The organism is Streptomyces sp. NPDC047841 (genome assembly GCF_040704085.1).
In the GTDB taxonomy this organism is placed as follows: Bacteria; Actinomycetota; Actinomycetes; order Streptomycetales; family Streptomycetaceae; genus Streptomyces; species Streptomyces argyrophylli.
On record NZ_JBEYRP010000012.1, the window covers coordinates 1 to 113,990 of the forward strand.

The window sequence follows — 113,990 nt, forward strand, 5'->3', positions numbered from 1 at the left end:
GAAGTACCAGCTCCGCCCCCGCGACTGGGAAGCCGCCGCACGCGAGGGACGCACCATCGCCCCCCTCATCACGAAGCTCAACACCATCCGGCGGCAGCACCCTGCCCTGCGACAGCTGCGCGATCTGCACTTCCACCACGCCGACCAGGACGCGGTGATCGCCTACTCGAAGCGGAGCGGATCGAACACGGTTCTGGTGGTCGTGAACCTCGACCCGCACCACACCCAGGAGGCCACGGTCTCGTTGGACATGCCGCAACTCGGCCTGGACTGGCACGAGTCCGTGCCGGTGCGCGACGAGCTCACCGGCGAGACCTATTACTGGGGCAGGGCCAACTATGTGCGCCTCGAACCGGGTCACAGGCCCGCGCACGTCTTCACCGTCCTGCGACCGTCCACCCCGCAGATCGGAGGGTCACCCACAACATGATCGTCAATGAGCCCGTTCCGGACACCTTCGAGGACACCCCCGCCAAGGACCGGGACCCGGAGTGGTTCAAACGCGCCGTCTTCTACGAGGTCCTGGTCCGCTCCTTCCAGGACAGCAACGGCGACGGCGTCGGCGACCTGAAGGGCCTGACCGCCAAGCTCGACTACCTGCAGTGGCTCGGCGTGGACTGCCTGTGGCTGCCGCCGTTCTTCAAGTCGCCCCTGCGGGACGGCGGTTACGACGTCTCGGACTACACCGCCGTGCTGCCGGAGTTCGGCGACCTCGCCGACTTCGTGGAGTTCGTGGACGCCGCGCACCAGCGCGGCATGCGCGTGATCATCGACTTCGTCATGAACCACACCAGCGACCAGCACCCGTGGTTCCAGGAGTCGAGGCGGGATCCGGACGGTCCGTACGGGGACTACTACGTCTGGGCCGACGACGACAAGCAGTACCAGGACGCCCGCATCATCTTCGTCGACACCGAGGTCTCCAACTGGACGTACGACCCGGTGCGCAAGCAGTACTACTGGCACCGCTTCTTCTCGCACCAGCCGGACCTGAACTACGAGAACCCGGCCGTGCAGGAGGAGATGATCTCCGCACTGAAGTTCTGGCTGGACCTCGGCATCGACGGGCTCCGGCTGGACGCGGTGCCCTACCTGTACCAGCAGGAGGGCACCAACTGCGAGAACCTGCCCGCGACCCACGAGTTCCTGAAGCGGGTGCGCAAGGAGATCGACGCCCAGTACGCCGACAAGGTGCTCCTCGCCGAGGCGAACCAGTGGCCCGAGGACGTCGTCGACTACTTCGGCGACTACCAGGCCGGCGGCGACGAGTGCCACATGGCGTTCCACTTCCCCGTCATGCCGCGCATCTTCATGGCCGTACGACGTGAATCCCGCTACCCGGTCTCCGAGATCCTCGCCAAGACCCCGGCCATCCCCACGAACTGCCAGTGGGGCATCTTCCTGCGCAACCACGACGAGCTGACCCTCGAAATGGTCACCGACGAGGAACGCGACTACATGTGGGCCGAGTACGCCAAGGACCCGCGGATGCGCGCCAACATCGGCATCCGCCGCCGCCTCGCGCCCCTGCTCGACAACGACCGCAACCAGATCGAGCTGTTCACCGCCCTGCTGCTCTCCCTGCCCGGCTCGCCGATCCTCTACTACGGCGACGAGATCGGCATGGGCGACAACATCTGGCTCGGCGACCGCGACGCCGTGCGCACCCCCATGCAGTGGACCCCCGACCGCAACGCCGGCTTCTCGTCCTGTGATCCGGGACGCCTGTTCCTGCCCGCGATCATGGACCCGGTCTACGGCTACCAGGTCACCAACGTCGAGGCGTCCATGGCCTCGCCCTCCAGTCTGCTGCACTGGACCCGCCGCATGATCGAGATCCGCAAGCAGAATCCTGCCTTCGGACTGGGGTCCTACACCGAGCTGCCGTCGTCGAACCCGGCGGTGCTCGCCTTCCTGCGCGAGTACGAGGACGACCTGGTGCTGTGCGTCCACAACTTCTCCCGCTTCGCCCAGCCCACGGAGCTGGACCTGAGCCGGTTCGGCGGGCGGCATCCCGTCGAACTGTTCGGCGGGGTCAGGTTCCCGGCGATCGGCGAGCTGCCGTACCTGCTCACCCTCGCGGGACACGGCTTCTACTGGTTCCGGCTGCGCAGGGAACCCGTATAGCGCGGGCCCGGGTGGGACGCGGCGGCGTTTCCACCGCCCCACCCGGGGCACGCAGTAGTAACACCCCGACGCCCCCCGGGGAAAGGACGTGACGCCCATGGCGGAAACGGTCACCACTTCCGGCACCACCGGTACCCTCCTCGCCTCGCTCGACCCCCTGCTGCGCGCCTGGCTGCCCCGGCAGCGCTGGTTCGCGGGCAAGGGCCGTCCGGTCACCGGGTTCACCCCCGTGTCCGTCACCGAACTGCTGCCTCCCGACGGCCGGCTGGGCCTCTACCATCTGCTGGTGCGCGTCCACCAGGCCGACGCGCCCGGAGCCCCGTCGCACCCGGGCGACTGCTACCAGCTCCTCATAGGCGTGCGCGAGGCGCTGCCGCCCCGGCTGGCGCCCGCGCTGATCGGACATGTGACCGAGGGCCCGCTCGCCGGACGCACGGTGTACGAGGCCCTGCACGACACCCGGCCCGCCGAAGTGCTCCTGGAGGCCCTGCGCACCCAGGCCCGCGTCGGCGGGCTGCGCTTCGAGCGTGACCCGGCGCAGGAGATCCGGGCCGGCCTCGTGCCCCGGCTGATGACCGCCGAACAGTCCAACTCGTCCGTGGTCTACGGAGATACGTTTATCCTGAAGCTGCTGCGCCGGGTGGTGCCCGGCGTCAACCCCGATCTGGAACTCCCGCTCGCCCTGGCCCGCGAGGGATGCCCGAGGGTGCCCGCGCCGACGGCCTGGCTGCACGCCGAGGTGGCGGCGGACACGTACGTCCTTGCGGTGCTCCAGCCGTATGTGAGCGGCGCCTCCGACGGCTGGGAGCTGGCGCTGCGCGAACTGGCCAAGGGCGAGGACTTCGCGGCCGAGGCCCGCGCGCTGGGCCGGGCCACCGCCGAGGTGCACACCGCGCTCGCCCGGGCCCTGCCGACGGTCACCCTCGGCCACGCCCAGCTGGAGTCGCTGGTGGACGGCATGACCGAGCGGCTGGCGGCGGCCGTGCAGGCGGTGCCGGCGCTGCGGCCGTACGAGGGCGGGCTGCGCTCGGCGTACCAGGCGCTCGGCACGCTCGCCGCCGAGGGCCGCACCTGGACCGCCCAGCGCGTCCACGGCGATCTGCACCTCGGCCAGTGCCTGCGCTCGCCGTCCGGTGCCTGGTCGCTGATCGACTTCGAGGGCGAACCGGCCCGCCCGCTGGCCGAGCGGCGCATGCCGCAGCCACCGGTGCGGGACATCGCGGGGATGCTCCGCTCCTTCGACTACGCGGCCCACTCGGCGACCCCGCCCGCCCCGGACTGGGCGCACACCTGCCGGGCCGCCTACTGCTCCGGATACGCGGAGGTGGCCGGCCGCGATCCGCGTACCGACCCGGTGATGCTGCGGGCCTACGAGACCGACAAGGCGGTCTACGAGGTCGTCTACGAGGCCCGGCACCGGCCCGACTGGCTCCCCGTACCGCTGAGCGCGGTGCGCCGCCTCGCCCTGCCCGACCAGGAGGCTCGTCCGTGACCCCCAAGGGACACAAGGAATCCAAGGCCCACAAGGAAGCCAAGGCCAAGAAGGAGTCCGCGGCCAGGAGGAAGGCCGCCGCCGGGAAGCCGCCCGCGCCGGAGGTCCCCGCGCAGGCGGCGGCCCCCGCCGCGGAGGCGCCCGCGCAGACCCCGGCCGCGGAGGTCCCGGCGCAGGCCCCCGCGGCGGAGCCGCCCGCACGGACACCGGCCGTGGAGCCGCCCGCGCCGGCCCCCCTCGCGGAGGTCGCCGTGTCCCCGGCCCTCGACGCCGGCGACCGCGCGCGGCTGCTGCACGGCACCCATCACGATCCCCACTCCGTGCTGGGTGCGCACCCGGTGCCGGGCGGGGTGGCCTTCCGCGCGTTCCGCCCGTACGCGCGGGCGGTCACCGTGGTCTCGGGCGAGCTGCGGGCCGAGCTGCACGACGACGGCGACGGCTTCTTCTCCGGCCTGCTCCCGCTCACCGAGGTCCCCGTCTACCGGCTGCTGGTGACGTACGACGGCACGGTCCACGAGACCGAGGACGCCTACCGCTTCCTGCCCACCCTCGGCGAGCTGGACCTGCATCTGATCGGCGAGGGCCGGCACGAACAGCTGTGGCAGGCGCTCGGCGCGCACGTCACCACCCACCAGGGCGTCACCGGAACCCGGTTCGCGGTGTGGGCGCCGAACGCGCGGGGTGTGCGGGTCACCGGCGGGTTCAACTTCTGGGACGGCGCCGGCTTCCCGATGCGCTCGCTCGGCGGCACCGGGGTCTGGGAGCTGTTCGTGCCGGGGATCGGCGAGGGCGAGCTGTACAAGTTCGAGATCACCCGCCCGGACGGCTCGCGCACCCTGCGCGCCGACCCGATGGCCCGCCGTACCGAGGTGCCCCCCGCCACCTCCTCGATCGTGCACGCCTCGCACCACGAGTGGGGTGACGCGGAGTGGCTGGCGCACCGGGCGGACACGCCGGTGCACGAGGCCCCCTTCTCGGTGTACGAGGTGCACCTGCCGTCCTGGCGGCCCGGGCTGACGTACCGCCGGCTGGCCGAGCAGCTCCCGGCGTACGTGAAGGAGATGGGCTTCACCCACGTGGAGCTGATGCCGGTCGCCGAGCACCCCTTCGGCGGCTCCTGGGGCTACCAGGTCACCGGGTTCTACGCGCCGACGGCCCGGCTGGGCACCCCCGACGACTTCAAGTACCTGGTGGACAAGCTGCACCAGGCGGGCATCGGGGTGCTGATGGACTGGGTGCCGGCGCACTTCCCGCGCGACGACTGGGCGCTCGCGGAGTTCGACGGGCGTCCGCTGTACGAGCACCACGACCCGCTGCGGGCCGCCCATCCCGACTGGGGCACGCTGGAGTTCGACTTCGGCCGGCGCGAGGTGCGCAACTTCCTCGTCGCGAACGCCGTGTACTGGTGCGAGGAGTTCCACATCGACGGGCTGCGCGTGGACGCGGTCGCCTCGATGCTCTACCTGGACTACTCGCGCGAGCCGGGCCAGTGGACGCCGAACGAGCACGGCGGCCGGGAGAACCTGGACGCGGTGGCCTTCCTCCAGGAGATGAACGCCACCGTGTACCGGCGCTGCCCGGGCGTGGTGACCATCGCGGAGGAGTCCACGGCCTGGGACGGTGTCACCCGGCCCACCCACCACAAGGGCCCGAGCGGCTTCGGCGGGCTCGGCTTCGGACTGAAGTGGAACATGGGCTGGATGCACGACTCGCTCCAGTACATGAGCCACGACCCCGTGCACCGCGCGTACCACCACCACGAGATGACGTTCTCGATGGTGTACGCCTACAGCGAGAACTACGTCCTGCCCATCTCCCACGACGAGGTCGTCCACGGCAAGCGGTCCCTGGTGTCGAAGATGCCCGGCGACTGGTGGCAGCAGCGCGCCAACCTGCGCGCCTACCTCGGCTTCATGTGGGCCCACCCCGGCAAGCAGCTCCTCTTCATGGGCCAGGAGTTCGCCCAGGGCGCCGAGTGGTCCGAGGCGCACGGTCCCGACTGGTGGCTGCTCGACCCGGCGTACGGCGCCGAGGCGGACCACCGGGGTGTCCGGGACCTCGTCAGGGACCTGAACGCCGTGTACCGGGCGACCCCGGCGCTGTGGCAGCGGGACACCGACCCGGCGGGCTTCGAGTGGATCACCGGGGACGCGGCGGACGACAACGTCTTCGCGTTCCTGCGCCACGACGCCGAGGGCACCCCGCTGCTCGCGGTCTGCCACCTGGCCCCGGTGGTCCGCCCCGACTACCGCCTGGGGGTGCCGGAGGAGGTGCCGGCCTGGGTGGAGGTCCTCAACACCGACGCGGCCCGCTACGGCGGCGGCGACGTGACCCGCCCGGACGTCGTCAAGCCCGAGCCCCAGCCCTGGCACGGCCGCCCGGCGAGCATCCGGCTGACCCTGCCCCCGCTGGCGACGGTGTGGCTGCGCCCGGCCTGACCGGGTGGCACGCGCCTGCCGTGTGCCGTGGCCGCTCTCCTGCCGGGCGGCTGCGGCACCCAGGTGACGGGGCGGGGCGGAGGGGCGTCTCCCACGGCACCCGGGCCGGTCCCGTGGACCCTCGCGGAGCCCTTCCGGGTCGTCGCCGCCCGGATCGGCGCCGGCCACGCTGATCGCCGCCGGCGCCCCCACGCATACCTGCCGGGACACCGAGCACTGCGACGGCAGGTTGCCGGTCCTGGACTCCTCCTGGCGCACCGGCCCGGCGTACGCCTCCGACGACGGCGACCCCGCCTGCTCCTCCCGGCTGGGCGACCGCTGGTTCTTCCGGGCGGAACCCGCGGGCTGGAAACCGGTCTTCGAGAGCGCTGCCGGGGGCTGCGGGTCGGTCCGGCGCCCCGTCCCGCTGTCCGCCACGCCGCACCCGAGCCACCCACCGGCGGCGGACCCGCCGGCGGCGGGTGGCGGCTCCGCCCCGGCCGCTATGGCGCGGTGACGCCCGTGGCCAGCCCCTCCGGGAGCTCGTCCGTGTAGAGGACCCCGAGCCGCTGGGTGGCCCGGGTCAGGGCGACGTACAGGTCGCTCGTGCCGTAGGCGCCCGGCTCGACCACCAGGACGGAGTCGAATTCGAGACCCTTGGACTGCCGGGGGTCGAGCAGGACGACCGTCCGCGTCAGGTCGGGTTCGGCGCCGGCCGTGACGCCGTCCAGGCGGGCGGCGAGGGCGCGGTGCAGACCGCGCGGGGCGATCACCGCCAGCCGGCCCTCCGCCGGGGTCAGCTCGGCGACCGCCTTGGCGACCGCGCCGGGCAGGTCGTCGGTCACCTGCCGCACCCAGGGGCGCTCACCGGTGGAGCGGACGGAGCTCGGCGGTGCGAAGTCCGGGTCATCGGCGCGGACCACGGCCGCCGCCAGGTCCATGATCTCCGCCGGGGTGCGGTAGTTGACGCCCAGGCGGGTGTGCTCCCAGCGGTCCTCGACGTAGGGCGCGAGGATGTCCGCCCAGGAGCCGACGCCGGCCGCCTCCGCCGTCTGCGCGGGGTCGCCGACCAGGGTCATCGAGCGGGTCGGGCTGCGCCGCATCAGCAGCCGCCAGGCCATCGGCGACAGTTCCTGCGCCTCGTCCACGATGATGTGCCCGAACGCCCAGGTGCGGTCGGCGGCGGCCCGCTCGGCGGCGCTGCGGTGGTCGGCCTCCTCGTGCCGCTCGGCGAACCGCTCGGCGTCGATGATGTGGTGCGCGGACAGGACCTCGGAGGCGTCCGGGTCGTCCTCCTCCTTGTCCTCGAACTCGTAGGTCCGGGAGGCGTAGGAGACGTCCAGGACGCCCTGGGCGTAGGCCACCTGCGTCTCGCGTTCGCGTTCGGCGCGGGCGCGCGCCACCCGGTCGTCCTCGCCGAGGAGTTCGGCCGCCTCGTCCAGCAGCGGCACGTCGGCGACGGTCCAGGCGCGGGTCACCGGGCGGCGGATCGCGTCGGCGTCCTGCTCCGGCAGGTAGCCGTCGGGCTCGGCGAGGAAGTCGGCGACCAGCCGCTGCGGGGTGATCCGCGGCCAGAGCTGGTCGACGGCGTCCCAGACCTCGGGGTTCTCGGCGAGTTCGTCGCGGATCTGGGTGATGTCGGAGGCGTCGAGCAGGCTGCTGCCGTCGTAGGGGTCGGTGCCCACGCGCTCGGCGTACAGCTCGGTGAGGGTGTTGAGGATGTGGCCCTCGAAGTACTCGCGGGCGGCGTTGTGGGGCAGCTTGGCGGCGCGGGTGCGCTCGCGGGCGACGTTCACCAGGCCGTCGTCCAGCATGAGAACCTCGCGCTCGTGCTCGATCGCGATGACCGGGTCGGGCAGGGCCTGCCGGTCGCGTACGACGGCGGCGAGCACGTCGGCCATGCCGGCGCGGCCCTTGACGGCGGCGGCCTCGGGGGTGTCGGCGGCGGTGGCCTTCACGCCGGGGAACAGCTCGCCGACCGTGGCCAGCAGCACCCCGGTCTCGCCGAGGGAGGGCAGCACCTCGCCGATGTAGCCGAGGAAGGCCGGGTTCGGGCCGACGATGAGGACCGCGCGGCGGGCCAGCAGCTCGCGGTGCTCGTACAGCAGGTAGGCCGCGCGGTGCAGGGCCACCGCGGTCTTGCCGGTGCCGGGGCCGCCCTCCACGACCAGCACGCCCCGGTGCGGTGCCCGGATGATGCGGTCCTGGTCGGCCTGGATGGTCTGCACGATGTCGCTCATCCGGCCGGTGCGGGCCGAGTTCAGCGCGGCCAGCAGGACGGCGTCGCCGCTCGGGTCCTCGTGCCCGGTGCGGGTGGCGTCGCCGAGGTCGAGAATCTCGTCGTGCAGGGAGGTGACGGTCCGGCCCTCGGAGGCGATGTGCCGGCGGCGGCGCAGGCCCATCGGGGTGTGGCCGGTGGCCAGGTAGAAGGGGCGGGCGACGTCGGCCCGCCAGTCGACGAGGACCGGGGTGCGCTCGGGGTCGTCCTCGCGCAGCCCGATCCGCCCGATGTGGTGCTTCGTGCCGTCGGCGAGGTCGATCCGGCCGAAGCAGAGCGAGCCGTCCACGGCGTTCAGCGCGGCGAGCAGCCCCGAGCGCTCGGCGACCAGGATGTCCCGCTCCAGCCGGGCCTGCATGGGCTTGTCGCCCTGGGCGAGCGCGTCGGCGACGGAGGTCTCGGCCTCGCCGCGCAGCACGTCCACGCGCGCGTACAGTCCGTCGATGAATTCCTGCTCGTGCCGCATTTCATCATCTGGAAAGTCGGTGTTTGACAATTCCGCTCCCGCCCGGATATACTGTGCTCAGTGAATTACTTCGGGACTCCTGAAAAACGAAGTCACGAATCATTGAATATACGCACAGCAATCCCCCGAGCGCAATTGCTCAGGGGATTTTTTGATGGGCCGGGCCGGGTCTACAGCGGTGCGTGCGCCATGCCCGCCGACTCCTCCACCTCCATCAGCGAGGCGCTGTGCCGTTCCTCCTCGAACTTACGGCGCCCGCCGCGCAGTCCGAAGAGCCGCTTGGTCAGGGCGATGTACAGGACCGCGAGGACGTTCAGCACGAGCGTGGCGATCTTCAGCCAGCTGATGTGCTCGGTGAGTTCGTAGATCTCAAGCGGCAGGAAGGCGGCCGTCGCGACCACCGTCAGGTATTCCGCCCAGCGCTTGGCGTACCAGAGGCCGACCGCCTCGATCAGTTCGATCAGCGCGTAGGCCAGCAGCAGTCCGGCGACCAGCACCAGGGTGGAGTGCCGGTAGCCGAACGCCTTCTGCACGGAACCGACGACCGGCGAGTGGTCCAGGTCGTAGTGGAAGTGCCGGAAGACCGGCCGGAAGACGTCCAGGTACTCGTCGAACAGGCGGCGCACCGCGTCCTGGCTGTTGCTGAACTTCCACACCGCGACCGCGACCAGCACGATGAACACCCCGCGCACGGCACGCTCGACGGCGAGGAAGCGCAGGACGAACAGGTCGCGGAGCACGGTGCCGCGCGGCACCAGCGGCGCGTCGGCGGCCGGTCCCGAGCCGCGCGGCTCGCCGAGCACGAAGTCACCGCAGCGCAGGCACCGCCAGACGTCCCCGAGCGCGGTCCGCGCGTGCAGCCGGACGCGCAGCCGGGGGTCGTCCGGCGCGTAGGTCACATGGCCCTTGCGCGCGCAGGTCCGCCGGTCCCAGTCGATCTTCATCCCCCACGCCTCCGCACTCGTATGGACACCACCTGTACGGACGTCATACACGAACGTGCCGTTCCGGTTGACCCGGAACGGCACGGACGAGGGGAGGCGGGCGGTCACTCGGCCGCGCTGTCCACCAGTTCCCGCTCCTCGGTCGCGGCCTGCCCGGCACCGGCCTCGCGGCCCGGCAGCAGGACGGCCACCAGGACGGTGCCGACGCCGAGGATCACCGCCCCGACCAGACTGGTGTGGGCGACCGCGTCGGAGAAGGCGGAGCCCACCGCGTCGGCCATCTGCCGGGCGCCGGCGGCCAGCTCACCGGCCTGCTGCTTGAGCTGCGCGGCCTGGTGCGGGTCGCTCGCCTGCTGGGCCCGCGCGGCGGCCTGCTGCGCCTTCTCGCCGATGCCCTGCGCGACGGCGTACCCGGCGCCGACCGAGTCCTGCGCGGTGTCCAGGGCGCTCGCCGGGAGCTTGCTGCCGGCCGTGGCGTCGGACAGGTGGTCGCCGTACGACGTGGCCAGCAGCGAGCCGAGGATCGCGATGCCGAGCGAGCCGCCCAGCTCCAGCGAGGTGTCGTTGACGGCGCCGCCGACGCCCAGCTCGGACTCCGGGAACGCGCCCATGATGGCGTCGGTGCAGGGCGAGAGGGCGAGGCCGATGGCGAGGCCCAGGATGACCAGGGGCGCCACGAAGTCGCCGTAGCCGGAGCCGGCGTCCACCCGGGTGAGCAGGGCGAGGGCGGTCGTGCCGCCGACCATGCCCGCGCTGACGGTCCACTTCATGCCGACGCGCGGGGTGAGCCAGCCGGTCAGGGCCGAGCCGGCGAAGACGGCGCCGGCGAGCGGCAGCATGCGCACACCGGTCTGAAGGGCGTCGTAGCCGAGGACGAACTGGAGGTGCTGGGTGAGGTAGTAGAAGGCGCCGAAGACGGCGAGGAAGAACAGGGCGACGGCGAGGTTGGAGCCGGCGAACCGGCGGCCGGTGAAGCGGCGCACGTCCAGGATCGGGCGCGGGTGGCGCAGCTCCCACAGCACGAAGGCGACCAGGCCGGCGCCCGCGACCACCGCCGCCGCGACGGCCTTGGCGCCCCAGCCGAAGTGCGGCCCCTCGATGATCATGTAGACGAGCGCCCCGGTCCACAGCACCGACAGCAGTCCGCCGACGTAGTCGATGCGGTCGTGGTGGCCGGCCCGCGAGGGCGGGACGAGGACGAGGGCGGCGACGAGCGCGACCGCCGCGACGGGCACGTTGATCAGGAAGGTCGAGGACCAGCCGTGGTCGCGCAGCAGGGCGCCGGCGACGACCGGCCCGGCGGCGATGGCGAGCCCGGCGGTGGCGGTCCACAGCGTGATCGCCTTGGCCCGCTCGGCGCGCGGGAAGGTCGCGGCCAGCAGGGAGAGCGTGGCGGGCATGATCAGCGCGGCGCCGACGCCCATCACGGCCCGGGCCGCGATGACGGTGGCCGCGCTGTCGGCGAGGTATCCGAAGACGGCCCCGCCGCCGAACACCAGCAGGCCGAGGACGAGCGCCCCGCGCCGGCTGTACTTGTCGCCGATGGCGCCGAGCAGCAGCATCAGCGCCGCGTAGGGGACGGTGTAGCCGTCGATCACCCACTGCAGGTCGGCGCTGGAGAGCCCGAGGTCCCGGGTCATGTCGGGCGCCGCGACCGTGAGGGCGGTGTTCGCCATCACGATGATCAGCAGGCTGAGGCAGAGCACCAGGAGCGCCCACCACCGCCGGGCGTAAGGGCGGTCCGTCGTTTCGACCGGTTCGGTCATGACGAGTCGCATGGCAGGGGTCGCCTTCCTCGGGTACGCGACAGGACTTGCACAGCGGCATGCAATTGCACAACCATGTGCAATGTACGTCGCTGCACAACACTGTGCAAGTCGACCGGATGACGCCCGGCAAACCTCCGGGGAGGCACAATGACCGCCATGACCACGGGTAACACCAGCCGCGCCGACGCCAACCGGCGCCGCATCCTCGACGTCGCCCTCGCCGAGCTGCTGCGCGATCCGGACGCCTCCATGGACCAGATCGCCCGCGCGGCCGGGGTCGTACGACGGACGGTCTACGGCCACTTCCCCAGCCGTGAGGCACTGATCAGCACCCTGGTCGACGGAGCCGTGGAGGCGCTGGCGGACGCGGACTCCCGGGCCTGCGCCGGCGTGAGCGACCCTGCGGAGACGGTGGCCCGCTCGGTGCTCGCCCTGTGGCCGGTCGCCGACCGCTACCGGCTGCTGATCGCGCTCGCCCAGCGCACGGTCACCGTGCAGGGCATCCGCGAACGCCTCGCGCCGCTGCGCGAGAACAAGATCCGGCTCCTCCAGCGCGGCCTGGACGAAGGTGTCTTCAGCTCCCCGCTGCCCGCGCCGGCCCTCGCGTACGTACACGAGCAGATGCTGTTCGCGGTGATGGAGGCGGTGAACGACGGGCTGCTGGCAGCGCGGGAGGCGGGCCGCTCCGCCACGGTCGCCGTCCTGACCGCGGCGGGCGTGCCCGCCTCACGGGCCACCGAGCTGGTGGCCGGGGTGTCGTAGCGGAAGCAGGTCCCGGAGCCGGAAGAGGGATCCGGGCGGCCGAGGCACGGGGGGAGCCTCGGCCGCCCGGCGGCGGTACCCGGACGCCCGGCCCGGGTTCAGGCGGGGCCGGACGTCCGGAACTACGGGGTGGATCAGGCCTTGGCGAGTTCCTTCTCGCCGTCCGCCCGGGGCTCGGGAACCTCCCGCACCCCGGTCTCGCCCTCGTCCAGCAGGGTGGTCTCGTCGAACGGCAGCTCGCCGGCCAGCACCCGCCGCACCCGGACCTTGTCGATCTCCTTGGTCCACGTGCCGACCAGCACCGTCGCGACCGCGTTGCCCGCGAAGTTCGTCAGCGCCCGCGCCTCGCTCATGAACCGGTCGATGCCGACGATCAGCCCGACCCCGTCCACCAGCGCCGGCTTGTGCGACTGCAGACCGCCGGCCAGGGTGGCGAGGCCCGCGCCGCTGACACCGGCCGCGCCCTTCGAGGCCAGCAGCAGGAACAGCAGCAGCGGGATCTGCTCGCCGACCGACATCGGCGTACCCAGCGCGTCCGCGATGTACAGCGACGCCATGGTCATGTAGATCATCGTGCCGTCGAGGTTGAACGAGTACCCGGTCGGCACGGTGATGCCGACGACCGGCCGGCTGACGCCCAGGTGCTCCATCTTCGCGATCAGCCGCGGCAGCGCGGACTCCGACGAGGAGGTCGACAGGATCAGCAGGAACTCGCGGGCGAGGTACTTGAACAGGGAGAAGACGTTCAGGCCCGCGACGGCCCGGAGCAGCGCGCCGAGCACGACGAAGACGAACAGGAAGCAGGTGACGTAGAAGCCGAGCATCAGCACGGCGAGGCTCTTGAGCGCGTCGACGCCGGCCGAACCGACCACCGCCGCGATGGCGCCGAACGCGCCGATCGGCGCCGCCCACATCACCATGGACAGGATGCGGAAGACGAGCCGCTGGATGTGCTCGATGCCGCGCAGCACCGGCTGTCCGGCCGAGCCCATGGCCTGGAGCGCGAACCCGGCGAGCAGGGCCACCAGCAGTGTCTGGAGCACCTGGCCCTCGGTGAAGGCGGAGACGAACGTGGTGGGGATGATCGACAGCACGAAGTCCACGGGCGGCAGCGCGTCCGGGGACACCTGGCCGTGCCCGGTCGCCTTGATGGCGTTGGTGATGTGCAGCCCGTCGCCCGGGTGCAGCACGTTGCCGACGAGGAGCCCGATGGCGAGCGCGACGAGCGACATCACGAGGAAGTAGCCGAGGGCGATACCGCCGACGGCACCGACCTTGGCAGCCTTCCGTACCGATCCGATACCGAGCACGATCGTGCAGAAGATGATCGGCGAGATCATCATCTTGATCAGGTTCACGAACCCGGTGCCCAGCGGCTTCAGCTCCATGGCGGCATCGGGCCAGATCAGGCCCACGCCGATGCCGAGCGCGACCGCCACGATGACGGCGATGTACAGGTAATGGGTCCGGTCCCGCTTCACGCGGGGTGCGGCAGGTGCCGTATCGGGGGTGCTGGCGGCCACGACTGCCCTCCTTGACGTCTTCGTCGGCGAACAACCGGCGTGCGGCTCACGTCCGGGCGTTTCTGGGGAATGCCGTGACTATCTCCCGGCCTGTGAGGGCGGTCACCCTTCCGTTCATTTAGTTCACGCTTAACCACAGAGGCACACTGCTGACATGCGCCTCCCCACCCTCCCGCGGCCCCGGAGCCTGGCCGGCCAGCTGTTCGCCATGCAGGCCGTGCTGATAGCGGTGGTCGTGGCCGGGTACGCGCTGTTCACCTACGTCGGCGACCAGCGGCAGGCCGAGGACGCCGCCGCCCGGCAGGCCACGGCGGTGGCCCGGTCGATCGCCGACTCCCCCTCGGTCCGCGAGGCGATCCGCACCCCCGACCCCACGGCCCGGCTGGAGCCGTACGCCCTCCAGGTCATGCGGGACGCCAACGTCGACTTCGTGACGATCATGAACCCGTCCGGCATCCGCTGGACCCACCCCGACCGGAACGAGATCGGCAAGCGCTTCCTCGGCAACATCGGCCCCGCCCAGCACGGCCGTACCTTCACCGAGACCTACACCGGCACGCTCGGCGCGTCCGTCCGCGCGGTCACCCCCATCTCGGACAACGGCCGGATCGTCGGCCTGGTGAGCGCCGGCATCAAGGTGGAGACGATCAGCGCCCGGGTCCAGGACCAGGTCACGGCCCTGCTCGGGGTGGCGGGCGTGGCCCTGCTGCTGGGGGCGGTGGGCACGTACGTCATCAACGCCCGGCTGCGCCGCCACACCCACGGCATGAACGCCAGCGAGCTGAGCCGGATGCACGACTACCACCAGGCGGCGCTGCACGCGGTCCGCGAGGGGCTGCTGATGCTGGACGGCCGGTACCGGGTGGCGCTCATCAACGACGGCGGCCGGGACCTGCTGGGCGTGGGCCCCGAGGAGGACGTGGTCGGCCGCTCGGTGGCCGACCTGGGCCTGCCCGCCCCGCTGACGGGCGCCCTGCTGTCCTCCCAGCCCCGGGTGGACGAGGTGCACCTGACGGCGTCCCGGGTGCTGGTCGTGAACACGTCCCCGGTGTCGGGCGGCGAACACCGGGGCACGGTCGTCACGCTCCGCGACGTCACCGAACTCCAGTCGCTGATGGGCGAACTGGACTCGGAGCGGGGCTTCACCCAGGCGCTGCGCTCGCAAGCGCACGAGGCCGCGAACCGCCTGCACACGGTCGTCTCGCTGATCGAGCTGGGCCGGGCCGAGGAGGCCGTGGAGTTCGCCACGGCCGAGCTGGAGCTGGCGCAGGCCCTGACCGACCAGGTGGTGGCGGCGGTCGGCGAGCCGGTGCTGGCCGCGCTGCTGCTCGGCAAGACCGCGCAGGCGAACGAGCGGGGCGTGGAACTCGTGGTCTCACCGGACAGCCGCCTGGACGACGGCCTGCTCCCGGACAGCCTGTCCGCCCGCGACCTGGTGACCATCCTCGGCAACCTGATCGACAACGCCGTGGACGCGGCGCAGGGCGGCGTGCGGGCCCGGGTGACCGTGACGGCGTACGCTACGGCCGCCGAAGTGGTGCTCCGGGTGTCGGACACCGGGCCGGGGGTCGACCCCGCCCACGCCGACCTTGTGTTCCAGCGGGGGTTCTCCACGAAGCCGGCCGAACCCGGCGGCCGGGGACTCGGGCTGGCCCTGGTCCGGCAGGCGGTGAACCGCCACGACGGCACGCTCACGGTGGCCGAGGCGGAGGAGGGCGGAGCGGTGTTCGAGGTGCGGTTGCCGTTGCGCGCGGCCACGGGCGGCGCCGCATGACGGACGAGCAGCGGCCCATCCGCGTCCTCGTCGTCGAGGACGACCCGGTGGCCGCCGACGCGCACGTGATGTACGTCGGCCGGGTGCCGGGGTTCGTCGCGGTCGGGAAGGCGCACACGGGGGCGGAGGCACGGCGCCTGCTGGACCGCACGCCGGTCGACCTGCTCCTGCTCGACCTGCACCTCCCCGACGTCCACGGCCTGCAGCTGGCCCGGTCCCTGCGGGCGGCCGGGCACCACGCGGACGTGATAGCGGTGACCTCGGCACGCGACCTGGCGGTGGTGCGGGAGGGCGTCTCCCTGGGCGTCGTCCAGTACGTCCTGAAACCGTTCACGTTCGCCACGCTGCGCGACCGGCTGGTCCGGTACGCCGAGTTCCACGCGGCGGTGGGCGAGGCGAGCGGCCAGGACGAGGTCGACCGCGCCCTGGCGACCCTGCGCGCCCCCACACCGGCGGCCCTGCCGAAGGGCCTGAGCGGGCCGACGCTGGAACGGGTGACGTCCGCGCTGCGCAAGGCGGCGGCGGACGGCCTCACGGCGGCCGGGGTCGCCGAGGCGGTGGGCATCTCCCGCATCACCGCGCGACGGTACCTGGAGCACCTGGTGGACGCGGGAAGAGCCGGCCGGAGCCCCTTGTACGGGCAGGTGGGGCGGCCGGAGCTGGTGTACCGGTGGGTTTCCCAGGGGCGGTGAGGGCGGCGGCCGCGGCACGGGCTTCGGCGGCTTCCCCGGGGGCGTTGGCCCGGGTGAAGGCGTCGGCGGCCTGGAGGTAGTGGGCGCGGGCTTCGGCCGGGTGGTGGGCGTCCCGGTGGGCGGCGGCCAGGCCGATGAGGATCACGCCCATGCTGTGCCAGTCCTCCAGCCCCTCATGCGTGTCCCGCGCCCTGCCGTACGCCGCGATGGCCTCCTCCGGCCGGCCCGCCTTCCACAGGGTGAGGCCGAGGTTGTGCCACGCCATGCCCTCCCCGTGGCGGTCCCCCAGCGAGTGGAAGAGGACGCGGACGCGTTCGTGGACCTCGATCGCCTCCTCCACCCGGTCCAGTTGCACCAAGGCGATCGCCAGATTGCCCCACGCCTTCACCTCACCGTGCCGTTCCCCCAGCTCCCGGTACAGATCGCGGGCACGCCCGTGCGCGTCGATCGCCTCCTCGGCCCGGCCGGCCGCACGGAGCGCGAGACCGAGGTTGTTCCACGCGACCGCCTCGTGCGCGCGGTTCCCGAGGCCCCGGCACAGGTCGCGGGCACGCGCGTGGGCGTGGATCGCCTCCTCGGCCCGGCCGACCTCTCGAAGCGCGAGACCGGCGCTGTTCCAGGCGATCGCCTCGCGGTGGCGGTCCCCGGCACGGCGAGCGGCGTCCTGTGCGGCCTGAGCCACGGCGATCTTGTCGTGGAACTGCCGTCGTAAGGAGAGGTAGTCCGCCAGGGCGAGCGCGAGCCGCATCGCCGGACCCGCGTACCGGTCCTCGCGGGCCCACAGTGCCGCGGCCACGAGGCCCGCGCGCTCCTCGTCCAGCCACGCCAGGGCCTCCGCCCGGCCCCTGAACCCGCGTCCGTCATCCGGTCCCGGCGACCACTGGAGCCACGTGCCGGCCGCGGCGGTCCACCAGATGTAGCACGCGAGCACCCGTTCCCGCGCCGCTTCGCCCTCCTCCCGCAATGCCGCGTCACCGGCAGCCAAGCTCGCCCCGAACACCCGCACCAGGTCGTGCAGCCGCCACCGGCCCCGCCCGCTGCCCCGCTCCACCAGATGTGCGCGCGCCAGCGTCCTGAGGTCGCGCAGCGGCGCCTCCTCGGCCCCGGCCAGGGCGGCCACGACCTCCTCGCCCACCTCGGTCCCCGGCGCCAGGGCGAGGAGCCGCAGCAACCGGGCGGGCCCGGCGGGCAGGCGGCGGTACGAGAGGTCGAAGGCCGCCCGGGCGCTGCGCTCGCCGTCGTCCAGGGCCGTGAGCCGATCACGCGCGCCGGTGAGTCCGGCGACCAGCTCCGCGACCGGCTGTTCGGCATCCTCCACCAACAGCGCTGCCGCGATCTGGAGGGCCAACGGCAGGTACCCGCACAGCTCGGCCAGCCGTGCCGCCGCCTCCGGCTCCTCCACGACCCGGTCGTCCTCCGGGTCGGCGATCCGCAGGGCCCGATCGAGGAGTTCGTACGCCGCTTCCGGCGTCAGCTGGTCCAGCGGCACCAGCCGTGCCCCCAGCTGAGCCAGCCGATCCCGCGAGGTGACCAGCACCCGGTGCCGCGAGCCCCCCGGCAGCAACGGCCGCACCTGCTCAGGCGACGACGCGTTGTCGGCGAGGACAAGCACCGCCTCCCGCTCGGCCAGCACCGACCGGTACAACGCGCCCCGTTCGTCGGCCGTGGCCGGAATGTGCTCCGGCTCCACACCCAGCGCCCGCAGCAGGGACTGCAACGCCTGGTCCGCCGTGACCGGGGCGTCGTCGTAGCCGTGCAGGTCCACGAAGAGCACGCCTCCCGGGAACCAGCCGGCCTCCCGCGCCGCGTACGCCGCCTGCACCGCGAGCGCCGTCTTCCCGATGCCGCCGAGCCCCGAGACGGCGGTGACGAGGACGGCCTGTCCACCACCGGGGTCCGAGGGGTCGAGCGCCACCCGCAGCCGGTCCAACTCCTCGTCCCGGCCCGTGAATCCCGCCGCCCTCGGCGGCAACGCGTCCAGGGCCGTCGGCGCGGGGGCCTGCTGCCGGTACTCCGCCTTGCCGATGACCGGCCCCCGGAAATCCCCGCCCCGGAAGTCGACGACGTCGCTCACCCGGCCCCGCCCCCCGCCCGGAACGGCACCGCGTACTGCACCACGCACACCCCCAGCCCCATGACCGCCACCGCCTCCACCAGCGACACCACCGCCAGCCCGGCCGAGACGTCACCGCCCGCCCAGTACACGACGAGCGCACTCAACGGCACGACGCAGAAGGCCAGCAGGTCGACCACGCACTGCGTGACCTTCCGGGAGACGCGCCGGGAGTCTCCCCGGTGAGCGGCCTCCCAGCGGAAGACCTCGCCGCCCTCCGCCTGGGCCAGCACGGCGAGCCGAGGCCCCAGGTCGCCCCGCACGTACGCCCCGATCGCCGAGATCTTCTGGTCGTTGACGAGGTACGTCCAGCCGAGGACGACGCACACCGGTGGCAGTGCGAGCAGCATGGAGGTCTGCCTGGCCTGGGCCGCGGCGGCGATGACGGCGGCCACGACGGTCAGGGTGACGTACAGCAGGTTGTCCCGGAACCCGATCCGCGTCTTCTGCTCGTCCTTCACGGTCTGGTACTCGGTGAGCAGCAACTGCCCCACGGTGACGTCTCGTTCCGGCACGTGAGTCCCTTCCCCCGGCGGTACCGGCAGTACCTTATGAGTGTGCCGGAGACTCACCCCACCGTTCTCGTCCTGACCGCACTGCCCCTGGAATACGCCGCTGTGCGGTCGTACCTCCCCGAGCGGGAGGAGGTCGTCCACCCCAAGGGGACCCGCGTCGAGACGGGCCGGCTGCCGGACAGTTCCTGGCACCTGGCGATCAGCGAGCTGGGCGTGGGGGCCGAGCGCGTCGCCGCGCTTACGGCCCAGCTCATCGACTGGCTGCACCCCGAGGCCGTCCTGTTCGTGGGGGTCGCGGGGAGCCTGAAGGACGACATCGAGATCGGCGATGTCGTGGTGGGGACGCAGGTCTACGAGATCCACGGCGGCAAGCAGGCCCACGACGGTTTCAAGGTCCGCCCGAGGGCCCTGCCCGGCTCGCACGCGCTGGAGCAGGCGGCGCGTTCCGCGGCACGGGACCTGCCGGAGGTACAGGTGCACTTCGCGCCGATCGCGACCGGTGACGTGGTGCTGGCCGACTCCAGGTCCGGCATCGCCCGGCACATCGAGACGCACTACAACGACGCGGGCGCCATCGAGATGGAGGGCTCCGGAGCGGCCCAGGCGGCCCATCTGAGCGGACAGGTGGACGCGCTCGTCGTGCGGGGCGTCAGCGACCGCGCGGACCGCAACAAGCGCCGGGCCGACGCGGGCGGCTCGCAGCAGCGGGCGGCCGCGCACGCGGCGACCGTGGCGGTGGCGGTGCTGCGCAAGCACCAGCCACACCGGAATGGGCGCGCCGACTCGGAGGAGGTACCCCAAGGGGGGTACCGGGGCGACCACATCGACTTCCGTGGCGGGACCTTCCACGGAACGGTCATCGGCAAGCAGGCCGGAGACCGGTAAGGGCACGGTCCACGGCCCGGTCCCGCGCGCGACCGCCACGCTCCCGCCCCGGCCCCTCGGCTTCACCGGCCGGTCGGCGGAACTGGACCGCCTGCTGCCCCACCTCGCGCCCGGCGATGACGGCACGACCGCGCTTCCCCTGCTGATCTTCGCCGTCACCGGCACGGGCGGAATCGGCAAGACGGCGCTGGCCGTGGAAGCGGCTCACCGGGCGCGCGCGGAGGGCTGGTTCCCGGGCGGGACGCTCTTCGTGGACCTGCGCGGGTACGACGACGACCCGGTCACGGCGGATCAGGCGGTCCTGGCCCTGCTCGACGCGCTCGGCGTACGGGACCGGGACCTCCCACCGACGGCCGAGCGCCAGTACGACGCGTACCGTGCGCTCCTCGCCGAACGGCGGGACCGGATGCTGCTGATCCTGGACAACGCGTCGGACCCGTCCCAGTACGTACCGCTGCTGCCCGGCACGGACCGGCACCGGGTGCTCATCACCTCCCGGGACCGCCCCGACGCCCTTCCGGTACGGCTGATCGACCTGGAGACACTCGATCCGGACGACTCGGTGGCCCTGGTGACCCGTGCCCCACCGACGAGCGTGACGACCGTCCGGCACGCGAGCCGGCCGCACTGCGTGAACTGACGGACTTGTGCGGGCACTTGCCTTTGGCACTGCAGATCGCGGCGGGGATGCTGCGCTGACGAGCCCTTCCGCGCCGAAGGCGACAACTGCTTCCGCAGAGGCACCGACCCCGACGGCAACGCCTGCATCGCCGTCTCCGGCCAGGAGGACCGCGCTCTCGGCGATTCCCGCGACGCCCTCCGCGCCCTCATCCGGGAGATCAAGGCCGGGAAGGCGGACCATCTCCTGTAATCCGCCGGGGATCAATCCCGCACACACATTGACCTGACTAGACCACTCCTCTTACCTTCACACGGCAGTCATCTCCGCGCCACCCCCACGTGTGCTCAGGAGGTCATGCCCGTGCGTCCCACCGCCGCCCGCTCCCGCCGCCTCCCCCTCCCCCTCCTCCTCACCGCCGCTCTCGCCGCCACCGCCCTCACCGCCTGCGGCAGCGGTTCCGGCAGCAGCCCGGACACGCTCAAGGTGTCGTACAAGCAGTCCACCGACAACTCGGTCAAGGTGATGGACACCTACCTCGCCGGGATCAAGAAGCAGTTCGAGCACGAGTACCCCGGCAAGAAGGTCGAGTTCGTGCCGATCAAGGCTCCGGACTCGGAGTACTACACCAAGCTCCAGCAGATGCTGCGCTCGCCGAGGACCGCTCCGGACCTCGTCTACGAGGACACCTTCCTCATCAACTCCGACATCACCAGCGGCTACCTGAAGCCGCTCGACCCCTACCTCGCCAAGTGGCCCGACTGGGGACAGTTCATCGGCACCGCGAAGGCCGCGGCCAAGGGGCAGGACGGGAAGACGTACGGCGTCCCGGACGGGACCGACACCCGCGGGCTCTGGTTCGACAAGCGGGTGTTCCGCAAGGCCGGGCTGCCGCTGGACTGGCAGCCGAAGACCTGGGACGACGTCCTCGCCGCCGCCCGGACCATCAAGCGGAAGGTCCCCGGCGTGATCCCGCTCAACGTCTACACCGGCAAGCCGGCCGGCGAACGGGCCACCATGCAGGGCTTCGAGATGCTCCTGTACGGCACGGGCGACGGCACACGGGATCCGCTGTACGACAGCGGCAGCAAGAAGTGGATCACCGGGTCGCGGGCCTTCGAGGACTCCCTCCGCTTCGTGGAGACGGTCTACCGGGACAAGCTCGGCCCCGACGTCTCCGACGCCCTGGACCCGAACTTCAACACCACCGTCAACGGCGAACTGCTGCCCCAGGGCAAACTCGGCATCGCCCTCGACGGCTCCTGGCTGCCGCAGGCCTGGCTGCCGGGCAGCGGGCACGAGTGGCCGGACTGGTCGAAGCAGCTCGGACTCGCGGCCATGCCGACGCAACACGGGCAGGCGCCCGGCAAGGTGAGCATGTCCGGCGGCTGGACCTGGTCCGTCCCGGCCAAGGCGGCCCATCCCGGCCTCGCCTTCGACTTCGTCCGGACGATGCAGACGAAGGACAACGCCCGGAAGTGGTACATCGCCAACTCCGGGATCGCCGTCCGCAAGGACGTCGCCGCCGATCCGAAGTACGCCGGCGCCCAGCCCGGCATCAAGTTCTTCACCGATCTCGTCGCGAGCACGCACTACCGGCCCGCGTACCCGGCGTACCCGAAGGTGTCGACCGCCGTGCAGGAGGCCATGGAGGCGGTCACGACCGGTGACCTGTCCGTGGAGAAGGCGGCGAGCGCGTACGACGCCACGGTCGAGGACGTCACCGGCGGCCAAGTGGTCCGGAGGTGAGGCGCCGGTACCCGGCCGTCCGGGTCCTCCCGGTCGCCCCCGCCCTGGTCCTGCTGCTGCTGTTCCTCGCCGGGCCGATCGCCTACTGCGTCTGGATCGCCTTCACCGACCTCCAGCTGACCGGCCAGGCCCACTCCTCCTTCGTCGGCTTCGCCAACTTCCGCCGGGCGTTCCGGGACGACGCGTTCCTGAACGCCGTCTGGCTCACGCTGGTGTTCACGGTGCTGTCCTCGCTCGTCGGGCAGAACACGCTCGGGCTGGCCCTCGCCGCGCTGATGAAGCGCGCGTCGAAGCCCGTCCGCACCCTCACCGGCGGTGTCGTGGTGACCGCATGGGTGCTGCCGGAGGTGGTCGCCGGGTTCCTGCTCTACGCGTTCTTCCGGCGCGAGGGCACCTTGAACGCGATCCTCCACTGGCTGCACCTGCCCCGCCAGAACTGGCTGTTCACGCTGCCGATCCTCGCGGTGTCCTTCGCCAACGTCTGGCGCGGGACGGCGTTCTCGATGCTGGTGTACTCCGCCGCCCTGGACGAGATCCCCGCCGAGATCACGGAGGCCGCCGAGGTGGACGGGGCCGGCGGCTGGCGGCGGCTGTGGCACATCACGCTGCCGATGATCCGGCGCTCCATCGGCACCAACCTCATGCTCAACACCCTCCAGACGCTCTCCGTCTTCGGGCTGATCTGGGTGATGACCCGGGGCGGGCCCGGCGACCGGAGCCAGACGCTGCCACTGTTCATGTACGAACAGGCCTTCCAGAACAGCATGATCGGCTACGGCACGGCGGTCGCCCTGCTCCTGCTGGTCGTCGGCTCCCTGTTCTCCGTCGTCTATCTGCGGCTGCTGCGGACGGAGGTCTGATGGCCCGCAACCGTGCCTCGCGGCGGATCGCCGCCGACGTCTCGCTGCTGGCGGTGACCGCCGCCTTCGCGCTGCCCCTGGCCTGGGTGCTGCTGTCCGCCGTGGACCCGCACGCCGGCCTGCGGGTCAAGGTCCCCGACGGGCTCACCCTGGCCAACTTCGACGCCGTCCTGACCCCGGACATCACCTACACCCCGCTGCTCAACAGCCTGATCCTGTGCGGGGGCGCGACGGCGCTGACCGTCGGCTGCGCCGCCCTCGCCGCGTATCCGCTGTCCCGGTTCCGGTCCCGGCTGAACCGGCCGTTCCTGCTGACGATCCTGTTCGCGACGAGCCTGCCGATCACGGCGATCATGGTGCCCGTGTACGCCCTGTTCGTGCGGGTGAACCTCATCGACACCCTCCAGGGCACGATCCTCTTCTTCGCCGCCTCCCAACTTCCCTTCGCCATCTGGCTGATGAAGAACTTCATGGACGGCGTGCCGACGGAGCTGGAGGAGGCGGCCTGGACGGACGGGGCCTCGGCGGCGCAGTCCCTCGTCCGGATCGTGCTGCCGCTGATGGGGCCGGGGGTCGCCGTCGTGACCGTGTTCTCGTTCGTGATGATGTGGGGGAACTTCTTCGTCCCGTTCATGCTGCTGCTCACCCCGGAGCAGATGCCGGCGTCCGTGAGCATCAACGACTTCTTCGGCAACCGGGGCATGGTGGCGTACGGCCAGCTCGCCGCGTTCTCGGTGATCTACTCGACGCCGGTGATCCTGCTGTACGTCCTGGTGGCGCGGCGGCTGGGCGGCGGGTTCGCGCTCGGCGGCGCGGTCAAGGGGTGAACCGGAAGGGTGTTGCGCCCGTGCCGCCGGCACGGGCGTGCGCCGGTGTCCGCGCACGCCGGACTCGCCGGCCTGCCGCGCGGTGCGGTGACCAGAGGAGCGGACCCCCTAGAAGACCGACTCCGCCTCGTCCATCCGGTCCTTCGGCACCGTCTTCAGCTCGGTGACGGCCTCCGCCAGCGGCACCATCACGATGTCGGTGCCGCGCAGCGCGGTCATCTTGCCGAAGTCGCCGCGGTGGGCGGCTTCGACGGCGTGCCAGCCGAAGCGGGTGGCGAGGACGCGGTCGTACGCGGTGGGGACACCGCCGCGCTGGACGTGACCGAGGATGACCGGCTTGGCCTCCTTGCCCAGGCGCCGCTCCAGCTCGTACGCCAGCGCGGTGCCGATGCCCTGGAAGCGCTCGTGGCCGTACTGGTCGATGTCGCCCTTGCCGTAGTCCATGGTGCCCTCGGCGGGGTGGGCGCCCTCGGCGACGCAGATGACGGCGAACTTCTTGCCGCGGGCGAACCGCTCCTCGACCATCTTGACCAGGTCGGCGGGGTCGAAGGGGCGCTCGGGCAGGCAGATGCCGTGGGCGCCGGCGGCCATGCCGGACTCCAGGGCGATCCAGCCGGCGTGCCGGCCCATGACCTCCACGACCATCACCCGCTGGTGGGACTCGGCGGTGGTCTTGAGGCGGTCCATGGCCTCCGTCGCCACGCCGACGGCCGTGTCGAAGCCGAAGGTGCGGTCGGTGGAGGAGATGTCGTTGTCGATGGTCTTGGGCACGCCGACGACGGGGAGGCCCGCGTCGGAGAGCATCCGGGCGGCGGTCAGGGTGCCCTCGCCGCCGATCGGGACCAGCGCGTCGATGCCGAACTCCTCGACCATGTCGGCGGCGCCCTCGCACGCCTCGCGCAGCCGGTCGCGCTCCAGCCGGGAGGAGCCGAGGATGGTGCCGCCGCGGGCCAGGATGCCGCTGACCGCGTCCAGGTCGAGGGCGCGGTAGTGACGGTCGAGCAGACCCCGGTAGCCGTCCTCGAAACCGATGACCTCGTCGCCGTACTGCGCCACCGCCCGGTGCACGACCGACCGGATCACGGCGTTCAGGCCGGGGCAGTCGCCGCCTGCGGTGAGAACTCCGATGCGCATCGTGCTGTGTCTCCTGCTCGCTGAGTGTGCCGGTGAGCCGGTGTCGATTCTTTCACGTCCACCGGGCCTGCGAGATCCTGACGGGCGCCTTATCCGTCGGCAGGGGTACTGTCAAGAGGGTTCTGCTCACCTCGGTGAGCGATTTTTATGCCACGAAGGCGACGAAAGCGACATGAGGAACGGAGTGGACACGTGACGCGCAGCGTGTACGTGACCGGGATCGACCGCGGTGACGGACGCCAGGTCGTGGAGCTGGGGGTGATGGAACTCCTGACCCGGCAGGTCGACCGGGTGGGCGTGTTCCGGCCGCTCGTCCACGACGGCCCGGATCGCCTGTTCGAGCTACTGCGGGCCCGGTACCGCCTCGCGCAGGACCCCGCGACCGTCTACGGCATGGACTACCACCAGGCGTCCGCGCTCCAGGCCGAGCAGGGCACCGACGAGCTGGTCTCCGCCCTGGTCGACCGCTTCCACCTGGTGGCCCGGGACTACGACGTGGTCCTCGTCCTCGGCACCGACTACGCCGACACCCAGCTGCCGGACGAACTGTCGCTGAACGCCCGGCTCGCCAACGAGTTCGGCGCCTCGGTCATCCCGGTGGTCGGGGGCCGCGGGCAGTCCGCCGAGTCCGTGCTGGCCGAGACCCGCAACGCCTACCGCGCCTACGACGGCCTCGGCTGCGACGTGCTCGCCATGGTCGCCAACCGGGTGGCCCGCGAGGACCGCGACGAGATCGCCGGGCGGCTCGCGGACCGGCTGCCGGTGCCGACGTACGTGGTCCCCGACGAGCCCGCCCTGTCCGCCCCGACGGTCGCGCAGATCGCCCAGGCGCTCGGCGCGAAGGTGCTCCTCGGTGACGACTCCGGGCTCGCCCGGGACGTGCTGGGCTTCGTCTTCGGCGGCGCGATGCTGCCGAACCTCCTCGGCGCCCTGACCCCGGGCTGCCTGGTCATCACCCCGGGCGACCGCGCCGACCTGGTCGTCGGCTCGCTCGCCGCGCACAGCGCCGGCACCCCGCCGATAGCCGGTGTGCTGCTCACCCTGAACGAGGTGCCGAGCGACGAGATCCTCACCCTCGCCGCCCGCCTCGCCCCCGGCACCCCGGTGCTGTCGGTGTCCGGCAACAGCTTCCCCACCGCCGAGCGGCTGTTCTCCCTGGAGGGCAAGCTGAACGCGGCCACCCCGCGGAAGGCGGAGACCGCGCTCGGCCTGTTCGAGCGGTACGCCGACACCACCGACCTGGCCCGCCGGGTCTCGGCGCCGAGCAGCGACCGGGTCACCCCGATGATGTTCGAGCACAAGCTGCTGGAGCAGGCCCGCGCCGACAAGCGGCGGGTGGTGCTGCCGGAGGGCACCGAGGAGCGGGTGCTGCACGCCGCCGAGGTGCTGCTGCGCCGGGGCGTGTGCGACCTGACCCTGCTCGGCCCGGTCGACCAGATCCGCAAGAAGGCCGCCGACCTCGGCATCGACCTCGGCGACACCCAGCTGATCGACCCGGCCACCTCCGAGCTGCGCGACTCCTTCGCCGAGAAGTACGCGGCCCTGCGCGCCCACAAGGGCGTCACGGTCGAGCTGGCCTACGACGTCGTCTCCGACGTCAACTACTTCGGCACCCTGATGGTCCAGGAGGGCCTGGCCGACGGCATGGTGTCGGGCTCGGTGCACTCGACGGCGGCCACCATCCGGCCCGCCTTCGAGATCATCAAGACCAACCCGGAGGCGTCGATCGTCTCGTCCGTGTTCTTCATGTGCCTGGCCGACAAGGTGCTGGTCTACGGCGACTGCGCGGTCAACCCGGACCCGGACGCCGAACAGCTCGCCGACATCGCCATCCAGTCGGCGACGACGGCCGCGCGGTTCGGCGTGGAGCCGCGGATCGCGATGCTGTCGTACTCCACGGGCACGTCCGGATCGGGCGCCGACGTCGACAAGGTGCGCGAGGCCACCGAGCTGGCCCGCTCGCGCCGGACCGACCTGAAGATCGAGGGCCCGATCCAGTACGACGCGGCCGTCGAGCCGTCCGTCGCCGCCACCAAGCTGCCCGGCTCCGAGGTCGCCGGGCAGGCCAGCGTGCTGATCTTCCCCGACCTCAACACCGGCAACAACACCTACAAGGCCGTGCAGCGCTCGGCCGGCGCGATCGCCGTCGGCCCGGTGCTCCAGGGTCTGCGCAAGCCGGTCAACGACCTGTCCCGGGGCGCGCTCGTCCAGGACATCGTGAACACCGTCGCCATCACGGCGATCCAGGCCCAGGGCCCCGCCCGGAACCCCAGCGAGAAGGCGTCCCAGCAGTGACCTCCCCCACCCGTGTCCTCGTCCTCAACTCCGGTTCCTCGTCGCTGAAGTACCAGCTGCTGGACATGCGGGACAGCAGCCGGCTCGCGGTGGGCCTGGTCGAGCGGATCGGCGAGCAGACCTCCCGCATCGAGCACACCTGCCTCACGGGCGGCGGCACCCGCGAGCACACCGGGCCGATCGCCGACCACGACGCCGCCCTGAAGGCGGTCGCCGAGGAGCTGACCCGGGACGGCCTGGGCCTGGACTCCCCCGAGCTGGCCGCGATCGGGCACCGGGTGGTGCACGGCGGGATGTTCTTCACCGAGCCGACCGTCATCGACGACGAGGTGCTCACCGAGATCGAGCGGCTGATCCCGGTCGCCCCGCTGCACAACCCGGCCAACCTCACCGGCATCCGCACCGCGCGGGCGCTCCGCCCGGACCTGCCCCAGGTCGCCGTCTTCGACACCGCGTTCCACACGACGATGCCGGAGCCGGCGGCGCGCTACGCGATCGACCCGAAGATCGCCGACCGCCACCGCATCCGCCGCTACGGCTTCCACGGCACCTCGCACGCGTACGTCTCGCGTCAGACCGCGCGGCTGCTGGGCAAGGACCCGTCCGAGGTCAACGTGATCGTGCTGCACCTGGGCAACGGCGCGTCCGCCTCCGCGGTCGAGAAGGGCCGGTGCGTGGACACCTCCATGGGACTGACCCCCTTGGAGGGGCTCGTGATGGGTACGCGCTCCGGTGACCTGGACCCGGCCGTCATCTTCCATTTGGCCCGGGTTGGGGATATGTCCATGGACGAGATCGACACTCTTCTCAACAAGAGGAGCGGTCTGTTCGGTCTGTGCGGGGACAACGACATGCGGGAGATCCGCCGCCGGATCGACGAGGGCGACGAAGAGGCCGCGCTCGCCTTCGACATTTACATTCACCGGATCAAGAAGTACATCGGCGCCTATTACGCCGTGCTCGGCACGGTGGACGCGGTGGCCTTCACCGCCGGGGTCGGCGAGAACGCGGCACCGGTGCGGGAGGCGGCGGTCGCGGGCCTGGAGGGCATGGGCCTGGCGGTCGACCCGGAACGGAACGCCGTGCGCGGCGGCGGACCGCGGCTGATTTCGCCGGAGTCCGCCCGGGTGGCGGTCGCGGTGGTGCCGACGGATGAAGAACTGGAGATCGCTACGCAGACCTACGCACTGGTCGGCGGAAAGAACAACTGAATAGCACCTGAGCGGTGTGGCACTCATTTGTATCTTCCGCCAGACGGAATATTCCGTAGCGAAACAAACCGATAGGATCGCCCCATGCGCCGTTCGAAAATCGTCTGTACTCTCGGCCCCGCGGTCGACTCCCACGAGATGCTCGTCGCCATGATCGAGGCGGGCATGAACGTGGCCCGGTTCAACTTCAGCCACGGCACCCACGCCGAGCACCAGGCGCGGTACGACCGCGTCCGGGCCGCCTCCAAGGAGACCGGCCGTCCCATCGGCGTCCTCGCCGACCTCCAGGGCCCGAAGATCCGCCTGGAGACCTTCGCCGAGGGCCCGGTCGAGCTGGAGCGCGGTGACGAGTTCGTCATCACGACCGAGGACGTGCCGGGTGACAAGCACATCTGCGGTACGACGTACAAGGGGCTGCCGGGCGACGTCTCGCGCGGCGACCAGGTCCTGATCAACGACGGCAACGTCGAGCTGAAGGTCGTGGACGTCGAGGGCCCGCGGGTGAAGACGATCGTCATCGAGGGCGGTGTCGTCTCCGACCACAAGGGCATCAACCTGCCCGGCACGGCCGTCAACGTGCCCGCGCTGAGCGACAAGGACGTCGAGGACCTGCGCTTCGCCCTCCGCATGGGCTGCGACCTGGTCGCGCTGTCCTTCGTCCGGGACGCCAAGGACATCCACGACGTCCACCGCGTCATGGACGAGGAGGGGCGCCGCGTCCCCGTCATCGCCAAGGTGGAGAAGCCGCAGGCGGTGGAGAACATGGAGGACGTCGTGATGGCGTTCGACGGCGTGATGGTCGCCCGTGGCGACCTCGCCGTCGAGTACCCGCTCGAGAAGGTCCCCATGGTGCAGAAGCGCCTGATCGAGCTGTGCCGGCGCAACGCCAAGCCGGTGATCGTCGCGACCCAGATGATGGAGTCGATGATCACCAACTCCCGTCCGACCCGCGCCGAGGCCTCCGACGTCGCCAACGCGATCCTGGACGGCGCCGACGCGGTCATGCTGTCGGCCGAGTCGAGCGTGGGCGCGTACCCGGTCGAGACGGTCAAGACCATGTCGAAGATCGTCACCGTGGCCGAGCAGGAGCTGCTCTCCAAGGGCCTGCAGCCGCTCGTCCCCGGCAAGAAGCCGCGTACGCAGGGTGGTTCGGTGGCCCGCGCGGCCGCCGAGATCGCCGACTTCCTCGGCGGCAAGGGCCTGGTCGCCTTCACGCAGTCCGGTGACACCGCGCGCCGGCTCTCCCGCTACCGCGCGATCCAGCCGATCATCGCCTTCACCACGGACGAGGGCACCCGCAACCAGCTCACCCTGAGCTGGGGCGTGGAGTCGCACGTCGTGCCGTTCGTGAACACCACCGACGAGATGGTCGACCTGGTGGACCAGGAGATCGCGCGGCTCGGCCGGTTCGAGACGGGCGACACCCTCATCATCACCGCCGGCTCGCCCCCCGGGGTCCCCGGCACCACCAACATGCTCCGCGTCCACCACCTGGGCACCCAGAGCAAGTGACCCGTCCCGCCAGGGTCTTGTAAGGCACCGAGGGCGCCCCCCGCGACGGGGGGCGCCCTCGGTGTCGTGCGGCTCCCGAACCGGCTTGTACGACCGCTCAGTCGGTCGTGTACACGTGCATGCCGGGCACGTGCAGGTTGCCGCCGAACTGCGCCGCCTGGACCACCTTGACGTTGGTGAAGTAGATCAGCGGGATGTTCAGCGGGGGCGGGCTGTCGGGGCTGAAGGTCACCGGGATCAGCCCGAACAGGTTGCCCGAGATGCTCTCGGTGTACATCACCGTGTCGCCGCCGGTGATGGTGGACGTCGAGCCCTTGGCGGCCTGGACGTGGTACGTCTTGCCCGCCTGCGCGTCCTTCACCGTCTGGTGCAGGTCGCCGATGTCGGTGCCGCCGGAGATGACGTACTTCAGCGCCTTCTTGGTGGTGCCGCCCGCCGTCTTCACCTCGACGATGCCCTGGTAGTCGGCGCCCTTGAGGAGCAGGGAGCTGGCGTTCAGGTACCAGGGGTCGTCCGCCACCAGCACCTTGTTGTCGACGCCGCCCTGGTCGTCCGTGGCCACCGGGCAGTCGTCGGCGGAGGCGGACTCGCTCGCGGACGGGCTCGGCGTGGCCGAACCGGTCGCGTCACCGGCCGTCTTCGCGGCGTCCTTGGCCGTCCTGGAGACGGTTCCGGCGGTGCCGTCGACGGTGCCCTGGACCGTGTCCGTGGCCTTCTTCACCGTGTCCTCGACGCTGCCGGAGGTGCCGCCGGACCCCGTGCCGCCGCCCGGCTTCGTACCCCCGCCGGACCCCGTGTCCCCGCCCGGCTTCGTTCCCCCGCCGGACGGGGTGTCCGTGGACGGGGTGTCCGGGGTCTGCGTGGCGGACTGGGACGCGGACGGTGCCGGGGCCGGCGTCTGCGACGACGTGCCGGAGCCCTTGCCGCCGCCGGTGAGCAGGTCGCCGAGCGTGTCGCCCAGCGTGTCGCCGATGGTGTCGAGGACGGTGCCGCCGCCGCTCCCGGTCTGGGTGGCCGCGTCACCGGCGGTCGTGTCACCGCCGGAACCCGAGCCCGACGACCCGGAGCCCGAGCCCGACGACCCGGAACCCGACGTACCCGAACCCGCCGACCCGGAACCCGAGGAACCGGAGTCCGAGGAGCCGGAGTCCGAGGAGCCGGAGCCCGAACCGGAGCCGGAGGACCCCGAGGTGGCGGTCGGCGCGGGCGTGTTCTCGTCGCCGGAACCTGAATCCGGCGAAGAGGTGCCGCCCGCGTCCTGCGTCTTCCCGCTCCCGGTGGTCTCCGACGGCGACGGCGCGGCCGTCGTGCTCGGGGACGCGGACGGCGACGGCGTGGCCGAGGGGTCCTTGGACCCGTCGGCCAGCGCCTTCACACAGTCCTTGTACTCGTCGGCCGTCAGGCTCTTCGCCGACGTCGACGGGGACGGGCCGCCGTTGTTGTCGGCGAGGGCGAGCGTGGAGGTGAAGCCCATGCCCATGAGCACCGCCGTGGGCATGGCCACCGAGGCTATCGCCTTGCCGGCCGGCATGTGGAACCTGGTGAACAGCGGCTTTCTGGGGGCCGCGTGGCGTGGCCCGGTTCTCGCGCGGGACCCGTCCACGTCGGTCCCGCGGGTCACCTCGTCAGCCGGCACTGTGCCTCCCGTTCGCCCCGTTGGCCGGGCTCGTTCCTGACAGGTCGTTCTCCCACGGCGCCTTGTACGGCCCGGCCGGGGCCGCACCGGCCGCCGGGTCCGTGCCCTGGTGCGGCAGCGGGGCCGCGTCGGGGGCACCGCCCTCGTCCGGGGCGGCCTCGGCCGGCGGCTGCTCCTGCGGGGGCGTGCCCGGCGCCCAGGCCACGGCCAGTGCTCCGCCGACCAGGGCGAGCAGGAAGCCGATGACGAAGCCGCCGAAGTTGGACACGGGGATGGACACCAGCGCCAGCAGGATCGCGGCGACGCCCGCGAAGGTCCGTACGTGCTTCTGGAACCAGAGGCTGAATCCCAGGACGATGAGCAGCACACCGATGATCAGGGACCCGGCTCCCGCGGTGGTCGCCATGGCCAGCGTCAGGTGCCCGAGCTGCAGATGGGCGTACGGGAAGTACATGATCGGAAAGCCGCCGAGCATGACGAACAGACCGGCCCAGAACGGCCGCGTGCCCCGCCAGGCGCGGAACTGCAGCCTCCGGCGGGCGAACTGGCCGGGTACGGCGGCAGGAGTCTCGGCGCTCATGGAAAACAGCTCCCTGGTGCGGCGTTGCTGTGGTGGTGATGTGTGCCGCGTGTGAGGACGCGGCCGGAGTGTGGACGGGCGGGGGCGCCACCGGCTCCCCCGCCCGTCAGCGAGTGCTTAGTAGCACTCCTTGGCACCCGTCGCCAGCGACATCTTCAGGCCGCTGAGCTTGAAGGTTCCGGCGGTGGTCGCCCACGCCGTCTGCTTCACGCCGACCAGCGTGGCCTTGTCGGCCTGCTGGGCGAACCCGTACGGGTTGGCCTGCTCGGCCCCGCCCTTCATGCCCGGACCCTTGGAGGCGTCCTTGGCGGCCACACCGATGTCGATGTTCTCGAACGTGGCGTCGGCGTTCAGGTCGGCGACGTCGATGTAGATGTTGTCGGCCTGGACCTTGTCGGCGCCCGCGCCGCCGGCCCGCAGGATCAGGCTGACGCTGCCGAAGATCGGCACGTCGGGCGTGACCACGGACTGGCACAGGTTGGTGATCTCGGCGTGCTTGAACGCCGAGACGGCCACCGGGTGCGCCGTCTTCTTGCCGTCCAGCGTGTAGCCGCTGTCGATGGCGCCGTACTGCGAGAAGCCGGTGCCGACGAGCTGGTCGGCGGACACCTTGAACGACTGGCCGGACACGCTGAACGAGGCGGCCAGAGCACCCTGCGCGAGGGCGACACCTATACACGCCGTGGCGGCCACGCTGGGCACCATGACCACAGCGAACCGCTTCCATCTGGTCCCGCCACGCACCTGGGACTCCATATTTCCTCCTTCTCGGACGTACATCTCCTGCCCCGGGCTCGCCCCCGAATGAGCGGCTCAGCCGGGCAGGGATGGGAGAAGTGCTACGTCCTCGGGAAGGAGAGCGCCCGCGCTCGGCGGCGCGAACCGCGCCCGAATCACCGGCGATCACCCCCGAGCGACAACCACTGGTCGCGCCTGACACGCATCACGCACAACCCTGCTGGACAGGCTTCGCCGGCCGGCGAAGACCCCCCTGCCCTAGACCCGGCGCCACTGCCGCCGGCTCTGCTCGGTGGGGACCCAGAGTCTCCCGGTGACCCGGCCGGCTGCCGGGGTACGGGAATGGACCGAGCGTCGCCGATCGTGGTGCATTCTCGGCCCTGACACAAGGGGGTTCGTTACTGGCTAGTAACGGCGGGATAACCGGAGGACGACCGACCGGTCTCGGACCGCGACGCTGGGTGCCACCGATGGGCAGAGCAAAGCCGTTGATCCCTGGATGAAACCAGACAGACCAACGGCCTCGATTTACTCGGAGTAACAGCGACCGCCATTACCAAGATTTGGTAAAGCGCGGCCGCCGTGACGCGTGTCGGCGAACCTTTCACCCCGGCATCACATGCCGGGGCGTTTAGGGACTGGTCAGAACAGGGCGCGTGCGAGGGCCCTGCGTGCGCCCACCACGCGCGGGTCCTCCTGGCCCACGACCTCGAACAGCTCCAGCAGCCGGAGGCGTACCGCCTCGCGGTCGTCACCCGCCGTGCGCTGCACGGTCTCGATGAGCCGCCCGAAGGCGTCCTCGACGTGCCCGCCCACCAGGTCCAGGTCGGCGGCGGCGATCTGCGCCTGCGGGTCCTTCGGCTTGTCCGCGGCCTCCTGACGCACCCTCTGCGGGTCCATGCCCTGCACCCGCTGGAGCAACTCGGCCTGCGCCAGGCCCAGTTTGGCCTCCGGGTGAGCCGGGTCGTCGGCCAGCACGCTCTTGTACGCCCGGACGGCCCCGTCCAGGTCGCCGGCGTCCAGCGCCTGCGCGGCGGCGTTCAGCGCGGCGTCGTACGGCCCCTCGGCCACCGCGGTCCGCGGGGCGCCGCCCTGCTCCGCGTCCGGGTCGACGGTCAGGCCGGTCAGACCGAAGCGCTGCTCCGCGACGGCCACCAACTGGTCGAGGGTCTCCCGGATCTGCTGCTCGGCGGCCACCCCCTGGAAGAGCGGCAGCGCCTGGCCCGCCACGACGGCGAACACGGCCGGGATGCCCTGGATCCCGAACTGCTGCATCAGCATCTGGTTGGCGTCGACGTCGATCTTGGCGAGGAGGAAGCGCCCGTTGTACTCGACGGCCAGCCGCTCCAGGACCGGGCTCAGCTGCTTGCAGGGCTGACACCACTCGGCCCAGAAGTCGATGACGACCGGGACTTCGGCGGAGCGCTGCAGGACGTCCCGCTCGAAGCCCGCCTCATCGACGTCGATGACGAGATCGGCCGGGGAGACGGCACTCGTACCGCCCTGCCGGGCCGCTTCGGCGCGCGCCTGCTCCGCCTTGGCCTTGGCCTCCTGGGCCGCCTTCACCGCGGCGAGGTCGACGACACCGCTCATGGACATGTTCCGTGGCTGCATGCGTCTATCCTCCCCCGATCAGGCGCCTGATGGAAAAAAGCGATGTGCGGCGCCGGGTCCCCACCCCACGCCTGGTGGTCGTCGCCCGTGTACGTCCCTCACGAGCTTTCGCTACGACCCGTAGCGTAATGCCTCGTGGGCAGCGCGCGACACCACTCCCCGGTGATCTCCCTCACGACCGCACAGATCCCGCCGGTTATGGTCGGGGGCATGCAGAGCCGCACTCCCGCCAGCCGTACGGGGCGCCCGCGCAGCGCCGCCGCGGACACCGCGATCCTGGCCGCCACCCGGGAGGCTCTGGTCGAACTCGGCTGGTCGAAACTCACCCTGGGGGACGTCGCCACGCGGGCCGGGGTTGCGAAGACGACGCTCTACCGCCGCTGGGCCGGCAAGAACGAGCTGGTCGTGGACGCGGTGGCGGAGCTCTTCGACGAGCTGCAACTCCCCGACCGCGGCAGCCTCGCCGCCGACATCGAGGGCGTCGTCCTGCAGTTCGCGGCCATCCTGGCCCGCCCGGAGGCCAAGAGCGGCCTGATGGCGGTGGTCGCCGAGGCCACCCGCGACGACGCCCTGCGCGAACGCATCCGCGCCTCCATCGTGGACCGCCAGATGCGGCTGGTCCTGGCGGGCCGCGCCCGGGCCCAGCGCCGCGGCGAACTCCCGCCGGAACCGGACCCCGGCGAGTCCGCCCGCACCGTCGACCTGATCTTCGACGTGGTCGCGGGCGCGGTGGTCCACCGCACCCTGGTCAGCGGCAAACCGGCGGACGAGGACTGGGTCCGCAGCTTCACCCGGCTGCTGCTGCCGGGCCTCACGTCCCAGCCGGCCGAGCAGACGGCCACGGCCCCCTCCCGGCCGGCCGGGCACGGGACGAGGGCCCCTTCCCGGCCCGCCGGGCACGGGACGACGGCCGACGGCGCCTAGAAGCCCGCCGGCTCCGTGTACACCCCCCACTCGTCCCGCAGCACCCCGCAGATCTCGCCCAGCGTCGCCTCGGCCCGCACGGCCTCCAGCATCGGCTCGATCATGTTGGCCCCGGACCGGGCCGCGGCGAGCATCGCGTCCAGCGCCCCCCGCACGGCCGCCTCGTCCCGCGCCGCCTTCCGCTCGGCGAGCACCCGCACCTGCTCCCGCTCCACCTCGTGGCTGACCCGCAGGATCTCCAGGTCCCCGGTGACGGACCCGGTGTGGACGTTGACGCCGACGACCTTCTTGTCCCCCTTCTCCAGCGCCTGCTGGTACCGGAAGGCGGACTCCGCGATCTCCCCGGTGAACCACCCGTCCTCGATGCCGCGCAGGATGCCGGACGTGATGGGCCCGATCGGGTGTCGCCCGTCCGGGTGAGCCCGCAGCCCCCGCTCCTTGATCTGCTCGAAGATCTTCTCCGCGTCCGCCTCGATGCGGTCCGTCAGCTGCTCGACGTACCAGGACCCGCCCAGCGGATCGGCGACGTTGGCGACCCCGGTCTCCTCCATCAGCACCTGCTGCGTGCGCAGCGCGATCTCGGCGGCCTGCTCGGAGGGCAGGGCGAGGGTCTCGTCGAGCGCGTTGGTGTGCAGCGAGTTGGTCCCGCCGAGCACGGCCGCCAGCGCCTCCACCGCCGTACGCACCACGTTGTTGTACGGCTGCTGCGCGGTCAGCGAGACACCCGCGGTCTGCGTGTGGAACCGCAGCCACTGCGCCTTCTCGGACTTCGCGCCGTACACGTCCCGCATCCAGCGCGCCCAGATCCGGCGGGCCGCCCGGAACTTGGCGATCTCCTCGAAGAAGTCGACGTGCGCGTCGAAGAAGAAGGACAGGCCGGGCGCGAAGACGTCGACGTCGAGACCGCGGCTGAGGCCCAGCTCGACGTACCCGAACCCGTCCGCCAGCGTGTACGCCAGCTCCTGCGCCGCCGTGGCCCCGGCCTCCCGGATGTGGTACCCGGAGACGGAGAGCGGCTTGTACGCGGGGATTCCCGCCGCGCAGTGCTCCATCAGGTCGCCGATCAGCCGCAGGTGGGGCTCGGGCTGGAACAGCCACTCCTTCTGGGCGATGTACTCCTTGAAGATGTCGGTCTGGAGGGTGCCGTTGAGCACCGCCGGATCGACGCCCTGCCGCTCGGCGGCGACCAGGTACATGCAGAAGACGGGTACGGCGGGCCCGCTGATGGTCATCGAGGTCGTCACATCCCCCAGCGGGATGTCCTTGAACAGCACCTCCATGTCGGCGGCCGAGTCGATGGCGACCCCGCAGTGCCCGACCTCGCCGAGGGAGCGGGGATCGTCGGAGTCCCGCCCCATGAGCGTCGGCATGTCGAAGGCGACGGACAGGCCCCCGCCGCCGGCGGCGAGGATCATCTTGTACCGCTCGTTGGTCTGCTCGGCGTTGCCGAACCCGGCGAACTGCCGGATCGTCCACGTGCGGCCGCGGTAGCCGGTCGGATGGAGCCCGCGCGTGAAGGGGTACTCCCCGGGCCAGCCGATCCGCTCGAATCCCTCGTACGTGTCACCCGGCCGGGGCCCGTACACCGGCTCCACGGGGTCGCCGGAGAGCGTGGTGAAATCCGCGTCGCGCTTGCGCGCGGCGTCGTAGCGGGCCTGCCAGCGTCGGCGGCCCTCCTCGATGGCGTGAGCGTCCATACCCTCGAATTTACTTGGACGTCCTAGTAAATGTCGATGGCAGACCGCCGCACGGCGTCCGTACGGCGGTACCCGCTACGCCTTGGCGACGGCCGGGGCCCCGTCGGCGACCCGGGACTCCAGCTCGCGGCTGATCTTGCGCTCGACGAAGAACGCGGCGGTCGGGATCGTCCCCGCCAGCAGCACCCAGAGCTGGCGGCCGACCGGCATCTTGGCCTTGGAGCCCAGGTCGAACGCGAAGATCAGGTAGACGACGTACAGCCAGCCGTGGGCGATGGCGACGACCCGGGTGAAGTCGGCGGCACCGTCGACGTCCAGCCCGTACTTCGCGATCATGCTCAGGCAGAGCAGCACCAGCAGCACGCCGGTGGTGTAGGCCATGACGCGGTAGCGGGTCAGCACGCTTTTTTTCATGGAGCGAGCGTAACCACCCGTTCCGGGAGATCTTGCCCCGGGTCACCGCTCCTCGAAGTCGTGTGCCGCGATCCGCAGCGGGCGCAGCAGCGCGAAGATCTCCTGGCACTCCTCGGCGTCGTACGCCCCGAGCCCGAAGTCCATGGCCATCAGGTCGTGGGTGGCCGCGTCGACCACCTCGCGCCCCTTGTCGGTGATGACGGCCAGCGTGCCGCGCCCGTCGTTGGGGTTGGGCCGCTTGGCGACCAGCCCGGACCTCACCAGCCGGTCCACCGTGTTCGTCACGGACGTGGGGTGCACCATCAGCCGCTCACCGATCTTGGACATCGGCAGCTCGCCGGCCTTGGAGAAGGTGAGCAGCACCAGCGCCTCGTACCGGGCGAACGTCAGCCCGTACGGCTTGACCACCGCGTCCACCTCGGCGAGCAGGATCTGCTGGGCGCGCATGATCGAGGTGATCGCGGCCATGGACGGCACCTTGCCCCACCGCTGCTTCCAGAGTTCGTCGGCGCGGGCGATGGGGTCGAACGGGAGGCTGAGAGGCTTCGGCACGTCATCAGACCCTACCGGCCGGTCATATGCCGGTCAGCTCCGTCTCGCCTTTCGGTCTCCGGCCGCTCACGAGCGTGTGCCGAGGCCCCCTGGCGGGGCGGCGGACCCGCGCGTACGGCAGGCCGCCACGCGCCCGCACCCGCCCGCGGAACGCCCGCCGCCCGGCCCGTCAGCCGCGCCCGCGGCGCCGCAGATGGTGCCGGACGGCCCGCTGGGCGACCGGGCCCAGGGACTCCACCGCGGCCACGAGCGCACCCAGCTGCTCCAGGGCGTCCAGCGCCGCGTGCGCCCCGGCCTCGTCCACTCCCTCGTACAGCTCGACGCCGACGAACGACGCGGCCACCGCCCGCGCCAGGCCCGCCGGGTCGGCGAACTCGCCGAACGGGGTCGTCGCCAGCACGCGCCGGAGCACCTGCTCGATCTCGGTGATCCACAGCCGCAGTCCGTCGGCCGTCGCCGGACCCAGTGCCGCGTGCGTCGGGGCGCCGGCGAGCAGCTGGCCGAGGAGGGCCACATGGCCGCCGGCCCGCTCGTGCTCATGGATCTCGCGGCCGACGGCGAGGAGCTCGGAGAGCGAGTCCACCGCGGCGAGGCGCTCGCGGTACCGGGCCACGGCCTTCTCCGCGCCGTACCGGCAGGCCGCGGCGAGCAGCTCGTCCACCGATCCGAAGTGGTAGAAGACCAGCGCCTGGTTGACCCCGGCCGCCGCCGCCACCGTGCGGGCCGACGTCTTGGCGATGCCCTGCTCGGTGAGGGTGCGCAGCGCGCCCTCCAGCAGCTTCGCCTTGGTCTCCTGCGCCTTCGCGGTCTCCGGGCTCACGCGCGCGCCTCCTCCCGCACCGGCCGCAGCCCGGCCCGGACCCCACGGGCGCGGACGTCGGTGTACGACGCCGTGAAGGAGCCCTCGTAGCCGAAGAGGGGGCCGAACCAGCGGTTCACCACGCGGACGCGGACCCGGAAGCGGCCGGCCGTCTCGTCGTACGACTCCCGTACCTCGGCCGTGGCGCCGACGAGTTCGGGGACGCGGACGTCCACGGGGCCCTCCCGGAACCGGTGGGCGCCGGAGCGGATGAGCAGGGAGCCGTCGGGCTCGGCGTGGAAGTGCAGGTCGGTGGCGAGGTGCTGGTGGGTGCCGAGGTAGTCGAGGACGCGGTCGCCCCGGGGGCCGAGCACCATCTGGGCGTCGAAGCGGCGGGCGCGGCCGGGCAGGTGGAAGGTGCGCACGAAGCTCACCGTCTCACGCCCGAAGGTGTCCCGGTACGGCACGTTCTCGATCACGAAGGGGACGTTCCGGCCGGCCCTCGGGACCAGGATGTTCCGGGTGGCGCCCAGGGCGAGGAACGGTCTCACGAAGGCCGGTCCGTGCCAGATCCGGTCCATCACGCCCCGGCCGGTGCAGGATTCGCCGCCGGCAAGGCCCACCGAGAAGCGGCGCCGCAGGGCGGGGTGGAGGCGCTGGAACTCCGGTCCCATGGCGGTCTGGAAGATCGAGGTCATCCGTGCTTCTCCAGGGTGCGCAGGAGGCGGGGCGCGCGGGTCCGGGTGGCGGGGGCGCGCAGGCAGCGGCGGGCGGCGGGGGTGCCGGCGAGCGGCGCCTTGAACAGGGCCAGGAAGACACCGAGCAGGAGCAGCAGCGGGCAGAGGAAGGCCAGCGCGTCCGCGAGGGGGCCGGCCGGGCCGGGGAGCGAGCCCCGCCCCAGTCCGGTCAGGCACAGGGCGAGGAGGAGCGCCCGGACGGTCAGTTCCGCCAGCCAGCGGTACAGCGCCCGCTCGGGGGTGATGCCCCGCTCCAGCCAGAGGCGGAGCCGGTCGAAGGACCAGGCGGTGGCCCAGCCCATGAGCGGGCGCAGCACCAGGCGGTCGGCGAGGGCGCCGGGGGCTCCCCAGCGGGGGCGGTAGTCGTAGCCGGTGACGAAGCGGACGCCGTGGGCGTCGGGGACGTAGCGCCAGTAGCCGCTGCCCTCGGCGATCAGGGAGAGCGGGTGCGGGGAGGAGAAGCGCAGGGCGGAGGTGCGGGTGCCGTCGGGGCGTTCCCTCTCGCCGGCGGCCACGCCGGTGCCGGAGACGGTGAGGAACGGCAGCACGCGGGTGGCGTACCGGAAGCGCTGTGGTTCGCCCTCCGCGCGCGGGAGGTACTCGATCTCGGTGAAGCGCAGGTCCCAGCGCCGGTGGCGGGCCGGGTCCTGGGTGCGGGCCCACAGCTCGTCGAGGTCGGCGCGGATGTGCGTCTCTCTGTAGAGACCCATGTGTTCCCCCCACGTGAGCACCGAATTTGAGCGACCGCTCAAATCGTCTGGCGCCGAACGTACACCCTTTTGAGCGATCGCTCAAAGAGGCGTTACGACAAAACCCCGGCCCTGGGGACCGGGGTTCCGACGACGGGTGCGGCTACCGGGCGAGGTGCCGTTCGACGGTCTCCACCTTGGACGTGAGCCCGTCGGTCACCCCGGGGCGGATGTCGGCCTTGAGGACGAGGGAGACGCGCGGGGCGCGGGCCTCGACGGCGGCGACGGCCCGCTTGACGACGTCCATGACCTCGTCCCACTCGCCCTCGACCGAGGTGAACATGGCGTCGGTGCGGTTCGGCAGGCCCGACTCGCGGACCACGCGCACGGCGTCGGCGACGTACTCCCCCACGTCCTCACCGACGCCGAGGGGCGTCACGGAGAAGGCGACGATCATGCGTTCACGACCCCTTCCTGGCGGGCACGGGCGGCGATGACGGCGTCCTCGGCCTCGCGGCGCAGCTTGCGCTCGGCGAAGAAGCCGCCGGTCGGCAGCACCGAGAGGACGAAGTAGAGGGCCGCCGTCCGCAGCGGCCACTTGGCGCGGTTCCAGGCGTCCGCCCAGAAGATCACGTAGAGGACGAAGAGGACGCCGTGGACCGCGCCCATCACGGGGACCGCGTTGAAGTCCGTCGTCCGCTTCAGCACCGAGCAGAGCAGCAGGATCAGGAAGGACACGGCCTCGGGGGCCGAGACCAGCCGGAGACGGCGGAGGGCGGTGGCTGTCTTGATGTCCACGGGTCACCTTCGGTGGGAGAGTCATTTGTGAACGCACGCACAAGCGTTCCCCCATTGTGGCAAACCGCGCCCGTAGGGGTCCGCTCAGGGTGGGTCTCCACCCATGGGCCCTGTTCCGTCCACCCGCCCGGCCGCTACTTTCACAGCGTGGCGATGTTCCGGCTCCAGGGGAGCAAGGTCCTCGCCGTCGACATGACCGGCGACGCCGTCAAGGCGAAGAACGGCTCGATGGTCGCGTACGACGGGCGGATGGCCTTCAAGAAGCTGAGCGGTGGCGGCGAGGGGCTGCGCGGGATGGTGACCCGGCGGCTCACCGGTGAGCAGATGACGGTGATGGAGGTGAAGGGACACGGGACCTGCTGGTTCGCGGACCGTGCGTCGGAGATCAACCTGGTGAGCCTCCAGGGCGACAAGCTCTACTGCGAGGCGGGCAACCTGCTGGCCACGGACGCGGGGCTCAGAACGGGCACGACGTTCACGGGGCTGCGCGGGGCCTCGCAGGGCAACGGCCTGTTCACGACGACCGTGGAGGGCCACGGCCAGGCGGCGATCGTCTCGGACGGGCCGGCGGTCGTGCTCCGGGTCAGCCCGCGGTACCCGCTGATCGTCGACCCGGGCGCCTACGTGGCCCACCAGGGCGACGTCCGGCAGACCTTCCAGTCCGGTGTGACGTTCCGCACGTTCCTCGGGGAGGGCGGCGGCGAGGCCTTCCAGATCCGCTTCGAGGGCGACGGACTGGTGTACGTGCAGCCGAGTGAGCGGAACACGATCGCGGGGGACCTGTGAGATGACCTTCCGTGAGATCAACTCCAAGATGGTCGAGGCGACGGTGGCACCGGGGCAGCGGCTGTTCAGTCAGCGCGGCGCGATGCTCGCCTACAAGGGGGACGTGTCGTTCACGCCCAACGTCCAGGGCGGACAGGGCGGCCTGATGTCCATGATCGGGCGCCGGGTGGCCGGCGAGGCGACCCCGCTGATGACCGTGGAGGGCAGCGGCACGGTGTTCTTCGGGCACGGCGGCCACCACGTCCACGTGATCACCCTCGCCGGTGACACGCTCTACGTCGAGGCCGACCGGCTGCTCGCCTTCGAGGGCACGCTGCGGCAGGGGACGATGTTCATGGGCTCCCAGGGCGGGGTCATGGGCATGGTGCGCGGGCAGGTCACGGGCCAGGGCCTGTTCACGACGACCCTCCAGGGCCAGGGCTCGGTGGCCGTGATGGCGCACGGCGGGGTCTTCGAGATCCCGGTCACCCCGCAGCGCCCGGTCCACGTCGACCCGCAGGCCTACGTCGCCCACCACGGCGACGTCCGCAACAAGCTGTCCGCCGCGCTCGGCTGGCGCGACATGGTGGGCCGGGGCTCCGGCGAGGCCTTCCAGCTGGAGCTGAGCGGCAACGGCACGGTGTACGTCCAGGCGTCGGAGGAGAAGCTGTGAGCACCTACGCGAGCCCGGGCGTCGGGCCCGTCGTGCACGACCCCATGACGCTGCCCGCCGACGACAACGTGAACAAGTACACCTTCTGCGTGGAGCTCAAGGGCGGGCAGTGGTTCCTCCAGAAGGGGAAGATGATCGCCTACTACGGGACGATCGAGTTCAACGGCATCGGGCACGGGCGACTCGACCGACTTGTCCGTACGTCCTTCCATTCGCCACTGCACGCGAGCGACTGGGTCGTGGCCGGGGGCTCCGGCAAGATGCTGCTGGCCGACCGGGCCTTCGACGTCAACTCCTACGACCTGGACGACGGGAACTTGACCATTCGCGCGGGCAACCTGCTTGCTTTTCAGCCAACTCTCGCGCTCAAGCAGTCGATCGTGCCGGGTTTTCTGACCCTTATCGGAACCGGAAAGTTCGTGGCCGCATCTAACGGGCCGGTGGTGTTCATGGAACCTCCGATCCGGGTCGACCCGCAGGCGCTCGTCGGGTGGGCCGACTGCCCGTCCCCGTGCCATCACTACGACCACGGGTACATGACGGGTGTGCTGGGCGGTCTACGTGCGATGACGGGCCTCGGCGGGGTATCCGGGGAGGAGCACCAGTTCGAGTTCGTGGGCGCCGGGACGGTGCTGCTGCAGTCGACGGAGACCCTGATGGCCGAGGGGGCGACGGGAGCCGTTCCTCCCGGACCGGGGGTGCCGGACGGTGGCGGAACGGGGCCGGTCGGACACGGTCAGCAATCGTCTGGCGCACCGCGCCTTCCCGGACAGCTGGGGGACCTCCAGCGTCGCTTCGGGCTGTGAGCGGTAGTCTGCGGAGTGTGACGTCGAACGCGTGCGCACCGTCACACCACCCGAAGTAGTTCGCCATTCAACTTCTTAGGTAGACTTCATTCATGGAGACCGAGACGGCCACGCGCTGGCTGACCGATGCGGAGCAGTGCGCCTGGCGCACCCACCTGGAGGTCAACAGGCTGTTGACGTACCAGCTCGAGAAGGACCTCCAGCCGTTCGGCCTGACGATGAACGACTACGAGATCCTGGTGAACCTGTCCGAGTCGGAAGACGTGCGGATGCGGATGAGCGACCTCGCCTCCGCGACGATGCAGTCCAAGAGCCGGCTCTCGCACCAGATCACGCGCATGGAGAACGCGAACCTGGTGCGCCGGGAGAACTGTGACACGGACCGGCGAGGGCTGTACGCCGTGCTCACGGATCACGGCATGGAGACGATGAAGAAGGTCGCGCCGCACCACGTCGCGTCGGTGCGGCGCCACTTCATCGACCTGCTGTCACCGGACACGCTGATGGAACTCGACAAGGCGCTGAAGCCCATCGCCGAGCATCTGCGGGGGCAGCGGGGGCGTCTGTGATCGAGGCCGGCCGGCCTCGATCACGGTAGCCGGGCGGGGGGCGCGCTCACCGGCGCAGGCCGGACGCCGCGCCCACCCGCACCGCTCCCGCGACACGACTGGCCGCGGCGGCCAGCAGCGTGCATCCGCCCGCCAGGGTGAAGCACACGGGCAGCGGCAGACGGCCGATCACCAGCCCGGCCGCCAACGCCCCGCCCGAGCTTCCCGCGTTCACCGCCATGTTGACCCACGCCCCGGCCTGCGTACGGGCGCTCCGCGGGGCCGACTCGTCGGCCAGCAGGTAGGCCGTCGTCAGGACCGGGGCGATGAACGCTCCCGCGCAGGCCATGGCCGCCGTGAGGGTCCACAGGCCGGGGGCCAGGCCCGCCGCCGCCAGCACCAGACCGAGGCCCGCCGCGAACCGGCACAGGCGGGTCCGGGCGCTCGTGCGCCACCGCACCACCCCGTTGGCCAGGCCGCCCAGCGCGCTGCCCGCCGAGAGCGCGCCCAGGACCCAGGGGACCAGGGCGGGGTCGTAGGAACGTTCCGTGGCGAAGGCCAGCACCAGCAGCTCCACGGCGCTGAGGGCCAGTCCCGCACCCAGCGCCACCACGACCGAGGGCAGCACACCCCGGACCAGAACGGCCCGTGCCCGGCCGGGCTGCGCGCCGGTGACCCCTTCCCCCGCGAGCGGTGCCCCGGCGGCCTCCTCCTTCCGGGGCAACGGGCGCGGGGCGGTCATCGCCGGGGAGGTGACGAAGGCGCACGTGCCCCCGACGTTCAGGGCCGCGCTGAGGAGGATTCCCGCGGCCGGCGGGGCGAAGCCCCCGAGCAGGGCGATCAGGGCCGGTCCTGAGACGTAGAGCAGTTCCTCCGCGACGCCGTCCAGACCGTAGGCGCGCTGCAACAGGTCCCGGTCCGTCACCAGTTCGGACCATAGGGCGCGCATGGTCGGGCCCAGCGGGGGCGCGCAGCCGCCCGCCAGGGCGGCGGTGAGGCCGATCGCGACGGCCGACGCGCCGGGACGCCAGGTCAGGACGGCCAGGACGCCCAGCAGGGCGCCGTACAGCGCGGACATGGGCGGCAGGGCCCGGCGCGGGCCGTGGCGGTCGATCAGGGAGGCCCGCAGCGGCATCAGGAAGACCGTCGTGGCGCCGAAGAGGGAGAGAACGGTGCCGGAGACCGCGTAGGACCCGGTGGCACGGGTGACGGACAGCAGCACCGCCAGCGAGACCGTGCCGTAGGACAGGCGGGCGGCCAGGGCTGCGGTGAAGGTGCGGCGCGCGTTCGGGACGCGCAGGACGGCGGCGTACGAGGGCCGCGAAAGGGGCGTGGACACGCGGGGTTCCTCTGGGAGAGGCGGAAAAAAGGGGCACCGAAGGGCGCGAAGACCGTCTGTCCGGCCCCGCGATCCCGGGTGCGCCCTACGCCAAGGAGAGGAACATGCGGGTCAAGGTAGCAGCGCGATCATCTCTCCGGCGACCCCCGGCACTTATCACGCCCGCGACCGGCTCGCCCGCCGCACGGCACGGGACCCGTGCGCCACTGGGCCCCGCGGCTCGCCGGCACCCCTGCGAACAGCTCGTCCGCCGCACGGGAGTAATCCGGCCCGCCGACGCCGATGCGCCCGGGGCGTTCCGCCCGCCGTCCGCCTCCCCCGGCCGATTCCCCGGACGGAGGCGTCCAGCCCACCGGTGACGATCCGCTCGCCACCTTCAGCCAACGGCCCGCCCGGCCCTTCCCCGCGCGGCAGGCTCCGCCGGTAACCGGCTCGGCTCACCACCGGCCTCGCCCAGCCCGTCCCCGGCACCGGAGGAATGCTCACGGCGCCCGGCCCGCCCCCACACCGGGAGACGGCCGCCCCACCGGCGACGCCACCCCCAGCCGACCGCCCACCCCGCCCGTCGAAACCACCCGCACGGAAGCGAGGCGTCCAGCCCCCGGCGCCCACCCCTCGTGGGCCCAGCTCGCCGCCCAGCCCGTCCCCGGCACCAGAGGCATGCTCACGGCGCCCGGCCCGCCCCCACACCGGGAGACGGCCGCCCCACCGGCGACGCCACCCCCAGCCGACCGCCCACCCCGCCCGGCGAAACCACCCGCACAGAAGCGAGGCATCCAGCCGCCGGCGCCCACCCCTCGTGGGCCCAGCTCGCCGCCCAGCCCGTCCCCGGCACCCACCGCTCGTGGGCGCGGCTCGTCGCCCGGCCCGCCCGGCGCCCACCCCTCGTGGGCCCAGCTCGCCGCCCGGCCCGCCCGGCGCCCACCGCTCGTGGGCTCAGGTCGCCGCCCGATCGCCCCGCTGCTCGCCGCGCCCCTGCTGTGGCTGGGTCGCGGCGGTGCCCCGGCGACGGCGGCGGCGACGGTCGCGCTGGTCGTGCGCGCGGTGAGCAGCGGGGCCATCCGCCCGGCGAACCCCCGCACCGCAGGCCTCGCGGGAACCCGTTCGCCCGCTGCTCGCGCGCTCAGCCTTCCGTCAGGCCCGCGACGAGTTCGTCCGCCGCGCGGTACGGGTCCAGTTCGCCGGTGACGATGCGTTCGGCGAGGGCGCTGAGGCGGCGGTCGCCGTGCAGGTCGCCGATGCGCTCGCGCAGGGCCGTCACCGCGATGGTCTCGACCTCGCGGGCCGCGCGGGCCTTGCGGCGCTCCGTGAGGATCCCGCGCTCCTCCATCCAGGCCCGGTGCTTCTCCAGGGCCTCCACGACCTCCTCGACGCCCTCCGCGCGCGCCGCGACCGTCTTCACGATCGGCGGGCGCCAGTCGCCGGGGCCCCGGGCCTCGCCCAGGCCCAGCATGTGGTTCAGTTCGCGGGCGGTGGCGTCGGCGCCGTCCCGGTCGGCCTTGTTGACGACGTACACATCGCCGATCTCCAGGATTCCGGCCTTCGCCGCCTGGATGCCGTCGCCCATGCCGGGGGCCAGGAGGACCACGCTGGTGTCCGCCTGGGAGGCGATCTCCACCTCCGACTGGCCCACACCGACCGTCTCGACCAGGATCACGTCGCAGCCCGCCGCGTCCAGCACCCGGATGGCCTGCGGGGCCGCCCAGGCCAGGCCGCCGAGGTGGCCGCGGGTCGCCATGGAGCGGATGTAGACGCCGGGGTCGGAGGCGTGCTCCGACATCCGGACCCGGTCGCCGAGCAGGGCGCCGCCGGAGAACGGCGACGAGGGGTCGACGGCCAGGACGCCGACCCGCCTGCCCTGCTTGCGGTACGCGGTGACGAGCGCGGAGGTGGAGGTGGACTTGCCGACGCCCGGCGACCCCGTCAAGCCGACCACGTACGCGTTGCCCGTCAGCGGGGCCAGCGCCGCCATGACCTCCCTCAGCTGCGGGGACGCCCCCTCCACGAGGGAGATCAGCCGGGCCACGGCCCGCGGCCGGCCTTCCCTGGCCTGGGCCACCAGAGAGGAGACGTCCTGCATCACAGCTCCGTTCAGTTCACCACGTACCGGACACCGGCGTACCGGAAACAGACCTTCGGGTCTCAGGCCGTTCGGGGATCAGGCCTTCGGTACCCGCACGATCAGCGCGTCACCCTGGCCACCGCCGCCGCACAGCGCCGCCGCGCCGACGCCGCCGCCGCGCCGCTTGAGCTCCAGGGCCAAGTGGAGCACGAGCCGGGCGCCGGACATGCCGATCGGGTGACCCAGGGCGATCGCGCCGCCGTTGACGTTCACCTTTTCCGTGGAAACGCCGAGGTCCTTCATTGACTGCACGGCGACGGCGGCGAACGCCTCGTTGATCTCGATGAGGTCCAGGTCGGACACCTCCAGGCCCTCCTTCTTCAGGGCGTGCAGGATGGCGTTCGACGGCTGGGACTGCAGCGAGTTGTCCGGGCCGGCCACGTTGCCGTGCGCGCCGATCTCGGCGAGCCAGGTCAGGCCCAGTTCCTCCGCCTTCGCCTTGCTCATCACGACCACGGCCGCCGCACCGTCCGAGATCTGCGAGGAGGAGCCGGCGGTGATCGTGCCGTCCTTGGCGAAGGCCGGGCGCAGCTTGGCCAGGGACTCGGCGGTGGTGTCGCCGCGGATGCCCTCGTCCTTGCTGAACAGCACCGGCTCGCCCTTGCGCTGCGGGATCTCCACGGGGGTGATCTCGGCCTCGAACAGGCCGTTCTTCTGGGCGGCGGCGGCCCGCTGGTGGGACAGGGCCGCGATCTCGTCCTGCTCGGGGCGCTTGATGCCGAGGCGGGTGTTGTGCTTCTCCGTGGACTCGCCCATCGGGACGTTCTCCCACGGGTCGGTCAGGCCGTCGTAGGCCATCGCGTCGAGCATCTGGACCGCGCCGTACTTGTACCCTTCGCGGGACTTGGGCAGCAGGTGCGGGGCGTTGGTCATGGACTCCTGGCCGCCCGCCACGACGATGTCGAATTCACCCGCGCGGATCAGCTGGTCGGCGAGGGCGATGGCGTCGAGGCCGGAGAGGCACACCTTGTTGACGGTGAGCGCCGGCACGTTCATCGGGATGCCGGCCTTGACGGCGGCCTGGCGGGCCGGGATCTGGCCGGCGCCGGCCTGCAGGACCTGGCCCATGATCACGTACTGCACCTGGTCGCCGCCGATCCCCGCACGGTCGAGGGCGGCCTTGATCGCGAAGCCGCCCAGGTCGGCTCCGGAGAAGGACTTCAGCGAGCCCAGCAGCCGCCCCATGGGCGTCCGGGCGCCCGCGACGATCACCGAGCTGGTCGTTCCAGAAGATCCAGAAGACATGAGGTGCGATCCCCTTCCAGCTGCACACAGCCGAGGAGTGAACGAGGGTTTACTTCGAATGTACTGAGCGGTTGGACACGGCGTCATCGGCCCGTCGGTGTGATCGCGCGCACGTTGCGTAACCATCCCGGGAGCGCTGCACTGAATCCATGCTGACGCGAATCGACCACATCGGGATCGCCTGCCACGACCTCGACGCGACCGTCGAGTTCTACCGGGCCACGTACGGCTTCGAGGTGTTCCACACCGAGGTCAACGAGGAGCAGGGCGTGCGGGAGGCCATGCTCAGGATCAACGGCACCTCGGACGGCGGTGCCTCCTACCTCCAGCTGCTGGAACCGGTCCGCGAGGACTCCACCGTCGCCAAGTGGCTCGCGAAGAACGGGGAGGGCGTCCACCACATCGCCTTCGGTACGGCGGACGTCGACGGGGACGCCGCGGACATCCGCGCCAAGGGCGTCCGGGTGCTGTACGACGAGCCACGACGCGGCTCCATGGGGTCGCGGATCACCTTCCTGCACCCCAAGGATTGCCATGGCGTCCTGACAGAACTCGTCACTTCGGCCCCTGTTGAGTCACCTGAGCACTGACCCCCGTACATAAGGGCCGGTAGGGTTGGGGGCGGTCGTCCCTGAAACGGGGGCGGCCGCATGCCGGGGTCCGGGTTTCGGGGGACGAGCGTCGGGGCAGCAGCCCGTGCTCCGCCGTCTGTCTGACACCATTCCCCGGGGGCCCCGTTCGGCGGATGGACGGAGCTCGTTGCAGAAGCTGACCAGGGGACGGATGGGACCGCGCAGTGCGGGGCTACGAGAGCCAGGAGCGAGAGCCGGCGGCTGACGTCGACCACCTCTCTCGGTTCGAGGCCGAGATGAAGCGGCTGAGGACCGAGCGCGAGAAGGCGATCCAGCACGCCGAGGACCTCGGCTACCAGGTCGAGGTGCTGCGCGCCAAGCTGCACGAGGCGCGGCGCACCCTGATGACCCGGCCCGCCTACGACGCGGGTGACATCGGGTACCAGGCCGAACAGTTGCTCCGCAACGCCCAGATGCAGGCCGAGCAGCTGCGCCAGGACGCCGAGCGGGAGCTGAGCCAGGCCCGCGCGCAGACCCAGCGCATCCTCCAGGAGCACGCCGAGCAGGCCGCGCGCCTCCAGGCCGAGCTGCACCAGGAGGCGGTGACCCGGCGCCAGCAGCTCGACCAGGAGCTGGCCGAGCGCAGGGCCACCGTCGAGTCGCACGTCAACGAGAACGTGGCCTGGGCCGAGCAGCTGCGCGCCCGTACCGAGCAGCAGGCCCGCCGGCTGCTCGACGAGTCCCGCGCGGAGGCCGAGCAGGCGATGGCCGCCGCCCGCGCGGAGGCCGAACGGCTGACCCGGGAGGCCCGGGAGCGGCTCCAGAGCGAGGCCGAGTCGGCGCGCGCCGAGGCCGAGCAGATCCTGCGCCGGGCCCGCGCGGACGCCGAGCGGCTGCTGAACGCGGCCTCCACGCAGGCGCAGGAGGCCACCGAGCACGCCGAGCAGCTGCGCACGGCCACGGCCACCGAGTCGGACACGGCCCGCCGGCAGGCCGCCGAGCTGAGCCGGGCCGCCGAGGAGCGGATGACGGCGGCCGAGGAGGCGCTGCGCAAGGCGCAGGCCGAGGCCGAGAAGGTGGTCACGGAGGCGAAGGAGGCCGCCGCCAAGGCCCTCGCCACCGCGGAGGCCGCCAACGAGACGCGGACGCGCACCGCCAAGGAGCAGGTCGCCCGGCTGGTCGAGGAGGCCACCAAGGAGGCCGAGCACACCAAGTCCGAGGCCGAGCAGCTGGTCGCGGACGCCCGCGCCGAGGCCGAGAAGCTCGTCGCCGAGGCCGCCGAGAAGGCCCGCTCGATCACCGCCGAGGAGACGGCCACCCAGCTGTCCAAGGCGGCCAAGACCGCCGAGGACGTCCTCAACAAGGCGTCCGAGGACGCCCAGAAGACCACCAGGGCCGCCGCCGAGGAGGCCGAGCGGATCCGCTCGGAGGCCGAGGCCGAGGCGGACCGGCTGCGCGCCGAGGCGCACGACATCGCCGAGCAGCTCAAGGGCGCGGCGAAGGACGACACCAAGGAGTACCGCGCCAAGACGGTCGAGCTCCAGGAGGAGGCCCGCCGGCTGCGCGGCGAGGCCGAGCAGCTGCGCGCCGACGCGGTCGCCGAGGGCGAGTCGATCCGCGCCGAGGCCCGCCGGGAGGCGGTGGCGCAGATCGAGGCGGCGGCCAGGTCCGCCGAGGAGCTGCTGGCCAAGGCCAAGGCGGACGCCGACGAGCTGCGGCAGACCGCGACCGCCGACAGCGAGAAGGTCCGCACCGAGGCCATCGAGCGGGCCACCGGCCTGCGCCGGCAGGCCGAGGAGACCCTGGAGCGCACCCGCAAGGAGGCCGAGCGGCTGCGCGCCGAGGCCGCCGAGCAGGCCGAGACGGTCCGGTCGGACGCCGAGAAGGCCGCGCGGGAGCTGCGCGAGGAGACCGAGAAGGCCGTCGAGTCCCGTCGTGCCGAGGCCGCCCAGGAGCTGGGCCGGCTCCAGACCGAGGCGCAGGAGCGGCTGGCGTCGGCCGAGCAGGCGCTGACGGACGCCCGCGCCGAGGCGGCCCGGATCCGCCGGGAGGCCGCCGAGGAGACCGAGCGGCTGCGCGCGGAGGCCGCCGAGCGGATCCGTACGCTCCAGCAGCAGGCCGAGGCCGAGGCCGAGCGGCTGCGGGACGAGGCCGCGTCCGACGCGTCCGCCTCCCGCGCCGAGGGCGAGTCCATCGCCGTACGGCTGCGGTCGGAGGCCGCCGCCGAGGCCGAGCGGCTGAAGGCGGAGGCGCAGGACACCGCCGACCGGGTGCGCGCGGAGGCGCAGGCCGCCGCCGAGCGCCTCGGCACCGAGGCGTCCGAGACGCTGGCCGCCGCCCAGGAGGAGGCCGCCCGGCGCCGCCGCGAGGCCGAGGAGCTCCTCGGCGCCGCCCGTGAGGAGGCCGGCCAGGAGCGGCAGCGGGCCCGCGAGCAGAGCGAGGAGCTGCTGGCCTCCGCGCGCAAGCGCGTGGAGGAGGCGCAGGCCGAGGCCACCCGGCTGGTGGAGGAGGCCGACCGGCGCGCCACGGAGATGGTCGGCGCCGCCGAGCAGCACGCGCAGCAGGTGCGGGACTCCGTCGCCGGGCTGCACGAGCAGGCGCAGGAGGAGATCGCCGGGCTGCGTTCGGCCGCCGAGCACGCGGCGGACCGTACCCGCCGGGAGGCCGAGGAGGAGGCGGACCGGGTCCGCGCCGACGCCTACGCCGAGCGGGAGCGGGCGAGCGAGGACGCCTCCCGCATCCGGCGCGAGGCGAACGAGGAGTCGGAGGCCGCGAAGGCGCTGGCCGAGCGGACGATGGCGGAGGCCATCGCGGAGGCCGAGCGGCTGCGCGCGGACGCGGGCGAGTACGCCCAGCGGGTGCGCACCGAGGCGTCGGACGCGCTGGCCGAGGCCGACCAGGCGGCGGCCCGCACCCGGGCGGACGCCCGCGAGGACGCCAACCGCATCCGTTCCGACGCGGCCGCCCAGGCCGACACCCTCATCACCGAGGCCCGCAACGAGGCCGAACGCCTGCAGACCGAGACGCTCGCCGAGGCCGAGCGGCTCCAGACGGAGACCGCGGCGGAGGCCGAGCGCGTCCGCACTCAGGCGGAGGAGGCGCTCACCGAGGCCACCGAGGCGGCGACCCGTACCCGGGCCGACGCCCGCGAGGACGCCAACCGCATCCGCTCCGACGCGGCCACCCAGGCCGACACCCTCATCACCGAGGCCCGCAACGAGGCCGAACGCCTCCAGACCGAGACGCTCGCCGAGGCCGAGCGGGTGCGCGCGGAGGCGCTGGGCGAGGCGGACCGGGTCCGTGCCGAGGCGGTCGCGAGCGCCGAGCAGCTGCTCGGGGAGGCGACCGACGAGGCGGAGCGGCTGCGGGCCGAGGCGGCCGAGACCGTCGGCTCGGCGCAGGCGCACGCGGAGCGGCTGCGGGCCGAGGCCGAACGGACGACGTCGCAGGCGCGGGCGGAGGCCGAACGGCTTCTCGGCTCCGCGCGCCAGGAGGCCGAGCGGACCCTGGACGAGGCCCGCAAGGACGCCAACAAGCGGCGTTCGGAGGCGGCGGAGCAGGTCGACAAGCTCATCACGGAGACCACGGCCGAGGCCGACAAGCTGCTCACCGAGGCGCAGCAGCAGGCGCTGAAGACCACCGCGGACGCCGAGTCGCAGGCCGACACGATGGTGGGCGCGGCCCGCAGCGAGGCCGACCGGATCGTCTCCGAGGCCACCATCGAGGGCAACTCCCTGGTGGAGAAGGCCCGGACGGACGCGGACGAACTGCTGGTCGGCGCCCGCCGGGACGCCACCGCGATCCGGCAGCGCGCTGAGGAGCTGCGTGACCGCATCACGGCCGAGATCGAGGAGCTGCACGAGCGGGCCCGGCGCGAGGCCGCCGAGACGATGAAGTCCACCGGCGACCGCTGCGACGCGCTGATCAAGGCCGCCGAGGAGCAGCTGGCGAAGGCCGAGGCGAAGGCCAAGGAGCTGGTGTCGGACGCCAGCTCGGAGGCGGGCAAGGTGCGCATCGCCGCGGTCAAGAAGGCGGAGGGGCTCCTGAAGGAGGCCGAGCAGAAGAAGGCCAGGCTCGTGAAGGAGGCCGAGGAGCTGAAGGCGGAGGCGATCCGCGAGGCACGGCGCACGGTCGAGGAGGGCAAGCGGGAGCTGGACATCCTGGTGCGCCGCCGCGAGGACATCAACGCCGAGATCTCCCGGGTCCAGGACGTGCTGGAGGCGCTGGAGTCCTTCGAAGCCCCGGCGGCCGGCAAGGACGGCGGAGTCAAGGCGGGCGCCACGGTGGGTGCCCCCCGTTCGGGTGGCAAGTCGTCAGAGAGCTAGCCTAAGAGGTACGTTCGGGTGTCTTCTGGGGGCTTTGCCCGGCTCCTCGGCAAACCGTCCGACGGTCAGCCACCCAAATGGAGTGCCATTCTCCAGATCAAAACCGTATCTGCACGATGACACACCGCTTCGGCCCCTAGGATTCCCCTTATCACCTCACTCACCGGTCTCATTCGACAGGAACCCCATGAGCGACACTTCCCCCTACGGCTTCGAGCTTGTGCGGCGTGGATACGACCGCGCTCAGGTGGACGAACGTATCTCCAAGCTCGTCTCCGACCGTGACAGCGCTCTCGCCCGCATCACCGCCCTGGAGAAGCGCATCGAGGAGCTGCACCTCGAAACGCAGAACGCCCAGGCCCAGATCACGGACGCCGAGCCGTCGTACGCGGGTCTCGGCGCGCGGGTCGAGAAGATCCTGCGCCTGGCCGAGGAAGAGGCCAAGGAGCTGCGTGAGGAGGCCCGGCGGGCGGCCGAGCAGCACCGCGACCTCGCCGAGTCGGCGGCCCAGCAGGTCCGCAACGACGCCGAGTCGTACGCGGCCGAGCGCAAGTCCAAGGCCGAGGACGAGGGCGTCCGGATCGTCGAGAAGGCCAAGTCGGACGCGTCCCAGCTGCGCGCCGAGGCGCAGAAGGACGCGCAGTCCAAGCGCGAGGAGGCGGACGCCCTCTTCGAGGAGACCCGCGCCAAGGCCGCGCAGGCCGCCGCCGACTTCGAGACGAACCTGGCCAAGCGCCGCGAGCAGTCCGAGCGCGACCTGGCCTCGCGTCAGCAGAAGGCCGAGAAGCGCCTGGCCGAGATCGAGCACCGGGCCGAGCAGCTCCGCCTGGAGGCGGAGAAGCTGCGCACCGACGCCGAGCGCCGCGCCCGCCAGACGGTGGAGACCGCCCAGCGCCAGGCCGAGGACATCGTGGCCGACGCCAACGCCAAGGCCGACCGGATCCGTTCGGAATCCGAGCGCGAGCTGGCGGCGCTCACCAACCGCCGCGACAGCATCAACGCCCAGCTGACGAACGTCCGCGAGATGCTCGCCACGCTGACCGGTGCCGCGGTGGCCGCGGCCGGCACGTCGACCGACGACGAGCCGATCTCCCGGGGCGTTCCGGCGCAGCAGTCCCGGTAGTTCGGGGCAGTCGTACGACCCTGAGGGGCGGTGGGACCTGGTCCCGCCGCCCCTTCGGCGTCGCCGGCGCAGACCGTACCGGGGCGGTTCATCCGAGAACCGCGCCCGCTCAGGTGGCAGCCGCCCCACGCCCGTCTTAGCGTGGCCGCATGATCGAGCTGGAGGGGCTGACGAAGCGGTACGGCGCGAAGGTGGCGGTCGACCACCTCACCTTCGCCGTCCGGCCGGGCATCGTGACGGGGTTCCTCGGGCCCAACGGCGCCGGGAAGTCCACGACCATGCGGATGATCCTCGGGCTCGACCGCCCCACCGCCGGCGACGTCCGGATCGACGGCACGCACTACGACCGGCTCAGGGACCCGCTGACGTACATCGGCGCGCTGCTGGACGCCAAGGCCGTGCACGGCGGCCGGAGCGCCTGGAACCACCTGCTGTGCCTCGCGCAGAGCAACGGCATCCCGGAGCGCCGGGTGGCGGAGGTCCTTCGGACTGTGGGGCTGACCGCCGTGGCCCGGAAGAAGGCCAAGGGGTTCTCGTACGGCATGGGGCAGCGGCTCGGGATCGCCGCCGCGCTGCTCGGGGACCCGCGCATCCTGATGTTCGACGAGCCGGTCAACGGCCTGGACCCGGAGGGCATCCACTGGATCCGGAACCTGATGAAGTCGCTGGCCGCGGAGGGCCGGACGGTGTTCGTCTCCAGCCATCTGATGAGCGAGATGGCGCTGACGGCCGATCACCTGGTGGTGATCGGGCAGGGGCGGCTGCTCGCGGACACCTCCATGGCCGACTTCATCCGGACCAACGCGCGGTCGTACGTGCGGATCCGCTCCCCCCAGCGCGAGCGGCTGCTCGACGTGCTGCACCAGGCCGGGATCACCGTGGTGGAGGCGGACGGCGGGGCGCTGGAGGTGGCGGGCGGCAAGGCGGAGCAAATCGGTGAGCTGGCCGCGCGGTACGGGCTCGTGCTGCACGAGCTGAGCCCGCGGCAGGCCTCGCTGGAGGAGGCGTTCATGCAGCTGACGGCGGAAGCGGTGGAGTACCACGCGCAGGCCGGCCCCGGTCCCGCCGCGCAGGACCGGGGCGCCGGCTGGAAGGGGGTCTGAGACCATGGCGGCCGTTCAGGTCATCCGGTCCGAGTGGACCAAGATCCGGTCGGTGGCGTCCACGGTGTGGACACTGTCGCTGGCCGTGGTGGTCACCGTCGCGCTCGGGGTGCTCATCTGCGCGTTGTCGAACCGGCAGTTCGCGAACATGCCCGCGCGGGAGCGGCTCTCCTTCGATCCGACGGCGGTCAGTTTCGCGGGCATGACCCTGGGCCAGCTCGCGATGATCGTGTTCGGGGTGCTGGTGGTCTCCACGGAGTACAGCACCGGCATGATCCGGGCCTCGCTGGCGGCCGTGCCCCGGCGCGGCACCTTCCTGTTCGGCAAGGTCGCGGTGGCCGCCACGCTCGCGCTCGCCGTCGGCATGGTGACGAGCTTCGCCGCGTTCTTCCTCGGCCAGGCCGTGCTCGGCTCCCACCGGGCCGCCATCGGCGACCCCGGGGTGCTGCGCGCGGTCTTCGGCGGCGGGCTGTACATGACCCTGATCGCGATGTTCTCCATGGGTGTCGCCACGATGCTGCGCTCGCCGCTGCTGTCCCTCGGCATCCTGATGCCGTTCTTCTTCCTGATCTCCAACATCCTCGGCAACGTCGACGCGACCAAGAAGGCCGGCCGCTTCCTGCCCGACCAGGCCGGCAGCCGGATCCTGCGGGTGGTGCCGCGCGTGGCCGACGACACGCCCTACGGCCCCTGGGCCGGGCTCGGGATCATGGCGCTGTGGGTGGTCGCCGCGCTGGCGGGCGGCTACCTCCTCCTCAGGCGCCGGGACGCCCAGTAGGCGGCGCCGTCACGCGCGTAGCTGCTCTGGCTTTACTTTCTTTTGGGCGGAACCGTCAGCGCCTCGATATCCTCCTAACCCTTACGGGGGCGTGTGCCCCGCTGTCCTGAACCTTTCGATGGGTGCGGAGCATGATCGAGGCTGTCGGCCTGACCAAGCGCTACGGCGACAAGACCGCCGTGTACAACCTTTCCTTCCAGGTGCGGCCAGGCGCCGTGACCGGCTTCCTAGGGCCCAACGGCTCGGGCAAGTCCACGACGATGCGGATGATCCTCGGACTGGACAACCCCACGTCCGGGGCGGTCACCATCGGCGGCTACCCGTACCGCAAGCTGCCCAACGCCCCCCGGCAGGTCGGCGCGCTGCTCGACGCCAAGGCCGTGCACGGCGGCCGGAGCGCCCGCAACCACCTGCTGAGCCTCGCCCAGCTGTCCGGCATCCCGGCCCGGCGCGTGGACGAGGTGCTCGGCGTGGTCGGCCTCCAGGAAGTGGCCAGAAAGCGCTCCAAGGGCTTCTCGCTCGGCATGGGCCAGCGCCTGGGCATCGCCGCCGCCCTGCTCGGCGACCCGCAGGTGCTGCTCTTCGACGAGCCGGTCAACGGTCTCGACCCCGAGGGCATCCTCTGGGTCCGCAACCTGATGAAGGCACTCGCCGCCGAGGGCCGTACGGTCTTCGTCTCCTCCCACCTGATGAGCGAGATGGCGCTGACCGCCGACCACCTCATCGTCATCGGGCGCGGGCAGCTGCTCGCCGACATGAGCGTCAGGGACTTCATCTCGGCCAACTCGGCCGACTTCGCGCGCGTGCGCACGCCGGACACCGAGCCGCAGCTGCGCGAGAAACTGTCCTCCGCGCTCACCGAGGCGGGCGGCCACGTGCTGCCGGAGCAGGACGGCGCGCTCCGGGTCACCGGGCTGCCGCTGCCCCGGATCAGCGACCTCGCGCACGAGTCGGGCGTCCGGCTGTGGGAGCTGTCCCCGCACCAGGCCTCGCTGGAGGAGGCGTACATGCGGATGACGCAGGGCGCGGTGGACTACCGCTCGACCACCGACCAGAAGGCGGGCCTGCAGCAGCCGCTGCCTCCCGGCGTCCAGCCGCCCATGCCGGTACCGGGCCAGGGCCAGCCCGGCTGGTACGCCCCGCCGCCGCCCCAGCAGGGCAGCCAGCCCTTCGGGATGCCTCCCGCGGGCCCGTACGGCGGCGCCCCGGCGGCCGGGTACGGCGCACCGGGCACGGCGCCCGGTGGCGCGGCGGGGGCGGCGGGAGCGGCCAACCCGTACGCGCAGCCGAGCACCGCGGGGCAGCCGCCGGCACCGGCTCAGCCGGCCGGGCAGGCGCCGCAGCCTCCCGCCGCGGGCTCGGCGCCGCAGGGCCGGCCGCCCGCCGCCCTGGCCAAGGCGGCTCCCCCGGCCCCCGCCACGAGCCCGGCCGCCGACGCGGCCCCCGCCTCCGCCCCCGCCGACCCGACCCAGCCCGAGGACGCCCGATGAGCACCCACCAGCCCCCCATGCCGCAGGCCCCGGCCGCCGCGCCTGACTGGCAGGCGGCGCCCGGCGGGCCGTACCACGGCTACACCTCGCCCATCCCGGTGGTGCGCACCCACCTCGGGCACGCGCTGGCCTCCGAGTGGACGAAGATCAGGTCGGTGCGCTCCACGATGTGGACGCTGGGCGTGTTCGTGCTGCTCGTCGTCGGCATCGGCCTGCTGACCGGCGTGCTGGTCGAGGCCAACTCCGACTCCACCAGCCTGTCCGGCGAGAACCCGCTGTCCTTCGGCTTCTTCGGCCTGCTCCTCGGCAGCATCTGCGTCATCACCCTCGGTGTGCTGACCACGGCGTCGGAGTACGGCACCGGCATGATCCGCACGACGATGACCGCGTGCCCCAGCCGGGGCCGGGTGCTCGCCGCCAAGTCGATCGTGTTCTTCGCCGTCGCCTTCGTCGCCACCCTGGTCACCTCCGGCTTCGTGGCCATGGTCCACGCGTCCCTGCTGGGGGACACCGGCGCCCGCACCCCGAGCGGCGGTGACTGGTTCAAGGCCACCGTCGGCGTCAGCCTCTACATGGCGCTGCTCGGCCTGCTCTCGCTGCTCATCGGCTCGGTCATCCGGCACTCGGCGGGCGCCATCACCATCATGATCGGCGTGGTGCTCGCGCCGCTGGTGCTCGCGCTGTTCATGGCGACGGAGTCGCTGAACAAGGTGCGCGAGTGGCTCTTCGAGTACTCGATCCCGAACCAGCTCAGCGTTTTCTACACCAACTCCCTGACCGAGTCCGGCCCGTCCGGCTGGGACCCGCTGTGGGTCATGCTCGGCCTGACGGCGGCGGTGTACGCGGGCGCCTACGCGCTGCTCCAGAACCGGGACGTGTAACAGCCGGGACGGGTGAGAGCCGGGACGGGTGGCCGTACGGCTCAGAACCTCGGCGCGTTACGGGACCGCTGCACCCGCGTGGTGCGGCGGTCCTTCGCGTTCCAGCAGGCCTTGTGCCAGTGCCGGCGGTCGTCGACGCCCGCGTACTCCGGCCAGGCCACCACGTGCGGGACACCGGAGGGGATCAGTTGGTCGCAGCCCGGGCAGCGGTAGGTCTTGCCCTGCGCGCCGGCCCCGGCGACATGGCGCACGCTCCACTCCTCGCCCTGCCAGCTCTCCGTGGACTGCCAGCCGCCGTACCGGCCGGCGGGGTCGTCCTCGGCGCTCCGGCCCGACGATCCGGCTGCCTTCGGTCGGTTGTGACGCGGGGACACGGGACACCTCTCGGGGCTGTGCGGGAAGCTCGGCTCCATCCAGCCTACGCGCCGCCGAGGCGGGTACGCGTGGGGAACCAACCCGTACAAGTCCCCCTCCCGTGCGACCCATTCTGCAGACAATCCGTAAATCCCTCCGGCCAGGCCGTGTCCTGGGCACGTGTCAGACGGTTATGCCGGGTGGGGGAGCTCCGGGTCGGAGCCAAGGAAGCAGGAAATGCGATGCACGTAGGAAGTTTTGTGCTGGCGGCCCAGTTCCCGGGCCAGGGTCCGGGGGAGGCCCTGCACCGGGCCGTCCGCTCGGCGGAGGTCGCCGAGCAGTCCGGGCTGGACGCGGTCTGGCTCGCCGAACACCACTTCGTGCCCTACGGCACATGCCCGTCCGCGGTGACCCTGGCCGCGCTGCTGCTCGGCCGCACCCGCCGCATCCGGGTCGGCACGGCCGTCAGCGTACTGCCCACGGCCCACCCGGTGGCCCTCGGCGAGCAGGCCGCCCTGCTGCACCTGACCAGTGGCGGGCGGTTCACGCTGGGCGTCGGGCGCGGCGGCCCCTGGGTGGACCTGGAGGTGTTCGGCGCGGGACTGGAGGCGTACGAACACGGGTTCCCGGAGTCACTCGATCTGCTGCTGCGCTGGCTGGGCGAGCCGTCCGTGGCGGCCTCCGGGGAGCGCTACACCTTCCGCGAGGTGCCGGTCGTCCCCCGCCCGGCGGAGGCCCTGACGGACACCCCGGGCCCCGAGGTCGTCCTCGCCTGCACCTCACCGGCGAGCGTACGGCTGGCCGCCGAGCGCGGGCTGCCCATGCTGCTCGGCATGCACGTCGGGGACGAGGAGAAGGCCGAGATGGTCGCCCTGTGGCGGCGCTGCGCCCGCGCGGCGGGCCGGCCCGCCGAGGACATCGCGGGCGCCGCCCATGTCTCCGCCGGGGTCTGCCAGCTCGCCGACCGGCGCACGGACGCGGTGGAGACGCTGCTGAAGGCGATGCCCGGCTGGCTGCGGCAGGGTCTGGACGCCCATGTGACGGTGGACGGACGGGCGCGCGCGATGCGCGACCCGTACGCCTACACCGAACTGCTCTGCGGACTGCACCCGGTGGGCACCCCGCGGCTCGCCGCCGACCGGCTCGCGGCGACCTCGGAGCGCACCGGCATCTCCCGCTTCGCCCTCCTGGTGGAGGGCTCGGGCGACCTCGCGGCCACGGAGGAGAACCTACGGCGCCTGGGCGCCGAGGTGCTGCCCCGGCTGGGCTGACCGGCCCGCCCCGCGCGAGCCGCCTGGGGCGCTTGCCGTCCTGGTCCTCGATGCACCTCCCCCGCGGGTGGAGCGGCAAGCCGGCGGCCGTCCGTCCGGGCCGTACCGGAACCGCGCGTCAGCAGTCCCGGAGCTCCGACGACTGGTTGAGCAACTGGCTGCGCACCGAAGTGAAGCGGGCCAACGTCTCGTCCACCGAGGCGTCCAGCGGGAACACCGCCACGCGGTGGCAGTTCTGGAAGGCCAGTCGCACACCGAAGTGCCGCTGCAACGCGCCGCGTATCGCGTCACTCGCGAGCGCACGCAGCAGCTGACCGCGTGCCTGCTCGTCCGGCGGGGGCGTCTGGTTGTCGGCGAAGGGTCCGCCGTCCACCTTCAGCTGGGCCACCAGGGAGCTGATCATCTCCCATGCGTAGGGCAGGGAGGTCCGGACGCAGTCGACGAATGCTGCTTCGTCGACCTCGCCTCGCTCGGCCTGTTCGAGTAGGGCCGGTGAGACGTCGAGCGACATGGGTTCTCCTCTCGCACCCCCGAACAGCAGGGGTTGCCGGACAGATAAGGGAGTTCGCGATTTCGAACACGCTCGGTACAGGGTCCGCAACCTCCCGTTCCTACGGTAGGCAACCGTAGGTGACCACACCAGCAGAATGCGTATATGAACCGATCCCGTTACGCCCACAATCGGCCAGGGATGAACAAGAGTTTCAAGGGACAAATGGTGCGATCCACTGGGAGCTGGGCGGACGGATCGCGAGCACCGGCGGGCGTCGAGTAGCGTTGCCGACCATGCGTCTCGTCATTGCCCGCTGCTCGGTCGACTACGCCGGCCGGCTCACCGCCCACCTGCCCTCGGCTCCGCGACTGATCCTGGTCAAGGCGGACGGCAGCGTTTCCATCCACGCCGACGACCGGGCCTACAAGCCGCTCAACTGGATGTCGCCGCCCTGCACGCTGAAGGAGGGCACCGGCGAGGACGAGGGCGTGTGGACCGTCGTCAACAAGGCGGGCGAGAAACTGATCATCACGATGGAGGAGATCCTCCACGACTCCTCGCACGAACTGGGTGTGGACCCGGGACTGATCAAGGACGGCGTGGAGGCGCACCTCCAGGAACTGCTCGCCGACCGCATCGAGACGCTGGGCGACGGGTACACCCTCATCCGCCGCGAGTACATGACGGCGATCGGGCCCGTGGACATCCTGTGCCGGGACGCGGACGGCCAGACGGTGGCGGTCGAGATCAAGCGGCGGGGCGAGATCGACGGCGTGGAGCAACTGACGCGCTACCTCGACCTGTTGAACCGCGACCCGCACCTGGCCCCGGTCCGCGGCGTCTTCGCCGCCCAGGAGATCAAGCCGCAGGCCCGCGTCCTCGCCACCGACCGCGGCATCAACTGCCACATCCTGGACTACAACGCCCTGCGCGGCATCGAGGACGACAAGCTCCGCCTGTTCTGACCACCGGCTCCGCCCCCTGCCCGCCGCAGGGCACGGTTCTTCTCCCGCAGCGACGGCGCACGCCCACGACGGCGGAGACCGGCGGTGCCGAGCCGCCGATCCCGGCGGGCAACCCGGAAGTCACCGTCGCGGCGGACGGCGGACGCCGACCGCTCGGAAGCCCCGGCGCGCGCAGCGCATCACCCGCCCCCGCTCCGCAGCCCCTCGCCCCGCCCACCCCTCCCGCCGCGACGGCGCACGCCCACGGCGGCAGGGACCGGCGGCCCTGGGCCGGGCCAGGCGGGGACCGGCGGTGCCGAGCGGCCGGGCCCGGCGGGCGCCCCGGAAGTCACCGTCGCCGCGGACGCCGACCGCTCGGAAGCCCCGGCGCGCACAGCACATCGCCCGCCCCCGCTCCACAGCTCCTCGCCCCGCGACCGCGCTCGGCCACGACGGTGGGGGCCGGCAGTGTCGAGCGGCCGGGACCGGCGGGCAACCCGGAAGTCACCGTCGCCGCGGACGCCGACCGCTCGGAAGCCCCGGCGCGCCCAGCGCATCGCCCGCCCCCGCTCCGCAGCCCCTCCCCCGCGACCGCGCTCGGCCACGACGGCGGAGACCGGCGGTGCCGAGCGGCCGGGACCGGGGGCGCCCCAGGGGGTCACCGTCGCGGTGGAGAGTCAGGTGTTCGCCGTCACCGGGGTCACATCAGCGTGCCGGTCGTGCCCGGGGCCGTTTGCGATGCCGAGGCGCTGCTCGACGTCCCCCCGGTGGTGCCGTCCGTCGAGCCGCCGGTCGTCGTGCCGCCGGTGTCGCCGCCCGTGGTGCCCCCGGTCGTGCCGTCCGTCGAGCCGCCGCTCGTCGTGCCGCCCGGGGAGCCGCCGGTGCCCCCGGTGGTGTCGCCCGTCGTGCCGGTCGAGCCACCGGTTCCGCTCCCGCCCGTGGTCGTACCACCACCGGTCGTCGTACCGCCCGTGCCGCCGCTCGTCGAGCCACCGGTCGTCGAGCCGCCCGGGGAACCGCCCGTGGAGCCGCCGGTCGTACCGCCGCCCGTCGTGCCCCCGGTCGGGCCACCGCTCGTGCCCCCCGTCGTCCCGCCGCCCGAGCCTCCCGGCTTCGGCGACTTGGACGGTGAGCCGGAAGAGGAATGGGGGTTGGAGGGCTCGACGCTCTCCGACGGACGGGACGGCGCCACGGGCGGTGCCGGGTCGTCCGCCGTGCCGTACGTGCCGTCGGGACCCGGTGACGTGGGCCGGCTGCTGGCCGAACCGGTGCCGCCGCTGTCCGTCGGCCCCGAGCCCGGGCCGCCGTCGCCGACGTCCTGACCGGCGGACGGGTTGGCGTCGACCTTGCCGGCCGGGTTGCGGCCCGCGTCGTCGGGGGAGGTCACGCCGAGCGCGACGACCGTGCCGAGCACGGCGGCGAGCAGCGCGCCGGAACCGGCCGCCACCAGGTTGCGCCGGGCCAGGCCCCGGATGCCGCCCCGCGGCCGGGGCACGGGGACCCGCTGGGTGACCGCGGTCTCGTACGGCGCCGGCGTCCGCTCCTCCTGCCGCGTCTCCGCCGGCTCCTCCCCCGCTGCCACCGGCGCGAGCCCGGGCGCCTCGCCCGCGCGGTCGGCGAGCAGGGCCAGGGCGCGGCGGCCGGCGACCGCGCCCCGCTTGTCGGCGAGGGCGCCGCGCAGCCCGCTCGACGCCTCCAGTTCGGCGCGGGCCCGGTCGAGCTGGCCGGTGCAGAGCGCGAGTATGCCCAGCTCATGGTGGAAGTAGGCCTGCTCGCTCACCTCGCCGGACAGCCGGGAGGCCTCCGCGCCGGACCGCAGGGCCCGCTCCCAGGCGCTCCAGTGGAGCCCGGCGGCGAAGGCGGGCGCCGCCGTGCGGGCCAGCCGTACGGCGCTGCTCTCCTCGCCCTCGACGGGCGGGACCGTCCGCGGGACGACGGCGGCGAGCGCGGCGAGGACCGCGTCGGCCTCCGCGCACACCCGCTCCGGGGTGACGGAGGGGTGGCCGGCCCACCAGGCGTAGTGCCGGGCGGCGGTGTCGGCGTGGCCGGGAGCGTCGTCGGCGTATCCGGCGGCCTCCAGCTGGGTCTGCACGCCGGCCGCCAGGCGGTACCGGGAGCCGACCGGGGAGACCAGGCCGCAGCTCGCCAGTTCACCGAGGGCGGCGTCCGCGTGGGTGTCGCCGACCAGGGCGGGCAGGTGCGCCTGGTGCGGTACCTCACCGCCGAGGGCGACGGCGAAGCGCAGGGTGGCGCGGGCGGAGGCGCTGAGCCGGGAGGCGAGCAGCGGGGCGGGGGCCGCGGCCTCGCCGAGGGAGGGCAGCGGGACGTCGTCCTCCAGGTCCACGGGCGGGTCGGCCGGCAGACGCACGTCCTCGAAGACGCCGTACTCGTCGACCGCGCCGGTGCTGGCCCGCAGTCGGTCGCGCTGCCGGAGCAGGGCGCCGGCCTGGACGAACCGCAGGGGCAGCCCCTCGGACTCGAACCAGAGGTCGCCTGCCCAGTTGGCCTCCTCCTCGGTGAGCACCCGGCCGACGGTCCGCTCCAGGATCTCCACGCCGGCGGCGCGTTCGAGGCCGCCGAGGAAGACCTCCTCGACGTCCGCCCCGGCGGAGGGTGCGGGTACGTCGGGGGTGGCGGCGAACAGGAACGCGCACTCGGGGGTGGCGTCGAGGAGTTCGTCCAGGGCGGCACCGCCGAACTCCAGGTCGTCCAGGACGACGACCGCGCCGATCTCCCGGACGCGGGCGAGGAGTTCGTCCCGGTCGGGGCGGTAGCGGGGGGCGTCGTGGACGGTGTGGAACAGGTCGTGCAGGAGGTCGCCGGCCGTGCGGTGGAAGCCGTTGAGGCGGACCACGCCGTCGGGGGCGAGGTCCAGGCAGTCCTCGGCGACCAGTTCGAGCAGGGCGGTGCGGCCGGAGCCGGCCGGGCCGGTGAGCCGGACCGAGCGGCCCCGGGCCAGGAGGCGGACGAGGCGTTCGCGTTCGTCCTGGCGTTCCAGCAGGGAGAGCGCCGGCTGGGCGGGGCCGGGCGGCACGGGCGGCAGGGCGGCGCGTTCCGTCCCGGCGCGTTCGGCGGCGGTGCGCTTGCGGGGCCTGCCGGGGAGCTCGGCCGGCGGGCAGGGCTCTATCTCGCTGCCGTCGACCGGATTGACGGTGAGTTGCAGGTCGCCGGCGACGAGCTGGGCCATGCGGGCGGGCACGGCCGGGCCGGCGGCGAAGTCGGAGCCGAGGGAGTCCCGGGGCGGGCGGCGGCCGTGTGCCTGGCCGTGTTCGTCGGAGCCCGGGTTGACCGGGTTGGCCGGGTCGACCGGCTCGATCGGGTCCATGGGTTCAAGCCCCCCAAAAGCGTTGTGTGCCCGTGTTCGCGGCCCCTCCCGGCCTTGTCGCACACCGCGCTGTCGCTTCTGGTCCGGGCCCGCTCGGTCGAGGGTTGCGAGACGGCGGGCGACCGCACCCTAAACCTTTCCCCAGTGTCTCCGACAGGGCGGGGTGCCATGCGGTCCGGGACGTCACGGTCTTGTGAGGATTGCGTACCTCACACCCGGGGCAGTGACTCCACCCCGATGCCGCCCTCGATGGCGAGGATGCGGTGCAGCCGGGTCGCCACCAGCAGACGCTGCATCTGCGCGGGCACGCCCCGTAGCACCAGCCGGCGCCCGCAACGGCCGGCCCGCCGGTGGGCACCCATGATCACCCCGAGTCCGGTGGCGTCCCAGGAGTCCAGTTCGGACAGGTCGAGCACCAGATCGCCGACTCCGGTGTCGACGGCCGAGTGCAGGGCCGTACGGGCGTCCGCCGCGCTGCGGACGTCGAGGCGGCCCCCGACGACCAGCTCGGCGTGGTCGCCCCTGATGTGCATATGCGCTCCCCGTTGAGTGCGGTTGGCGTACTCGGTGACGATGCTGTGCAACGTCTGACTGTTCGGGTGGCGGTGCGGTTGCTGCTTGTAAGCGAACCGATACCGAATTCACCCCGGGGAGTGACACTCCCGGGGTGGTCGTGCGTGATCGGGTTGACTCAGTACGTGTAGAAGCCCTGCCCGCTCTTGCGGCCGATGTCACCGGCGTCCACCATCCGGCGCATCAGCTCCGGCGGGGCGAACTTCTCGTCCTGCGACTCGGTGTAGATGTTGCTCGTGGCGTGCAGCAGGATGTCGACGCCGGTGAGGTCGGCCGTGGCGAGCGGGCCCATGGCGTGGCCGAAGCCCAGCTTGCAGGCGAGGTCGATGTCCTCGGCGGTGGCGACGCCGGACTCGTACAGCTTGGTCGCCTCGACCACGAGGGCGGAGATGAGCCGGGTGGTGACGAAGCCGGCGACGTCCCGGTTGACGACGATGCAGGTCTTGCCGACGGACTCGGCGAACTCCCGCGCGGCGGCGAGGGTTTCGTCGCTGGTCTTGTAGCCGCGGACGAGCTCGACGAGCTGCATCATCGGCACCGGCGAGAAGAAGTGCACGCCGACGACCCGCTCGGGGCGCTCGGTGGCCGCCGCGATCTTGGTGATCGGGATGGCGGAGGTGTTGGAGGCGAGCACGGCGTCCTCGCGCACGAGCTTGTCGAGCGCGCGGAAGATCTCGTGCTTGACCTCCAGCTTCTCGAAGACGGCCTCCACCACGATGTCGGCCTCGGCGGCGGCGTCCAGGTCGGTGGTCGGGGTGATGCGCGCGAGGGCGGCCTCGGCGTCCTCGGCGGCCAGCTTGCCCTTGCCGACGAACTTGTCGTACGAGGCCCTGATGCCGTCGGTGCCGCGCTTCAGCGCCTCGTCGGTGACGTCACGCAGAACGACGTCCCAGCCCGCCTGCGCGGCGACCTGGGCGATGCCGGAACCCATGAGACCGGCCCCGATGACGGCGAGCTTCCGTGCCACTCCGACTCCCTATGAACGCGGTGAAAGGTCTGCCTCCTCGGCGGACCATAGCGCTCCGGCGCCGCTGTGTGACCGGTAAGTAACGCGCGTCACGTCCCATTTGACGGAGATCACACCGGCAGGGGTACGGGGGCCGGCGGCGGCTGAGTGTGCGTCAACCCGTACCGGTACGGCACGGCCTCTTCCGGCGCCGCGATCGCGTACGCGCCGATACTCTCTGCGTCCGGACCGTCACACGGCGACCACGAAGGGGGTGCCCCATGCCGATGCGCAGGGCGATCACCGGACGCAGTCAGGAGCCCCGCCGGCGCTACGCGGAGGAACTTCGCCTGCTCCGCACGTCCAGGGGTCTGAGCCTGCGCGAACTGGCCAAGGCGGTCGGCTGGGACCCCTCGCTCTTCAGGAAGCTGGAGAGCGGGGAGACACTGGGCGGGCCGGAGGTGGCGGAGGCGCTGGACCAGTACTACGGCACGCCCGGACTGCTGCTGGCGATGTGGGAGATGGCGGTGGCGGACCCGACGCAGTTCAAGGAGCAGTACCGGCGGTACATGACGCTGGAGGCGGAGGCGGTGAGTCTTTGGCACTTCGGAGTGAGCATCCTGCCGGGCCTGTTGCAAACGGATGCCTACGCGCGTGAGCTGCTGGCTCTCGGCGGCTACGAGGGCAAGGAACTGGACCAGCAGGTCACCGCCCGCGCAGGACGACGGGTAGTGCTGGAGGGCGAGGGCGCCCCGCCGTTCCGTGCCATCATGGCCGAAACGGTGCTGCGCACACCGTTACGTGATGCCGGCGCGCGGCGGGAACAACTCCAGCACCTCCTGGAAGTGTCGGAGCGCCGGAATGTCACGCTCCAGGTGCTGCCGGACAGTTCGGGACCGCACGGCCTGGTGAGTACAGCCGTCATGTTCCTGCGACTGGCGAGCGGCACACCGGTGGCGTACACGGAGAACGCTTACCGCGGAGAATTGATCGAAGAAAGTGCAGCGGTTGAGCGGCTGCAACGTGCGTACGATGCGATGCGCGACCAGGCACTCGGTCCCGCCGAGTCGCGGAAGTTCATCCTGCGGATGTTGGAGGAAGTGCCGTGCGAGCCATCGACATGACCACCGTGACCTGGCGCAAGAGCAGCTACAGCAACCCCGACGGCGGCGAGTGCCTGGAAGTCTCCGACGACCTTCTCCTCGCCGTCCCCGTGCGAGCCGGCGACGCGCCCGACGTGACCTGGCGCAAGAGCAGCTACAGCAACCCCGACGGCGGGAACTGCCTCGAAGTCTCCGACGACCTCTCCCCCGCCGTCCCCGTCCGCGACAGCAAGGCCCCCGACCGGCCCGCCCTCCTCTTCGCGGCCGGGTCCTGGTCGTCGTTCGTCGCCGCCGTGCGGACCGGAGCGCTCCGCTAGCGTCCTCCCCGTCGGCCGGCAGGCTGATCCGCTGCGCCGTCCCGGCCGTGACGGCGGGCACACGGGTGTCCCGGAGGGCCGGGGCATAACTACGCTGGCCGCATGGTCAACCTGACGCGCATCTACACGAGGACCGGCGACCGGGGCACCACCAGCCTCGGTGACATGAGCCGGGTGCCCAAGACGGACCTCAGGATCTCCGCCTACGCGGACGCCAACGAGGCCAACGCGGTGATCGGCACGGCCGTCGCGCTGGGCGGTCTGGACGAGGAGATCGTCGCGGTCCTCACCCGCGTCCAGAACGACCTGTTCGACGTCGGCGCGGACCTGTCGACGCCGGTGGTGGAGAACCCCGAGTTCCCGCCACTGAGGGTGGAGCAGTTCTACATCGACCGGCTGGAGGCGGACTGCGACCGCTTCAACGAGCGGCTGGAGAAGCTGCGCTCCTTCATCCTGCCGGGCGGTACCCCGGGTGCCGCCCTGCTGCACCAGGCGTGCACGGTCGTACGGCGGGCCGAGCGCTCCACCTGGGCAGCCCTGGAGGTGCACGGCGAGACGATGAACCCGCTCACCGCGACCTACCTGAACCGCCTCTCCGACCTGCTGTTCATCCTGGCCCGCAGCGCCAACCGGGAGACCGGCGACGTGCTGTGGGTGCCGGGCGGAGAGCGCTGAGGCCCGCCGGTCTAGTCGCCGGTCACCCCGTCGATCTGTTCGCGCAGGATGTCGAGGTGGCCGTTGTGGCGGGCGGTCTCCTCGATGAGGTGGAGCAGGATCCAGCGCAGGTTCACCGTGCTGCCGTCCCTCCGCTTCCTGCGCGCCCTGGTGTCCAGGTCGTGGGCGGCGACGAGCGCGTCGTGCCGGGCGGCCTCCTCGGCGTACTCGGCGAGCAGCCGCGACAGCGGGATGTCGACGGCGATCCGCATCTCGCGGTCGGGGTCCTTGTCGGTCCAGGGGCCCTCGTCCGGCTCCCCCAGGAAGACGATCCGGAACCACTGGTACTCGACCCAGCGCAGATGGCTGATCAGTCCGCTGACGGTCATCAGCGGTGAGCCGGGGAGGATCGCCTTCACGGCGTCCTCGTCGGAGAGTCCCTCGCACTTGGCGCGCGCGGTGGCGCGGACGTAGGTGAGGAAGGTGGTCAGCTGGGTGCGCTCGTCCCAGGCGGGAGGCGTGTCGGTACGTGTCATCGCGGCGATCATGTCCCGGCGCCCGGCCCGGTGTCGACCGGGTTTCCGCCGGCCCCGCGGTTGCGCTCCCGCTCGGGGAACAGCGTGTAGCCCGCGGCGACGACCACGTGGACGCCGATCACCCACGGCATGCGCTGCCGCCGGGCCCGCAGCGAACCGGCGTCGCCGGAACCGCCGACGTACCGGACCGCCGGTGCGCGGCATCCGGAGCACGTACCGGAAGGCCAGTCCGGCCGCCGGCGGCACCCAGAACGCCACCTCGCGGGCGATGACCAGTCCGACGATCACGGTTCGTTCCCCTCGTCCACCCTGACAGGCTCCCGGCCGGGGGCGCGGGAGGCGCCGCGCCGTATCGGCGAGGGGCCGTCGAACGCGGAGATCGCGGCCCGGCCGGACATGGCGGAGGGCACGGTGAAGACGCACGTCAGCCGGTTGCCGGCCGAGCCGGGGCGGCGCAGCCGGGTGCAAGCGGCGGTTCTGGCCCGCGAGTTGGGCGTCCAGCGAGGCTCGTCCAGGAATGGTCCAGACCTATTGACGGGTGGTCCAGACCTTTCTACCCTCGCAGCACCGTGGACATGAAGGCTCAGTCATGTCCCTGACACCCCCGACGACGAGGGAGGCGCAGCATGCGCTTCAGAAGCAGAGCCGCGGCAGGGTTCGCGACCCTGTTGCTCCCCCTGGCCGGTCTGGTCGGACTCGCCGCCCCCGCCCAGGCGGCGACGAACGCGACGGCCGGTTTCACCAAGACGAGCGACTGGGGCACCGGCTTCGGTGGCCAGTGGACCATCAAGAACACCGGCACCAGCAGCATCAGTTCCTGGACCGTCGAGTGGGACTTCCCCTCCGGCACGTCCGTCACCTCCGCCTGGGACGCGGACGTCACGGGCTCCGGCGCCCACTGGACCGCGAAGAACAAGTCCTACAACGGCACCCTCGCCCCGGGCGCCTCCGTCTCCTTCGGCTTCAACGGCGCGGGCTCCGGCTCCCCGTCCAACTGCAAGCTGAACGGGGACAGTTGCGACGGCACGACGGTCCCCGGCGACGCGGCCCCCTCCGCACCCGGCACCCCGACCGCCTCCTCGGTCACCGACACCTCGGTGAAGCTGAGCTGGAGCGCGGCCACCGACGACAAGGGCGTCAAGAACTACGACGTCCTGCGCGACGGCTCCAAGGTCGCCACGGTCACCACCACCTCGTACACCGACACGGGCCTGACCGCCGGCACCGACTACTCCTACACCGTGCAGGCCCGTGACACCGCCGACCAGACCGGCCCGGTCAGCGGCGCGGTCAAGGTGCACACCACCGGCGGCGGCACCACTCCCCCGCCCACCGGCGACAAGGTGAAGCTCGGCTACTTCACCGAGTGGGGCATCTACGGCCGCAACTACAACGTCAAGAACCTGGTGACGTCCGGCTCCGCCGCCAAGATCACGCACATCAACTACGCCTTCGGCAACGTCACCGGCGGCAAGTGCGCGATCGGCGACTCCTACGCCGACTACGACAAGGCCTTCACCGCCGACCAGTCGGTCAGCGGCGTCGCCGACACCTGGGACCAGCCGCTGCGCGGCAACTTCAACCAGCTGCGCCAGCTGAAGGCCAAGTACCCGAACATCAAGGTGCTGTGGTCCTTCGGCGGCTGGACCTGGTCCGGCGGGTTCGCGGACGCGGCAAAGAACCCGGCCGCCTTCGCCCAGTCCTGCTACGACCTGGTCGAGGACCCGCGCTGGGCCGATGTCTTCGACGGCATCGACATCGACTGGGAGTACCCGAACGCCTGCGGTCTGACCTGCGACACCAGCGGCGCGGCGGCCTTCAAGAACGTGATGTCCGCGCTGCGCGCCAAGTTCGGCTCGAACAACCTGGTCACCGCCGCCACCACCGCCGACGGCTCGGCCGGCGGCAAGATCGAGGCCGCTGACTACGCGGGCGCCGCCCAGTACGTCGACTGGTACAACGTGATGACGTACGACTTCTTCGGCGCGTGGGACGCCAAGGGCCCGACCGCCCCGCACTCCCCGCTCACCTCGTACGACGGCATCCCGAAGGCGGGCTTCACCACCGCCGACGCGCTGGCCAAGTTCAAGGCGATCGGCGTGCCCGCGAAGAAGCTGCTCATCGGCATCGGCTTCTACGGCCGCGGCTGGACCGGCGTCACCCAGGACGCTCCGGGCGGCACGGCCACCGGCCCGGCGACCGGCACCTACGAGCAGGGCATCGAGGACTACAAGGTCCTCAAGACGTCCTGCCCGGCCACCGGCACCGTCGCCGGCACCGCCTACGCGCACTGCGGCAGCAACTGGTGGTCGTACGACACCCCCGCCACCATCGCCGCCAAGATGGCGTGGGCCAAGAACCAGGGCCTCGGCGGCGCGTTCTTCTGGGAGTTCAGCGGTGACACCGCGAACGGCGAACTGGTGAACGCGATCAGCAGCAACCTGTAGAAGAGCGCCTGAGCACCGTCCATACCCAGAGGGTGAACGTGGTTACGCCACGTTCACCCTCTGACCGGGTGGGGCCGCCTCCAGCCACGCGAGGAAACCGGTCAGCGCGTCGTCGCTCATGGCGAGTTCCAGACGCGTGCCCCGGTGCGCGCAGGCCAGGACCACCGCGTCGGACAGCAGCGCCAGTTCCTCCTCGCCCTCGGGCAGCCGGCGCCCGGCCACCTCGATCTGCCCGCGCTCCAGGACGCGGCGGGGGCGGGGGGCGTAGGAGAAGACCCGGTACCACTCGATCCGGTCGCCGTTGTAGCGGGCGACGCCGTAGGACCAGCCCTTGCCGCCCGTGTCCGGTTTCTCGGGCAGGTCCCAGCGCAGCGAACAGTCGAAGGTGCCGCCGGAACGCTGGATGAGCCGGCGGCGCAGCCCGAACAGGAACAGTCCCACCACCACGAGTGCGACCACGATCCCGCACACAGTCAGAGCGAGGACCATCGGCACCGACCTCCTCGTCTCCTAGGTAGAACTGCTTCTACGACTGAGTAATGAAACGGAAAAAACACCCACATCTGCCTCAGCCGCGACCGGCACCGGATTGCTCCGGGCCGGCCGCGGCTGAGTGACGTCAACGTACGGCGCGGCTGGTTCAGCGCGCCGTCGCAGCACGCAGTCGGACGTCCGCGCGGCGCTCGGCGACGGCGTCGCCCTCCGCCTTCGCACGCTCCAGTTCCCGCTCCGTGCGCTGGACATCGATCTCGTCCGACAGCTCGGCGATCTCGGCCAGCAGGGACAGCTTGTTGTCCGCGAACGAGATGAAACCGCCGTGCACCGCGGCGACGACCGTTCCGCCCTCACTCGTACGGATGGTCACCGGGCCCGACTCCAGCACACCGAGCAGCGGCTGGTGACCGGGCATGACGCCGATGTCGCCGGACGTGGTGCGCGCGACGACCAGGGTGGCCTCGCCGGACCAGACCTGGCGGTCGGCGGCGACCAGCTCGACGTGCAGCTCAGCAGCCAAGGGTGGCTCCTCGGGTCACCACCCGGCAGGGGCGCCGGGTGTTGGGGTCAATTCTAGTGGGCGTGAGTGAGGGGGCGGGACGCACCCCGCCCCCTCACGACTCAGGCGAGTGCCCGAAGTCAGGAGACGCCCAGCTCCTTCGCGTTCTTCTTGAGGTCCTCAAGACCACCGCACATGAAGAACGCCTGCTCGGGGAAGTGGTCGTACTCGCCGTCGCAGATCGCGTTGAACGCGGCGATCGACTCGTCGAGCGGCACGTCCGAGCCGTCCACGCCGGTGAACTGCTTGGCGACGTGGGTGTTCTGGGACAGGAAGCGCTCCACACGACGGGCACGGTGGACGACGAGCTTGTCCTCCTCGCCGAGCTCGTCGATACCGAGGATCGCGATGATGTCCTGGAGGTCCTTGTACTTCTGCAGGATCGTCTTCACGCGCATGGCCGCGTTGTAGTGGTCCTGCGTGATGTAGCGCGGGTCCAGGATCCGGGACGTGGAGTCCAGCGGGTCCACGGCCGGGTAGATGCCCTTCTCGGAGATCGGACGGGACAGAACCGTCGTCGCGTCGAGGTGGGCGAAGGTGGTGGCCGGGGCCGGGTCGGTCAGGTCGTCGGCGGGGACGTAGATCGCCTGCATCGAGGTGATCGAGTGACCGCGGGTCGAGGTGATGCGCTCCTGGAGGAGGCCCATCTCGTCGGCCAGGTTCGGCTGGTAACCCACCGCGGACGGCATACGGCCGAGCAGCGTGGAGACCTCGGAACCGGCCTGCGTGAAGCGGAAGATGTTGTCGATGAAGAACAGCACGTCCTGCTTCTGGACGTCACGGAAGTACTCGGCCATGGTGAGGCCGGCCAGCGCGACGCGCAGACGGGTGCCCGGGGGCTCGTCCATCTGACCGAAGACCAGCGCGGTCTTGTCGATGACGCCCGAGTCGGACATCTCCTCGATCAGGTCGTTGCCCTCACGGGTGCGCTCACCGACACCGGCGAACACGGAGACACCGTCGTGGTTGTTGGCGACACGGTAGATCATCTCCTGGATGAGCACCGTCTTGCCGACGCCGGCGCCGCCGAACAGACCGATCTTGCCGCCCTTGACGTACGGGGTCAGCAGGTCGATGACCTTGACGCCGGTCTCGAACATCTCGGTCTTCGACTCGAGCTCGTCGAAGTTCGGGGCCTTGCGGTGGATGGACCAGCGCTCGCCCTCGTACTGCTCGTCGACGTTCAGCACCTCACCGAGGGTGTTGAACACCTTGCCCTTGGTGAAGTCGCCGACCGGGACGGTGATGCCGTCGCCGGTGTCGACGACCGGGGCCTGGCGGACCAGGCCGTCGGTCGGCTGCATGGAGATGGTGCGGACCAGGCCGTCACCCAGGTGCTGGGCGACCTCCAGGGTCAGCGTCTTCCTCTCGCCCGCGTTGGCCGGGTCGGCGACCTCGACGTGGAGGGCGTTGTAGATGTCCGGCATCGCGTCGACGGGGAACTCCACGTCGACGACCGGGCCGATGACCCGGGCGACGCGGCCCGTAGCCGTCGCGGTCTCAACAGTGGTGGTCATTTATCGGTCACTCCCCGCGGTCGCGTCGGCCAGGGCGCTCGCGCCACCGACGATCTCGCTGATTTCCTGGGTGATTTCGGCCTGGCGGGCCGCGTTGGCAAGACGGGAGAGCGTGTTGATCAGCTCGCCCGCGTTGTCGGTGGCCGACTTCATCGCGCGCCGCGTGGCGGCGTGCTTCGAAGCGGCCGACTGAAGCAGCGCGTTGTAGATGCGGCTCTCCACGTAGCGCGGCAGCAAGGCGTCGAGGACGTCCTCCGCCGACGGCTCGAAGTCGTACAGCGGGAGGATCTCGCCCTTGGGGTGAGCCTCCTCCGCGACCTCTTCGAGGCGCAGCGGCAGCAGCCGGGCGTCGAGCGCCGTCTGCGTCATCATCGAGACGAACTCGGTGAAGACGATGTGGAGTTCGTCCACGCCGCCCTCGGCCGTCTCCTTCTCGATGGCCTCGATCAGCGGCGCCGCCACCTTCTTGGCGTCCGCGTACGTCGGCTCGTCGGTGAAGCCGCTCCACGACTCCGCGATCTTGCGCTCACGGAAGTTGTAGTGCGCCACGCCGCGCCGGCCGACGATGTACGTGTCGACCTGCTTGCCCTCGCGCTCCAGGCGCTCGGTGAGCTGCTCCGCCGCCTTGATGGCGTTGGAGTTGAAGGCGCCGGCCAGACCGCGGTCGCTCGTGAGGAGCAGGACCGCGGCACGGGTCGGGTTCTCCGCCTCCGTGGTGAGCGGGTGCCTGGTGTTCGAACCCGTACCGACCGCCGTGACCGCGCGCGTGAGCTCCTGCGCGTACGGCGTGGAGGCCGCCACCTTGCGCTGCGCCTTGACGACGCGCGAGGCGGCGATCATCTCCATCGCCTTGGTGATCTTCTTGGTCGCGCTGACGGATCGGATGCGACGCTTGTAGACCCGGAGCTGGGCTCCCATGAGTCAGGTCCCTTCCTTACGTCACTTGGCGGCAGCGGCAGGAACGTCCTCGCCGAGCAGCTTGCCGTCGCTCGTCTCGAACTGCTTCTTGAACTCCGCCACGGCGTCGTCGATCGCCTGGATCGTGTCGTCCGACATCTTGGCGCCCTCGCGGATGGAGGTGAGCAGGCCCTGGTGCTTCCGGTGCAGGAACTCCAGCAGCTCCCTCTCGAAGCGGCGGACGTCGGCGACCGGCACGTCGTCCATGCGGCCGTTGGTGCCGGCCCAGACGGAGACGACCTGGTCCTCGGTGGCCATCGGCTGGTACTGGTCCTGCTTCAGCAGCTCGACCATGCGCTGACCGCGCTCCAGCTGGGCCTTCGAGGCCGCGTCCAGGTCGGAACCGAAGGCGGCGAACGCCTCCAGCTCACGGAACTGGGCGAGGTCCACACGGAGGCGGCCGGAAACCTGGCGCATCGCCTTGTGCTGCGCGGAACCACCGACTCGGGAGACGGAGATACCGACGTTCAGCGCGGGACGCTGACCGGCGTTGAACAGGTCCGACTCCAGGAAGCACTGGCCGTCGGTGATGGAGATGACGTTGGTCGGGATGAACGCCGAGACGTCGTTGGCCTTGGTCTCGACGATCGGCAGACCGGTCATCGAACCGGCACCCATGTCGTCGGAGAGCTTGGCGCAGCGCTCCAGCAGACGGGAGTGCAGGTAGAAGACGTCACCCGGGTAGGCCTCACGGCCCGGCGGGCGGCGCAGCAGCAGCGACACGGCGCGGTAGGCGTCGGCCTGCTTCGACAGGTCGTCGAAGATGATCAGGACGTGCTTGCCCTGGTACATCCAGTGCTGGCCGATGGCCGAACCGGTGTACGGCGCAAGGTACTTGAAGCCGGCCGGGTCGGACGCCGGGGCGGCGACGATGGTCGTGTACTCCAGCGCGCCGTTCTCCTCCAGCGCGCGGCGCACGCCGGCGATGGTGGAGCCCTTCTGGCCGATGGCGACGTAGATGCAGCGGACCTGCTTCTTCGGGTCGCCCGAGCGCCAGTTGTCGCGCTGGTTGATGATCGTGTCGACGGCCAGGGCGGTCTTGCCGGTCTGGCGGTCGCCGATGATCAGCTGACGCTGACCACGGCCGATCGGGGTCATCGCGTCGACGGCCTTGTAGCCCGTCTCCATCGGCTCGTGCACCGACTTGCGCTGCATGACCGTGGGGGCCTGCAGCTCGAGGGCGCGGCGGCCGTCGGTGTCGATCTCGCCGAGGCCGTCGATCGGGTTGCCGAGCGGGTCGACGACACGGCCGAGGTAGCCCTCGCCGACCGCCACGGAGAGGACCTCGCCGGTGCGCGTGACCGGCTGACCCTCCTCGATGCCGCTGAACTCACCGAGGACGATGGCACCGATCTCGCGCTCTTCCAGGTTCAGCGCGAGGCCGAGGGTGCCGTCCTCGAACTTCAGCAGTTCGTTGGCCATGGCCGAGGGCAGGCCCTCGACCTTCGCGATGCCGTCGCCGGCAAGGGTGACCGTACCGACCTCCTCGCGCGAGGCCGCGTCCGGCTTGTACGACTGGACGAAGTTCTCCAGCGCGTCCCGGATCTCCTCCGGCCGGATCGTGAGCTCCGCCATCTGGGTTCCCTGCTCTCCTTGTTGGGCCCGAAGTTTCACTTTGGGGGTCTGGGGGCGACCCCCAGGAATCCTCTGCACGGCCCAACCAGGGCCGTAAGTACGTACTGCTCTTCTCGGAATATCGAGTTACTGCTAGCTCGCCATGCGGCGGGCGGCCTCGTCCAGCCGGTCCGCGACGGAGCCATTGATGACCTCGTCACCGACCTGCACCCGGATTCCGCCGACGACCTCGGGGTCGACGTCGAGGTTGAGGTGCATCCGGCGCCCGTAGAGCTTGGTCAGTGCGGCGCCGAGGCGCTCGCGCTGCCCGTCGCTCAGCGGCACCGCGGAGGTGACGACGGCGACCATGCGGTTCCGGCGTTCGGCGGCGAGCTTGGACAGGGACTCCAGTCCCGTCTCCAGGCTACGTCCACGCGGCGCGGTCGCGAGGCGCGTCACCAGCCGCTCGGTGGCCGGCTTGGCCCGCCCGCCCAGCAGCCGGTGCAGCAGCTCGGTCTTGGCCGAGGCGCCGGCGGCACGGTCGGTGAGCGCGGCGCGCAGCCCGGTGCTGGAGGAGACGATCCGGCCGAACCGGAACAGCTCGTCCTCGACGTCGTCGAGGGTGCCCGTCTTCTCCGCGGCCGTGAGGTCGGCGATGCTCGCCAGCTCCTCCAGCGCGTCCACCAGGTCGCGGGGCTGCGACCAGCGGGACCGGGCCATTCCGGACACCAGGTCGGCGGCGGTGCCGCTGACCTGGCCGCCGATCAGGCGCTGGACCAGCTGCGCCTTCGCCTCCCCGGGCTGCGCCGGGTCGGTGAGGACCCGGCGCAGGCCGCCCTCGCGGTCGAGCAGCGCGGTGACGGCCGCCAGCTCGTCCGCGAGCTTCGCGGCGTCGACGGACGTGGAGTCCGTCAGCGCGTCGAGACGCTCACGTGCGGCCGCCAGGGCCTCGCGGCTCGCTCCGTTCATCGCGTGGCCTCGGCCTTCTCCTCAAGCTCGTCGAGGAAGCGGTCGATCACACGGCTCTGGCGGGCGTGGTCCTCGAGGGACTCGCCGACGAGCTTGCCGGCCAGTTCGGTGGCGAGCTTGCCGACGTCCTGACGCAGCGCGGACGCGGCGGCCTTGCGGTCTGCGTCGATCTGGGCGTGGCCGGCGGCGACGATCTCCTCGCGCTGCCGCTGGCCCTCGGCCCGCATCTCGGCGATGAGCGCGGCACCCTGCTCCTGCGCCTCCTGGCGCAGGCGCGCGGCCTCGTGCCGGGCCTCGGCGAGCTGGGCCTTGTACTGCTCAAGGACGCTCTGGGCCTCGACCTTCATGGCGTCGGCCTCTTCGATGCCGCCTTCGATCGCCGCGCGACGCTCCTCCAGAACCTTGTTGATGTTCGGAAGCAGCTTCTTCCAGAAGAAGAAGAACACGATGGCGAAGGCGATGGTGCCGACGAGCAGCTCAGGACCAGCCGGGACGAGCGGGTTCTGCTCCGTCTCCTCGGCCGCCAGCTGTGCCAGGTTGGCGATCACATCAGTGCCTTTCGTCGATTCGTGTCAGGTAAGGGGTGATTACTTACCGAACACGAACGGCATAACGATGCCGATGAGGGCGAGCGCCTCACAGAAGGCGAAGCCCAGGATCTGGTTGGCGCGGATCAGACCCGCGGCCTCGGGCTGGCGGGCCAGGGCCTGGGTGCCGTTACCGAAGATGATGCCGACGCCGATGCCCGGGCCGATGGCCGCGAGGCCGTAGCCGATGGAGCCGAGGGAACCGGAGACGCCGGCGGCGAGGTCGATGGCAGCGGACATGCCGTTTCTTCCTTCTCTTTTACGGACCGGTGGGGGTTGGCCACCGGACGACTGGGGATAGGGGCGGGTGGATCGGCTCAGTGGTGCTCGGCGAGAGCACCCTGAATGTAGGAGCAGGCCAGCAGTACGAAGACGTACGCCTGGACGGCCTGCACGAAGAGCTCGAAGCAGATCATGGCCATCGTCATCACGAAGGAGACGCCGGCGCCGACGACCAGCCAGCTGTTCAGCAGGTACCAGGAGGCGACGGTGAACATCACCAGCATCAGGTGACCGGCGAACATGTTGGCGAAGAGTCGCACCGCGTGCGTGAACGGGCGGACGATCAGGTTCGAGAGGAACTCGATGACCATGACCAGCGGAAGGACCGCGCCCAGCGACTTGTCATAGCCCGTGACGTTCTTGAAGAAGCCGACGAAGCCGTGGCGCTTGAAGGTCAGGCCGACCCAGAGGAGCCACACGATGGCGGCCAGGACGACCGGGAAGGCGAAGACCGACGAGACCGGGAACTGGGCCAGCGGGATCACGGACCAGATGTTCATGAGCCAGATGAAGAAGAAGAGGGAGACCATGAACGGCACCCACTTCTCGCCCTCGCGCTTGCCGAGGGTCTCGTAGACGATGCCGCGGCGGACGAAGTCGTAGCCGGCCTCGCCGATCATCTGGAGCTTGCCCGGGACGACCTTGGCCTTGCCGAAGGCGGCCGAGAAGAACACGACGACCAGCAGCGTGGTGACGAGCGCGAGCAGCATCACCTTGTTGAACTCGAAGCCCCCCACCGTGGCGAGCGGCTTGAAGAGGAAGGAGTGCAGGCCCGGAGCCGGGAAGCCACACCCGTTGTCGGACATGATCCGACAACTCCAGTCGAAGGCGAGCTGGGTCTGGTCAGCACTCACCGCGGGCTCCTTCGGCGTGACGCATGGGTTCGGCAACCTCGTTGTGTCGGCGCGGCGCACGGCCGCGGTTCGGCACCGGACTGGTGTTACGGATGTGGGGGCGGCTGGGGGGCATCGAGCCTCGCGATCGAGCAGGCGTCAGCTCGGATGCCCGCGCCCGCGATGCCGCAGTTGGCACCGGACGATAGCAGGAGATCTCACAAGCCTTTATCCCGCCCCTACCCCTCACGGCTTCGGCCCTGTCTTCTCCGGCTTCTCACTCTTCGCGGAGTCCGGGTCGATGTAGAAGATCTTGGCCTTCATGTGCGCGCGTGCCTGGGCGGCCATCCACACGACGGTCGCGACGACGAGCGACGCGGCGAACGTCTTCGCGTTGAAGAGGGAGGTGTCCTTGAAGACGGCGACGAAGATCAGGAGGAGGAGCAGCTGGGCGACGTAGAGCAGCAGCCCCATCGCCTGGAAGAGCTGCGGGAGCGTTTTCGCCGTCCACTGCAGCACGTAGAGGCCGAGTCCCATGAACAGGATGGCCAGCACCGTGCCGACGACCGCGCCGAGCGCGCCCTTGCCCCCCGCGACCGCGGCGCTCACGGCGACGGCGATCACGCCGGCGGCCGCTGTGGGCACAGCGATCTGCGCAAGGTTCCGGACGTCATTGGACGGCATGGCGGCAACTCCGCTTTTCACAGGGGGCAGGGTGTCGTCATGGACGAGCGTAGTCCCGGGCTGAGTGATCGAGACCTCACACCAATGGACCGTCGCACTCGGGTCCTTCGGTTCTATCCGGGGTTCTCGTGAACCGTATCACAAACTATTTGATGAGGTCTTTACCTGATGGGTGTGCTGGCTGTCACACATGAGAGTGACAGTGCCCGTCTGTGCAAAAACCGCGCCCACTTGTCTGGTATTAGGGGTCTTTGCTCCCCCACGAGATGGCAATGCTCTAGTCAGATTCTTACCTTGCGCGTCAACGGCGATCGGGGATTCGCGACCTGGCACCGAGCGCGGTCGCCCCGTTGACACCCGAGACACCGGCCGTGACCGGGGTCCGCTCCTCGCCGCCCGGAGCCTCCGCTTCCGCGGCCCCGGCGGCCTCCGCCGCCGCGACGGCCTCCGGAGCCCGGCGCCGCCTGCGGTACCGCGGCGGCACGAACCGCTGGGCCCACACCGGCACGCGCGGGGTGAAACGCGGGAGCAGCAGCAGGACCAGGCCGACCGCGCTGAGGAACACCACGCCCAGCACGATCCACATCGACGCCGAGTTGACCGAGTACGCCAGCGCCCCGAAGCCGATCAGCGCCGACCAGAAGTACATGATCAGCACGGCCCGGCTGTGCGAGTGGCCGATCTCCAGCAGACGGTGGTGCAGATGGCCGCGGTCGGCGGCGAACGGCGACTGGCCGCGCCAGGTGCGGCGCACGATCGCCAGCACCAGGTCGGCGGCCGGCACGGCGATGATCGTCAGCGGCAGCAGCAGCGGGATGTACACCGGGACCGTCTGGTGGACCGCCGCCTTCTCCGAACCCGCGTACAGGTTCAGCGCGTCCGGGTCCACCTGGCCGGTGATCGAGATCGCGCCGGCCGACAGCACCAGGCCGATGAGCATCGACCCCGAGTCGCCCATGAAGATCCGCGCGGGGTGCATGTTGTGCGGCAGGAAGCCCAGGCACATGCCCATCAGGATCGCCGCGAACAGCGTGCCGGGGGCGGCGGCCTCGATGCCGTACGAGTACCAGATCCGGTAGGCGTACAGGAAGAACGCGGCCGCCGCGATGCACACCATGCCGGCCGCGAGACCGTCTAGGCCGTCCACGAAGTTCACCGCGTTGATCGTGATGACCACCAGCGCGACCGTCAGCAGCGTGCCCTGCCACTGGGTCAGCGCCACGTTGCCGACGCCCGGGATGGGCAGCCACAGGATCGTCAGGCCCTGCATGACCATCACGCCCGCGGCGATCATCTGACCGCCCAGCTTGATCAGCGCGTCGATCTCGAACTTGTCGTCCAGGACACCGATCAGCCAGATCAGGGCCGCGCCGGAGAGCAGCGCCCGCGGCTCGTTGGACTTCGCGAAGACCTCGTTGAGGTTGGTCAGGTGGTCGGCGACCAGCAGCCCCGCGCACAGCCCGAAGAACATCGCGATACCGCCGAGGCGCGGGGTGGGTTCCCGGTGCACGTCCCGGGCACGGATCTCCGGCATCGCCCCGGCCACGATCGCGAACTTCCGTACCGGTCCGGTCAGGAGGTACGTCACCGCAGCCGTGATGCAGAGCGTCAGGAGGTATTCACGCACGGGCTTCCCCACAGGTCTCGCTGGCCATCACAGCCCCACACCCTAGCGACGGACGCATATGGATGAGGACTTCCGGGTAGCGACGATGGTTGCACGAGTGGCTGTGCACCTCCGACGGCTGCCCCGGTTCAGCCCGGATACGGCGGAAACCGGCCGGTGAGCACGCGGACCTCCTCCCGCGCCGCGACCGGCTCCGTCTCACCGCGCAGCACGGCCGCGAGCAGCGCCGCGATCCGCACCATCTCCGGCTCGCCCATGCCCTGGGTGGTCACCGCGGCCGTGCCCAGGCGCAGCCCGCGGCCGTCGCCGTGCGGCAGCGCGCAGCAGTCCAGCACCAGGCCGGCCGCCAGCAGCCGGCCGCGCGCGGTACGGCCGTCCACCCCGAGCGGGGCGGTGTCGGCGGTGATCAGGTGGGTGTCCGTGCCGCCGGTGGTGACGGCCAGGCCCTCCGCGGCCAGATGACCGGCCAGCACGCGCGCGTTGGCGACCACCTGGTGGGCGTACACGGCGAACGCCGGGGTCGCCGCCTCGCCGAACGCGACGGCCTTGGCGGCGATGGTGTGCATCTGGGCGCCGCTCTGGGTGAAGGGGAAGACGGCCCGGTCCACGCGCTCGGCCAGCTCGGCGCCGCACAGGATCATCCCGCCGCGCGGGCCGCGCAGCACCTTGTGGGTGGTCGCGCACACGATGTCCGCGTACGGCACCGGGTTCGGCGCCGCTCCCCCGGCGACCAGGCCGATCGGATGCGCCGCGTCGGCGATCAGATACGCCCCGACCTCGTCGGCGACCTCGCGGAAGAAGGCGTAGTCCAGGTGCCGGGGGTAGGCGATGGAGCCGCACACGATCGCCTTGGGCCGGTGGTTGCGGGCGAGGTGGCGCACCTGGTCGTGGTCGATCAGCCCGGTCTCGGCGTCGACGCCGTAGCCGACGAAGTCGAACCAGCGGCCCGAGAAGTTCGCGGGCGAGCCGTGGGTGAGGTGGCCGCCGTAGGGCAGGCCGAGGGCGAGGACGGTGTCGCCGGGGCGCAGCAGGGCCGCGTAGGCGGCCAGGACGGCCGAGGAGCCGGAGTGGGACTGGACGTTGGCGTGCTCGGCGCCGAACAGGGCCTTGGCCCGGTCGACGGCCGCGCGTTCGGCGACGTCGACGAGCTCGCAGCCGCCGTGGTGCCGGGCGCCGGGATAGCCCTCGGCGTACTTGTTGGCGAGCGCGGAGCCGAGGGCGGCGAGCACGGCCGGGGAGCAGAAGTTCTCGGCCGCGATCAGCTGGAGCGTGGTCGACTGCCTGTCCAGCTCGGCCAGGAGGATCTCGGCCATGGCCGGGTCCTGCCGGCGCAGGACGTCGGTCTCGAGGGAATGGGTGACCGACATGGCGGGCTCCCGGGGCGGTCGGCGGTGACGTATCCCCAATGTAGGCCGGGGAGGTGCGGGACGCCCGGTATTGCGGCCAGGCGCCCTACGTCCGTGCCGGAACCCCGGTCAGCGCCGTCACCACCGGGTCCAGGGCGTCCCGTATCTCGTCGCCGATCGAGCGGAAGAAGGTGAGCGGGGCGCCGTACGGGTCGTACACCTCGTCGGCCTCGGCGGTCGGGGCGAGCAGCCAGCCGCGCAGTGCCGCCGCCGCGCGCACCAGCGCCCGCGCCCGCATGACCACGCCGTCCTCCAGGGGCGGCAGGGTGGCCGGATCTATCGCCCGGACCAGGCGGGTGAACTCCTTCAGGGTGAAGGTGCGCAGGCCCGCCGAATGGCCCATGGAGATGACCTGGGCGCGGTGGTCGCGGGTCGCGGTCAGCACCAGGTCCGCCCTGATCACGTGCTCGTCCAGCAGCTCCCGGCCGACGAAGCCGGAGGCGTCCGCCCCGAACTCGGCCAGCACGGTCTCCGCGTGGGACTCCATGGGCGCGCCCTCGTGGCCCCAGGTGCCGGCGCTCTCCACGATCAGCCCGCCGCCGAGTACGCCGAGCCGCTCCGCGACGAAGTGGCGGGTCAGCCGCTCGGTGATGGGCGAGCGGCACACGTTGCCGGTGCTGACGTGGAGGATGCGGAAGGTGTCGCGGGGGAACCCGAACGTGGTCGTCTCCTCCGCGCTGTAGCCCCCGCCGCCTATGCCACGCCCCGCTTCAGGGGCCGTCAATTCGCCACCTCGAGGTCGGGTACGACCTTGCGCAGCTCCTCAGCGGAGAGCGCGCCCGCCCGCAGCAGCACCGGCACCTCGCGCGAGACGTCCACGATGGACGACGGCACGTTGCCCGGGGTGGGGCCGCCGTCGAGGTAGACGGAGACGGAGTCGCCGAGCATCTCCTGCGCGGCGTCGCAGTTCTCCGGCGCCGGGTGGCCGGTGAGGTTCGCCGAGGAGACGGCCATCGGGCCGACCTCGGTGAGCAGTTCGATGGCGACCGGGTGCAGCGGCATGCGCACGGCGACCGTGCCGCGGGTGTCGCCGAGGTCCCACTGGAGGGACGGCTGGTGCTTGGCGACGAGCGTCAGCGCGCCCGGCCAGAACGCGTCGACCAGCTCCCAGGCCAGCTCGGAGAAGTCCGTGACGAGGCCGTGCAGGGTGTTCGGGGAGCCGATGAGGACGGGGGTGGGCATGTTGCGGCCCCGGCCCTTGGCGGCGAGCAGGTCGGCGACGGCCTCCGAGGAGAACGCGTCGGCGCCGATGCCGTACACCGTGTCGGTCGGCAGGACCACCAGCTCGCCCCGGCGGACGGCGGACGCGGCCTCGCGCAGACCCGTCACACGGTCGGTCGCGTCGTTGGTGTCGTATCGCCGTGCCATGTCTAGCTGGCCTCCTCGTACACGTACTGCGGGGTTGAGAACTGGGGGGTGCTCACGGCAGCGCCTTGCGGGCGGTGGCGAACCGCGGGCGGTTGTTGAGGTCGGGGTGATCGGCCGCGTCGGCCCAGCCCCGCTCCTCGGTGAAGATCCACGGCACCTGGCCGCCCTGGGTGTCGGCGTGCTCGATCACGACGACGCCGCCCGGGCGCAGCAGCCGGTGCGCGGTGCGTTCGATGCCCCGGATGAGGTCCAGGCCGTCCTCGCCGGAGAACAGCGCCAGCTCCGGGTCGTAGTCGCGGGCCTCCGGGGCGACGTACTCCCACTCGGTGAGCGGGATGTACGGCGGGTTGGAGATGACCAGGTCGACCTGGCCGTCGAGGTCCGGGAAGGCGGTCAGCGCATCGCCCTGGCGCAGGTCGACGCGGGAGCCGGCCATGTTCTTGCGGGTCCACACCAGGGCGTCCTCGGACAGCTCCACGGCGTGCACGCGCGAACGCGGGACCTCCTGGGCGAGGGCGAGCGCGATGGCGCCGGAGCCGGTGCACAGGTCGACGATGCAGGGCTCGACCACGTCCATGGCGCGCACGGCGTCTATGGCCCAGCCGACCACGGACTCGGTCTCCGGGCGGGGCACGAACACCCCCGGGCCGACCTGGAGCTCCAGGTACCGGAAGTAGGCCCGCCCGGTGATGTGCTGGAGCGGCTCGCGCTGCTCGCGCCGGGCGATGACCTCCCAGTACCGGGCGTCGAAGTCGGCGTCCTTCACGGAGTGCAGTTCGCCGCGCTTCACACCGTGCACGAACGCGGCCAGCTCCTCCGCGTCGGTGCGCGGCGAGGGCACGCCGGCGTCGGCCAGCCGCTGGGTGGCCTGGGCCACCTCCGCAAGCAGCAGGTTCACGCGAGTCCTCCGTGTCGTACTCGTGCTCGTGCGTGCGTACGGCTCTCAGGCGGCGGCGAGCTTCGCCGCCGAGTCCGCGTCGACACAGGCCTGGATGACGGCGTCGAGGTCGCCGTCCAGGACCTGGTCCAGGTTGTACGCCTTGAAGCCGACGCGGTGGTCCGAGAGGCGGTTCTCCGGGAAGTTGTAGGTGCGGATCTTCTCGGAGCGGTCGACGGTGCGGACCTGGCTGCGGCGGGCGTCGGCGGCCTCCCTCTCCGCCTCCTCCTGCGCCATGGCGAGCAGCCTGGAGCGCAGGATACGCATCGCCTGCTCCTTGTTCTGCAACTGGCTCTTCTCGTTCTGGCAGGAGGCGACGACTCCGGTCGGGATGTGCGTGATGCGCACGGCGGAGTCGGTGGTGTTGACGGACTGGCCGCCCGGGCCGGAGGAGCGGTAGACGTCGATGCGGAGGTCGTTGGGGTTGATCTCCACGTCCACCTCCTCGGCCTCGGGGGTCACGAGGACACCGGCGGCGGAGGTGTGGATACGGCCCTGGGACTCGGTGGCCGGGACCCGCTGCACGCGGTGCACCCCGCCCTCGTACTTCAGCCGGGCCCACACGCCCTGGCCGGGCTCGGTCTGCCCGCGGGTCTTCACCGCGACCTGGACGTCCTTGTAGCCGCCCAGCTCGGACTCGGTCGCGTCGATGATCTCGGTCTTCCAGCCGACGCGCTCGGCGTAGCGCAGGTACATGCGCAGCAGGTCGCCCGCGAACAGCGCCGACTCGTCGCCGCCGGCGCCCGCCTTGATCTCCAGGATGACGTCCTTGTCGTCACTGGGGTCGCGCGGGACGAGCAGCAGGCGCAGCTTCTCGGTCAGCTCCTCGCGCTGCTTGTCCAGGTCCTTGACCTCGGCGGCGAAGTCGGGGTCGTCGGCGGCCAGCTCGCGCGCGGTCTCGATGTCGTCGCCGTTCTGCTTCCAGGAGCGGTACGTGGCGACGATCGGGGTCAGCTCGGCGTAGCGCTTGTTCAGCTTGCGCGCGTTCGCCTGGTCGGCGTGGACCGACGGGTCGGCGAGCTTCTTCTCCAGGTCGGCGTGCTCGGCGACGAGTTCCTCGACGGCCTCGAACATCTTGGGCTCCTGTACTGCGGTGAAGGGAAGGGCGGGCGACCAAAAACGCCGGTCCCGGGCACGCCCCCGTGAGGGGCGTGACCGTGGACCGGCGAAATGGGGCTCGCTACTTCTTGGAGCCGGCCGCAGCCTTGCCGAAGCGGGCCTCGAAGCGGGCCACACGGCCACCGGTGTCGAGGATCTTCTGCTTGCCCGTGTAGAACGGGTGGCACTCGGAGCAGACCTCGGCCCGGATGGTGCCGGACTCGATGGTGCTGCGGGTGGTGAACGACGCACCGCAGGTGCAGCTGACCTGCGTCTCGACGTACTCGGGGTGGATGTCGCGCTTCAAGGTGTCTCCTAGGTTCCGGGAGGGCGCCGGGTCGCTGCCGCGGGATGCGGAGGCGTGAACCGGAGCCGACGTACCAGTCTGCCAGGACTGGGGCCATCCCCCAAAACCGGGGGTGCGGCTGTTCTATTCCGGCTCGCGGTTCCCCGCGCTCCGGCTCGCGGTTCCCCGCGTCCTAACCGGCGCTGACGACGCCCTTGGCCTCGCCCGTGGCCGTGCCCCGCGTGGCCGACTTCGGGATCGGCCTGTCGTCCTTCAGCGCGTTCCACACCAGTTGGGCCTTGGGCTTGGCGACGAGGACGCGGTTGGGGTTGGCCGGGTCGTACTGGACCGGCATCGTCACCATCGTCATGTGGGACGAGCCGATGCCCTTCAGACCGCCGGCGAAGTCGATCAGGGAGTTGACCGAGCCCAGGTCGGAGTCGGTGGTGACGGCCTTGGTGGCGGTGTCGGCGAGGTCGTAGAGCTTCTTCGGGTTCGTGAGGACGCCGACGTGCTTGACCTGGTCGGTCAGGGCCTTGATGAACGCCTGCTGGAGCTGGATGCGGCCCAGGTCGGAGCCGTCGCCCACGCCGTGCCGGGTGCGGACCAGGCCGAGGGCCTGCTCGCCGTTCAGGGTGTGGGTGCCGGCCTGGAGCTTCAGGTGGCTCTGCGGGTCGTCGATGTCCTTGGTGGTGGTGACCCGGACCCCGCCGAGGTCGTCGATGAGCTTCTGGAAGCCCTGGAAGTCGACCTCCAGGTAGTGGTCCATGCGGAGGCCGGTGAGGGACTCGACGGTCTTGACCGCGCAGGCCGCGCCGCCGGTGGAGTAGGCCTCGTTGAACATCACGCCGGACGCGGCGGGATGGGCGGCGCCCTTGGTGTCGGTGCACTGCGGGCGGTCCACCAGGGTGTCCCGGGGGATGGAGACGACGCTGGCGCGCTGGTGGCCCCGGTACACGTGGACGATCATCGCCGTGTCGGAGCGGGCGCTGCCGTCATCGCTGCCGCCGCCGAGCTTCTTGTTCGTGCCGGAGCGGGTGTCCGAGCCGAGGACCAGTATGTTCTCGGAGCCGTTGCCGGCCTTCGAGGGCCGGTCGGTGCCGAGGGCCTGGTTGATGTCGACGCTGTGCAGGTTGCCGTTGAGCTTGAAGTACAGGTACCCGGCGCCGGACCCGCCCAGCACCACCACGCCGGCCGCCGTCCAGGCGGCCGCGTGCAGGGCCTTGCGCCCCGTGCTGGGCGCCTTGCGGCGGCGGCCCTTGCCCCCGCGGCGCGAGCCCGTGCCCGGCTCGGGTATGGCGGGCTGAGGCGTACTCTCGGCGGCCACGTCGCTCCTAGGTCTCGTCGTTCGGTTACCCCCTGCGGTCAGGGTCAGGCGCGGTCGTCACCGCTCCATCCTCGCTCCGCCAGGTCAGACGGGGAAACCCGGAAAAGGGTTGCACGACGCACAGTGCCCACCCCCGTACGGCGACCGGCACGCTGCGTAGTCACCCGCTGCGGGAGCACGGCGCTCACCTGCGGATTCGGCGCCCGTGCTCGCAGACCCCGGAGCCGGCGCCCACCGTGCCGGCTGTGGCAAAGATCTCGCTTGCGGCCTTTATGCCGAAAGCCCGCCCCCGTCGCTGCGGACGGGGGCGGGCTTCCTCGGTAACGAGCCGTCGGGCGGAGCCGTCAGTCGCCGTTGCCGGGCGTCGGCGTCGTCTTCTGGATCTGCATCAGGAACTCGACGTTCGACTTCGTCTGCTTCATCTTGTCGAGGAGCAGCTCGATCGCCTGCTGCTGGTCCAGCGCGTGCAGGACGCGGCGGAGCTTCCAGACGACGGCCAGTTCCTCGTTGCCGAGCAGGATCTCCTCCTTGCGGGTGCCGGACGCGTCCACGTCCACCGCCGGGAAGATGCGCTTGTCGGCGAGCTTCCGGTCGAGCTTGAGCTCCATGTTGCCGGTGCCCTTGAACTCCTCGAAGATCACCTCGTCCATGCGGGACCCGGTGTCCACGAGAGCCGTGGCCAGGATGGTCAGCGAACCGCCGTCCTCGATGTTGCGCGCCGCGCCGAAGAACCGCTTCGGCGGGTACAGCGCGGTGGAGTCGACACCACCGGACAGGATGCGGCCGGAGGCGGGCGCGGCCAGGTTGTAGGCACGGCCCAGACGCGTGATCGAGTCGAGCAGCACGACCACGTCGTGACCCAGCTCGACCAGGCGCTTGGCGCGCTCGATGGCCAGCTCGGCGACGGTCGTGTGGTCCTCGGCCGGACGGTCGAAGGTCGAGGAGATGACCTCGCCCTTGACCGACCGCTGCATGTCGGTGACCTCTTCCGGACGCTCGTCGACGAGGACGACCATCAGGTGGCACTCGGGGTTGTTGTGCGTGATCGCGTTGGCGATCGCCTGCATGATCATGGTCTTACCGGTCTTCGGCGGGGCCACGATCAGACCGCGCTGGCCCTTGCCGATCGGCGAGACCAGGTCGATGATGCGGGTGGTGAGCACGCCCGGGTCGGTCTCCAGACGGAGCCGGTCCTGCGGGTAGAGCGGGGTCAGCTTGTTGAACTCCGGGCGGCCGCGGCCGTGTTCGGGCGCCATGCCGTTGACGGAGTCCAGGCGGACCAGCGCGTTGAACTTCTCGCGGCGCTCGCCCTCCTTCGGCTGGCGGACGGCACCGGTGACGTGGTCGCCCTTGCGCAGGCCGTTCTTGCGGACCTGGGCGAGGGAGACGTACACGTCGTTCGGGCCGGGCAGGTAGCCGGAGGTCCGGATGAAGGCGTAGTTGTCGAGGATGTCCAGGATGCCCGCGACCGGGATCAGGACGTCGTCCTCGGCGAGCTGCGGCTCGGCGATCTCGTCGCGGCCACGACGGCCCCGGCGGTCGCGGTAGCGGCCGCGACGGCCACGGCGGCCGCCCTCGAAGTCGTCGTCGTCCTGCGGACCGGTGTTGCGGTCCTGACGGCCGCCGCCCTGCTGCTGGCCCTGCTGCTGCCGGTCCTGACGGTCCTGGCGGTCCTGCTGCCGGTCCTGGCGTCCGCCGCCCTGGCCCTGCTGGTCGTCGCCCTTGTTGCGGCGGTCGCGGTCCCGGCCGCGCTCGCGGCGGTCCCGGCGGCCACGGCCCTCGCCGTCGGCGTCGCCCCTGGCCTCGCCCTGCGGCTGCGACTGCTGGTGCGCGGGCGCCTCGGTCCTGGACTCGCCCTTGGCCTCGGCGGCGACGGTCTCGGCGCCGCCCGCGGCCGGGCTGCCCGCCTCGGCGGTGGCGCGGCGGCGACGGCGCTCGGCCGGGGCGTCGTCGGACGCCGGCTGGCCGGGAATCTCGATCTGCTGCTGGGCCACGGCCTTCTCGGCGGGGGCCTCGGTCTTGGCCTCCGCCTTCTTGTCGGCCTCCTCGCCGGTGCGGGCCTTGGAGGTGGCCCGGCGCTTCGGCTTGGTCTCGGCGGCGGTGTCGGCCTTGGCGGCGGGGGCACCCCCGGCGGCCTGCGCCTCCTTGATGACCTCGATCAGCTGGCTCTTGCGCATCCGCGCGGTGCCCCTGATCCCGAGGCCCGAGGCGACCTGCTGCAGCTCGGCCAGCACCATGCCCTCGAGGCCGGTACCGCGGCGCCGCCGGGAGCCGGCACCGGTGGCAGGCGCGGAGGCGTCCGTGGCGGGCGCGGCAGCGGTCTCCTCGACACGTGCGCCCATCAGATCGGTGGTGTCGCTCACGAAGGGTCCTTCCCTGGAGCGGACGTCGGCCTGTCTGGCTCGGCGACCGGTTGTGCTGTCCGGCTACGGTCCTGTCTTGTGAACCGTGCCGGGGCGGTGGTCCGCCAAAGCGGCGGAAGAAATGTGCGGTGATGGCGCTTCCGCGAGCCGTGGCACCCAGTGTCACGTGGCGTGGTAGCACCGATTCCGGAGCTCCCCCAGAGGGGATACCCCCACCGGCGGCCCGCTCAGTGCTCGCATACGACGTACTGCCCAGGTACGACGCGAGGAACACGGAGTGGCGCGGGAGGCTCCCGGAAGAATGTCTGTCCCGGACGGGGACACGAGGCACCTCGCCATGGTGGGGTCGGGTGCAGACTTGAGATTAACACTACCGGATCCAACAAACATTCCCCCTCTCCAAATCCGGCAACCGTGTGTCAGGTCGCAAGCGGCAGCACGCTCGCTCCCTGTACGTCCAGGTCCAGCCGGTTGGCGGCCCATCCCTCACCCGCGAGGTGGGACACCTTGTCCGCGCTGTCGGCGTCGGCGAGCGCCATGACGGTGGGCCCGGCGCCCGAGATCACGGCCGGGATGCCGTCGGCGCGCAGCCGCTCCACCAGCGCGGCGCTCTCCGGCATGGCCGGGGCGCGGTACTCCTGGTGCAGACGGTCCTCGGTGGCGGGCAGCAGCAGCTCGGGGCGCCTGGTCAGGGCCTCGACGAGCAGGGCGGCGCGGCCCGCGTTGGCGGCGGCGTCGACGTGCGGCACGGAGCGCGGGAGCAGACCGCGCGCGGCCTCGGTCAGGACCGGCTTCCCCGGTACGAAAACCACCGGAACGATGGAATCGTGCGGCTCCATCCTGATGGCCCGGGCGGCGCCGGCCTCCATCCAGGACAGGGTGAAGCCGCCGAGCAGACAGGCGGCCACGTTGTCCGGGTGGCCCTCGATCTCGGTGGCCAGCTCCAGCAGCGCGTGATCGTCCAGGCGAGCCTCGCCGCCTATGGTCACCGCGCGGGCGGCGACGATGCCGGCGCAGATGGCGGCCGAGGAGGAGCCGAGGCCCCGGCCGTGCGGGATGCGGTTGGCGCAGACGATCTCCAGGCCCCGGGGCTGTCCGCCCAGCAGGTCGAAGGCGGTGCGCAGGGAACGGACGAGGAGGTGGCGCTCGTCCCGCGGCAGGGTCTCGCTGCCCTCGCCCGCGATGTCGATGTGCAGCCCGGAGTCGGCCACCCGGACGACCACGTCGTCGTACAGCCCCAGCGCGAGGCCCAGGGCGTCGAAGCCCGGACCGAGGTTGGCGCTGGTGGCGGGAACGCGCACCCGGACGGCGGCGGCGCGGAACGCTGGACCGGCCATCGCTCGTTGACTCTCCTTGAGCTGCGTGACTGTCGAAGACATTCGATACGTACGGGAGACCCCCGGGGCCGCGCGGCGGGCGCGGCGTCGCCCGTGTGCGGGGGGCATGTGCCACGGGCGGGGTTCAGTACAGCCTATCGAAGGAAGGTTCTGTGGCGACATAGGGCGCACAGGAGGCGCACGATGCGTGTCGTAAGCCCCTTGTGCACCCTGTCAGGGGGAAGTCCCGGGCGTGGAACGCACGGGGCCGGCACCTGGGGTGCCGCACGGGCGGGTGGGGTCGGTGCGGGTGGGCTCGGGCGCCGGTGCGGTGGGGCTCGGGGACCGGGGGCCGACACCCGAGCTGCCGCACGGGCAGGTGGGCTCGGGCGCCCGGGCCCTCAAGCTCCGGCTCCCGTTCGGGCTCAGGCTCCCGTTCGGATGCCGGCTCCCGTTCGGACTCCGGCCCCGATTCAGACCCCGGCTGGCCCCGGCTGCCGTTCAGCTCCGGCCCCTATCGGCCCCGGCTCCCTATCAGCCCCGGCGCCCTTTCGGTCTAGCCCCCGTTCGGCCCCGACCACCCCCGTCGGCCCCGCCCCCCGCTCCCGGGGTTCAGGCCAGGCCGAGGCGCTCGGCGGCGGTGGCCGCGTCGACCGGGACGGTGACCGGCTGCGGGGCGCCGGCGACGGCCCAGTCGGGGTCCTTCAGGCCGTTGCCGGTGACGGTGCACACGATGCGCTGGCCCGGGTCCACCTTGCCCTGCTCGGCGGCCTTGAGCAGACCGGCCACGGAGGCGGCGGAGGCGGGCTCCACGAAGACACCCTCCTGCGCGGCCAACAGGCGGTAGGCGCGCAGGATCTCACGGTCCGTCACCTCGTCGATGGCACCGCCGGACTCGTCGCGGGCGGCCAGCGCGTAACTCCAGGACGCCGGGTTGCCGATGCGGATGGCGGTGGCGATGGTCGACGGGTCCTTGACGACCTCGCCCCGCACGATCGGGGCGCTGCCGGACGCCTGGAAGCCCCACATACGGGGGGTCCCGCCGGAGACGCCGTCGGCGGCGTACTCCTTGTAACCCTTCCAGTAGGCCGTGATGTTGCCCGCGTTGCCGACCGGCAGGACGTGGATGTCGGGTGCGTCGCCGAGCATGTCCACGATCTCGAAGGCCGCCGTCTTCTGGCCCTCGATGCGCACCGGGTTGACCGAATTCACCAGCGCCACGGGGTAGTTGTCGCTCAGCGCCCGCGCCAGGGTGAGGCAGTCGTCGAAGTTGCCGTCGACCTGGAGGATCTTCGCGCCGTGCACGAGGGCCTGGCCCATCTTGCCGAGGGCGATCTTGCCCTGCGGCACGAGCACGGCGGAGACCATCCCGGCCCGCACGGCGTACGCGGCGGCGGAGGCGGACGTGTTGCCCGTGGAGGCGCAGATGACGGCCTTCGCCCCCTCCTCCTTGGCCTTGCTGATGGCCATGGTCATACCGCGGTCCTTGAAGGACCCGGTGGGGTTGGCCCCCTCCACCTTCAGGTGGACCTCACAGCCCGTGCGCTCGGAGAGCACCTGCGCGGGCACGAGGGGCGTGCCGCCCTCGCGGAGCGTCACGACCGGCGTGGTGTCGGATACCGGCAGCCTGTCCCGGTACTCCTCGATGATTCCGCGCCACTGGTGGGTCATTGCTGGTTACTCTCCTTCAACCCGCATGATGCTGGCGACACCCCGCACGGTGTCGAGCTTGCGCAGTGCCTCGACGGTCCCGGAGAGGGAGGCGTCGAAGGCCCGGTGGGTGACGACGACGAGGGAGGCCTCGCCGCCCTCCCGTCGCCCGCCGCCACCCTGTTCGATGGCGACTGCGTCGCCGCTGCTTGGATTCCTGCCCTGCTGCCGGACGGTGTCGATCGACACGCCGTGCTCGGCGAAGACGGTGGCGACCTGGGCGAGCACGCCCGGTTTGTCGGCCACGTCGAGACTGATGTGGTACCGGGTGGCGACCTCGCCCATCGGGGAGACGGTCAGGTCGGCGTACGCCGACTCGCCCGGCCCGGTGGCGCCGTTCAGCCGGTTGCGGCAGACGGCGACCAGGTCACCGAGCACGGCCGAGGCGGTGGGCGAACCGCCGGCGCCCGGGCCGTAGAACATCAGCTGCCCAGCGGCGTCGCTCTCCACGAAGACGGCGTTGTACGCGCCGCGCACCGAGGCGAGCGGGTGGCTGAGCGGGATCATGGCGGGGTGCACGCGCGCGGTGACGGCCGTACCGTCCGCGGACCGCTCGCAGATGGCGAGCAGCTTGATGGTGCAGCCCATCTCCTTGGCGGAGCGGAAGTCGGCGGCCGTGACCTCGGTCATGCCCTCGCGGTGGACGTCGTCGAGGCGTACGCGCGTGTGGAAGGCGATCCCGGCGAGGATGGCGGCCTTGGCGGCGGCGTCGAAGCCCTCGACGTCCGCGGTCGGGTCGGCCTCGGCGTATCCCAGTGCGGTGGCCTCGTCGAGGGCCTCCTGGTAACCGGCGCCGGTCGAGTCCATCTTGTCGAGGATGAAGTTGGTGGTGCCGTTGACGATGCCGAGCACGCGGTTGACCTTGTCGCCGGCGAGCGATTCGCGCAGCGGCCGGATCAGCGGGATGGCACCGGCGACGGCGGCCTCGTAGTAGAGGTCGCGGCCGTGCTCCTCGGCGGCGGCGTGCAGGGCGGCCCCGTCCTGGGCGAGCAGGGCCTTGTTGGCGGAGACGACGGAGGCGCCGTGCTCGAAGGCGGCGGTGATGAGGGACCGGGCGGGCTCGATCCCGCCGATGACCTCGACCACGACGTCGATGTCGCCGCGTTTGACGAGGGCGGTGGCGTCGGTGGTGACCAGGGAGGGGTCGATGCCCTCGCGCACCTTGGCGGGCCGCCGTACGGCCACGCCCGCGAGCTCCACGGGCGCCCCGATCCGCGCGGCGAGGTCGTCGGCGTGCGTCGTCATGATGCGCGCCACCTCTGAGCCGACCACTCCACAGCCCAGCAGCGCCACCTTCAGCGGACGCGTACGCATCATCCGACCTCGTTTCCCTCTTACCGTCTACGGTTGGACCAGTCTCACTCACCGGACGGGAGTTTCTACCCTTCGTCCGGATCGTGAGACATCTATTTCATTTGTACGGGACCGGCAGACCGCAGATCTTCCGGCCCCTTCCCCGGGGCGGCCGGCCCTGTCACCCGACGTCGAGACGCAGGAGGTCCTCCTCCGTCTCCCGGCGGACGATCACCCGCGCCTCGCCGTCCCGCACGGCGACCACGGGCGGCCGCAGCACGTGGTTGTAGTTGCTGGCCATGGACCGGCAGTACGCGCCCGTGGCCGGTACGGCGATCAGGTCGCCCGGCGCCAGGTCCGAGGGCAGGAACGCGTCCTTGACCACGATGTCCCCGCTCTCGCAGTGCTTGCCGACGACCCGGGCGAGCATCGGCTCGGCGTCGGACGCGCGGGACACGAGGGCGACGCTGTACTCGGCGTCGTACAGCGCGGTGCGGATGTTGTCCGACATCCCGCCGTCGACGGAGACGTACGTGCGCAGCCCGTCGAGCGGCTTGACCGTGCCGACCTCGTACAGCGTGAAGGCCGTGGGGCCGACGATGGCCCGCCCGGGCTCGACGGAGATCCGGGGCGTGCGCAGCCGGGCGGCCTCGCACTCACGCGTGACGATCTCGGTGAGCGCCTTGGCGATCTCGTGCGGCTCGCGGGGGTCGTCGTCACTTGTGTAGGCGATCCCGAGCCCGCCCCCCAGGTCGATCTCCGGCAGCTCGACCCCGTGCTCGTCCCGGATGTCCTTCAGCAGCCCGACGACCCGGTGGGCGGCGACCTCGAAGCCCGACATGTCGAAGATCTGCGACCCGATGTGCGAGTGGATCCCGATCAGCTCCAGCCCGTCGAGCTGAAGGGCCCGCCGCACGGCCTCGGCGGCCTGCCCCCCGGCCAGCGGGATCCCGAACTTCTGGTCCTCGTGGGCGGTGGCGATGAACTCGTGGGTGTGCGCCTCCACGCCCACGGTGATCCGGATCTGGACGCGCTGGCGGGTGCCCAGCTCCTGGGCGATGTGGGCGACCCGCACGATCTCCTGGAAGGAGTCGAGCACGATCCGCCCCACGCCGGCCTCGACGGCCCGGGTGATCTCCGCGGTGGACTTGTTGTTGCCGTGGAAGGCGATGCGCTCGGCGGGCATCCCGGCGGACAGTGCGGTGGCCAGCTCGCCGCCGGAGCAGACGTCCAGGTTGAGGCCCTCCTCGTTCAGCCACCGCACGACGGCCCGGGAGAGGAAGGCCTTGCCGGCGTAGAAGACGTCGGCGTCCGGCCCGAACGCGGTGCGCCAGGCACGCGCGCGGGACCGGAAGTCGGCCTCGTCGAGGACGTAGGCGGGGGTGCCGAACTCCTCGGCGAGCCGGCTGACCGGAATCCCGCCGACGCTGACCACGCCGTCGTCGCCGCGCGCGACGGTCTGGGCCCACACCTTCTGGTCCAGGCCGTTGAGGTCGGCGGGCGGCGCGGAGTAGTGCCCCTCGGGCAGGACGTCGGCGTGGCGGGGCCCGGCGGGATGGGCGGAACGGCTCATGACGTGACTCTCAGACTCTCTGTCTCTCTTGAAGACGCATGCAGTCGCGCGCCTCAGAGGTGTTCGGGTGCGTCGATGCCGAGCAGGGACAGGCCACCGGCCAGCACCGTCCCGGCAGCTTCGGCGAGGGCCAGCCGGGCGCGGTGGGCGGCCGAGGGTTTCTCCTCGCCGACGGGAAGCACACAGGGCAGCAGGGGCAGCACGGCATCGGCGACGGTGACGAGATGCCGGGCAAGCCGGTCCGGGGCACGACGGGTGGCGGCCACGGCGAGGATGCGGGGGTGGGCGGCGAGGGGGGTGAGGAGGGGGGCGCCTTCGGCGATCACGGCGGCGGGGGTGCCGGCGTCGGTGTTCGCGGGGTGGGTCAGCGGGGCGGCGTCGGCATGCGCGAGGCAGGTCCCGTGGAGGCTGCGGCCACCGGAGCCGGCGGAGGCGGCGAAGGGGTCGACGGCAGCCTGAGCGGAAGCCCCCGGAGGGTCCATGGCACCCAGTGCACGGATGCCGGACGGCCCGGCACCGGAACGGTCGACGAGTCCGAGCGGGCCGGGCTCGGCGGAGAAGCCGAGGCGGGCGGCGTTGCGGCTGAGGGCACGGATGCGGGCGTGGGCGTACCGCACGCGGAACAGCGGATTGCTCTCCCGCTGGATCAGGTGATCGGCGGTGATCCGGGGCCGGTCGTGCGGGGCGGGGTGGAGGAGGGCCCACCGGGCGGCGTCGGGCCCGAGCGGGGCGGGGTCCTCCGGCGCGGGAACGGGCCGCAGGTTGACGGGCTCGCCGTGCTCGACGGTGGCGCGCCCGCCCTGCGTGGCGACGAGCCGTACGACGGCGTCGGCGACGACCTCGGCCCGCACCTCGTACGGCACGCGGAGCGCGACGATCTGTCCGGCGAGGGCGTCCCCGTAGCCGTACCGGGTGCCCTTCTCCCGGATCTCCCGGACCAGCCCCGCGACGGGATCGACCTGCTCGGCGAGGCTGATGTTGAGGAACCCGGGCCCGGTGACGACGACGTCCTGGACGCCCTCGGCCTCGGCGAGCCGGGTGCGCAGGATCTCGGCGACCCGCAGCGCCGGCTGCCCGGCCGGCCGGGCGAGCTGGAGCGCGATGGTGGTGGCGAAGTCTCCGCACCCCCCGGGCCCCGGCTCGGTCACCACGGCCCGCTCGGGCACGGTCACGCTCAGCTCCCCGTCATCGACAGCACGACGCACCGCGTGCAGCACGGTGCGGGAGAGCTCGACGGGGGTCACGGGACAAGCGTAGGGGAGGAGGGGGGTGGGTAGGCGAGGCGGTTATCACTACGCGCCCGCGCCGGCCGGCCTAGGAGAGACCGCCGCCCAGTGAGCCACGCCCGTCGAGCACCCCGGAACCCTCGGACGATCCGGAGGGAGGGGTGACGGGGTGGGCGGGGATGCCTCGGTAGAGGTAGGAGGCTCCGCGAGCGGAGGGTGCGTGGGGAGGGCAGGGGGGTGCGGGTGGCTGGGGGGAGGGGACGTCGAGAGGGTCGGGAACGGCAGGGGCTCCCTGGGCTGAGGGGGCGCCGGAAGCGGAAGGAGTTCCCTGAGCAGGGGGGCGGTCAGGAACGGAAGCGGAGGCAGCTCCCTGAACGGAGGAAACGTCGGGAACGGAAGCGGCCTCATGAGCAGGAGAGCCCCCATCACGATCGACCTCTCCTTCACCACCCCCTCCCTGCTCTCCGCCCCCGGGATGTCCGCCATTGGCGCCTCCCCCACTGGGGCCTACACCTCCGCGATCTCCCCCGGAGCCCCCAGTCATCCCATGGAACCCAGGCATCCCGGACCCCCCAAGCCCCTCACGGCCCTCCTGGCCCTCACGGCCCTCGTGACCTTCATGCCCCCTAGGCCCGATCCGCCGCTCCATGAGCTGCTTCACGAGCCGTACCAGCTCGGCCGGCTCGAAGGGCTTGGCGAGGAAGGCGTCCACGCCCACATCGAGGCCGGTCTCCACCTCGTACTGCGAACACGCACTGATGATGGCGAGGGGCAGGTGGTGCGTACGGGGATCGGCCCGAAGGCGGGCGGCGGTGCGGAGCCCGTCAAGCCGGGGCATGACGACATCGAGCGTCACGACGTCGGGCCGCACCTCGTGCACCACGTCCAGACACTCGGCACCATCGGCCGCGGTCACGACCTCTAGCCCTTCCAGTTCGAGGTTGACCCTGATCAGCTGCCGGATGACCTTGTTGTCGTCCACAACAAGCACCCGGCCCGAAGCGCCTGGCACACGTCGAGAGTAGGTCGGGACCGGCCACCGCGTCCGGGTTTTCCCCACTTCCACCCCGTACAGGGGACCCGCCGACCCCGACCCGGGGAACGGGTTCCTGATCACCCCGCCGGACCTGCTAATGTTCTACCCGTCGCCGCAAGCGAGAGCTCAGCGCCCGACACGCCCCCGTAGCTCAGGGGATAGAGCAACGGCCTCCGGAGCCGTGTGCGCAGGTTCGAATCCTGCCGGGGGCACCTCGAAGAAGGTGCCGAAAGACCCCGTGACCAGCGGAAACGCTGAGTGCGGGGTCTTTGTGTTTGTGCAGGCGTGTGCCGCTCGGAGCGGGCGTATGTCGGGGTCTGTGGACGAGGCGTGGACGGGATCTTGGAACATCGTCGCAGGTGACGAGGCTCGCTAGAGTCGAGCGGGCGATTGGCGACGGGCTGTCCCTCAGCCCCCGCCTCGCACGGCCGGCGAATTGACGAGTTGGGGGACCTCGTGGACATGACGACGCTTGCCGTCACGCTCATTAGCGTCACAGGCACGCTTGGCGGGACTCTGGGCGGCGCAGTGCTCAGCCAGCGCGCCAGTCGGGCCGAAGCAGCGGAACAGAACCGGCGCGTCGACCGCGAGCAGGAGCTGGCGCGCGCAGAGCAGGCGTTGCAGGGAAAACGCGATCTTTATGCCCGTTTGAACACCGCGGCTCGCGCTTACCGAATCGCCGGCCAGGACTCCATCCGCGCATCCGAGCGGGGTGAACGCCTGGACCCGGCGCTACTCGACGCCACCAAGGAGGCCTGGGCCGAGCAGTATTCCCAAGCACAGATGGCATTGACAAAGGGGGTCCTGGAGGTGGCCTCGGCTGTCAACAGGTCCCTCCAGGTTGGTTACTCAGTCGTCAAGCAGTTGGCAAGCACCCCCGACGGGGCATACGAGTGGGCAAAGGCGTGGTTCAGCGGCCCGCTCTCAGATGGCGTGTACCTGCTACGGGTCACGCTGCGCCATGACCTCGGCGTCGAGATGGAACCCCATTTCGAACAAACCCGCACACAGATGCTTGCTGCGCTCGACAGCGCGCGCAGCAACCTCGAACGCCTACTCGCCACAGAACGCGCCCCTCGCCGCCGAACCTAGCTAGCACAAAGGCCAGTTGATTTCAACGAGAGTTGACAGCTCGTATTTCTGAGCTGATGCTCCTCGACTATGGGACATGCCTTCTCGAACCGAGTGACGGAACTGCACAAGCGGGGAAAGACCTACCAGCGGATGGCTGCGGACTGTAGCTTCAAGCGGTCGATCACCTGGTGGAACAAGATGTACTGGCTGGAGATCAAAGACCCGCCTGAGCCCGCGCTCTTCCCGCACCTCGCCAAGGCCCTGGAAGTGTCAGAACGTCGCGTAGCCGAGATGGTCGCCGAGCAGTGGTGCGGTGTCCGTCCCGACGACGAGGTCCCCGAGCATCTGCGGAATATCGTCCAGCTGCTACGGGGCATCGCTCCGGAGGACGTACCCGCGGTCGAAGCGGTTGTGGATCTACTCGTCTCTAAGCACGTGGCCGAGACCACTCGTGACCGGAGGGTCGTCAAGGTCAAGGCCAAGAACTCGTGAGCGGGCTCTGCTTGGTAGTCCACTGCCCGCGCTCGTGCCACGCCAGCGCGAGTGGGTGGACCGTACGGTGGCGATCAAGTGGAGCGAGGAGGAGCAGGAGATGCTGGCGCGCAGCTAGCACGGTGGCGCTCCTCCTCTCAAGCGCTGGTGTTGGGGCCAAGGAACCTGCTAGTCATCGCCGACCGGGACACGGGCGCGGAGATCGCTACTGACCTGGGACTGTCCCACTCGGCGGTGACGAAGTTGCAGTCACCGGTTCGCCGCCGCCCGGCAAAAGGCTTGGGTGGTGCTCCGCGCCCAGGTGGGACTGGCCAGAAGGATCCACGCTGCGCGGCAGGGAACAGCACGAATTCGAGGAGGTTGCAAGATGGGGAACCTAGGTAAGTATCAGGACATCGTGGAAGCAGCAAAACGAGCAGGCGGCGTCGACGCCTTGATCAAGATCATCCAAGATGCCGCCGTGGCAAAGGCATACCCAGGAGTATTTAGGAAAGGTGCCGCAGTAGGTGCAGGAGCAGGGGTGGTAGGCACACTAGTAGTAGGCGGAGTTGCAGTCACCGTGAGACGCTTCCTGGATGACAAAAGAGCTCGCGAAGCACTGGCTAACGAGGCTGAAAAGCAGCTGAAGGCTGAAGTTGAGAAATCCATGAGCTCGGATGGTGACAATCTAAATAATGGCGAGATCGATAACGATTCCGACGGAGTTTGAGCACTGGTCGGCAGGCCTTGCTCACTCTCAGCCAGTGCTAATGCCGTACCGCTTTCAGCGCGTGATGTGCAGCTCGCAAGGGCTTCCGCGCTCCCGCATTGACCTTGCTGACATGCCAGTGGGAAGCGAGATCCAGCCTCCACACCGCAGTACAGGCAGTGCAACTCAACTCACTCTTTGCTAACTAACATCAGCACAGGTAGAGCACAAAGCGAGGGAGGCCCCAGGCGGCATGCCTGGGGCCTCAGTGTGAGTGCAGGGTGTCTCACTCGTACTCGCGGAGCAGGTCCTCGATACGCCGGTTGGCGACGTCCTGACGTCCGTCGAGGCACTTCGCGTAGCGCGTCAGCAGGACCTCAACACTGTTGCCGGCGCGCTCGGCAACCTCGGTGGGATCGACTCCGGCATTGAGCCACGTCGACAGCGCCGAGTGCCGAAGGTCGTACGGCCTACTCGCGAGCGGCGAGGACGCGACGGCCGGTGGGAGCGCCAAGAGCCGGGCCTCCTGCCACACTCGGTAGTAGGTCGAGGACGGGACGACCGAGCCCTTCTCACTGAAGAAGAGCCGTCCGTCTTCCGCCGTGCCGAACGTCGCCAGGTGATCGCGCAGCACTGCGACGAGCTGGGGCGGAATGGGCACGCGCCGAACGTCCTCGGTCGGCCGATTCTTGAGTCCGCGGTCGTCGTGGGTCTCCCCCGAGTCCGTCCACTGCTTGCCGACCGAAGGACGGGGCCGGTGGAGCAGCGCCGATCCCCAGCCCTGCTCGGGGAGAACGAGGTCCGTCTCGACCAGGCCTCCGTCCCGCCTCGGCGGGACGGAGGCCGCCGAAGTACATCGCCGCGAACAGCCCGACGAGGCGCCGGCCGCGAGCACGCCGGTAGCCGCCCACGTAGGACACGGCCGCCAGGAGATTGCGAGCCTGCTCCGGGTTGGCGACAACGCGCGGATCGACCTGGTTCGAAACCTTGGGCTTCTGCCAGCGAACCGCCGTAATCGGATTCTCTCGCAGCTCCCCCAAGTCGACCGCGTAGTTCGCAGCGTTGACGAGGGTCCGCCGCTTCCGCCGCACGGTCTCGGCAGCTGCCGCGGTGCCGTCGAGCTTGAGCTTCAGCCCGTCGAGCACCGCGCGGGCCGTTGCCGGTTCAGCGAGGTCTGCGAGCGGCCTGGAAGCCTTCGCCACCCAGTGCAGAACGTTCCGAACGTTGCCCGGGACTTCCCGGTCGTCGGGCCCTGGCAGTACGAAGGCCCAGTTGCGTAAGGCCTTGCGGATCTCCTCGTCGGACGGTCGCCCTGCGCGCTCCGCTAGCAGTTCCATGGTCACGCTGGTCAGAGATTCGTTGATGCCGTCTCGCGTATTGGGTGCAGCGTGCGGCCACTTCATTGCGAGATACCTGAGGGCGAAGTCGTACCAGGACAATGGCGACTTCTTCTCTTCCGTCGAGGCCGGAAGACCAGTCTCCGTGTCGAACTCTTCGCCACCCCGCATGGCACTCATGAGCTTCGCTCGGTAGTGATCAGCGAGCGCCTTGGTGCGGAACGAGTCCGAAACGAGTCCGAGAAGACGTTGCCTGCAACGGACCAGCGGACGCCGTACGAGGGCGTCTTGGTGTCCCGCTTGCGTACGCCCCAGACCTTGACGTCGAGAGACTTCACGCCGCCTCCTCCAATTGTCGGAGCCACGAGGTGAAATCACTGCGCCAGACCCGAAGCTCACCGTTGGGGAGCTTGAATGCGGCCGGCCCTTGCCCCAGCTCACGCCAGCGGTAGAACGTCCGGCGAGAGATGCCGCCCAGTTCGTCCAGGACTTGGCGAACAGTCATCAGTTCGTCGCGCCGGGTGTCCATGTCGGCTCTCCTTCCGTTCCGGGAGCGGGTTCGAGGGATGCGGCAAGCCAGGCTTCGGCGCGGGCCAGGCCGGTACCGGCGAAGACCCAGTGCGCGAGGACGAGCGTGGTTTCGCCGTCCTGCGGGACGGGCGGAGCCGCTTGGGCACGGCGCCAGTCGGCGCGCGCGTCACGGAGGGCGCCGAGGGTCGTGGAGTAGCGGCGGGACTTGGTGGAGAAGTGGCCGCGGAAGCCGAGCATGTGGGCCCAGGCCCGCAGGCGGAGGTCCACCAGCTCGGGGCGTGCGCCCAGGGTCCAGGCGGTGCGGATCATGCGCCGGGCGTGTTCAGTGATCCGCGCTTGCGCCAGCTCAGCGAGGAAGCGCAGCGGCCGGTCAAGGGTGCCGGTCGCCGTCTCGGCGCCTTTGGTGGCGTACTTGGCGACGTACGACGCCACGGCCCGTTCGGTCAGGTCCTGGCCGTCACCGAAGTCGGCCGAGCGGATCGGGCGGACGTCGAGTTGGCGGCCGAAGACGAAGGCGTGCGACCGGCCGTCGACCGCCGGGCCGTCGACCCGGGCGGCAGCGGCGGTAGCGCGGATGGCGTCGGTCAGCAGCTCGGCCGTCGCCCAGGCCGGGGGTGCCGTCTCTCCGCCCTCCGGACCGTCGAGGCGGATGACCGCGTGGAAATGGACGGCGCCACGCTTCTGGTACTCGGCCACCTTCGCGAAGGAGACGCGCGCATGGTCGCGGAAGGCCCGTTGGGTCAGGCCGGCTCGCTTGGCGACCTCCCGGCGGAGGTAGACCGAAAAGCGCTGCCAGAGGGCACCGGCGTGCGCGTTCCAGAGCACGGCCGCCTCGTAGTCGTAGGCGTCCGGGTCGAGTGGCGTGCCCAGCGCAGGGTCCTGGTCGTCATGGCGGATGCCGCAGCGGCAGGGGCGTCCGCTGGAGGGCCGGTTGTGGACCGGTCCGAAGCTGGGAGCGGTGAAGGTGGCGAAGACGCGCGGGTGTGTGGCGACCCGTTCCGGAGTGCCCTTGCCGCCGCGCAGGCCAGCGGTGATCAGGTGGTAGGTGTCGCGTCGGTAGGTCTCGGCGCAGGCCTCGCACCGGGTGGCCCGGCGGTTGTTGCAGCGGACGAGGAGCTGGCCGGCGGGAAGAGCGGCGGAGTCAAGGTGGTGCAGGGTGCGGCCGATCTCGCCGGTCGTGGTGTCGATCTCGTATTCCGTGCGGTGGCCGTCGAGGCGTACGGGGCGGGTGCAGCCGCCCAGGCCGGACAGTTGCCGGGCCAGCTCGGGCAGGGTGCCCAGCGAGGCCAGCATGGAGAGTTCCGCCAGCGGTGGCGGAGTCTGCCGGGTGATGATGGGAGTTCCTTTCGGCTGTTTCAGTGGTCGGGAGGGACAGCCCCGGGGCGGCGGGATGCTTGGCGGCTTGTTGCCGCCCCGGCGGCCGGTCAGCGCTTGTGCGCGCCGTTGACGAGGGAGCGCAGCACCACGGCGGCGATGGACACGGACACGGCCGAGACGGCCACCGCCGCCAGGAGCGCGGTGAGCACGACGCCGACAACGGCCACCGCGGCGACCGCGCCCACCCAGGGGACGGGGGTGCGGCCGGCCGAGGGCGCCGGGGCGTGGGTGTGCTGGGGGCTGACGGTGTTCGACGTGGGCAGGGTCGGAACGTCGGGCAGCTTGGGGCGGAGCACGGCGTATCTCCTTGTCAGTGGTGAGTGCCGTTGACGACGTCGACGCCGGAGCGGGTGCCGGAGTCGATGGCCGGGGCGAGGAAGGTCCGGGAGAGCAGGAAGCCGAACAGCGCGATCACGACGACGATCCAGAGGCGGACGCCGAGGAACTTGATCGCGCCCCAGGCGATGAGGCCCAGGACCAGGACGAGCGGCAGCGAGACGGTCACGGAAGCTCCCTCAGCGGACGCGACAGCGGTGGGTACGGGCGGCGAGTTCAGCGGCGCTGCGGCTGTCGTAGTCGGAGGAGAAGCCACAGCGCGGGGCGGTGCAGGCCGCGGTGTGCTTCTCGCGGCCCCGGCCGTCGTAGTACGTGGCGACCTGCACGGGGCCGATGCGGACGACGCGGCGAAAGCGCGGGTTCGCGGGCATCAGGGCAGCTCCTTGACGTTCTGGTGGTTCTCGCCGGTGAAGTCGGCGACGTGGTCGAGCAGCCACCGCCGGATCTCCTCGCCCTCGTACTCGTCCGCGGTGAGGATCACGGGTTCGGCGATGAGCATGGCTTCGGTGAGGCGGTTCTGACGGGTCAGCTCGGCGGCGCGGTTGAGCGTGCGGAGCGTGGACGGACGCACGGTGGGATGTCCTCCGGGTCAGGTGAGGTGGTGGGTGGTGATGGCTTCGGCGAGCGGCAGCGGGACGCCGAGGCGGGCCCGCAAGGTCGAGGTGTCGATGGCTGTTCCGGTCCGGGCCCGGTGTTCGTCGGCCACCTTGCGAGCGAGAGCGACGAGTGCAGGGGGAACGGGCGCAGGAGCAGGGACGGGGACGGAGGCCGGGGGCAACTCGGGAGCCGGATCCGAAGCCTCGGGATCGCCGTTGTCCGCCGGGACCGGTTCCCGTGACGGCTCGGGTGCCTGTGTGCGTGAGCCGTGAGCGAGCAGGGTTCCGCCAAGGAAGGCGACCGCGGGCCATCCGGCGACGAGGATGCGCAGCCAGGTCGGTACGTCGTCCAGGTCGAGGAGGCCGGCGGTCGCGACGTTCGCGCCGAGGGAGGCAATCAGGGCGATGACGAACCAGCACCAGGCGGCCGACTTCGATCCGCCGTTGCGGAGTCGGTGCCAGGCGGCGACGAGGAGCAGGTCGACGGAGACGGGGTAGGCCCACGCCTTCCACCCGGACTGTCCCGCAGCGGCGGCGAGGTCGTGCAGGTGGGCGAAGGACAGGGCCCCGGCGATGACGGCTTGGACCAGGACCGCGTCCACGCGGAGAGCGGGCCGAGCCATCAGGACGACTCGCTGGGGTAGTTCGGGCCGCCGTCGGGGTCATAGCCGAGCGGGAAGACGCCAGGCGGCGGCTCCGGAAGGGACACGGCCAGGGACGGAGCCACGGCTTCGACGAACTCCTCGTCGACACCCGACGTTTCGGCGTAGAGGGCGAGTTGGCCCAGTAAGAAGACGGTCCGGGTGAAGTCCTCGCAGTCGGGACACATGGCGGTGCTTCCTTCCGTTGGGCATGACGGGGTAAGGACTTGACGCGTGACGGCCGCGCCGGCCGTGGAGGTGGAAGTGTGGTTACTCGGTGACCGGATGAGGGCAACTCGGCGATTCGGCGGACTTCCCCAGTTGCACGGGCGGTGAGGAGGGCCGGAAGGGCGAGAGGGCCGGTACGTCGGGGGCGCAGTGTGCTGCAGCGCGGCAGGTGGCCGCAGCGTCGGCGAGGGAAAGGTTCGGGGTGCGGATGCGGGACCAGCCGCCTGAGGTGTCGCCGACGACGGCCAGGCCGGGCCGCTCGGAGGCGATCGAGCACGCGGCCCAGACGGCTTCCGGCGCGATGTCCCCGAGCGCCATCTTGGCCGACGCCTCATCATTGACCCGGTGGCAGACGCGGCCGGTGAGCTGTGCGCGGAGCATGGTCGCGCCCTTGCCCAGCTCGGCGCCGAAGCGCTGTCCGCAGACCTCCAGGTAGATGCCGGCCGCGCGGCCGAGTTGGGCGAGACGGATGAGGTGGGTCACCATCTCGTCGCGCCGTTCCTCTTCCTTCCGCGTGGCGACGAGGAAGAGTTCTGCCACCTCGTCGACGAACAGCACGATGGGCGCCGGACGGTCGGTGTCTGGCAGTCCCCAGATGTCGGAGGTGATCAGTTCGTCCGGGGTGCCCGGGGCGATGCCCTGCCGGGCCTTGATCAGGTCGTATCGTTCCTCCATTTCCTTCACGAGCACCGGCAGCAGCTCGGCCGCCTGGTCAGGGTCGGTCGCCAGCGCCGACAGTCGGGCGGCGAACGGCGCCAGTTCGACACCGCGCTTGCAGTCGATGCCGACCAGGACGACCGGCTGAGTGGCCAGTCCGGCGAGCAGGTTCCGCAGGTACATGGACTTGCCCGAGAGCGTGGCGCCGAGGACCAGTTCATGCGGTACGGCGCGGTAGTCACGGACGTACGGAGTCGCGTCCTCCCGCAGGGCCACCGGCACTTGGAGCAGTCCTGGGCCCGTACGGCCGCGGGGCATCCGCACCTTCCGGAGGACGTCGAAGCCGACGAGCCGCAGTTCGACGACTCCGGGCTTGATGTCCCGGACGTGCACGGCGTGGACGCCCCAGGCGTGCCGAAGCCGTTCGGCCGAGGCCGCCACGTCCGCCGGCTCCTGTCCGGGAGCCAGGCGCAGTCGCATGCGCAGGCCGGTCGATGTGGGCCGGATGAGCCCCCGGCGGGGCGGGACCGGCCGGACCTCCCGCCGGGTGGTGGCCCGGACGGCCAGGGCCCGCCACCGCGGCGGCTCGACGGTCAGGCCGCAGGCATTCATGGTCGAGGAGTACGAGGCCAGCAGGCGGGCCACCGACAGCGGCAGCCCGACCGTGGACCAGTACGCCGCAGGGTGAGCGTGCCGGACGTAGGCCGCACCGCCTATCGCGGCGAGCGACCCACCCAGCTCGGCCACCGTCACCACGTCCGTCACGACGATCAGCCCGCCTGAGCCATCGGGAAGGCACCGGGGGCAACGGCAGTGGCCCGGTAGGCGATGCCGTGCCGCTGCTGCCCGTTGAACACGCTTTCCCAGGGCCGGGCCACCAACCCCGCCAGGGCGACCGGAGCGCCGACGGTCAGCCCCTCCGACACCCCGCTTGCGGGGATGGTGACCTGGATCAGCGACGACTCGCCCTCGTCGATGTAGACGACGCCGACGGTCATCAGGGCCTCACCACTAACGGCGTCCTTGGCGATTTCACCGGTCTGCCGGTCACGCACCTTCGGTGCCGGCGCTTCGGTCAGCAGGATCGTTGCGGTCGAGGCGTCAACGCGGATCACACGCACAGAGGTGTCTCCTTCTGAGTCGGTCAACTGCCACCTGACAAGTTGACTTAGCAAGCTCGAAGTTAGGGATGCCAAGTTGACTTGTCAAGCTGATTGTGAGGGCGAATTGAGGGGACGTCAGGCAGCTCAGTTCAAGCGGTAGGTGTCTTCCAGTTCCTGCCCATCGGCAGGCAGGAGCACGTCAGAGACCTGCAGCGCCTGGCCGGAGGCATCGCAGGCGATGACAAGGACGCTCAGGACGGGGACGCCGTCCGGGAGTCCCAGCAACTCAGCTTCGGCAGCGTCGGGCAGCCGGGCGGACACCCGCTCCGTGACATGGTCGAAGCGAACCTTCTTACGCGTCTCCAGGTGCTCCCGCACGCCGGACGCCAACGTGTCACCGCTGGCCAGATCGGTCCCGTCGACCAGGCCGGCGGGGAAATACGACGAGACCAGCTCGACCGCTTCGCCGCCCTCTTCGACCAGGAGCCGACGACGGAGCACCTTGGCACTCTTGGGCAGCCCAAGAGCCGAGGCCACACGCGGCGGGACTGCCACTTCCCCGACGTCGACCAGGCGCCCATGGGTCTGCGACTCGTCGCGTGTCAGGGCGTCGAGACCGCGCCGATCCTTACTCTCGACGACCGCGGGACGTCCGCGCACGATCGTCCCGTACCCCTGCCGGGACTCCAGCCAGCCGTCCCGCTTCAGCAGCTCCAGCGCTCGCACGACCGTGGGACGAGACATCCCGAACGCCTGCACCAACTGATTCTCACTGGGAACCCGTGTGCCAGGCGCGTACGTGCCGTCCTCGATACGACGTTGGATCGTCTGCGCGAGGCGCACGTACTTGGGTGCCTCCACTTCATACGCCATGAACGCCGCCGCCTGTCGAAATTGGCCAAGTCAACCAGTCAACCAGACTAGCGACTATGCCCGTGCGGCAGTAGAAGTGGGGCAGGTCTGGCTCATGAGGGCCAGGCATCGGCCATCACGAAGGAGACGACCGTTCCTCCGAAGCGGCTCGGTCCGGAGTGCCAGGACTCGGCGATGGAGTCGACCAGGAGCAGGCCGCGCCCGTGCGCGTCGTCCGCGTCCGGCCGGCGGAGACGCACATTCGCCGGGAATCCGGGGTTGTGCACCTCCACCCGCAGCGAGGCCCCCTGCCGGAACCACTCCACACGTACGAGCCACTCCTCGTCCGACCGTCCGTAGCGGATCGCGTTGGTCACCAGCTCCGAGATCATCAGCGTGCAGTCGTCCACCGAGCAGAGCGGGTTGTACGGGGCGATGAACTTGCGGAACCAGCGCCGAGCCCTGGGTACGGACTCCGGAGTCGGCTGCAAGGTCATCGCCCCCAGCCGCGGCGAGTCCTCGCAGGGATAGCGGTCGATCATGTAGGTCATCCGCGCTCACTCCTTGCCGCTACCATCGCAGTCGAGGCAGCGCCGCTTCGATGTGGCACGAGTCCGGTCATCGGCCGTGGCCACAGCCACCGCCGTGCGTGAACCGACGCGTTTCCAGCCGCGCCCCCGGCATCCCCGGCAAGCTAAGCGCGTGCCCTGATCGGGCCGCCGACTCGTCACGCCGTGCCCCCTTCTCGTAAGTGGCCTTAGCCACTTACTGGATGGCGGCATTAGCCACTTTGGCCGCGCAAGCCGTTCGCGCGAAGTGACCTGCAATCAGGTGAGGGGGTAGCCCTGCTCGAACGCCCAGCGGCGCGGCGGATAGGTGGCCTCGGCGAACTCCAGCGGCCGGTCCTGGAGGTCATAGACCACGTGGTGGACGACCAACACGGCCGAACTAGCGTCCAGTTGTAGGTCCGATGCCTCCTCGTCGGTGGCACTCCGAGCGCACATACGGTCCTCGGCGTAACTGCCCTTGCGCCCTGTCATCGTCTCGACGTACATCAGCGTCCCCTCCTGGATGCGCTCAGGCTCCATGAGCTTGGGCGCACGCTGACCGACGTCAGGCGCGAACCAGGAAGTGGACAGGGTGATCGGACCGTCCTGGTTGTTGGTCACTCGTCGGCGGTGCACTGCCCGACGGTCCTTCGTCAGCCCCAGGGCCTCGGCGACGTGATCGGGCGCGTCCATCCAGCCGGCGGACGTGATGACCGCGTACTCGCCGGGGGTGTAGATCTTCCCGGTCTGGCGAGCACGGCCGTACAACTCTCGCGCCCGCCGGTTCACTTCGAGACTGCGTACGTAAGTACCCGAACCCTGGCGCTTCTCGACAAGCCCCTGATGGCTCAACGCCTCCAGCGACCGAGCCGCGGTGGGCCGGGACACCTTCCAGTCGGCAGCCAGCTGCCGTTCCGAGGGAACCTCGTCCCCTGCCCGTAGGTCGCCTCGAAGGATCTGATCGCGAATGTAGTGGGCGATCTGGAGATACTTCGGTTGAGCCTCCTCGATCTGCGGCATGTGCCCTCCTCGTCCAAGTGGCTATGGCCTCTGGCCACTATAGGGTGAGTGGCTAGGCCCTCAACCCGTAATGTTGAGCACATGACGCGGTTGATCGTCGCAGCAGGAGGAGGTGGCGACGCAGTCGCCGCCGCAATGCTTCACGCCGCCCTGTACGGCGACGACGACCAGGCGGTGATCCTCACCTACGCCTGGGACCGTCTCCTGATCGACCCGATCCCGGGCCCGCGAGGAGCGGACAACTTCACGGGGCTCGAGCCGGTCACTCGCTCCGTCTGGTCGGTGCCGGCCACGGCCGAGCCGATCGCACCGGCAGGCTCCACACTCCCCCGACTCGCGGCGGAGCTCCCGCACAACATCGCCCTGCTCGACCCGCACCATGGCGCCGAGGGCGTCACACGCCAGCTCGAAGAGCTGATCGACCACCTGGTCCCCGTCTCGATCGATCTGCTGGACGTGGGCGGCGACATCCTCGCCCAGGGCGACGAGCCCACCCTCAAGAGCCCGCTCGCCGACGCCCTCACCCTCGCTGCGTGCTGCCAGGTCAACGCCCCGATTCGCTTGCTGGTCGCAGGCCCGGGACTGGATGGGGAAGTCTCACCCGACGACTTGCGCCCCCTTTTCGGCCCCCTCGTCCACAGCTTCACAGCACAGGACGTGGAGTCGGTCGGCAGCGTCCTGGAGTGGCACCCCTCAGAGGCCACAGCGATGCTCGCGGCGACGGCCCGAGGAGCCCGCGGCATCTGCGAGATCCGGCACGCCGGTTTCGCCGTACCCCTCACCAACGAGGGGCCTACTGTTCACGAAGTCGACTTGGACGAAGCCATCAGCCGCAACACCCTGGCTCGCGCCATCATGACGACGGCCACCCTGGACGAGGCCGAGGCGTACAGCCGCGAGATCTGTGGCTTCTCAGAAATCGACTACGAGCGCAACAAGGCGGCATGGCTCACCGACCAACCACCGACGAAGCTCGACCCTGACGACGTACTGTCCCGGCTCGACCAGTTCCAGCGTGAGGCCCAAGCCCGCGGAGTCACCCACACGACCTTCCGCCACATCACCGAAGCCCTGAACCTCAGCGGCTCTCACCGCAGCGAGCTGCGCCAACTCCTCATCAGCAGCCGCCCAGATCAGTACGCGGCGCCCTTGTGGGGCATCCCTGCCGACGACTGAGTTACAACCTTCTTTACGGGTTCAAGGCGGCTCGCTCCGCTCCCCGCGCGCAGGCCCGGCCCCCGGCCGGGCCTGCGCTCCTGTCTCCGCCCCGCTCCAGCCCGGCCGGCGCCCGGGCCGCGCGCACAGCAATCAGCCGCGTGACATCAGAGAAGGGGTACTTCCTGGCTGGGACGGTCGGCTCCACAGCTTACGGAGCCACTTTTGCGCGAGCCTCGGAGATCACGGCCCTAACGTCGTGCTTTACCGGGCAGGTCCACTACCTGCACGACGTGCCCCAACCTTACGGGCCGTGATCACTCACCCCAAAGCAGCTCCGTAAGTTGTTCGGTGGCCCTGGAGGGCCGGATGCCAGACGTGACTTTGCAGCACCTTGCCGACCATGGCTTGGCCGGAATGGCCGACCCATCATTCGGGGCGCCCTGGTCGCTGACTGACATACCCTGAAAGTATCGCTGTTTACGGAGCTGGCGACGGGGTGTCCCGCGGCGACGGCGGGAATTCACGCCGCACCGGAAGTACTACCTAAAGAACGTGGCGACCTGCACGCACGTCGAGGGCGTCACCGTCCTCGCACGACGCCTCACCAGCGTGTTGTGGGCCCTCCTGCGCAACGGCCGAGCCTTCGCTCCTCTCCGCCCATCGCACAGCCAACTTGACTCAGCCCGAGACCACAAAGCTAGCAGCCCGATTGAGGACAGTGGGGCTGCAGCGAGACACACGCACACCTGATCGGTCGGCGTACCCGCCGCCGTGGTTGACTTTCGTTGGCTGAGGCACAGACGGGCTCTGGGACCAGATGCCGCCCCCACTGGTGGAAGGCCAGCCACAGCATTGACTCGGTCGTTGCATCACCAACCAAACCCGCTCCGTCGACCTCGCGTGGCCAAGATTCGTAAGCTGAATCGCGACGTGGCTCGGCACCGTTCAATTCTTTTCTCGTCAGATGCTGCGCCGTTCATTAGCCCTGTATACGATGCTCGCGTGCCTGCGGAGCTTGCGACGCACCATGGTCTCCACGCAGGGGTGACTTACTATTTCCGCCCCGGTAGCAATCTTGGGCTGACGAGGCGATGTCCAGCCCACGGATCGTGTTCTCGGCAGACCACCATAAGGTTGGTGGGTGTTAGGGCACCTGCGATATTGCGTGGAGCGGCGAAGAGTTCGTGGCCGGTCAGCCGTGCACCACAACCTACTGGAGCTTCGCAGCGTGCCCGTGTAGCAACTACACGCAGTGTCCAGAAAGGTTGAGGGACCGATATAACCCCGAGTGACGGATGATCGATCACGCCGATCGACCACGCTTTGGCGTCGTAGACGCTCCACAAACTGCTCTTAACATTGTTGCACCAGCCGCACGCTAGCTTGAGATTGTCCTCATCTGTGGTCCCGCCCTCGGCTACCGGGATGACGTGGTCCAATTCGACTCTAAGGTGTCTGGATTTAACACCACGCGGCCGCGTGAAGTCGACTAGTTTGTGCGGTTCGACCTGGTCTTTCGTTCGACGCAGGAAAAGATCTCGTGCTTGCGGGCAAAACTTGTATCCGCACAAGTAACAACGTTGCACGGGATCGTTCTTGAACCAAACAGCATTGCGCAAAGCGTCATCAATACGCTCGCGACCCGCACCTCTCCTTGCTTTGATATCACGCCACGCGAAAGATGTGAGCCGGCGAGCTATCTGGTTAAGTTCATCCCGTGGAGCCTGCGGGTCCATTTCCTGCAAGCGTTGCGATATTTCACGAAACAGATACCCAATGTTTTGTGTGTTGCGAGCATATCTTCCGAGATCGACGAGCCCTTCTATAAACCAGCGGCCGACTGTCATCGAGTAGTCAGCGCGCAGAATCCATTCGTTCTTTCCCAGGAGCCCCGAAGGGGCGTTCAGTTCGGCGACTTCCCTGAGGTGGCTCTCCGACCACCTGCTACTGAGCGCCCCGTCTAGCGTCCTGTAGAAATTTTCGATCGGTTGAGTATCCATCGGCTACGGCTTAAACTTCCTAGGAAGACCATTGGCCGGAACTTTTCGATACTCATGCCAGTTTTGAGACCAGAGTTTCTTCACGATTACTTGGTCTTTTTTGACTTTTTCGAGACGCCAGTCGCGAGCGAAGTAGGAGCGGCTTACACGGCCGTCCTTCAGCCACTGCTGCAAGGTGCGATCGAATTCATCCATGGTCTCCAGGGCTTCACCTTGAGTATAAATAAAGTCGAAATAGTCGCACGCAAGGATAGTAAGCGAGATTTTGTTAAAGAGGTTACTGGCCGTGGTGCTCCCCCACGCATTGTAGGTGTCCAGATCCTGCATGTCCCCAAAATAGTCACGCACGTGGGTGTAGAAACGAACAAAAATCTCTCTCCAGGGTCCATCTGGGCGTGACCAGTCGGCCAATTTCTCGTCCAGTGTGTCTCCCGAGGCCAGTCCGCAGTTAGGGAAGTACTCCAACCGCCAAGC

At 71.0% G+C, this 113,990-nt stretch carries 105 protein-coding genes, 1 tRNA gene and 4 pseudogenes (1 of these 110 running past the window's edge); 40 read left to right on the plus strand and 70 right to left on the minus strand.

The features are described 5' to 3' along the window. The 5 genes from AB0947_RS20770 to AB0947_RS20790 form a co-directional block, all read left to right on the plus strand. Positions 1-430 (plus strand): DUF3459 domain-containing protein (locus AB0947_RS20770; protein WP_366751811.1); only part of this gene is annotated, 430 nt, incomplete at its 5' end. Next, positions 427-2,127, plus strand: a complete 1,701-nt coding sequence (gene treS / locus AB0947_RS20775) for a maltose alpha-D-glucosyltransferase (protein ID WP_366751812.1) — start codon at positions 427-429, stop codon at positions 2,125-2,127. The genes AB0947_RS20770 and treS, both read left to right, overlap by 4 nt. A gap of 97 nt (positions 2,128-2,224) precedes the next feature. Next, complete coding sequence (locus AB0947_RS20780; protein WP_366751813.1) at positions 2,225-3,619, plus strand: maltokinase; 1,395 nt, start codon at positions 2,225-2,227, stop codon at positions 3,617-3,619. Then, a complete protein-coding gene (glgB, locus tag AB0947_RS20785; protein WP_366751814.1) occupies positions 3,616-6,057 on the plus strand; it encodes a 1,4-alpha-glucan branching enzyme in 2,442 nt (813 codons plus the stop codon). Before AB0947_RS20780 ends, glgB begins: the two co-directional genes overlap by 4 nt. Before the next feature lie 229 nt (positions 6,058-6,286). Further along, positions 6,287-6,553, plus strand: a complete 267-nt coding sequence (locus AB0947_RS20790; protein ID WP_366751815.1) for a hypothetical protein — start codon at positions 6,287-6,289, stop codon at positions 6,551-6,553. Here the strand turns inward: AB0947_RS20790 and AB0947_RS20795 are convergent. From AB0947_RS20795 to AB0947_RS20805, 3 genes are all read right to left on the minus strand, one after another. After that, positions 6,540-8,780, minus strand: coding sequence for an ATP-dependent DNA helicase (locus AB0947_RS20795; protein WP_366751816.1), 2,241 nt, complete (start codon positions 8,778-8,780; stop codon positions 6,540-6,542). The genes AB0947_RS20790 and AB0947_RS20795 overlap by 14 nt on opposite strands. A gap of 170 nt (positions 8,781-8,950) precedes the next feature. Next, positions 8,951-9,724, minus strand: coding sequence for a DUF2127 domain-containing protein (locus AB0947_RS20800; protein ID WP_366751817.1), 774 nt, complete (start codon positions 9,722-9,724; stop codon positions 8,951-8,953). 104 nt (positions 9,725-9,828) lie between these two features. Continuing rightward, positions 9,829-11,502 (minus strand): MFS transporter, encoded by a 1,674-nt coding sequence (locus AB0947_RS20805; RefSeq protein ID WP_366751818.1) that lies wholly within the window; start codon positions 11,500-11,502, stop codon positions 9,829-9,831. A 138-nt stretch (positions 11,503-11,640) separates the two neighbouring features. Between AB0947_RS20805 and AB0947_RS20810 the strand changes: the two genes are divergently transcribed. After that, entirely contained in the window at positions 11,641-12,255 is a 615-nt protein-coding gene (locus AB0947_RS20810) for a TetR/AcrR family transcriptional regulator (RefSeq protein WP_366751819.1), read from the plus strand. Between the two features lie 134 nt (positions 12,256-12,389). Here AB0947_RS20810 and AB0947_RS20815 read toward each other — a convergent pair whose 3' ends face one another. Continuing rightward, entirely contained in the window at positions 12,390-13,778 is a 1,389-nt protein-coding gene (locus tag AB0947_RS20815; RefSeq protein WP_366751820.1) for a cation:dicarboxylase symporter family transporter, read from the minus strand. 154 nt (positions 13,779-13,932) lie between these two features. Between AB0947_RS20815 and AB0947_RS20820 the strand changes: the two genes are divergently transcribed. Beyond that, positions 13,933-15,552: a sensor histidine kinase gene (locus AB0947_RS20820; protein WP_366751821.1), complete on the plus strand. Its 1,620-nt coding sequence runs from the start codon at positions 13,933-13,935 to the stop codon at positions 15,550-15,552. After that, positions 15,549-16,244 carry a response regulator gene (locus AB0947_RS20825; RefSeq protein WP_366751822.1) on the plus strand — a complete coding sequence of 232 codons (696 nt, stop codon included), beginning with the start codon at positions 15,549-15,551 and terminating at the stop codon, positions 16,242-16,244. The genes AB0947_RS20820 and AB0947_RS20825 overlap by 4 nt, the downstream gene beginning before the upstream one ends. On the opposite strand, the gene AB0947_RS20830 is transcribed toward AB0947_RS20825, so the two are convergent. Both AB0947_RS20830 and AB0947_RS20835 read right to left on the minus strand, forming a co-directional pair. After that, positions 16,126-18,318: a tetratricopeptide repeat protein gene (locus AB0947_RS20830; RefSeq protein ID WP_366751823.1), complete on the minus strand. Its 2,193-nt coding sequence runs from the start codon at positions 18,316-18,318 to the stop codon at positions 16,126-16,128. The genes AB0947_RS20825 and AB0947_RS20830 overlap by 119 nt on opposite strands. Next, on the minus strand, positions 18,315-18,872 hold the full coding sequence (locus AB0947_RS20835; RefSeq protein WP_366751824.1) for a hypothetical protein: 558 nt from the start codon (positions 18,870-18,872) through the stop codon (positions 18,315-18,317). Before AB0947_RS20835 ends, AB0947_RS20830 begins: the two co-directional genes overlap by 4 nt. A gap of 36 nt (positions 18,873-18,908) precedes the next feature. Here AB0947_RS20835 and AB0947_RS20840 point away from each other — a divergent pair, with 36 nt between their 5' ends. The 5 genes and pseudogenes from AB0947_RS20840 (at position 18,909) to AB0947_RS20860 (ending at position 23,812) form a co-directional block, all read left to right on the plus strand. Then, positions 18,909-19,757, plus strand: coding sequence for a 5'-methylthioadenosine/S-adenosylhomocysteine nucleosidase (locus AB0947_RS20840; RefSeq protein ID WP_366751825.1), 849 nt, complete (start codon positions 18,909-18,911; stop codon positions 19,755-19,757). A gap of 139 nt (positions 19,758-19,896) precedes the next feature. Beyond that, a pseudogene (locus AB0947_RS20845) lies at positions 19,897-20,453 on the plus strand (NB-ARC domain-containing protein); the annotation flags it as partial. Between the two features lie 280 nt (positions 20,454-20,733). Beyond that, positions 20,734-22,125 (plus strand): extracellular solute-binding protein, encoded by a 1,392-nt coding sequence (locus AB0947_RS20850; protein WP_366751826.1) that lies wholly within the window; start codon positions 20,734-20,736, stop codon positions 22,123-22,125. Continuing rightward, positions 22,122-22,985, plus strand: coding sequence for a sugar ABC transporter permease (locus AB0947_RS20855; protein WP_366751827.1), 864 nt, complete (start codon positions 22,122-22,124; stop codon positions 22,983-22,985). Before AB0947_RS20850 ends, AB0947_RS20855 begins: the two co-directional genes overlap by 4 nt. Beyond that, positions 22,985-23,812 (plus strand): carbohydrate ABC transporter permease, encoded by an 828-nt coding sequence (locus AB0947_RS20860; RefSeq protein ID WP_366751828.1) that lies wholly within the window; start codon positions 22,985-22,987, stop codon positions 23,810-23,812. The genes AB0947_RS20855 and AB0947_RS20860 overlap by 1 nt, the downstream gene beginning before the upstream one ends. Positions 23,813-23,920: 108 nt before the next feature. On the opposite strand, the gene AB0947_RS20865 is transcribed toward AB0947_RS20860, so the two are convergent. Then, positions 23,921-24,946, minus strand: a complete 1,026-nt coding sequence (locus tag AB0947_RS20865) for an ATP-dependent 6-phosphofructokinase (protein ID WP_366751829.1) — start codon at positions 24,944-24,946, stop codon at positions 23,921-23,923. Positions 24,947-25,138: 192 nt separating this feature from the next. Between AB0947_RS20865 and pta the strand changes: the two genes are divergently transcribed. From pta to pyk, 3 genes are all read left to right on the plus strand, one after another. After that, a complete protein-coding gene (gene pta / locus AB0947_RS20870) occupies positions 25,139-27,241 on the plus strand; it encodes a phosphate acetyltransferase (RefSeq protein WP_366751830.1) in 2,103 nt (700 codons plus the stop codon). Further along, complete coding sequence (locus AB0947_RS20875) at positions 27,238-28,452, plus strand: acetate kinase (RefSeq protein ID WP_366751831.1); 1,215 nt, start codon at positions 27,238-27,240, stop codon at positions 28,450-28,452. Before pta ends, AB0947_RS20875 begins: the two co-directional genes overlap by 4 nt. Positions 28,453-28,536: 84 nt before the next feature. After that, on the plus strand, positions 28,537-29,964 hold the full coding sequence (gene pyk / locus AB0947_RS20880) for a pyruvate kinase (RefSeq protein ID WP_366751832.1): 1,428 nt from the start codon (positions 28,537-28,539) through the stop codon (positions 29,962-29,964). Between the two features lie 97 nt (positions 29,965-30,061). Here the strand turns inward: pyk and AB0947_RS20885 are convergent, their stop codons facing one another. From AB0947_RS20885 to AB0947_RS20900, 4 genes are all read right to left on the minus strand, one after another. Next, complete coding sequence (locus AB0947_RS20885; protein WP_366751833.1) at positions 30,062-31,495, minus strand: hypothetical protein; 1,434 nt, start codon at positions 31,493-31,495, stop codon at positions 30,062-30,064. A gap of 94 nt (positions 31,496-31,589) precedes the next feature. Next, on the minus strand, positions 31,590-32,180 hold the full coding sequence (locus tag AB0947_RS20890; RefSeq protein WP_366751834.1) for a DUF6114 domain-containing protein: 591 nt from the start codon (positions 32,178-32,180) through the stop codon (positions 31,590-31,592). A gap of 117 nt (positions 32,181-32,297) precedes the next feature. After that, the gene (locus AB0947_RS20895) at positions 32,298-32,936 is read right to left on the minus strand and encodes a DUF6230 family protein (protein WP_366751835.1); all 639 of its coding nucleotides are present in this window, start codon (positions 32,934-32,936) and stop codon (positions 32,298-32,300) included. A gap of 624 nt (positions 32,937-33,560) precedes the next feature. After that, positions 33,561-34,532 (minus strand): tetratricopeptide repeat protein, encoded by a 972-nt coding sequence (locus AB0947_RS20900; RefSeq protein ID WP_366751836.1) that lies wholly within the window; start codon positions 34,530-34,532, stop codon positions 33,561-33,563. 210 nt (positions 34,533-34,742) lie between these two features. Between AB0947_RS20900 and AB0947_RS20905 the strand changes: the two genes are divergently transcribed. Then, the gene (locus AB0947_RS20905; protein WP_366751837.1) at positions 34,743-35,456 is read left to right on the plus strand and encodes a TetR/AcrR family transcriptional regulator; all 714 of its coding nucleotides are present in this window, start codon (positions 34,743-34,745) and stop codon (positions 35,454-35,456) included. Here AB0947_RS20905 and AB0947_RS20910 read toward each other — a convergent pair. The 8 genes from AB0947_RS20910 to AB0947_RS20945 form a co-directional block, all read right to left on the minus strand. After that, on the minus strand, positions 35,453-37,153 hold the full coding sequence (locus AB0947_RS20910; RefSeq protein WP_366751838.1) for a methylmalonyl-CoA mutase family protein: 1,701 nt from the start codon (positions 37,151-37,153) through the stop codon (positions 35,453-35,455). The two genes, AB0947_RS20905 and AB0947_RS20910, sit on opposite strands and share 4 nt — an antisense overlap. Positions 37,154-37,228: 75 nt before the next feature. After that, the gene (locus tag AB0947_RS20915; RefSeq protein ID WP_366751839.1) at positions 37,229-37,567 is read right to left on the minus strand and encodes a DUF3817 domain-containing protein; all 339 of its coding nucleotides are present in this window, start codon (positions 37,565-37,567) and stop codon (positions 37,229-37,231) included. A gap of 42 nt (positions 37,568-37,609) precedes the next feature. After that, positions 37,610-38,119 carry a MarR family transcriptional regulator gene (locus AB0947_RS20920; protein ID WP_366751840.1) on the minus strand — a complete coding sequence of 170 codons (510 nt, stop codon included), beginning with the start codon at positions 38,117-38,119 and terminating at the stop codon, positions 37,610-37,612. Positions 38,120-38,288: 169 nt separating this feature from the next. Then, on the minus strand, positions 38,289-38,939 hold the full coding sequence (locus AB0947_RS20925) for a TetR/AcrR family transcriptional regulator (RefSeq protein WP_366751841.1): 651 nt from the start codon (positions 38,937-38,939) through the stop codon (positions 38,289-38,291). After that, positions 38,936-39,616: a DUF4166 domain-containing protein gene (locus AB0947_RS20930; RefSeq protein ID WP_366751842.1), complete on the minus strand. Its 681-nt coding sequence runs from the start codon at positions 39,614-39,616 to the stop codon at positions 38,936-38,938. Before AB0947_RS20930 ends, AB0947_RS20925 begins: the two co-directional genes overlap by 4 nt. Continuing rightward, on the minus strand, positions 39,613-40,365 hold the full coding sequence (locus AB0947_RS20935; RefSeq protein WP_366751843.1) for a hypothetical protein: 753 nt from the start codon (positions 40,363-40,365) through the stop codon (positions 39,613-39,615). Before AB0947_RS20935 ends, AB0947_RS20930 begins: the two co-directional genes overlap by 4 nt. A 142-nt stretch (positions 40,366-40,507) precedes the next feature. Beyond that, on the minus strand, positions 40,508-40,801 hold the full coding sequence (locus AB0947_RS20940; protein WP_171152740.1) for an MTH1187 family thiamine-binding protein: 294 nt from the start codon (positions 40,799-40,801) through the stop codon (positions 40,508-40,510). After that, complete coding sequence (locus AB0947_RS20945; protein WP_366751845.1) at positions 40,798-41,142, minus strand: DUF3817 domain-containing protein; 345 nt, start codon at positions 41,140-41,142, stop codon at positions 40,798-40,800. The genes AB0947_RS20940 and AB0947_RS20945 overlap by 4 nt, the downstream gene beginning before the upstream one ends. A 153-nt stretch (positions 41,143-41,295) precedes the next feature. On the opposite strand from AB0947_RS20945, the gene AB0947_RS20950 reads away from it, so the two are divergent. From AB0947_RS20950 to AB0947_RS20965, 4 genes are all read left to right on the plus strand, one after another. Next, complete coding sequence (locus tag AB0947_RS20950; protein ID WP_366752074.1) at positions 41,296-41,928, plus strand: AIM24 family protein; 633 nt, start codon at positions 41,296-41,298, stop codon at positions 41,926-41,928. Position 41,929: 1 nt separating this feature from the next. Next, complete coding sequence (locus tag AB0947_RS20955; protein ID WP_366751846.1) at positions 41,930-42,580, plus strand: AIM24 family protein; 651 nt, start codon at positions 41,930-41,932, stop codon at positions 42,578-42,580. Continuing rightward, a complete protein-coding gene (locus AB0947_RS20960) occupies positions 42,577-43,386 on the plus strand; it encodes an AIM24 family protein (protein ID WP_366751847.1) in 810 nt (269 codons plus the stop codon). Before AB0947_RS20955 ends, AB0947_RS20960 begins: the two co-directional genes overlap by 4 nt. Positions 43,387-43,478: 92 nt before the next feature. Next, the gene (locus AB0947_RS20965; protein WP_366751848.1) at positions 43,479-43,955 is read left to right on the plus strand and encodes a MarR family transcriptional regulator; all 477 of its coding nucleotides are present in this window, start codon (positions 43,479-43,481) and stop codon (positions 43,953-43,955) included. Between the two features lie 46 nt (positions 43,956-44,001). Here the strand turns inward: AB0947_RS20965 and AB0947_RS20970 are convergent, their stop codons facing one another. The 3 genes from AB0947_RS20970 to AB0947_RS20980 all read right to left on the minus strand — a co-directional run bounded on the left by AB0947_RS20970 (position 44,002) and on the right by AB0947_RS20980 (position 48,640). After that, positions 44,002-45,273, minus strand: a complete 1,272-nt coding sequence (locus AB0947_RS20970; protein WP_366751849.1) for an MFS transporter — start codon at positions 45,271-45,273, stop codon at positions 44,002-44,004. Positions 45,274-46,396: 1,123 nt separating this feature from the next. Next, positions 46,397-47,353: a methylmalonyl Co-A mutase-associated GTPase MeaB gene (meaB, locus tag AB0947_RS20975; RefSeq protein ID WP_366751850.1), complete on the minus strand. Its 957-nt coding sequence runs from the start codon at positions 47,351-47,353 to the stop codon at positions 46,397-46,399. Between the two features lie 78 nt (positions 47,354-47,431). Further along, positions 47,432-48,640, minus strand: a complete 1,209-nt coding sequence (locus AB0947_RS20980; RefSeq protein WP_366751851.1) for an acetyl-CoA C-acetyltransferase — start codon at positions 48,638-48,640, stop codon at positions 47,432-47,434. Positions 48,641-48,789: 149 nt separating this feature from the next. Between AB0947_RS20980 and mce the strand changes: the two genes are divergently transcribed. From mce to AB0947_RS21015, 7 genes are all read left to right on the plus strand, one after another. After that, complete coding sequence (gene mce, locus AB0947_RS20985) at positions 48,790-49,230, plus strand: methylmalonyl-CoA epimerase (protein ID WP_366751852.1); 441 nt, start codon at positions 48,790-48,792, stop codon at positions 49,228-49,230. A gap of 206 nt (positions 49,231-49,436) precedes the next feature. Beyond that, positions 49,437-53,537 carry a polarized growth protein Scy gene (gene scy / locus AB0947_RS20990; protein WP_366751853.1) on the plus strand — a complete coding sequence of 1,367 codons (4,101 nt, stop codon included), beginning with the start codon at positions 49,437-49,439 and terminating at the stop codon, positions 53,535-53,537. A 187-nt stretch (positions 53,538-53,724) separates the two neighbouring features. Further along, positions 53,725-54,660 carry a cellulose-binding protein gene (locus AB0947_RS20995; RefSeq protein ID WP_366751854.1) on the plus strand — a complete coding sequence of 312 codons (936 nt, stop codon included), beginning with the start codon at positions 53,725-53,727 and terminating at the stop codon, positions 54,658-54,660. A gap of 149 nt (positions 54,661-54,809) precedes the next feature. Further along, positions 54,810-55,763, plus strand: coding sequence for an ATP-binding cassette domain-containing protein (locus tag AB0947_RS21000; RefSeq protein WP_366751855.1), 954 nt, complete (start codon positions 54,810-54,812; stop codon positions 55,761-55,763). 4 nt (positions 55,764-55,767) lie between these two features. Beyond that, a complete protein-coding gene (locus AB0947_RS21005) occupies positions 55,768-56,541 on the plus strand; it encodes an ABC transporter permease (protein WP_366751856.1) in 774 nt (257 codons plus the stop codon). Between the two features lie 131 nt (positions 56,542-56,672). Next, positions 56,673-58,031: an ATP-binding cassette domain-containing protein gene (locus AB0947_RS21010; RefSeq protein WP_366751857.1), complete on the plus strand. Its 1,359-nt coding sequence runs from the start codon at positions 56,673-56,675 to the stop codon at positions 58,029-58,031. Continuing rightward, positions 58,028-58,912 (plus strand): ABC transporter permease subunit, encoded by an 885-nt coding sequence (locus AB0947_RS21015; RefSeq protein ID WP_366751858.1) that lies wholly within the window; start codon positions 58,028-58,030, stop codon positions 58,910-58,912. Before AB0947_RS21010 ends, AB0947_RS21015 begins: the two co-directional genes overlap by 4 nt. 41 nt (positions 58,913-58,953) lie before the next feature. On the opposite strand, the gene AB0947_RS21020 is transcribed toward AB0947_RS21015, so the two are convergent. After that, a complete protein-coding gene (locus AB0947_RS21020) occupies positions 58,954-59,286 on the minus strand; it encodes an ATP/GTP-binding protein (protein ID WP_366751859.1) in 333 nt (110 codons plus the stop codon). Between the two features lie 222 nt (positions 59,287-59,508). On the opposite strand from AB0947_RS21020, the gene AB0947_RS21025 reads away from it, so the two are divergent. Further along, the gene (locus AB0947_RS21025; RefSeq protein WP_366751860.1) at positions 59,509-60,537 is read left to right on the plus strand and encodes an LLM class flavin-dependent oxidoreductase; all 1,029 of its coding nucleotides are present in this window, start codon (positions 59,509-59,511) and stop codon (positions 60,535-60,537) included. Between the two features lie 118 nt (positions 60,538-60,655). On the opposite strand, the gene AB0947_RS21030 is transcribed toward AB0947_RS21025, so the two are convergent. Further along, on the minus strand, positions 60,656-61,048 hold the full coding sequence (locus AB0947_RS21030) for an SCO5389 family protein (RefSeq protein ID WP_366751861.1): 393 nt from the start codon (positions 61,046-61,048) through the stop codon (positions 60,656-60,658). A gap of 275 nt (positions 61,049-61,323) precedes the next feature. Here AB0947_RS21030 and nucS point away from each other — a divergent pair, with 275 nt between their 5' ends. Further along, complete coding sequence (gene nucS / locus AB0947_RS21035) at positions 61,324-61,995, plus strand: endonuclease NucS (protein WP_366751862.1); 672 nt, start codon at positions 61,324-61,326, stop codon at positions 61,993-61,995. 679 nt (positions 61,996-62,674) lie between these two features. Here nucS and AB0947_RS21040 read toward each other — a convergent pair. The 3 genes from AB0947_RS21040 to AB0947_RS21050 all read right to left on the minus strand — a co-directional run bounded on the left by AB0947_RS21040 (position 62,675) and on the right by AB0947_RS21050 (position 66,839). Beyond that, on the minus strand, positions 62,675-65,299 hold the full coding sequence (locus tag AB0947_RS21040) for an ATP-binding protein (RefSeq protein ID WP_366751863.1): 2,625 nt from the start codon (positions 65,297-65,299) through the stop codon (positions 62,675-62,677). 209 nt (positions 65,300-65,508) lie between these two features. Then, a complete protein-coding gene (locus AB0947_RS21045; protein ID WP_030610139.1) occupies positions 65,509-65,832 on the minus strand; it encodes an STAS domain-containing protein in 324 nt (107 codons plus the stop codon). Between the two features lie 158 nt (positions 65,833-65,990). Further along, entirely contained in the window at positions 65,991-66,839 is an 849-nt protein-coding gene (locus AB0947_RS21050; protein WP_366751864.1) for a 3-hydroxyacyl-CoA dehydrogenase family protein, read from the minus strand. A gap of 260 nt (positions 66,840-67,099) precedes the next feature. On the opposite strand from AB0947_RS21050, the gene AB0947_RS21055 reads away from it, so the two are divergent. The 3 genes from AB0947_RS21055 (at position 67,100) to AB0947_RS21065 (ending at position 68,913) form a co-directional block, all read left to right on the plus strand. Next, positions 67,100-67,942, plus strand: coding sequence for a helix-turn-helix transcriptional regulator (locus AB0947_RS21055; protein ID WP_366751865.1), 843 nt, complete (start codon positions 67,100-67,102; stop codon positions 67,940-67,942). Then, the gene (locus AB0947_RS21060; protein WP_366751866.1) at positions 67,924-68,238 is read left to right on the plus strand and encodes a DUF397 domain-containing protein; all 315 of its coding nucleotides are present in this window, start codon (positions 67,924-67,926) and stop codon (positions 68,236-68,238) included. Before AB0947_RS21055 ends, AB0947_RS21060 begins: the two co-directional genes overlap by 19 nt. A gap of 102 nt (positions 68,239-68,340) precedes the next feature. Continuing rightward, the gene (locus AB0947_RS21065) at positions 68,341-68,913 is read left to right on the plus strand and encodes a cob(I)yrinic acid a,c-diamide adenosyltransferase (RefSeq protein WP_365700569.1); all 573 of its coding nucleotides are present in this window, start codon (positions 68,341-68,343) and stop codon (positions 68,911-68,913) included. 11 nt (positions 68,914-68,924) lie between these two features. On the opposite strand, the gene AB0947_RS21070 is transcribed toward AB0947_RS21065, so the two are convergent. Together AB0947_RS21070 and AB0947_RS21075 are read right to left on the minus strand one after the other, a co-directional pair. Continuing rightward, positions 68,925-69,428, minus strand: a complete 504-nt coding sequence (locus tag AB0947_RS21070; protein ID WP_366751867.1) for a DinB family protein — start codon at positions 69,426-69,428, stop codon at positions 68,925-68,927. A gap of 8 nt (positions 69,429-69,436) precedes the next feature. Then, entirely contained in the window at positions 69,437-69,559 is a 123-nt protein-coding gene (locus AB0947_RS21075) for a hypothetical protein (protein WP_366751868.1), read from the minus strand. A 220-nt stretch (positions 69,560-69,779) separates the two neighbouring features. Here AB0947_RS21075 and AB0947_RS21080 point away from each other — a divergent pair. After that, positions 69,780-70,007, plus strand: a pseudogene (locus tag AB0947_RS21080) (LuxR C-terminal-related transcriptional regulator); the annotation flags it as partial. A 47-nt stretch (positions 70,008-70,054) separates the two neighbouring features. Next, complete coding sequence (locus tag AB0947_RS21085) at positions 70,055-71,875, plus strand: glycoside hydrolase family 18 chitinase (protein WP_366751869.1); 1,821 nt, start codon at positions 70,055-70,057, stop codon at positions 71,873-71,875. Between the two features lie 42 nt (positions 71,876-71,917). Here the strand turns inward: AB0947_RS21085 and AB0947_RS21090 are convergent, their stop codons facing one another. The 25 genes and pseudogenes from AB0947_RS21090 to AB0947_RS21210 all read right to left on the minus strand — a co-directional run. Next, positions 71,918-72,364, minus strand: a complete 447-nt coding sequence (locus tag AB0947_RS21090; protein ID WP_366751870.1) for a DUF2550 domain-containing protein — start codon at positions 72,362-72,364, stop codon at positions 71,918-71,920. Between the two features lie 151 nt (positions 72,365-72,515). Next, positions 72,516-72,890 (minus strand): F0F1 ATP synthase subunit epsilon, encoded by a 375-nt coding sequence (locus AB0947_RS21095; protein ID WP_014675015.1) that lies wholly within the window; start codon positions 72,888-72,890, stop codon positions 72,516-72,518. Positions 72,891-73,009: 119 nt separating this feature from the next. Next, positions 73,010-74,446 carry a F0F1 ATP synthase subunit beta gene (gene atpD / locus AB0947_RS21100; RefSeq protein WP_366751871.1) on the minus strand — a complete coding sequence of 479 codons (1,437 nt, stop codon included), beginning with the start codon at positions 74,444-74,446 and terminating at the stop codon, positions 73,010-73,012. Next, positions 74,447-75,364, minus strand: a complete 918-nt coding sequence (locus AB0947_RS21105) for a F0F1 ATP synthase subunit gamma (protein ID WP_366751872.1) — start codon at positions 75,362-75,364, stop codon at positions 74,447-74,449. Between the two features lie 21 nt (positions 75,365-75,385). Continuing rightward, the gene (gene atpA, locus AB0947_RS21110; RefSeq protein WP_366751873.1) at positions 75,386-76,978 is read right to left on the minus strand and encodes a F0F1 ATP synthase subunit alpha; all 1,593 of its coding nucleotides are present in this window, start codon (positions 76,976-76,978) and stop codon (positions 75,386-75,388) included. Between the two features lie 132 nt (positions 76,979-77,110). Then, positions 77,111-77,926 carry a F0F1 ATP synthase subunit delta gene (locus AB0947_RS21115; protein WP_366751874.1) on the minus strand — a complete coding sequence of 272 codons (816 nt, stop codon included), beginning with the start codon at positions 77,924-77,926 and terminating at the stop codon, positions 77,111-77,113. Next, positions 77,923-78,474, minus strand: coding sequence for a F0F1 ATP synthase subunit B (locus tag AB0947_RS21120; protein ID WP_171152796.1), 552 nt, complete (start codon positions 78,472-78,474; stop codon positions 77,923-77,925). The genes AB0947_RS21115 and AB0947_RS21120 overlap by 4 nt, the downstream gene beginning before the upstream one ends. A 39-nt stretch (positions 78,475-78,513) precedes the next feature. Continuing rightward, complete coding sequence (atpE, locus tag AB0947_RS21125) at positions 78,514-78,753, minus strand: ATP synthase F0 subunit C (protein WP_030656107.1); 240 nt, start codon at positions 78,751-78,753, stop codon at positions 78,514-78,516. Positions 78,754-78,830: 77 nt separating this feature from the next. Continuing rightward, positions 78,831-79,601 carry a F0F1 ATP synthase subunit A gene (gene atpB / locus AB0947_RS21130; protein ID WP_366752075.1) on the minus strand — a complete coding sequence of 257 codons (771 nt, stop codon included), beginning with the start codon at positions 79,599-79,601 and terminating at the stop codon, positions 78,831-78,833. Between the two features lie 273 nt (positions 79,602-79,874). Further along, positions 79,875-80,312: a hypothetical protein gene (locus AB0947_RS21135; protein WP_366751875.1), complete on the minus strand. Its 438-nt coding sequence runs from the start codon at positions 80,310-80,312 to the stop codon at positions 79,875-79,877. 301 nt (positions 80,313-80,613) lie between these two features. Next, positions 80,614-81,939, minus strand: a complete 1,326-nt coding sequence (locus AB0947_RS21140; protein ID WP_366751876.1) for an MraY family glycosyltransferase — start codon at positions 81,937-81,939, stop codon at positions 80,614-80,616. Between the two features lie 128 nt (positions 81,940-82,067). After that, positions 82,068-83,306, minus strand: coding sequence for a serine hydroxymethyltransferase (gene glyA, locus AB0947_RS21145; protein WP_366751877.1), 1,239 nt, complete (start codon positions 83,304-83,306; stop codon positions 82,068-82,070). Between the two features lie 85 nt (positions 83,307-83,391). Then, positions 83,392-84,069 (minus strand): protein-tyrosine-phosphatase, encoded by a 678-nt coding sequence (locus tag AB0947_RS21150; protein WP_366751878.1) that lies wholly within the window; start codon positions 84,067-84,069, stop codon positions 83,392-83,394. After that, positions 84,066-84,713 carry an L-threonylcarbamoyladenylate synthase gene (locus tag AB0947_RS21155; protein WP_132788657.1) on the minus strand — a complete coding sequence of 216 codons (648 nt, stop codon included), beginning with the start codon at positions 84,711-84,713 and terminating at the stop codon, positions 84,066-84,068. Before AB0947_RS21155 ends, AB0947_RS21150 begins: the two co-directional genes overlap by 4 nt. Positions 84,714-84,765: 52 nt before the next feature. Continuing rightward, positions 84,766-85,611, minus strand: a complete 846-nt coding sequence (gene prmC / locus AB0947_RS21160) for a peptide chain release factor N(5)-glutamine methyltransferase (RefSeq protein ID WP_366751879.1) — start codon at positions 85,609-85,611, stop codon at positions 84,766-84,768. 45 nt (positions 85,612-85,656) lie between these two features. Then, positions 85,657-86,724, minus strand: coding sequence for a peptide chain release factor 1 (gene prfA / locus AB0947_RS21165; RefSeq protein WP_366751880.1), 1,068 nt, complete (start codon positions 86,722-86,724; stop codon positions 85,657-85,659). Positions 86,725-86,830: 106 nt separating this feature from the next. After that, positions 86,831-87,055, minus strand: coding sequence for a 50S ribosomal protein L31 (gene rpmE, locus AB0947_RS21170; RefSeq protein ID WP_019326867.1), 225 nt, complete (start codon positions 87,053-87,055; stop codon positions 86,831-86,833). A 172-nt stretch (positions 87,056-87,227) separates the two neighbouring features. Then, positions 87,228-88,361: an LCP family protein gene (locus AB0947_RS21175; protein WP_366751881.1), complete on the minus strand. Its 1,134-nt coding sequence runs from the start codon at positions 88,359-88,361 to the stop codon at positions 87,228-87,230. Between the two features lie 344 nt (positions 88,362-88,705). Continuing rightward, the gene (gene rho, locus AB0947_RS21180; RefSeq protein ID WP_366751882.1) at positions 88,706-90,724 is read right to left on the minus strand and encodes a transcription termination factor Rho; all 2,019 of its coding nucleotides are present in this window, start codon (positions 90,722-90,724) and stop codon (positions 88,706-88,708) included. A gap of 419 nt (positions 90,725-91,143) precedes the next feature. After that, a complete protein-coding gene (thrB, locus tag AB0947_RS21185; RefSeq protein WP_366751883.1) occupies positions 91,144-92,061 on the minus strand; it encodes a homoserine kinase in 918 nt (305 codons plus the stop codon). A 591-nt stretch (positions 92,062-92,652) separates the two neighbouring features. Then, positions 92,653-93,711 (minus strand): threonine synthase, encoded by a 1,059-nt coding sequence (gene thrC / locus AB0947_RS21190; protein ID WP_366751884.1) that lies wholly within the window; start codon positions 93,709-93,711, stop codon positions 92,653-92,655. Positions 93,712-93,717: 6 nt separating this feature from the next. Continuing rightward, a complete protein-coding gene (locus AB0947_RS21195; protein WP_366751885.1) occupies positions 93,718-95,067 on the minus strand; it encodes a homoserine dehydrogenase in 1,350 nt (449 codons plus the stop codon). 157 nt (positions 95,068-95,224) lie between these two features. Then, positions 95,225-96,616, minus strand: a complete 1,392-nt coding sequence (gene lysA / locus AB0947_RS21200; RefSeq protein ID WP_366751886.1) for a diaminopimelate decarboxylase — start codon at positions 96,614-96,616, stop codon at positions 95,225-95,227. 53 nt (positions 96,617-96,669) lie between these two features. Beyond that, the gene (gene nrtL, locus AB0947_RS21205) at positions 96,670-97,860 is read right to left on the minus strand and encodes an ArgS-related anticodon-binding protein NrtL (protein WP_366751887.1); all 1,191 of its coding nucleotides are present in this window, start codon (positions 97,858-97,860) and stop codon (positions 96,670-96,672) included. Between the two features lie 622 nt (positions 97,861-98,482). After that, positions 98,483-98,854: pseudogene (locus AB0947_RS21210) on the minus strand (response regulator); the annotation flags it as partial. A 164-nt stretch (positions 98,855-99,018) separates the two neighbouring features. On the opposite strand from AB0947_RS21210, the gene AB0947_RS21215 reads away from it, so the two are divergent. From AB0947_RS21215 to AB0947_RS21230, 4 genes are all read left to right on the plus strand, one after another. Further along, positions 99,019-99,090, plus strand: a tRNA-Arg gene (locus AB0947_RS21215). 250 nt (positions 99,091-99,340) lie between these two features. Beyond that, a complete protein-coding gene (locus AB0947_RS21220) occupies positions 99,341-99,970 on the plus strand; it encodes a hypothetical protein (protein WP_366751888.1) in 630 nt (209 codons plus the stop codon). A 69-nt stretch (positions 99,971-100,039) separates the two neighbouring features. After that, a complete protein-coding gene (locus AB0947_RS21225; RefSeq protein WP_366751889.1) occupies positions 100,040-100,444 on the plus strand; it encodes a hypothetical protein in 405 nt (134 codons plus the stop codon). A gap of 367 nt (positions 100,445-100,811) precedes the next feature. After that, positions 100,812-101,153 carry a hypothetical protein gene (locus AB0947_RS21230; protein WP_366751890.1) on the plus strand — a complete coding sequence of 114 codons (342 nt, stop codon included), beginning with the start codon at positions 100,812-100,814 and terminating at the stop codon, positions 101,151-101,153. A 265-nt stretch (positions 101,154-101,418) separates the two neighbouring features. Here AB0947_RS21230 and AB0947_RS21235 read toward each other — a convergent pair. The 14 genes and pseudogenes from AB0947_RS21235 to AB0947_RS21300 form a co-directional block, all read right to left on the minus strand. Beyond that, positions 101,419-102,807 (minus strand): annotated as a pseudogene (locus tag AB0947_RS21235) (site-specific integrase). After that, a complete protein-coding gene (locus AB0947_RS21240) occupies positions 102,804-102,998 on the minus strand; it encodes a helix-turn-helix domain-containing protein (RefSeq protein ID WP_366751891.1) in 195 nt (64 codons plus the stop codon). Before AB0947_RS21240 ends, AB0947_RS21235 begins: the two are co-directional and overlap by 4 nt. Continuing rightward, the gene (locus tag AB0947_RS21245; RefSeq protein ID WP_366751892.1) at positions 102,974-104,293 is read right to left on the minus strand and encodes a replication initiator; all 1,320 of its coding nucleotides are present in this window, start codon (positions 104,291-104,293) and stop codon (positions 102,974-102,976) included. The genes AB0947_RS21240 and AB0947_RS21245 overlap by 25 nt, the downstream gene beginning before the upstream one ends. 131 nt (positions 104,294-104,424) lie before the next feature. After that, the gene (locus AB0947_RS21250; protein WP_366751893.1) at positions 104,425-104,673 is read right to left on the minus strand and encodes a SpdD protein; all 249 of its coding nucleotides are present in this window, start codon (positions 104,671-104,673) and stop codon (positions 104,425-104,427) included. Between the two features lie 14 nt (positions 104,674-104,687). Further along, positions 104,688-104,882 (minus strand): hypothetical protein, encoded by a 195-nt coding sequence (locus AB0947_RS21255; protein WP_366751894.1) that lies wholly within the window; start codon positions 104,880-104,882, stop codon positions 104,688-104,690. Positions 104,883-104,892: 10 nt separating this feature from the next. Then, positions 104,893-105,084, minus strand: a complete 192-nt coding sequence (locus AB0947_RS21260) for a mobile element transfer protein (protein ID WP_366751895.1) — start codon at positions 105,082-105,084, stop codon at positions 104,893-104,895. Then, positions 105,084-105,284 carry a hypothetical protein gene (locus AB0947_RS21265; RefSeq protein WP_366751896.1) on the minus strand — a complete coding sequence of 67 codons (201 nt, stop codon included), beginning with the start codon at positions 105,282-105,284 and terminating at the stop codon, positions 105,084-105,086. Before AB0947_RS21265 ends, AB0947_RS21260 begins: the two co-directional genes overlap by 1 nt. An 18-nt stretch (positions 105,285-105,302) precedes the next feature. After that, positions 105,303-105,932 carry a DUF2637 domain-containing protein gene (locus AB0947_RS21270; RefSeq protein WP_366751897.1) on the minus strand — a complete coding sequence of 210 codons (630 nt, stop codon included), beginning with the start codon at positions 105,930-105,932 and terminating at the stop codon, positions 105,303-105,305. Beyond that, on the minus strand, positions 105,932-106,138 hold the full coding sequence (locus tag AB0947_RS21275) for a hypothetical protein (RefSeq protein ID WP_366751898.1): 207 nt from the start codon (positions 106,136-106,138) through the stop codon (positions 105,932-105,934). Before AB0947_RS21275 ends, AB0947_RS21270 begins: the two co-directional genes overlap by 1 nt. An 82-nt stretch (positions 106,139-106,220) precedes the next feature. Beyond that, complete coding sequence (locus AB0947_RS21280; RefSeq protein ID WP_366751899.1) at positions 106,221-107,600, minus strand: FtsK/SpoIIIE domain-containing protein; 1,380 nt, start codon at positions 107,598-107,600, stop codon at positions 106,221-106,223. A gap of 5 nt (positions 107,601-107,605) precedes the next feature. Further along, a complete protein-coding gene (locus tag AB0947_RS21285; protein ID WP_366751900.1) occupies positions 107,606-107,956 on the minus strand; it encodes a hypothetical protein in 351 nt (116 codons plus the stop codon). A gap of 126 nt (positions 107,957-108,082) precedes the next feature. After that, positions 108,083-108,811 carry a GntR family transcriptional regulator gene (locus tag AB0947_RS21290; protein ID WP_366751901.1) on the minus strand — a complete coding sequence of 243 codons (729 nt, stop codon included), beginning with the start codon at positions 108,809-108,811 and terminating at the stop codon, positions 108,083-108,085. Positions 108,812-108,903: 92 nt separating this feature from the next. Beyond that, positions 108,904-109,341, minus strand: a complete 438-nt coding sequence (locus tag AB0947_RS21295; protein ID WP_366751903.1) for an ATP-binding protein — start codon at positions 109,339-109,341, stop codon at positions 108,904-108,906. 276 nt (positions 109,342-109,617) lie between these two features. Continuing rightward, positions 109,618-110,358 carry a GntR family transcriptional regulator gene (locus AB0947_RS21300; protein WP_366751904.1) on the minus strand — a complete coding sequence of 247 codons (741 nt, stop codon included), beginning with the start codon at positions 110,356-110,358 and terminating at the stop codon, positions 109,618-109,620. A gap of 81 nt (positions 110,359-110,439) precedes the next feature. Here AB0947_RS21300 and AB0947_RS21305 point away from each other — a divergent pair, with 81 nt between their 5' ends. Then, positions 110,440-111,534 (plus strand): DUF1152 domain-containing protein, encoded by a 1,095-nt coding sequence (locus tag AB0947_RS21305; RefSeq protein ID WP_366751905.1) that lies wholly within the window; start codon positions 110,440-110,442, stop codon positions 111,532-111,534. Positions 111,535-112,568: 1,034 nt separating this feature from the next. Here the strand turns inward: AB0947_RS21305 and AB0947_RS21310 are convergent. Together AB0947_RS21310 and AB0947_RS21315 are read right to left on the minus strand one after the other, a co-directional pair. Continuing rightward, a complete protein-coding gene (locus AB0947_RS21310; protein WP_366751906.1) occupies positions 112,569-113,516 on the minus strand; it encodes an HNH endonuclease signature motif containing protein in 948 nt (315 codons plus the stop codon). A 3-nt stretch (positions 113,517-113,519) separates the two neighbouring features. Beyond that, positions 113,520-113,990: the 3' portion of a hypothetical protein gene (locus AB0947_RS21315; protein WP_366751907.1), read on the minus strand. The gene runs 438 nt beyond the window's last position; only the last 471 of its 909 coding nucleotides appear in the window; its start codon lies beyond the right edge, outside the window; the stop codon is at positions 113,520-113,522.

What these genes read in the sequence shown, in the direction of transcription:
- treS (WP_366751812.1), top strand. Translation starts at nt 427, where the DNA reads ATGATCGTCAATGAGCCCGTTCCGGACACCTTCGAGGACACCCCCGCC.
- AB0947_RS20780 (WP_366751813.1), top strand. Translation starts at nt 2,225, where the DNA reads ATGGCGGAAACGGTCACCACTTCCGGCACCACCGGTACCCTCCTCGCC.
- AB0947_RS20795 (WP_366751816.1), bottom strand. Translation starts at nt 8,780, where the DNA reads ATGCGGCACGAGCAGGAATTCATCGACGGACTGTACGCGCGCGTGGAC.
- AB0947_RS20800 (WP_366751817.1), bottom strand. Translation starts at nt 9,724, where the DNA reads ATGAAGATCGACTGGGACCGGCGGACCTGCGCGCGCAAGGGCCATGTG.
- AB0947_RS20805 (WP_366751818.1), bottom strand. Translation starts at nt 11,502, where the DNA reads ATGCGACTCGTCATGACCGAACCGGTCGAAACGACGGACCGCCCTTAC.
- AB0947_RS20810 (WP_366751819.1), top strand. Translation starts at nt 11,641, where the DNA reads ATGACCGCCATGACCACGGGTAACACCAGCCGCGCCGACGCCAACCGG.
- AB0947_RS20820 (WP_366751821.1), top strand. Translation starts at nt 13,933, where the DNA reads ATGCGCCTCCCCACCCTCCCGCGGCCCCGGAGCCTGGCCGGCCAGCTG.
- AB0947_RS20825 (WP_366751822.1), top strand. Translation starts at nt 15,549, where the DNA reads ATGACGGACGAGCAGCGGCCCATCCGCGTCCTCGTCGTCGAGGACGAC.
- AB0947_RS20840 (WP_366751825.1), top strand. Translation starts at nt 18,909, where the DNA reads ATGAGTGTGCCGGAGACTCACCCCACCGTTCTCGTCCTGACCGCACTG.
- AB0947_RS20850 (WP_366751826.1), top strand. Translation starts at nt 20,734, where the DNA reads ATGCCCGTGCGTCCCACCGCCGCCCGCTCCCGCCGCCTCCCCCTCCCC.
- AB0947_RS20860 (WP_366751828.1), top strand. Translation starts at nt 22,985, where the DNA reads ATGGCCCGCAACCGTGCCTCGCGGCGGATCGCCGCCGACGTCTCGCTG.
- AB0947_RS20865 (WP_366751829.1), bottom strand. Translation starts at nt 24,946, where the DNA reads ATGCGCATCGGAGTTCTCACCGCAGGCGGCGACTGCCCCGGCCTGAAC.
- pyk (WP_366751832.1), top strand. Translation starts at nt 28,537, where the DNA reads ATGCGCCGTTCGAAAATCGTCTGTACTCTCGGCCCCGCGGTCGACTCC.
- AB0947_RS20885 (WP_366751833.1), bottom strand. Translation starts at nt 31,495, where the DNA reads ATGCCGGCCGGCAAGGCGATAGCCTCGGTGGCCATGCCCACGGCGGTG.
- AB0947_RS20890 (WP_366751834.1), bottom strand. Translation starts at nt 32,180, where the DNA reads ATGAGCGCCGAGACTCCTGCCGCCGTACCCGGCCAGTTCGCCCGCCGG.
- AB0947_RS20895 (WP_366751835.1), bottom strand. Translation starts at nt 32,936, where the DNA reads ATGGAGTCCCAGGTGCGTGGCGGGACCAGATGGAAGCGGTTCGCTGTG.
- AB0947_RS20900 (WP_366751836.1), bottom strand. Translation starts at nt 34,532, where the DNA reads ATGCAGCCACGGAACATGTCCATGAGCGGTGTCGTCGACCTCGCCGCG.
- AB0947_RS20905 (WP_366751837.1), top strand. Translation starts at nt 34,743, where the DNA reads ATGCAGAGCCGCACTCCCGCCAGCCGTACGGGGCGCCCGCGCAGCGCC.
- AB0947_RS20910 (WP_366751838.1), bottom strand. Translation starts at nt 37,153, where the DNA reads ATGGACGCTCACGCCATCGAGGAGGGCCGCCGACGCTGGCAGGCCCGC.
- AB0947_RS20915 (WP_366751839.1), bottom strand. Translation starts at nt 37,567, where the DNA reads ATGAAAAAAAGCGTGCTGACCCGCTACCGCGTCATGGCCTACACCACC.
- AB0947_RS20930 (WP_366751842.1), bottom strand. Translation starts at nt 39,616, where the DNA reads ATGACCTCGATCTTCCAGACCGCCATGGGACCGGAGTTCCAGCGCCTC.
- AB0947_RS20935 (WP_366751843.1), bottom strand. Translation starts at nt 40,365, where the DNA reads ATGGGTCTCTACAGAGAGACGCACATCCGCGCCGACCTCGACGAGCTG.
- AB0947_RS20940 (WP_171152740.1), bottom strand. Translation starts at nt 40,801, where the DNA reads ATGATCGTCGCCTTCTCCGTGACGCCCCTCGGCGTCGGTGAGGACGTG.
- AB0947_RS20950 (WP_366752074.1), top strand. Translation starts at nt 41,296, where the DNA reads ATGTTCCGGCTCCAGGGGAGCAAGGTCCTCGCCGTCGACATGACCGGC.
- AB0947_RS20955 (WP_366751846.1), top strand. Translation starts at nt 41,930, where the DNA reads ATGACCTTCCGTGAGATCAACTCCAAGATGGTCGAGGCGACGGTGGCA.
- AB0947_RS20965 (WP_366751848.1), top strand. Translation starts at nt 43,479, where the DNA reads ATGGAGACCGAGACGGCCACGCGCTGGCTGACCGATGCGGAGCAGTGC.
- meaB (WP_366751850.1), bottom strand. Translation starts at nt 47,353, where the DNA reads ATGCAGGACGTCTCCTCTCTGGTGGCCCAGGCCAGGGAAGGCCGGCCG.
- AB0947_RS20980 (WP_366751851.1), bottom strand. Translation starts at nt 48,640, where the DNA reads ATGTCTTCTGGATCTTCTGGAACGACCAGCTCGGTGATCGTCGCGGGC.
- mce (WP_366751852.1), top strand. Translation starts at nt 48,790, where the DNA reads ATGCTGACGCGAATCGACCACATCGGGATCGCCTGCCACGACCTCGAC.
- AB0947_RS20995 (WP_366751854.1), top strand. Translation starts at nt 53,725, where the DNA reads ATGAGCGACACTTCCCCCTACGGCTTCGAGCTTGTGCGGCGTGGATAC.
- AB0947_RS21000 (WP_366751855.1), top strand. Translation starts at nt 54,810, where the DNA reads ATGATCGAGCTGGAGGGGCTGACGAAGCGGTACGGCGCGAAGGTGGCG.
- AB0947_RS21005 (WP_366751856.1), top strand. Translation starts at nt 55,768, where the DNA reads ATGGCGGCCGTTCAGGTCATCCGGTCCGAGTGGACCAAGATCCGGTCG.
- AB0947_RS21010 (WP_366751857.1), top strand. Translation starts at nt 56,673, where the DNA reads ATGATCGAGGCTGTCGGCCTGACCAAGCGCTACGGCGACAAGACCGCC.
- AB0947_RS21015 (WP_366751858.1), top strand. Translation starts at nt 58,028, where the DNA reads ATGAGCACCCACCAGCCCCCCATGCCGCAGGCCCCGGCCGCCGCGCCT.
- AB0947_RS21025 (WP_366751860.1), top strand. Translation starts at nt 59,509, where the DNA reads ATGCACGTAGGAAGTTTTGTGCTGGCGGCCCAGTTCCCGGGCCAGGGT.
- AB0947_RS21030 (WP_366751861.1), bottom strand. Translation starts at nt 61,048, where the DNA reads ATGTCGCTCGACGTCTCACCGGCCCTACTCGAACAGGCCGAGCGAGGC.
- nucS (WP_366751862.1), top strand. Translation starts at nt 61,324, where the DNA reads ATGCGTCTCGTCATTGCCCGCTGCTCGGTCGACTACGCCGGCCGGCTC.
- AB0947_RS21040 (WP_366751863.1), bottom strand. Translation starts at nt 65,299, where the DNA reads ATGGACCCGATCGAGCCGGTCGACCCGGCCAACCCGGTCAACCCGGGC.
- AB0947_RS21045 (WP_030610139.1), bottom strand. Translation starts at nt 65,832, where the DNA reads ATGCACATCAGGGGCGACCACGCCGAGCTGGTCGTCGGGGGCCGCCTC.
- AB0947_RS21055 (WP_366751865.1), top strand. Translation starts at nt 67,100, where the DNA reads ATGCCGATGCGCAGGGCGATCACCGGACGCAGTCAGGAGCCCCGCCGG.
- AB0947_RS21065 (WP_365700569.1), top strand. Translation starts at nt 68,341, where the DNA reads ATGGTCAACCTGACGCGCATCTACACGAGGACCGGCGACCGGGGCACC.
- AB0947_RS21070 (WP_366751867.1), bottom strand. Translation starts at nt 69,428, where the DNA reads ATGACACGTACCGACACGCCTCCCGCCTGGGACGAGCGCACCCAGCTG.
- AB0947_RS21075 (WP_366751868.1), bottom strand. Translation starts at nt 69,559, where the DNA reads ATGCCGTGGGTGATCGGCGTCCACGTGGTCGTCGCCGCGGGCTACACG.
- AB0947_RS21085 (WP_366751869.1), top strand. Translation starts at nt 70,055, where the DNA reads ATGCGCTTCAGAAGCAGAGCCGCGGCAGGGTTCGCGACCCTGTTGCTC.
- AB0947_RS21090 (WP_366751870.1), bottom strand. Translation starts at nt 72,364, where the DNA reads ATGGTCCTCGCTCTGACTGTGTGCGGGATCGTGGTCGCACTCGTGGTG.
- atpD (WP_366751871.1), bottom strand. Translation starts at nt 74,446, where the DNA reads ATGACCACCACTGTTGAGACCGCGACGGCTACGGGCCGCGTCGCCCGG.
- AB0947_RS21105 (WP_366751872.1), bottom strand. Translation starts at nt 75,364, where the DNA reads ATGGGAGCCCAGCTCCGGGTCTACAAGCGTCGCATCCGATCCGTCAGC.
- atpA (WP_366751873.1), bottom strand. Translation starts at nt 76,978, where the DNA reads ATGGCGGAGCTCACGATCCGGCCGGAGGAGATCCGGGACGCGCTGGAG.
- AB0947_RS21115 (WP_366751874.1), bottom strand. Translation starts at nt 77,926, where the DNA reads ATGAACGGAGCGAGCCGCGAGGCCCTGGCGGCCGCACGTGAGCGTCTC.
- atpE (WP_030656107.1), bottom strand. Translation starts at nt 78,753, where the DNA reads ATGTCCGCTGCCATCGACCTCGCCGCCGGCGTCTCCGGTTCCCTCGGC.
- atpB (WP_366752075.1), bottom strand. Translation starts at nt 79,601, where the DNA reads ATGTCCGACAACGGGTGTGGCTTCCCGGCTCCGGGCCTGCACTCCTTC.
- AB0947_RS21135 (WP_366751875.1), bottom strand. Translation starts at nt 80,312, where the DNA reads ATGCCGTCCAATGACGTCCGGAACCTTGCGCAGATCGCTGTGCCCACA.
- glyA (WP_366751877.1), bottom strand. Translation starts at nt 83,306, where the DNA reads ATGTCGGTCACCCATTCCCTCGAGACCGACGTCCTGCGCCGGCAGGAC.
- AB0947_RS21155 (WP_132788657.1), bottom strand. Translation starts at nt 84,713, where the DNA reads ATGGCACGGCGATACGACACCAACGACGCGACCGACCGTGTGACGGGT.
- prfA (WP_366751880.1), bottom strand. Translation starts at nt 86,724, where the DNA reads ATGTTCGAGGCCGTCGAGGAACTCGTCGCCGAGCACGCCGACCTGGAG.
- thrB (WP_366751883.1), bottom strand. Translation starts at nt 92,061, where the DNA reads ATGGCCGGTCCAGCGTTCCGCGCCGCCGCCGTCCGGGTGCGCGTTCCC.
- thrC (WP_366751884.1), bottom strand. Translation starts at nt 93,711, where the DNA reads ATGACCCACCAGTGGCGCGGAATCATCGAGGAGTACCGGGACAGGCTG.
- AB0947_RS21195 (WP_366751885.1), bottom strand. Translation starts at nt 95,067, where the DNA reads ATGATGCGTACGCGTCCGCTGAAGGTGGCGCTGCTGGGCTGTGGAGTG.
- lysA (WP_366751886.1), bottom strand. Translation starts at nt 96,616, where the DNA reads ATGAGCCGTTCCGCCCATCCCGCCGGGCCCCGCCACGCCGACGTCCTG.
- AB0947_RS21220 (WP_366751888.1), top strand. Translation starts at nt 99,341, where the DNA reads ATGACGACGCTTGCCGTCACGCTCATTAGCGTCACAGGCACGCTTGGC.
- AB0947_RS21225 (WP_366751889.1), top strand. Translation starts at nt 100,040, where the DNA reads ATGGGACATGCCTTCTCGAACCGAGTGACGGAACTGCACAAGCGGGGA.
- AB0947_RS21230 (WP_366751890.1), top strand. Translation starts at nt 100,812, where the DNA reads ATGGGGAACCTAGGTAAGTATCAGGACATCGTGGAAGCAGCAAAACGA.
- AB0947_RS21240 (WP_366751891.1), bottom strand. Translation starts at nt 102,998, where the DNA reads ATGGACACCCGGCGCGACGAACTGATGACTGTTCGCCAAGTCCTGGAC.
- AB0947_RS21245 (WP_366751892.1), bottom strand. Translation starts at nt 104,293, where the DNA reads ATGCTGGCCTCGCTGGGCACCCTGCCCGAGCTGGCCCGGCAACTGTCC.
- AB0947_RS21260 (WP_366751895.1), bottom strand. Translation starts at nt 105,084, where the DNA reads ATGCCCGCGAACCCGCGCTTTCGCCGCGTCGTCCGCATCGGCCCCGTG.
- AB0947_RS21270 (WP_366751897.1), bottom strand. Translation starts at nt 105,932, where the DNA reads ATGGCTCGGCCCGCTCTCCGCGTGGACGCGGTCCTGGTCCAAGCCGTC.
- AB0947_RS21275 (WP_366751898.1), bottom strand. Translation starts at nt 106,138, where the DNA reads ATGTGTCCCGACTGCGAGGACTTCACCCGGACCGTCTTCTTACTGGGC.
- AB0947_RS21290 (WP_366751901.1), bottom strand. Translation starts at nt 108,811, where the DNA reads ATGGCGTATGAAGTGGAGGCACCCAAGTACGTGCGCCTCGCGCAGACG.
- AB0947_RS21295 (WP_366751903.1), bottom strand. Translation starts at nt 109,341, where the DNA reads ATGACCTACATGATCGACCGCTATCCCTGCGAGGACTCGCCGCGGCTG.
- AB0947_RS21300 (WP_366751904.1), bottom strand. Translation starts at nt 110,358, where the DNA reads ATGCCGCAGATCGAGGAGGCTCAACCGAAGTATCTCCAGATCGCCCAC.
- AB0947_RS21305 (WP_366751905.1), top strand. Translation starts at nt 110,440, where the DNA reads ATGACGCGGTTGATCGTCGCAGCAGGAGGAGGTGGCGACGCAGTCGCC.
- AB0947_RS21310 (WP_366751906.1), bottom strand. Translation starts at nt 113,516, where the DNA reads ATGGATACTCAACCGATCGAAAATTTCTACAGGACGCTAGACGGGGCG.